This window comes from Aureimonas sp. N4 (assembly GCF_001463925.1).
Taxonomy (GTDB): Bacteria; Pseudomonadota; Alphaproteobacteria; order Rhizobiales; family Rhizobiaceae; genus Aureimonas; species Aureimonas ureilytica_A.
Window position 1 is genome coordinate 50,881 of record NZ_BBWS01000042.1, and the last position, 114,809, is coordinate 165,689.

Consider the following 114,809-nt stretch of genomic DNA (forward strand, 5'->3'; position numbering starts at 1 on the left):
CCGCACCTCTACTATGGGCTACTTCAGGTCTCCGTCATGTGGGGCCAGAACGAAGGCGAAACCCAACCGCGCAACGCCGCAGCTCAGATCGTCAGCCATTTCCCGACCGACCTGCGCCTCCAACGCGACGGTCTATCGGTTCGCATCACCAAACGCCCGGCGCTTGCCGACCTCATGATCGACGGGAGCCGGGTGCAGATCCCCGTCACGATCGAATGGGAATGCCTCGCCTGAGGCTCTGAAGGAGAATATCATGCCTCGTTTCGCAACAGCGGGCTCCAAGGTTTACATTGGCGCGCCCCTCGACGTGAAGACCACCGACTTCGTCGCCGCCGACTTCTCGTCTCAGTCCTGGGTCGAGATCGGTGGTCTGACAAACATCGGATCGGTCGGCGACACCAATCAGGAAGTCAACAGTTCCGAAATCGGTCTCGGCCGTGACATCTCGGTCAAGGGCACCGCCAACGCCGGCACGCTCTCTCTGACCTGCAACATCGATACGTCGGATGCGGGTCAGATCGCGTTGCGCGCCGCGCAGAAGTCGATTGCGAACTATGCCTTCAAGATCGAATTCCCCGACAAGCCATCCACGGGCGCGAGCCCCAAGGGGTCGCAGCGCCTTTTCATCGGCCTCGTCATGGGCGTGCCGGAAAACCTCGGCGGAGCCAACCAGTTCGCCGCTCTCGACGCCACGGTAAAAATCAACTCCAACGTGGTCCAGGTCGGGCCGTCTGCGAGCTGACCATGAAGCCCGAAGTCGAAACCAAGGACGACGCCAAGGTCGCGAAAGCCGCCGCCGACCCGCGAAAGGTCGAGCTTCTGGACGCCGCCGGTCAGTCGATCGGCGTCACCGTCACGCTGAAGGACGAGCCGGCGCCCGCCGAAGAGCCCGGCCCGGACGAGACGCTCGAGGCCATGCACATCCGCCGCCTGTCCAAGAGCGTCACATCGTGGACGCATCTGGAGGTGGACGGCGAGCCGTATCCATTCAGCCAGGCGCGCGCTGCGAGCCTGCTCACCCGCTACCCCCACTTCGCCGACCAGATCGGCAAAGCCCTCAAGCTCTGAAGGAGCCCGCATGTCCTTTGACCTCGCCTCGCTCGACGCTCTGAAGTCCAATCAGGACGATGGCCTCGAACTGAAGATCAAGCACCCGGTGTCGGGCGAGCCGATCGGCCTGACGCTTCGGGTGGCGGGCTACGAGTCCGATGCCGTGAAGAAGGTGCAGCGCCGGCAGGCCAATGAGCGCCTGCGCAAGCGCATCACCAAGATCACGGCGGAGGAGATCGAGCGCAACGCGCGCGAGGTCGTGGTCGCCTCGGTGCTGTCGTGGAAGGGCGATGAAGACTTCCGGCTCGACGGCCAGCCGCTGCCGGAATGCACCAAGGAAGCGGTGGACGGCCTGCTCCGCCGCTTCCCTTTCATCGGCAGTCAGATCGATGACTTCGCCTCGGACCAGTCCAATTTTTTGCAGAGCTGACGGACCAGCTCGTCGCATCGGTCAGGCACGCGTTGTTCCTAGCCGAGCGCGACGAGCGGACTAACCGCTCAAGGCGAGAGCATTGGGAGGAGTCGGGCATCGAGATCGAAGAGCCGGAGGTCTACGAGGCCGGCTCCCATCTCATTGGCTGGTTCTGGGACATGGACAGCCTGTGCGGTTCCAACGGCATGGGCGCCATGATCCCGCTCGACGCCGTGCGAATTCAGGCATGGGCGGCGCTGACCGGAACCGATGTCGAGCCATGGGAGGGGCGAATGCTTCTCGACATGGCTCGCGCGCGGCAGGCCGGGCCGCAAGAGGCGATGCAGATCGAAGCGCCGGCCACGCAGGCGATCAACGCCGCGATGTTCGATGCGCTGTTTGGTTGACTGGAAACGTTTCCAGTGAGGGGGCGGCACATCGGCCCCTCACTTTTTAAGCAGGATGCGCGGCCCTATCGTATCCAGTACCTCTTGAGCATCGATCGAACCATCAGGGCGCGTCGATCCCGGCAAAAGCCGAATGTAGACGGTTGCGCCCGGCTGGTAGGCAGCGCTCGAACTGGCAGGCGTCACAATGTAGCCGCCGAAGCCATTCGGGTTGACCATTCCCGGCGTGGTGAAGGTCTGGATCCGGCTAGCGTCCTGAATGTCGCCCTCGCGGATGAAATAGCGTGAGCCGTTCGCCTTGGCTGTTTGCGCCGCCTTGAGCAGCAGGAAATCGCCAACTCGCTCCGAAGGTGTGTTCTGGTTCACGAGGGCGGAGATGCGATAGCGACCATATCCGACCTGCTCAGCGCGAACGCCACCGACGACCGGACCGGCGCCTTCCTCTTGGTATGGCGTCTGGCACCCCGCCAACCCCAGGCACATCGCCGCCACTAGAATCAAACCGCGCATGTCGCTCTCCCGTCCATCTGCGGTTGAGAACGCCATAACCGCCCGTTTGTGTCCATAAGTGACATAGACCATTCACAGGCTCGCTTCGGCGGGCCTTTTCATTGGAGAGCGCAAATGGCTGATCTCGCCGTACTCGGGCTGGAAATCCGAAGCGATGATGCTGTTCGTGCAGCCTCCGACCTCGAAAAACTGAGCACCTCCGCAAAGAAGGCTGAGAAGGCCACAGAGGGGGCCGGCAAGGCTTCCGAGCAGGCGGCTCAGCGCATGAGCGGCAGTTCCAAAGCCGTCGAGCGCTTGCTTGCCGCCATTGAAAAGGTCGAGCGCGCTGTCCGCGAGCAGAATGCCATGATGGCGAAGATGGGCGCTTCCCTGTCTAACGCTGAAGCTCAGATGCTCGGCGCCACGAAGGCAGCTCAGACGGTGGCGGCCAACGTCGAGGCGGCCGGAAAGGCAGCGGGGGCCGCATCCGAACAAATCAATGCGGTGAGCGAAGCTGCGGGCTCCATCTCTAATGCCGCCGACCAAGCGGCCGGTGGCCTGGGGCGCATGGATCGCACGATTCAGGGCGCGAACGATAACGTCGAACTCGCCGGCCACACGGTCAACAACCTGCGTTCGCAAATCCTCGACCTGGGGACCATGATCGCGAGCGGCTCGTCGCCTTTCGACGCGCTGAAGACCCAGGCTGCCCAAATTTACGAGGCTCTTGCGAACGCCGAAGGCGGCGCAACAGGCGCGCTGAAGGCCATCTGGACGCAGGTGAAGGGCTTCATCAACCCGACCAGCATCGTGATCGGCCTTCTGGGTGCTGCCACGGTGGCGGTTCGCTACTTCGGCGACAACGCAGAACGGAACCTGCAAAAGGCAGAGAAGGCGGCGAAGTCCTACGAAACCACTGTTCGCAGTCTCGTCACCGCGCAAGGCGACCTTGGCTCCGTCATGGGCCGCATCTTCGATCAGGAGATGGTGGGCTCCGTCGCCCAGATGCAGCGACAGCTTTCGCTACTCGCTAAGGAGCAGGTGGAAGCCAAGAAAGCGCTATCCGAGAATCTGGTGAAGGCCGGCGTCCCCAGCGCTCTGGAAACTTTGAGCCCGATCGGCCCGATCAAAGAGCTTTTTCGTCTCAGCACCGGCAACACGTCTCTGGGAACCCTTGGAACTCTCGGCGCGGAATTCGAGAAGGGCAAGCGATCGGCTGAAAGCTTGGTCGAGGAGCTGACCAAGCTCAAAGTCAGCGACGACCTGCCGAAGGATCTCGAAACCATCGTTGATAAGATGCTCGAGGGCGCGCAGGAGGCTTCGAAGGTCGAGGCGCGCATCAAGGCCATCACGACGGCCATCCGCGAGCAGAAGCGGGAGATCGCGAACGACAACTATGTGAAGGCATCGGAGGCGTTCTCGGGGTTCCTGCCGAACGACCTCACGCAGCGCCAGCAGATCGAGAAGGCGTATCGGGAACGTGTCGCAGCGATCCGCGACCTGCAAGACAACCCGCGCTCCATGGAAGGCCGGCTCAACACGGCCGAAGCTGAGCGCCTCACGGCTCTCAAGGAAATCCAGCGCCAAGAAGATGTGATGCGCGATGGTCGTGCCCTCGACCTAGCCGCGATCGGTGCGCAGACGGTTGCGGAGCGCGCTCTGCTCGCCGCCAAGCGTGAGCGGCTTGCTCTCAGCGAGCCAGGAGCAAACAAGGAGGAAATCGAAAGGAAGGCAGTCGCCGCGCAGACGCAGGTCTATGCTCAAGCAGAGCATGAGGCAGCGGACGCTCTGCGTCAGAGCCAGGCTGCGCGCGATCAAGCCGACTTGGAAGGCTATGCCGCTCAGGTCGCCGCGATCAATGCGCAGTATGCCCGGCAGATCAAGCTTGCCCAAGGCTCTGAGGCCGCCGTTCGAGCATTGTCCGAGGCCCGCGACCTTGACCTAAAGGCGCTCGACATCAGCACCCGCAAGAGCCTGTTCGACGGCCAAGAAGCGGAGTTGCGGCAGCTTCAGGCCGAGGCCGGACTGATCGGTCAGAACGATGACGCGCGCCGGAAGGCTCTCGCCACGCTGAAGGCCGAAGCCGACCTTCGCCGGCAGGGTATCCCGCTCAACAGTGAATGGGGCCGCACCTATGTTGCCAATGCCCAGCAGATATCGGACTTGGACGACGCGCTCGGCAAGCAGCAGAAGTCGTTCGATGATCTGAAGGACGCGGCCAAGGACTTCTTCGAGACACTCTCGTCTGGCGGCGGGATCATGGACGCGCTGACCGGCGCCTTCGGGAAGTTCGCAAACCAGCTTGCCTCCAAGGGTTTCGACCAGCTTTTCGGCGGCTTGTTCGGGAAGGGTGGGTCGGACACTCCACGCGTCGTCGGGGCGATCACCCAGGCGGCGTCTCAGGTGCCGGCATACGGCAGCAGCATGGGAGTCGAAACGACGTTCGCCGCTCCTCTGGGGGGCGTATCGCGGGCGCCGCTCCCACCGCTTGTCACGGGCGATGGCTTCTCGGCTTCGAAGGCCTCCAGCGTCGCGCGCCAGTCGGTGCCGGCTCAAGTCTGGAATTTCTTCGCGTCCAAGGGGCTGGCATCTCACCAGATCGCCGGCATCATGGGCAACGCTCGGGCCGAAAGCGCATTCAACCCGGCTGCTCGCGGTGATGCGGGCGCGGCGCTGGGCTTGTTCCAGTGGAACGACCGAAGCAGTGCCATGAAGGCGTTCGTTGGGCAGGACTGGCACTCGAACGTTCAAGGCCAGCTCGACTTCGCCTGGAAGGAACTCCAGACGAGCGAGAGCAAGGCGTATCGCGCGCTCTTGCAGGCCACGAACGTCACTCAGGCAACCGAAGCTTTCCTCGGGTTTGAGAGACCGCACGGCTACAACACCGGCGTCCGCAACTCGCACAACTACTCGGGCCGTGTGGGTTATGCGGAGGATGCCTTCCGCCAGTTCGAAGGCACCCAAGCGAAGACAGACAGCATCGTCTCGGTCTCGAAGCGAGATGCGGAGAAGGCGTTCGAAAACGGAGCTGCTCGCGGCGTTCAGAAGGGCATCGAAACAACCTCTTACGACCGCCCGAACTATGACTCTTCGCCGCGCGCGAACGATGGATTGTTCGGCGCGCGTGGGCTTGCCGGTCTTCAAGTTCTCGGAGCGGGTGTTGGAGCATTCGGGAACGGCTACCAAAGCGGCAGCCCGCTCTCGGGCGGGTTGAGCGGTGCCTTCTCCGGCTACGGCGCGGGCGGTGCAATCTCATCCTTCCTCGGTGTTGGGGCAGGAGCAGGGGCGGCCCTCGGTGTGGTTGGTGGTGCAGCCCTTGGCATCATCGGCGGCATCATCGGCGCTCGCAAAAAGCGCGAGGAAGCCCACAAGCAGGCCGCCGCCAAATGGGCCGAGATGCAGCCTCAGTACGAGGCGTTCGACCGCTCGCTGTCCGGCGAAAAGCAGGGCGACCTGCGCAAGTACGTCACGGACGGATGGGGCCAGCTCTCGCAATTCATGAGCGTGGGCGGCGCGGCCTGGAAGATGGGCTCGGGCAACTCGACGGCTCAGTTCAATAGCACCGGCAAGAAGCTCTTCGAGGGCTTCCTGAAGATGCTGGATGAGTTCCGCGAGGGCTATGAGGCGATGATCCAGGACCTGTCCTCGGGGCAGGGATTGGCCGGCGCCTTCGCCAAGGGTCGGAACGCGACGAAGGATCTGGCGACCCAGATCAAGAAAACGCGGGACGACATCGACATCGCGTTCGGCAACATCGCCTCCATCGACTTCCTGAACACGGCGACAGCCCAGCAGCAGGCAGCGGAGACGGAGAAGCAGCGCGCGGATGCTATCGGCCGCTTCAACGAGGCGGCGGGGAAATACGCGCTGAGCCTTCTCTACAACGCGGAGAAGGTCTCCGATGTCCAGCAGACCATCGACGGGCTTCGCGGCACGGCGGCTGGTTTGCAGAGCGTCTTGCAGGATCTCGGCTACACGGCCGACGATGCGGCCAAGGCGATCGGGGATCGGCTGAATCAGGCCATCGCCAACGTCGCGCGCGGGCTCGAGCAGAACCTTGCGGATCGCATCGACAGCTTGAACGGCCGGGATTACTTCGCCAGCGTGCGGGGCTTCCTGGAGGAATACCAAGGGCTCCAGCGGGACTTCGCAGCGGCCGGGGCGGACACGTCCCGTCTGCCCGAGTTCTTCAAGCTCCAGGCGCAGTCGATCGTGGACGGGGCGGAACTGACCGGCGATGCCTTCGCCGATCTGGTCCGCGTCTTCCCGCAACTGTCGGGGGTGGTGCGGGAATTCTCGGCCACAGCCAGCCAGTCCGCGAAGGAACTGGCACAGAGCGCGCTCGACACGGCTAGGTCCAATCTGGACCGTAGCTATCAGGCCGAGACCGACCGCATCAACGACCTGTTGAACGCGCGCCGGGACGAGGCCAACGAGCTGGAGAGTACGATCTCGAAGCTGGAGGACTTCCGCGATCAGGTGCGGGAGTTCAGGGACAGCCTGAAGCTCGATGACAACCTGTCGACGCTCAACGCGCGCGACCGGGTGACAGAGGCGGGCAGGCAGTTCCAGGAGCTTCTGAGCAAGGCGAAGGGTGGCGATGAGGAAGCTCGTGGGCGACTCACCGGGGCGGCGCAGGAATATCTGAACGAGGCGAAGGGCTACTACCAGACCTCGACGGATTACGGCGCCATCTTCGATGAGGTGTCCAAGGCTCTGACCGACACCCAGACCACGACGGAAAGCGCTCTCTCGACCGCGCAGAGCCAGCTGGATGCCCTGAAGCGGCAGATTAGCCTGGATGAAGCGCAATTGAGCATCGCCAAGGCCCAGTACGATGCCATCCTCGGCACAAACGAGGGCATCAAGGGCCTTCAGGTGGCGCTGGCCGAGATGGCTGTCGCGATTGCGCAGGCTCGCAGCCAGGGCATCACCACACCGGGCAACACGAATGCTTCTCAGCCGGTCTCGGATCGGTCGATGCAGTATCTCGCGAACAACCCGGACGTGGCGAAGGCCATCGCAGCGGGGCAGACCTTCGGCGCTCTGCCAGGGTCGAGCATCGAGGCGATCATTCAAGACCACTGGACTCGCCACGGCCAGTACGAAGTCGGTCACGGCACGCGCGTCGGCTACTCGGCGGGCGGTTTCACGGGCATGGGCGGCGTCAGCGATGTGGCCGGCCTTGTTCATGGGCAGGAATACGTCATGGACGCGGCATCCACCCGCGCCATTGGCGTCTCCACACTCGACATGATGCGGCAGACCCGCAGCCTCCCGACGATCGCCATGCCGGCCAGCCCGCGCATGGTGTCGGGCGGCAACGACAATCGCGGCGTCGAGCAGCGCCTTGATCGTCTCGAAACCCTCATGCGTCAGCAGATCGCGACGACCGGCGGCGGCCTCCAGCGAGTGGCCGAAGCCGGCGAAGCGGGTGCGCGCGCCACGGAGCAACGCGCTCTCGCCGAAAGGAGGAGCGCCAACAACAAGCAGCAGGCGGCATGATCTATCTCATCGAAATCGACCCGCTCGATGAAGCGACGGGGCAGATCGTGACGCTGCGCTATGGCTCGGAGAGCTTCATTACCGAGCCATCCGACGCGCCGGGGAACGTGACCTTCCACCAGAGGGTAGCGGACCCCGGCAACTACTCCCGGCATCTGTTCCAGACGGGCAAGACGCGCGGCGAGAGCGACGTGGGCGGTGGTGACATAAAGCTCGTGAACGCCGATCGCGGGCTCGACTTCCTGCTCAATCTCGCCTTCGACGGGCGAGCGGTTCGCATCTTTGGGCTCGAAGACAGCTATTCGCCCTGGTCCAGCCGGGTGACGCTGTTCTCGGGCACGATGGAGCAGGTGACGTTCGAACAGCGCACCGTGACGATCCGCATTCGGGATCGACTGGCCGCGCTGCGTGAGCCCATCCAGACGCTTCGGTTCAAGGGCACGACCACATCGGGCTCTTCGACGGAGGCGGAAGGCAACATCGACCTGAAGGACGTGCCGGTGCCCGAGCTTTATGGCTCGGCCCGGCTCATCCCTCCGGTGACGGTGGACGCTTTCAACTACATCTTCCGGGTCGCGCGGCGCGTGGACGGCGTGACGGCGGTCTATGACGCGGGCGTGGCTCTCACGGCCACTCAGGACTACGCCACGCTCGCCGCGCTCAAGGCCGCGTCCCTCTCGGCCGGACGATATGCTACCTGCAACGCGCTCGGCTTGGTTCGCACCTATTTGCGCCCGACCAGTCTGACGGTGGATGCGTTCGAAGGAGCGACACTGGCGCAGCGATCGGCGGCGCGGATCGTGCAGCGAATGCTTCCTTCAGCGCTCCCGCTGTCGGCCGCATCCTTCGACGCCCTGCATAACGCCAATTCGGCCGAATGCGGGCTGTGGACGGGCACGAACGAGAGGACCTTTCTCTCCTGCGCTATGGACGTTCTCGCCTCTGTAGGGGCTTCTCTGAACGTTGATCGCCTCAGCATCGTGCAGGTCGAACGGCTGGAGCTTCCGACCGGTGCGGGCACGCTCTTGGACAATGGCGTGGTGCTCGACCGCGACGAAGCCTTCGAGCGCCAGGCGCCGAGCGACGAGGGCGATGGCGTTTCAGCGCGAGAGATCACGCTGAAGTGGGGCCGGGCCTACACGACCTACACGCAGCAGGACTTGGCGAACGTCAATGCGACGGAAGCCTTCCGCTCCTTTGCGGTCCAGGAATGGCGGCAGAAGGTGGTCTCGTCGGCCGCGAATGCCGCCGCCCATCCGCAGGGGCCGAAGCTCGTCTTCGAAACCTGCTTCTGCAACGAGGCCGACGCGACGGCCGAAGCCAACCGCCTGATGGCGATCTACGGCGCTCGCCGGGACATCTACCGGCTGATGGTCTCAAGCAGCTACGCGCCGACGCTCGACCTCGGCGACGTGGTGACGCTCCAGACCGACAACTTCGGCATGTCAGCCGGCGTACCGGCCCGCGTGCTCGGGCTCACCCAGACCTATTCGACCAACGTCACCGAGATTGAGTGCTGGCGATGACGAACTGTATGTTGCTGTTCCCGAACCGGGCCGACAAGCCGCGCGGCGCGATGCCGGGGGCCAGCATCACCGGGCCGGCATGGGCTCTGCCTCTTGAGAACATGCAGCGGCGCGAGTCCTATCTCGTCGCCCGGTCGGTTGATACCCAGGCTGCCAATACGCAGTTCACGGTACGGATCAACGGCTTCATGCCGTATCGCGTCATCGTTCTGAACGGGCATCAGTTCTCCGTCACATCCTCGCTGAAGGTGACAGGCTGGTACGACGATCAGAGCTACAGCAGCCCCGACTTCACGATCCTGAAGGACGCCTACCCCTCGGTCGCCTTCACCGAAGACCTGCCGTGGGAAGCGGAGAACTGGTGGGACGGCAAGCCTCTGACCGAGGACATCGCTGGGTTCACCCAGAACGTCATCATCATCCTGCCGCTGGTGTCGCAGGCGCCGAACATTCGGGTGGAGATTTTCGACCCGAACAACGCCGCCGGCTACGTCCAAATCCAACGCCTCTTCATCGCGGACGGTTGGCAGCCATCGCACAACTACGCCTATGGCGGCGCGCACGCCTATGAGACGGACACGCAGATCGAGCGCGCGATCGGCGGGGCTGAGTCCTTTGATCGGCGCGAACCCTATCGCGTGGCGCGCATCGCCTTCGAATACCTGCCGCAGGACGAAGCGCTCCTGAAGGGCCTCGACCTGTGCCGCCGCGCCGGGACGGACGGCGAAATCTTCTGGATCGCGGACCCCGACAACGAACGGACCCTCGTCCAAACCTCATTCCTCGCCCGTCTTCGACAGCTCTCCGCGTGGGAGCAGGTCGTCTACGAGCGCGCCAACATCGCCTTTGAACTGAAGGAACTGCGCTGATGGCATTGCCCGCGCCTATCCAGGCCCTTTACGATCGCCTCCAGACCTACAACGGCGACCCTTACAACGCGCAGACCAATGCCGGGGGTCTCGCGCGCGGCGGCAATCAGAACCCGATCGGCAACTTCATCAAGCTGGTCCGCGACTTCTCGGCATATGGCAAAGCGATCGCCGAGTCCGTGCAGGGCGCTGGGCAGGAGGCGGCTGACGCTGAAGCCGCCGCGACCGCTTCTCAGCAGAGCGCGACGAATGCAGCAGGCAGCGCCACCAACGCCGCCGGAAGCGCCACGGCAGCTGCGGGCAGCGCCACAGCGGCGGCTGCGACCTATGACGATTTTGACGATCGCTTTCTCGGTGCAAAAGCGTCCGACCCGGCGAAGGACAATGACGGCAACACGCTGATCGTCGGGGCCGTCTATTTCAACACGACCGACAACCTGATGAAGGTGTGGAGCGGTACGGCTTGGCAATATTGGGTGCCGAACGCGGCCGACTACCTCGCCAAATCCGGCGGCCGAATGACGGGCTATCTCTCGTCAGCCGTCAAGGATCACGGAACTCTCGGGGCCGTCACCGAGGAATACAAATACGCCGACGCCAACACGCACAAGGTCACGGTGAACGGCGCGCACGTTATCAACCCGACCGGCATGTCGGAGGGCGACGTGATGCAGATCAATATTCTGTACCAGTCCGGCTCGATCGCGGTGTCAGGCACGACGCAATGGGAGTTGGGCGGCGGCGCGAAGTCATCGAACTTCTCCGACATCGGCGTCGCCCTGACGGCGAACGCAGCCTATCGCGTCGTGTTCGAGATGGTGGCAGGCGTTCGCACGGGCGTCTTCCAATGAGCCTGCCGAGCGCGAAGAAGCTGCTGATGCAGGGCGCGCGAAAGCTGCGCCCTCAGGATGTATTCGCCACCGCGCTCTATACCGGCAATGGCGGAACGCAGGCGATCACGAATGGGCTGGATTTGGCCGGGAAGGGCGGTCTGGTCTGGGGAAAACGTCGGAATGCCAACTACGATCACAACTTGTTCGACACCATCCGAGGTGGGTCTCGCCGCCTCAAAACAAGCTTGTCAGCTGTAGAGGAAACTGTCTCCCCGGCATTTGCGAGTTTCAACTCCTCCGGCTACACCATATCCGGTTCCGATCTTGCCTGGAATAGCTCCGGTGACACGTTTGTCTCTTGGTCCTTCCTCCGAGCAAAGAAGTTCTTCGATGTAGTCACCTACACGGGCAACGACGTAGACGGTAGGCGTATCTCGCATAGTCTTGGAACCGAACCGGGCCTCATCATTATCAAATCCAGAACAGCTACGTTCAACTGGGCGGTACAACATCGATCCTTAGCGATCGGCAATGAGCTTTTCCTGAACCAGACCGCAGCGGCTGGGGTAAATGGCAACTTCAAAGGCGCGATTGATGCATCATCCTTCGGGGTCAGCAGCAACCCAGGCGTAAACCGCGCAGGTGACCAGTATGTTGCCTATCTCTTCGCTCAGAACCCCGACCTGATCGACTGCGGCAACTACATCGGGAACGGCAATGCCTCAGCCGGCCCATCCGTCACATGCGGCTCTGGATGGAAGTCGCAGTTTCTCGTGATCAAGGCTGCAAGCTCGACCGGCGGCTGGAATATGTATGACGACAAGCGCGCCACGTTCGCTGATAGCCCTGATCGTTATCTCCGGGCAAACCAAGCCCTGAATGAAACATCAGGACAGTCTTTGGCCCGAACTGCCACCGGCTTCAGGCCGACCACGGACGACCCTCAGGTCAACCAATCCGGCGTCACCTACATCTATCTCGCGATAAGGGTTCCCACATGACCGTTGCCGCCTACCGCGACCGCGCGTCCGGCCGCTATCCCATCGCGCTGGAGGAGGTGCGGCAGTCTGCCGGCGCGCTCTTTGGCGACGAGCCGCCCGTCGAACTGCTGGAAGAACTCGGCCTCGATCCCGTCGAAGCCGTGGAGCCGCCCGCCTACGATCCGACCACGCACATGCTGACCGAAGGCGACCCGGTGCGCGCTGGTGATGGCTGGCGGCAGACATGGGCGGTTACTGCGCTTCCGCCCCCGCCCGTTCCCGAAGAGGTGTCGCGGCGGCAGGCAAAGCGCGCGCTGTCCGATGCGGGCCATCTCGCAGCGGCCAATGCGGCCATCGCGGCGATCCCCGGCAAGGCTGGCGATGATGCCCGTATCGATTGGGCCGACGCCGGCTATTTTCGACGCGACAATCCGTTGATCGCCGCCTTGGGGCAGGACCTCGGGCTCTCGGCCGAAGCGATCGATGATCTCTTCCGCGAGGCTGCGGTCATCTGACCGGCCCGCACAACCTGACATCCACCGGCGCCCTTGAGGCGCCTTTTTCATGTCCATTCACAGGAGGCCAGCCATGGCCCTTTCTTCTGCGCGCCTTGGCGCCAATCGTCGTTCGCTGGCCGCTGCGATCGGGGCGGGGATCTTGGTGCCGGGTGGGCAGAAAATCATCTCAGCCGTGCATAGCTTCAACAGCCGGCTCTCGTTCAACAACGGAGTGATCCAGGCCACCGTGCCCGCGCTGGAAAACAGCGCCGATCTCGTCGTGATGATGTCGCCTCCGTGGGACATCAAATGCCCGCGCTTCTGGTTCGGCGGCTTCTACGGGAAAACCGGGGTCGGCGAAGCTGCGGTCGGCAACGATGTGAACTATGAACTCGCCATCATCGAGATCAACGACGTGAAGTACACGCTCACGGCTGGCGGCTCCGAAGCCTTCGTCGTGCCGAATGGCGGGTTCAAGGGCACAGACGTTAACGAAATCAAGATCCCGGCCAACTCCATCGTGCGAGTGGGCTGGGCGCTCAACGTCGCGTCGGGCGGCTCTTACCCCTCGACATCCGGTATTCGCGTGCCGGCATCAGTGTTCGCAACGGCCTCGGGAAGGGGCGACGCTGCGTCGGGGGCGTCGACATCGCGCAAGGCATTCCTTCAGTCGAACACGGCGGGCAATCAGACAACGCGCGACTCGACTATCGTAGGAGCGCCCGTCGCTTTTTCGTGTCTGCCTGACGGACCGATAGCGGAAAAGGCTGCCAAGTCGGCCCTTGTCTTGGGCAACAGCATCGGTTGGGGCCAGAACGATTTTCAGGCGGGGTTTGGCATCACGAGCGCCGACTTCGCGACGCTAGGCTACGTCAATCGCGGCCTGTCCCGCCCAACGAATGGCCGCATTCCCTTCACCAATCTCTGCGTTCCGGGCGCGCGCTTCCGCGACCTCACGCTCAACGGCGGCGGCGGCGAGGCGGGCACGGCGGGCTTTGCGATGCGCAAGGCGCTTCTGGAGGCGGCGGGGTATCCGTTCTCGACGCGCCTCGTGGAGATGGGCATCAACACGGTTGCGAGTGACGTGGCCGCAACCACGCTCGCCAAGGCGGCAGAGGCATTCGCTTTTGTCGCGACGCTGGGCGGCAACGGGCGAAAGACCATCGCCACCACGCTCACGCCTCAGACTGTGCAGGTGGGGGATACCTATTGGGCGAGCGCGAACGAGGCCAATCAGACGCGCGCCTCGGACGGCTCACACGCTGCCTATGACGACTGGATCATGGCTAAGCCGGCCAACGTGGACGGCGTGATCGACGTGCGCCCCGCGTTCGAAAGCTCGCCCGGATCGCGCAAATGGGGCAAGCCCGCAAACAATTCCGGCGCGCTGTCCGCTGACGTGGCTGTCGGCGCAAGCTCGATGACGCTCGGTTTCAAGCCGTCCGAGGGCGACACCCTCGTGATTGACACCGGCATCTCGGCCAGTGTCGAGACGTTCATCGTGACGACAGTCTCAGGGTCGGCCGCGCCTTACACAGTCGGGCGGAAGGGCACATTCACGAAGGCGCACTCGGCTAGCGCCGCCGTGGACGGCACATACACCTCGGACGGTACGCATAATTCGCGGCAAAGCGCCGTTGCGGGTGCAGTCGTGGTCGACGCCGCCAAGCCGATGTTCGTTTAAGCACTCACTTCTCAGGAGCCTCACATGGTCTCTTCCGCCCGCCTTGCCGCGAGCAGGCGATCTCTCGCGTGCGCCATCGGTGCCGGCATCCTTCAGCTTAGCGAGCCTGTGCCGCCCGCTGGCTTCTCTTTCGTCACCACCAATTCCAACGCCGATTTCGTCACGTCCGGTGGTGATCGGGTTATCGCGAGGGCCGCTTGATGGCTAATCTTGATCTGGACGACCTTCTGAATGCGCGCAGTCTTGGCGCGGATTTGCCTCTGAAAGTTGCGCGTGCCAACGTGCGCCAGTGTCGCTTTGCGACCTATTCGCACTCTTTCGAGGCGTTCGGGCAAAACCGCATCGCATCTGGCGCAGGTTTCGTGAACATCGCCGAACCGCGCGGATCTCACTTCTGGCTCCAGGCTATGATGGGGCCGCGCTTCATTGCGCCTCGTATGACCACAGGCAAGCACGGCGGCAAGTCCACGACCTTCATGGCAGACGACGCGCAGCTCCTGCCGTTCGTGGCAGAGTGCAAGGCCAACAAGATCAACACGGTGCTGTTCTTCGGCGTCGTCAACGACAGCATCTCGACCTTGGCAGATACCGATCGACTGATCGCCAACATCACCAAGATCAGCAAGGCCATCACAGACGCCGGCATCCTCTTCGTCATCACAGACGATCTCCCGGCCGGTCCCGGCAGCACGACGAGCTATACCCGCGATGCCGCTAAGCTCGCGGGTCTCAATCGCTACCAGCGCTGGGCAATGTTTGAACTTCCGAACCTCAATCCGTTGGTTCTCGCAGTCCCGGTTTACAGCAAGTTCGTGTCGCGCACCGGCACAACGGGCGTCCCGGCCGACAACTCACTGTTTGATGCTGCCGATCTGATGCACCCCAACGTCAAGGGCCATGCGCGATACGCCCTCGAAATCTACAAGGTGCTGGACAAGCTGTTTCCCCAGCGGGTCAACCTCTCCAACATCGACAATGCAGGCGGCTACAGCGCGACGCTCAACAAGCGCGGGTCGCTGATCGGCAACGGGATGTTCGATGGCGACAATGGCTCTGGCCGGGCAACCAACTGGGGTTCTGGTGGGCCTGCGGCTGGCTTGACGGCTACTATGTCAAAGCTCACGGACCCGGATGGCACTCCAGTCCAACAGGTCGCGATCACTGGCACCGCCACAGCGGTGGGCGATTTCCAGTTCACCCGGACATCGGGCACAGGCAATTTCGAACCTGGCGATACTCACTATGGTGAGGCATTCGTACTGGTCAAAAAGAGCGATGCCGCCACCGGCTATCTGAATCTACGTGGCCTCATCGTGCAGGCGGCGTGCTCGCATTCCTCGCCCACAGCTAACTACAATGGCCAAGCCGGCAACGCGATCGCCAACGATCCATTCCCGACCGATTTGGATTGGTCGCAATTCAATGAGGGCCGGGGACTCTATTTCAGGACGCCAGAAGAGATCATCGGCTCCTCCTGGCCGGCCACCACGCCATTCTGTCAGCTGACGATCAAGCTCACGATTGAGGCGGCCGTGGCGACGGACATTGTGATGCAGGTTCGACAGGCGGACTGGCGCAAAGCGTCTGCTGCCAGCGGGTTCTAAACCACCACACATAGCCCGGCCCTAGCGCCGGGCACCCCCTCACATCGGAGATCCCATGACCCTCGTTGCCAACTGGCGGCGGGTTTTGTCGCGTGCATGGTCGGTCAGGTTCATCGCCCTGACCTTCGCCCTGATCGTGCTCGACTTCGCCTTGCCCGCCTTCGAAGAAAGCCTCGGCCTTCCGCCGCGCACCTTCGCGCTGATCTCTGGCGTCACCAGCGCCGCCGCATTTGTGGCCCGCTTGGTCGTCCAGCCGGCGGTTTCGGGAGGCCAGCAATGAGCCAGCCCACGAAGACCTCGCGCGTCGGCGGCTCTCGCCTCAAGAAGGGGGGTGTCGTCCTCGCTCTTGTGCTCGGCACGATCGGCACATGGGAGGGCGTGCGCACCGTCGCCTATCCCGACATCGTTGGCGTGCCGACCGTATGCTTCGGCGAGACGCGAGGCGTGAAGATGGGCGACCGCTACACGCTCGAGGAATGCCGGGTGATGCTCGGCGAGGGCGTGAAGCAGTTCGAGGCCGGAATGCGGGCCTGCCTGACGAACCCCGACGCCATTCCCGACAAGCCCTATGCCGCCATGGTGTCCGTCACCTACAACATCGGCACGGCCGGGTTCTGCAACTCGTCCATGGCGCGCCGGCTGAACGCGGGCGACATCAAGGGCGCCTGTGACGCTCTGCTGGCCTGGAACAAGGCCGGTGGGCGCGTGGTGGCCGGGCTGACGAACCGCCGGCAGGATGAACGCCGTCTGTGCTTGGAAGGTGCGTGATGATCGGCGCGCTCGAGGCCATCAAGGCCGGCGTCTGTCTCATCCTCGGCGCTGCCTTGGGTTGGGTCGCCTCCAGCCTCATCGCCCTGCCTGCCGCTCGAGAACAGGGCGCGCAGACCGAGCGCATCGTCTGGCAGCAAGCCCAGCGCGATGCCGAAGCCAAGGCCGAGGCAGACCGCCAAGCCGCCCAGACGAAGATCGACGCCATAGAGCGCGACTACCACCAGCGCGAGGCCGATCGTGCGGCCCGCATGTCGGCTCTGGAAGCCGCCCTCGAACAAGAGCAAGCCGATGCCGTCCAATCCCCGCCTGCTGTCGTTGGCAGCGCTCCTGCTTGCCGTCCTGCTGTTCCAAAGCGGCTGCGCGACGCGCTCGACGGTATCGGTCGCGCCACGTCTTCCAACGGTGCCGCAAACGCTCCTGCTGGCCTGCGCTGACCCTGTGGCGCTGCCCGACCGCGATCTGACCACGGCCGAGACCGTGCGGCTGTGGGGCAGGGACCGGGCCGCGCTCGGCGAATGCCGGGATCGGCACGGGGCCTTGTCAGGGGCAACCCGCGCCATCACAGATCAAGGCCGTTAGAGGCCGAAACAATAATCAACACAGTGCGTTAGGAATTCACCATGGCAGGCGAGGGTGCAGACATGCAGAAGCCAAGCTGGTTCTCGACCAATCTCACTCTCGGCAATGTCTTGGTGCTCGTCACTATGACAGTGGGCGGGGCGGTGATCTACGGTCGGCTGGAAAACACGATCGAAACGCAGGCCATCACGATCGCATCGCTGAAGGCCGACTTTGCGAAGATGGACGACAAGCTGGATGACCTGCCCCGGCTGAACTTCCGCGTCACGGCGCAGGAAGAAGCCCTGAAGGCGACAAACCAACGCGTCGATGTCAGCCTGTCGAACATCAGCCAGCGCCTTGCCGAGATCAATCAGGCGCTGGGCGGGCTGGACACGAAGGTGGCGGTGCTGACGCAGCGGATTGAGTTGCAGACCTCGACCGGGCGGCGAGCGGATGCGGCCACCCCGCGCTAAGTGGAAACGTTTCCAGTGAGAAGTTAGCCCCGAACGCTAAACCGGGGTAACATGGCTATCTCGCCGGCCACTCCCATCGCCTCGGGAACAGCAGCGCCAGCGCATCGCACTCTGCCTGTGGCCGAGACGCCCGGAAGTTGGCCGGCGGCATGAGCTTTAGATCTGCCGAATTGAGCGATCGGCGATCAGGTGCCACGATGTAGCTGACCAGATTGGACCCGCAGTGACCGCATTTGATGCTTGGCTTGCGGCCGACGAAATCCCAGCGCAGCCCGAACTGCATCGCGAGATCGTACACGTCCATGTCGAGCGCCCGACCGCAGCCTGGCGGCTTGCTGCAAGTTGCCGAGACTGAGTGTCCGTCCGCTATCAATTGTCCGAGTGTGCCGCTCCGTTGTCCCATCCCCTATGAGAACGCATCGCGAACGATTCGGGGAGGGGGTGTGGCGGATGGTCAGGCGGAAGCCTGCATGAGGGCGTGCCGGGCTCTCCGCTCCCAATCCGCCAGATCGCTGTCGTATTGCTCCTGAAGCCAGAGCGCGACGGTTCCACTGCGCGTTGCGATTGGCTTGTCCGGCCAGTCGCTATTGTGCTCTTCGACATACCGATCAAACTGACCGCTGGCGACCCACTCATCTGGCTCGCGCGAGCAGGCCAGCGTCGCTGCTCTTCGATCCATTGCGTCCATCTTGCGGGCTCTGACGCAGAGATCCAGCCCCTCACTCAACAGACGCTTGAAGTCCTCCTCACCGCTCATCTCTTGCCTCCGCGAGGAGGGCGCGGCCTGCTGTGGCCGGGAGCTTCTCTTCGACCCATCGCCGTTGAGGCTCTTCGCCTCTCTCATAAGCTGCGGCGCAATCCTTATCGAACGTGACGCCTTGGATGCGCGTGAACTCGCTCCCTAGCGTTGAGAGGAAGCCACATGCTCTGCAACTAAACAAAGGGATCACGTCCTCTCCTCCTGTGCGATCTTGGCTCGGAGGAGGGCGGACTCCTCTGTGTCATCAAGGCAAGCGTTGCAGACGGGCATCGTAATGGTCCGCTTCTTGCCGCGAGGGGTGATCCCGGTGCACGATACCTCTTCGCCGCTGAGTTCCTGCGGGTATTTCCACCGGCCGCACTTCCCGCACTCCTTCTGCCGGAGGCCCGCTTTGTGCTGCACCTCGGCCCAAGCGTGCCACTGGATATAGCCTTCTGGAGCTTGGTCGCCCGGCTGAGGGTCGCCCGCGCTCAAAATATGCCCGTTCCAAGTCCATGGGCGCTTCATGCTCCCTCTCCCTGCTCGACCCGATCAAGGAGAGTGCGGAGGGTGGAGGTCATGGGCGGGGCTCCTTAGCGAGCAACAAAATGCCCGGGCGGGGGATAACGATCTTCCCGACCGGACCGCGCTGGTCGATCACTTCGCAGCGGCGTCGTGCGATCCATGCAAAGATGAAATGCGGGAGGATGACTGTCCAAGCTTGCATCATGCCGCGCCTCCGCCGTGCTGGGGGCGGGGTGAGGGGGTGGAGTTGAATAAATCCGGGTGCGGCAATGGCTCTCGATGCCAGCGGCCATTCTCCCAGTACACAGCGCTACTCATAAACCAGCGGTGCGACCAACCCATCTTCCATTTGGTCAGCAACACAGCGGCAGGCAAATCATCGAACATGATGAGGTGCGCTTCGATCTGCCGAGGCTTGCCGCGCCCGACAGCATGGGCACCGAGAATCTCGCGGTACGATGGGGGCACTTCTTGAGGGAGGCACCCGCGCAGGTGCTTATCGACAATGCGGATCAGGGCGTCGCCCATCCTACGCCCTCCTGCCAAGCTGGAGAGGGGCGAAAACAAGAGAAGCTTTTCGGTGGGAAATGCGTGGTAATCCGGCTCCACGGAGCGTCAATGGTCGCCGTTTGTTCTCACTCCACCACTTCGACCATGTTAGGTAGATAGCCTCGAAACCCCCGCATTCACGGCGTTTCAGGCGCCCTAGAAATAGGGAATGATTTCGAGCATATGCTTGAGAAGCGGGCGCCCTTCCTGTATCGCAAGCCGGCACCTCAATCAGGACACTTGCATGACCCTCCGTTTCAAACGCGTTCTTCTGAAAGTGTCGGGCGAGGCGTTGATGGGCCAGCAAGGTTTCGGCATCGATGTTGCCGTGGCCGACCGTATCGCAGGTGACATTCGCGAAGCGCGCGAACTCGGCGTCGAGATTTCGGTCGTGATCGGCGGCGGCAATATCTTCCGCGGCGTGGCAGTCGCGTCCAAAGGCGGAGATCGCGTCACCGGCGACCATATGGGCATGTTGGCGACCGTCATCAACGCACTGGCGCTGCGCACCTCGCTCACCAAGATTGGCGTCGACGCGATTGTTCTGTCGGCCATTGCGATGCCGGAAATCTGCGAGAGCTTCTCCCAACGCGCCGCTTTGGCTCATGCGGAAGCGGGCAGGGTGGTGATCTTCGCGGGCGGCACAGGCAATCCTTTCTTCACGACCGACTCCGCCGCCGCCCTCAGAGCCGCCGAGATGGGCGCGCACGCCCTGTTCAAGGGGACGCAGGTCGATGGTATCTACTCCGCCGATCCCAAGCTCGTGCCGGACGCGACGCGCTTCGACCAGCTGACGCACGATGACGTGTTGAGTCGCGGCCTTGCTGTCATGGATGTGACGGCCGTCGCGCTGGCGCGTGAGAACCATATTCCGATCGTCGTGTTCTCGATCCACGAACAGGGCGAATTCACCCGGATCCTGACGGGCGGTGGCCGCTCCACGATCGTGTCCGACTAAAGTTCAGCGTACGAATAATCAGAGGAAATCCCATGGCTGCTCCGGATCTGAATGAATTGAAGCGTCGCATGGATGGCGCGGTCACCTCGTTCAAGGGCGATCTTGCAGGACTTCGCACGGGCCGCGCTTCGGCAAACCTCCTGGACCCGATCGTCGTGACGGCCTACGGCTCGACTATGCCGCTCAATCAGGTGGCCAACGTGACCGTTCCCGAACCGCGTATGGTCGCCGTGTCCGTCTGGGACAAGGGCATGGTGGGTGCCGTCGAACGCGCTATTCGCGAAAGCAGCCTCGGCCTCAATCCGATCACGGACGGTTCGACCCTGCGCATTCCGCTTCCCGAACTCAATGAACAGCGCCGCCGTGAACTCGCAAAGGTCGCCCATACCTATGCCGAAAACGCACGTGTCGCCGCGCGCCATGTTCGCCGCGACGGAATGGACACCTTGAAAAAGGCGGAAAAGGACGGCGACGTCAGCCAAGACGATAGCCGCGTCACGTCTGACCGCATCCAGAAGATGACGGATGAAACCATTTCCGAGATCGATAAGGCGCTTTCCGTAAAGGAAGCCGAAATCATGCAGGTCTAGTTTTCGGTCGATCCCAATAACCTAGACGGCAGAGCGGAGAGCGCGGTGGAACAGGTGCGGCAGCCCCAACACGTCGCCATCATCATGGATGGCAATGGACGCTGGGCAAAGGCGCGTGGCCTGCCGCGCACGCTTGGGCATCGACGCGGCGTCGAGGCCGTGCGAGAAGCCGTGCGTGCGGCGCGCGAATTCGGTGTGCGCTATCTCACGCTCTTCGCTTTTTCGTCCGAAAACTGGAAACGGCCGGTCGAAGAGGTCGGCGAGCTTCTGCGTCTCCTTAAAGTGTTCATCCGGCGCGATCTTGCCGACCTGCACCGGGAGGGCGTTCGCGTTCGCGTTATTGGCGAGCGACAGAGCTTGCCGCGCGATATCCGCGGACTTCTGGAAGAAGCTGAAAGTCTAACGGTCGGCAATGATCGCAACACACTGATCATTGCTTTCAACTACGGCGCGCGAGACGAGATGGCTCGCGCGATGAAGCGGATCGGCTCCAAAATCCAGTCCGGCGAACTGTCGCTGGATGCGATTTCGCCAACGCTCGTGGACGAGCATCTGGACACCGCTGGCATTCCCGACCCAGACCTGATCATTCGCACGAGCGGCGAATTGCGCTTGAGCAACTTCCTTCTCTGGCAGGCTGCCTATTCCGAATTCGCCTTCCTGCCGTGCCTCTGGCCCGATTTCGACCGAGCTGCTTTCCGAGCCGCCCTTGACGACTACACGATGCGCGACCGCCGATTCGGCGGCTTGTCGCATGAAATAGCATCCTGACGAATGGGACTTGGTCTCGGACGCCTCGCCGCAACGCAATCTTGGACGGACCTCCGGTCGCGTTTGATCTCGGCGATCGTGCTGGGAATCACCGTCCTGCTTCTGACGTTCATGGGAGGCGTCGCGTTTCGCCTCCTCTGCTGCGCAGCCTCCGTCATCGTCTTCGATGAGTGGTCGCGAATGACGCGGGCCAAGCGGGCTGGGGATATCTATATCTTCGCCCGCCGCTCCCTGTATGTGAGCTTGGCGCTTTTCTTCTTCGGGCTTCATGGCTGGTCATTGACGGTCCTTCTGGGGTCCACCGCGTTTATCGGGATCGTGGATCAAGGGGAGCGCAAGGCCAATTGGGTCATGGGAGGCCTCGTCTACGGCGGAGCCGCAGGCATGGCACCGGGCATTCTGCGAGACAGCGGCCCGGAAGGATTGGCCGCGCTCGGGCTAGTCATCTGCGTCGTATGGGCGACCGATATTTTCGCCTATTTTACAGGGCGCACCTTCGGCGGCCCCAAACTCATGCCCATGGTTTCACCGAAAAAGACCATGTCCGGGGCGCTGGGCGGTCTGTTGGCCGGAACAGTTTTCGGGTTGGGCTTCGAATATTGGCTCACCGACGATATCAGTCTGAAAGTCGCTGTCCTCTGCGCCGTTCTTTCCATCGTAGGGCAGGCGGGCGACCTTTATGAATCCTGGATCAAACGCCGCTTCGGCGTGAAGGATTCCGGGCGTTTGATCCCGGGGCATGGCGGCCTCATGGATCGGATCGACGCCCTGATCATTTCGACGGGCGTCCTGCTTCTGGTCGGTATCCTGGGCTCCGGATTGGCGCATCCAGCTCGCGCGGTCTTCGATTTCTGACATAAAAATGAGAATGTTGGGCGAACATCGCTAACCGGCGGGCGCTATGTCCGTCGCCTGACGAGACGAACAAAGGGCACGGACATGGATCTCGCGAGTTTGCCTGACGCCATCTGGAACATGGCGCTGATCAAGATCGTGCCGTTCCTTTTCGTGCTGACGGTCATCGTCTTCTTTCACGAGCTCGGCCATTACCTGATCGGCCGCTGGTCCGGCATCAAGATTATGGCCTTCTCGATCGGGTTCGGTCCGGAGCTTGTCGGCGTGACGGATCGCCATGGGACGAGATGGAAGCTTTGTGCCATTCCTCTCGGTGGTTACGTCAAGTTTTTCGGAGATGAGAACGCGGCCAGTATGCCGAGTGACGCCGCCCTGCGCGAAGCGTCAGCCGAAGACCGGGCCCGCGCGTTTCAGAGCGCCAGCGTGGGAAAGCGCGCCGCAACGGTTGCGGCCGGTCCCATCGCGAACTTCATACTCGCCATCGTGATCTTCGCAGCCACTGCTTACGCAAGTGGCATCGTCGTCGGCGATCCGATCGTATCGGAAGTGCGCCCGAACTCGCCGGCGGCCGTCGCGGGCATCCAGCCAGGGGATCGGGTAACATCAGCCGACGGGGAGCGCATCCGTTACTTCAGCGACCTTCAGCGCTACGTCTCGACGAGGGCAGGCGAACCCATTCAGCTTGGCCTGGAACGAGGGGGCGAGAATAAGACGGTTAGTGTAACGCCGGATCTTCAGACCCAAACCGATGGATTCGGCAACAGCTACCAAGTCGCCGTCATCGGGATCGTTGCCAATAGTGAGCAGGCGGCGTTTCGCCATGAGAACCTCAGCCCGGTTGAGGCGCTCAATTACGGTGTTTCACAGACATGGTTCGTGATCGAGCGGACGGTCGCGTTCATTGGTGGAATTTTCCGTGGCGCCGAGAAAGCTGATCAGATCGGCGGACCGATCAAGATCGCCCAGGTTTCCAGCCAGGTTGCGACACTGGGCTTCGGGCCCTTGCTGAACCTCGCCGCCCTTCTTTCGATCTCCATCGGCCTTCTGAATCTGCTCCCGATTCCCATGCTGGATGGCGGACATCTCCTGTTTTATGCGTTCGAGGCAGCGCGTGGAAAACCCCTGAGCGAGCGCGTCCAGGAATTCGGTTTCCGGATTGGCCTCGCGCTCGTGATGCTGCTTATGGTATTCGCTTTCTGGAACGATCTTTCGGGTCGCACTTGAAGATCGATCGGGGACTTGGAGAGGGTTAGTCGACTATTCACCATCACGATCGTCCACGTGGCGGTCGTGCAACTCTTTTCCGTTTCATAAAGAGAATCGGATCAGTTTGGTTGAATGCGTCTGCAAAGCCGATACAAACACACGGCCTGCCGACGTATCGGTTTCGGCGTTGTCGGCGACATAAAAAGGGTACGAGGCCAATGGCGGCTGGTTCGAAGCTTCTGAGCGCACTGTCTGCAGCAGCTCTCTCGTCTACCGTGCTCACTGCGTCAGCCGTCACTATGGGGCTTGTGACCCTGTCTGAAGCTGAAGCGGCGACCGTGAATCGCATCGAAGTGCGTGGCAATCAGCGCGTCGATGCTGATACGGTCCGCAATCTGATCGACATAAAGCCTGGCCGAAATGCGAGCGACGCTGATGTCGATGCGGCCGTGACCAAGCTGTTCTCGACCGGCTTGTTCTCCGATGTGCGCGCCCGTCAGCAGGGCGGGGTGCTGATCGTCGATGTGTCCGAGAATCAGATTGTCGGCGACGTCATTTTCCAAGGCAACGACAAGATCAAGAACGAGCAGCTCGTCGCTACGGTACAGACTGCGACTCGCGCGCCCTACAACGCGGCAACGGCACAGGCCGATGTCGAAGCGATCAAGGCTGCCTATGTCCGGATCGGTCGGTCCGACGCGACGGTTTCCGTGCGCACGGCTCCAGCCGAGGGCAATCGCGTCAACGTTGTTTTTGACATCCAAGAAGGTGACCGCACGCGGATCGGCGGGATCAATTTCGTTGGGAACAACGCCTTCGGCGATTCCCGACTGAAGGAAGTCATCGCGCTTCGCGAATCTGGTCTCTTCAGCTTCCTTCAGCGCAACGATATCTACGCGGAAGATCGTCTGCGCGCCGACGAGGAGGCGCTGCGCCGCTTCTATTTCAACCGCGGTTTCGCGGATTTCCGGATCGTTTCATCGGTTGCCGAGCTGGAGCCGACGCAGAACAAGTACTTCATCACGATCACTGTGGATGAAGGTGAGCGCTACACTTACGGGACGGTGAATATCGACTCGACCGTTCCGGGTATCGACGCTCAGGCGCTTCAGTCTCAATTGAAGACCAAGCCGGGCGACACCTATAGCGCCGAGAAGGTCGAAGAAACGCTTGTCGATCTGACGAACGCCGTTGCCAATCAGGGCTACGCCTTCGCGCAGGTGACGCCGCGCGGCAATCGCGATTTCGCCAATAATACGATTTCGATCGACTACGTGATCGACCAAGGCCCGAGGGCCTATGTCGAGCGTATCGAAATTCGTGGCAACACGAAGACCCGCGACTACGTCATCCGTCGCGAGTTCGACGTGTCCGAAGGTGACGCGTTCAACCAGGTTCTCGTTCAGCGCGCCAAGAAGCGTTTGGAAGCTCTTCGTTTCTTCAAGACGGTCAACGTCTCCACGGCCCCGGGAAGCCAGCCGGATCGCGTAGTCCTGGTGGTTCAGGTCGACGAGCAGTCCACCGGTGAGTTCTCGGTCGGCGGTGGCTACACGACGAGCGGCGAGAATTCCGGTCCCGTCGCTGAAGTCGGCATCACCGAGCGCAACTTCCTCGGTCGCGGTCAGTTCGTGAAAGTGTCGGCCGGTTTCGGCGAGAACACGCGCAACTACAACCTCTCGTTCACCGAGCCCTATTTCTTGGGTCGCCGCCTCGCAGCCGGCTTCGATCTGTATCGCACCGAGAACTCGTCTTCGAGCGCCTACGACATCAAGCGGACGGGTGGAACGCTACGTATCGCCGCTCCGATCACGGAGAACCTCACGGCGCAGATTGCGTACAACTACAAGGAAGAGACATTCGGGGACAACAGGGGTCTGACGACGAACCCGTTCACCGGTTTCCCCTACGCCTTCGTCAATGGCCAGGCTCTCGCCAGCACGTGCGGCGATCCGACAATTGGTGGTCGTCTGCCGGGACTGAGCGCGCCTCTCTACACGCTCTCGCCGATCATCAACAAGGCGATCTGCGACAGCCCCTATTCGACCTCGTCGGTGTCCTACGCGCTGACCTACAATACGCTGGACAACCAGCGCGACCCGCGCAACGGCGTGTTCGCGCAGGTCGGGCAGGAAGTGGCGGGTCTCGGCGGCGATGCGCGGTTCATCCGTACGACGGGTCGCGCCTCCTACTTCAGCCTTCTCTCCGAAGAATATGATGTCATCGGTCAGTTGAGCGGTGGCGCGGGGAATGTCAGCGCCATCGGGGACGATCTGCGCGTCTTCGACAATTTCTTCAAGGGTCAGGACATCGTTCGCGGCTTCAAGTACCAGGGCATCGGTCCGCGTCAGAATGGCGTCGCGATTGGTGGTACGAATTATGCCAACGCCTCGGCGGAAATGACGTTCCCGCTGCCGCTGATCTCGCGCGACCTCGGCTTCCGTGGTGCGGCCTTTGCCGATGCCGGCTCTCTGTGGGGCCTCGACAATACGGACGGGCAGCTCGGAATTCAGGGCGAGGAATTCGCGCTGCGCGCATCGGCCGGTGTCGGTCTGATCTGGGCGTCGCCGTTCGGCCCTCTCCGCGTCAACTACGCGGTGCCGTTGGCCAAGGAGAACTACGACAAGGTGCAGGAATTCTCCTTCGGTTTCTCGTCGCGGTTCTAACGGCGAGGGTTTCGCGTCTCAAATGATTGAACGCTCCTTTTTCCAGCGCGGCGAGGGATATACCCTCGCCGCGCTGGCCTCTTTATGTGGCGGTGAACTCTTAAATAGCGCCATAGCCGATCGGCGTGTGACGGGCGTTGCGGCTTTGAAAGAGGCCGGACCCGACGACGTCGCGCTGTATGAGAATCCCAGCTACTCACCGGATCTCGCAGTCTCTCGCGCGGGTCTGATCGTTACGTCCAAGCGCCACGCCGCCTCTATTCCCGAGCATTTCCCGGTGTTGGTCGCCCGGCACCCGCAAACGGCGTTCGGTCAGATCGGGCGGTCTTTGTTTCCGACCGCGACGAAACCTGCATCACTCCTGACCGCTGGCGAGATCTCGTCCTTGGCGTCGGTTCATCCGTCGGCATTCCTCGAGCCTGGCGTGACCATCGAACCTTTCGCAATAGTCGGCGCGAGAGCTCACATTGGAACGGGAACGGTTCTGGCCTCGGGCGTGGTGATCGGCGAGGGCTGCCAGATCGGGCGGCATAGCTATATCGGTCCACATGTCTCCGTCCAGCACGCCCTGATCGGCAACTCCGTGGTCCTCCACCCTGGTGTGCGGATCGGCCAGGACGGCTTCGGTTATGTTCCGGGACCGGCCGGGCTTGAAAAGGTCGTACAGATCGGTCGGGTCATCATTCAGGATGGCGTCGAGATCGGTGCCAACACGACGATCGATCGTGGGGCCGTGCGTGATACGGTCATTGGTGAAAACACGAAAATCGACAATCTTGTGCAGATCGCACACAATGTCACAATTGGTCGAAACTGCGTGATCGTCGGCCAGGTCGGCGTCGCGGGAAGCGTGACGATCGGAAACGGCGTGGCTATCGGCGGCCAGTCCGGCATCAACGGCCATGTCACAATCGGCGATGGAGCCCAGATCGCAGCCGTCAGCGTGGTGGCAGGTGATGTGCCCGCCGGTGCGCGATGGGGCGGGACACCGGCACGGCCCGTGCGCGACTGGATTCGCGAAATGGCGCAGTTGAAGAAATTGGGAAAGACGGCTCGGAGAGATGAACGTGACGATGGGTGAGACGCCGGCTGCCTTGGAGAGCGCCGATATCCTCAAGCTGATGCAGCTTTTGCCGCATCGCTATCCGTTTCTCTTGGTGGACCGTATTGTTGAAATTGATGCCGATCGCCGAGCTGTCGGTATCAAGAACGTAACGGCGAACGAGCCGCATTTTCAGGGGCATTTCCCTCATTACCCCGTCATGCCAGGCGTTCTGATCATCGAGGGTATGGCGCAGACGGCCGGAGCCATTTGCCAGCTCGCGACGGGTGGAACGGCCAGCTCGATCGTTTATTTCATGACCATCGATAACGCCAAGTTCCGCAAGCCTGTGGTGCCTGGAGACCGTCTCGAATACCACGTCACGCAGTCGAAGAAGCGCGGAAATATCTGGAAATTCGATTGCGTCGCTCTGGTCGATGGCGCGAAGGTTGCCGAGGCGACCATCAGCGCCATGCTGGTGCCGGAAGGTTCGAACTAGACGATGGCACATGAGACGTTCATTCATCCGACGGCGGTTGTCGAAGATGGCGCAACCATCGGTGTCGGATGCTCGATCGGGCCGTTTTGCCATATCGGGCCGAATGTCGTTCTGGGTGCCGGTTCGACGCTGCGTTCCCATGTCGTGATCGCCGGGCATACGCAAATCGGTGATGGTGCGAAAATTTATCCTTTCGCTTCCATCGGGCATGACCCCCAACATTTGAAGTATCAGGGCGAGGAGACCCGGCTCATTATCGGCGCGAATTGCCTGATTCGCGAACATGTGACCTTGAATCCTGGCACGGTCCAAGGGCGCTCGGAAACGACGGTCGGAGACAATTGCGCATTCTTCACTGGCTCGCATGTCGCGCATGACTGCGTCGTTGGATCGAACGTGACGTTGATCAACCACGTCATGCTCGCGGGGCATTGCGTCGTGGGCGATTACGCGACCATCGCCGGCGGATCGGGAATCCATCAGTTCACGCGAGTGGGCCATCACGCCTATGTCGGCGGGCTGGCGGCCGTCGAGGGTGACGTCATTCCCTTCGGCATGGTTCTCGGCAACCGAGCCTATCTGTCGGGGCTGAATGTCATCGGCATGAAGCGGGCGGGGTTCGGTCGCGAGGCGATCCGAAACGTGCGAAAAGCCTACCGTATGCTGTTCTCGGACGATCTGACCTTCCGCGAAAACATGGAGGAGGTCGAGGCGGAATATCCCGACGACCCGTTGGTTCAGGATCTTCTTGGGTTCATCAAATCGGGGGGAGATCGGGCCTTGTGCTTTCCTCGGAGCACACGACCGGCTTGACCACAATCCGTGGCTTGCGCCCCAGCCAGCCTCTCGAGCGACTTGGAATAGTCGCCGGCGGCGGCATGCTTCCTCTGCTGATCGCGCAGGAGGCGAAGGATCTGGGTTGGCAGCCCTTCATTGTCGCCATAGCGGATGGACGCCAACGGAGCTGGGAGGGGTGGGATCACATTTCCCTGCCGTGGAGCCGCACGGGGGATGTGTTCGACCATCTTCGCCGAAGGAATGTGAGTAAGATTGTTTTCTCCGGCACAATCTCGGTTCGTCCGGATTATCGGTCGATGCTGCCAAGCTGGCCGACGCTCAAGATGCTACCCGAGCTCTTTCGGATGACCCAAGGCGGAGACGACAGTCTGCTCCGCGCCGTCGCGCAGGTTTTTGAACGACGCGGAGTGGAGGTGCTGAGCGTTCAGACCATCATGCCGGACCTCCTTCTTCCGCTCGGAAACTTGACCAATGTAGCGGTTGTGGCCAATCACGAAGCCGCCATCGGCCGGGCGGAAATCGCTGCCGTTCGTCTCGGCCTTCTGGATATCGGTCAGGCCGTCGTTGCCTCCCAAGACCGCATCATCGCTCTGGAGGGGATCGAAGGTACACGGGAGCTGCTGCTTCGCGTCGCGGATTTGCGAAGTCGAAAGCGGATCGGCCGTGGGGAGGCTTGCGTCCTGTTCAAAGCTTTCAAGCCACAGCAGGATATGCGCTTCGACCTCCCCAGTATCGGCGTCGAAACCATCGCTCAGGCCGAGGCGGCGGGCATTGCCGGCATCGCCATGACTGCCAAACGATCGCTGGTGATTGAGCCACAGAAGGTAGCGGACGCTGCTCAGGCCGCCGGCCTCTTCGTTCTGGGGGTGCAAGACGTGGAAGACGGTCGGCTATGAAGATAGCCTTCGTGCTCGGCGAGGAATCGGCTGACCGGATTGGAAGCGAGGTAGCGCGGGCTTTGCGCGTGCGATTGGGTCCATCGCTGCAACTCGTTGGGCTGGGCGGTAAAGCTCTGGAGAGGGAAGGTCTCGAAAGCCTTTTCGATGTCGAGGAACTGTCGATCATCGGCGTCGGTGCCATCCTGGCTCGCCTGCCGCGACTTCTATTCCGGCTTCGACAGACAGTCGAGTTCCTTGTGGCGGAGAAGCCGGATGCGATCATCACGATCGACAGCTTCACGTTTACCAATCGCGTCGCCCTCCGAGTTCGAAAGCGGTGGCCAGAGGCCACCATCGTCAACGTCGTGCCGCCGGCGATCTGGGCCTACAAGCCGGGCCGGGCGCAGGCCCTCGGCCAAGCCGTCGATCATGTTGCGAGCTTGTTTCCCTTCGAGCCTCATTATCTCGCCGAACACGGTGGTCCGCCGGCGACCTATGTCGGCCATCCGCTTCTCGATCATCCCGGCTTGGACGCGATTCTGGAGCGCGAACGCTTCTCAGGGATGCGCCCGCCCTCCGAGCCAGCGCATCTCCTGATCCTGCCAGGCTCGCGGCGCGGCGAGATCCATCGTCTGATGGATGATTTCGGGCGGACCTACACATTGCTCCATGAGCGGATGCCCGGTCTGCGCGCGAGTCTTCCGGTTGTGCCGCGGGTCAGAAATCTGATCGAGCAACGCCTCAAGACTTGGCCTGTTCGCCCCGAGCTTCTCGAGGGCAACGAGGCGAAATGGTCGGCTTTCGGGACAGCTGACGCGGCTTTGGCGGCCAGTGGCACCGTGTCGCTCGAACTCGCCCTAGCAGGGGTTCCGATGGTCCTGGCGTATAGGCTGGACCCCGTATCCTATCTGCTGCGCCATCTCGTCACCGGCTGGACGGCGGCATTACCGAATTTCTTAGCGGGCCACCCGCTGGTGCCCGAACATTTTCACGAATTCGTTCGTCCGGAAGCGCTCGCCCGACGGCTGGAACGGCTGATGAAGCCGACGCCCGAGCGGGCTGCACAACTCGAAGGGCTGAGGCAAATTCGCGAGGTGATGGGGGTCGAACATCCGCCCGCCCAGACGATCGCCGATCTCATCCTTCGCGAGATCGAAACCCGCAAGACAGGCAAAAAAACAGGCGCCTGAAGCGCCTGTTTCCATATTTGATACTTCGATCAGCGATCGCCGACCGAGAGGTAGTCGCGCTGGGGCGCACCCGTGTAGAGCTGACGTGGGCGGCCGATGCGCTGATGCGGGTCCTCGATCATTTCCTTCCACTGCGCGATCCAGCCGACCGTGCGCGCAACAGCGAACAGAACGGTGAACATCGTGGTCGGGAAGCCGAGCGCCTTCAGCGTGATGCCCGAATAGAAATCGACGTTCGGGTATAGCTTCTTCTCGATGAAATACTCGTCGTGCAACGCGATATGCTCGAGTTCCATGGCGACTTCGAGCAGCGGATCGTCCTTAATGCCGAGTTCGTTCAGAACTTCGTGGCACGTCTGCTGCATGATCTTGGCGCGCGGATCGTAATTCTTGTAGACCCGGTGACCGAAGCCCATGAGGCGGAACGGATCGTTCTTGTCCTTCGCGCGAGCGATGAACTCGGGAATTCGATCCTTGGAGCCGATCTCTGCCAGCATGTTGAGCGCGGCTTCGTTGGCGCCGCCGTGAGCGGGCCCCCAAAGGCAGGCGATGCCAGCTGCGATGCAGGCGAACGGATTGGCACCCGACGAGCCGGCAAGACGAACCGTCGAGGTCGATGCGTTCTGCTCGTGGTCGGCATGCAGAATGAAAATGCGGTCCATCGCTTTCGCAAGAACCGGGTTGATCTGATACGGCTCGCAGGGAACCGCGAAGCACATGTGAAGGAAGTTTTCCGCGTAGGACAGATCGTTGCGCGGATAAACGAACGGCTGGCCGATATGGTACTTGTAGGCCATGGCGGCGAGCGTCGGGGTCTTCGCGATCATGCGGATCGACGCGACCATCCGCTGATGCGGATCGGTGATGTCGGTGGAGTCGTGATAGAAAGCGGAGAGAGCGCCAACCGAACCGACCATGACGGCCATCGGATGCGCGTCGCGGCGGAAGCCCGTATAGAAGCGGGACATCTGCTCGTGCACCATGGTGTGGCGCGTCACGTGGTAGACGAAGTCGGCTCGCTCGCTCGCGGTCGGCAGTTCGCCGTAGAGGAGGAGATAGCAAGTCTCCAGGAAGTCACCGCGTTCCGCGAGCTGATCGATCGGATAGCCGCGATGCAGAAGCACGCCTTCGTCACCATCGATATAGGTGATCTTCGACTCGCAGGACGCCGTCGAAGTGAAGCCCGGATCGTAAGTGAACAGGCCCGTGTTCTTATAGAGGGACGCGATGTCGACCACATCGGGTCCGATGGTTCCTGATCGGAGCGTCAGCTCCGCGCTCTTGTCTCCAAGGGCCAGTTTCGCCGATTGATTCATGCGTTACCCCTTCTGCACGAGCTCAGGCGCCCATGGCCGCTCCTGCGGCGAACGCCAGCTTCGTGCGAATGCGTATCGGAAAGGTGGTTAAGGAACAAGTTTCTGGAGGAAAGCATTTTTGCGCCGCAACACCCGCTCCAGCTCGACGTCGAACGTCCACGCCTTCGAAGAGGCCTCGCGAAGACGAACGATTCAGTTCGCCCTCGCGTCAAAAGCGGTTTGAAAGAGGAGCTTCGGCGTTCATCTCTTTCGAAGGCAGGCCTTTAGCGCCCTGTTGTAGTCGCCTTACGCCGACACCTGGTCCTGAAGTCGTCCGAGCGTTTCCTCACGCCCGAGGACGGCCAGGACGTCATACACGCCCGGGGATGTGGAACGGCCCGTGAGGGCGGCGCGAAGGGGCTGGGCGATCTTTCCAAGTTTCAGTCCCGACGATTCGGCAAATCCCTTGATCGCGACTTCCAAGGGGGCGGCGGACCAGTCGGTCACCTCATTCAAGACAGGCAAGAGATCACGCAGAATGTCGCGTCCGCCATTGGCAAGAATGTCGGCTGCCTTCTCATCCAGCGAAAGCGGGCGCTGGGCAAAGAGATAGGCCGAACTTTCGGTCAGCTCCACCAGCGTCTTGGCTCGCTCCTTCAGCCCGGCCATGGCCGCGCCGAGCCGCGCGCGAACGGTCGCATCGTCCTGCTGACGCAGAATATCGCCATTCGGCAGATGGTCGCGTTCCACCATCAGTGTCTCGACGAGATCATCGTCCGACGAGCCGCGAATCCAATGGCCGTTGATCGCATCCAGCTTGGCGAAATCAAAGCGAGCGGCGCCCTTGTTGATGTCGGCCGTATCGAACCACGAGATCATGTTCTCGATCGACATCACCTCATCGTCGCCATGGCTCCAGCCGAGGCGCACGAGATAATTGAGAAGTGCTTTCGGCAGGTAGCCCATCCCGCGATAGGCATCGACACCCAAAGCGCCGTGCCGCTTCGAGAGCTTGGCGCCGTCCGCACCATGAATGAGCGGAATATGCGCCATGATGGGCACGTCCCAGCCCATCGCCTGATAGATCAGGGTCTGACGTCCGGCATTCGTCAGGTGATCGTCGCCGCGAATGATATGCGTCACGCCCATGTCGTGATCGTCCACGACGACGGCGTGCATATAGGTGGGGGTGCCATCCGAGCGGAGCAGGATGAAATCATCCAAATCCTTGTTCGGAAAACGAACGTCTCCCTGAACCACATCGCGAACCAAGGTCTCGCCGTCTTGCGGCGCCTTGATGCGGATCACCGGAGCAACGCCGGCGGGGGCCTCCGAGGGGTCGCGGTCGCGCCAGCGGCCATCGTAGCGCGGCGGGCGCTTTTCGGCTTTCGCCTTCTCGCGCATTTCATCGAGCTCGGCGGGGGAAGCGTAACAATAATAAGCCTTGCCAGCGGCGACCAGTTCTTCCGCCACCTCGCGATGCCGGGCAGCGCGAGCAAACTGCGACACAGGCTCACCATCGGCTTTCAGGCCGAGCCAGTCGAGACCTTCGATGATCGCCTGAACCGCCGCGTCCGTTGAGCGCTCGCGGTCCGTATCCTCGATCCGCAGCAGCATCGTGCCACCCATGCGCCGGGCATAGAGCCAGTTGAACAGGGCCGTTCTCGCGCCGCCGATGTGAAGGAAGCCTGTCGGCGAGGGGGCGAAACGTGTCACCACGCGGTCGGTCATTCGTCTGCCTTTGAGAGCGGGGCGCGACTCGCCGCAGGCCCCGGTTGGGATGCGCCTGTCCGGACAGACCGGGCTGCGCTTTCGTTCTCCGGTGTGTAACATACGCCTAGAAGGACTCAAGGCGGAGCGCCCGTGCCGGCTTCAACGCCTGATGCACCGATGCCATCGACATCGGATCTGCGGATCGACAAGCCGGGTGGGCGCTCCGAGCAGAGATGGGGGCGCAGCCGCAATTCTTTGTTGCGCCTGAAAGCCTGGCTGGCCGATCAAATCCAGATCGAGCAAGAGCAGCGCTCGTCTTTCGCGTTCCTTCCGATCGGGACCATGCTGGCGATCGGTTTGATCTATGGATGCGGCTGGCGCCCCTTTGTCTGGCTCGCGCCCGCCCTTCTTGCGCTGTGCTGGCTTGCTTCGAGGGTCTTCGAGGCTAAGCCTTTCATGCGGTCGCTGCTTCTCCTGCCTCTTGGCTTCGGTTTGGGGCTGGGTGCGGGATGGGTGGAACTGACCACGACACAAACGGTCATGTTGTCTGGGAATGCCACGACACGCATTATCGGCGTAGTGACTCTGCGGGAACAGAACGATCGCGGGCGCTATCGATACACGATCGATGTCGAGCGAACGGAGCGGCCGACCCTTTCGCGTCCGCCGCAACGCGTTCGCGTTCTCGTATCGAGCCGACACGAGCCCTTGCCCATCGGAGCCCGCTACGCCGGGCTGGTGCGGCTAAGTCCGCCAGCAGGGCCAGCCTTTCCCGGCGCTTATGATTTTGCCTTCACGCCGTTTTTCGATGGTACGAGCGCGTTCGGCTATTCCTTGGGCCCTCCCAAGGTCTCCGAAGAGGAGGAGGCGGTACCCAGCGGCCTGATGGGCCAAGTCGCAAGCCTTCGTCTTGCGATCGGCGAACGCATCCGCGCCGTGTTGCCAGACGAACGGGGAGCCGTCGCGGCGGCCTTGATCAATGGCGAACGGGCCGGCATCCCCAAGGACGTCGAAGACGCGCTCCGTGCGACGGGTCTTGCCCATGTCCTCTCGATTTCCGGGTTCCACATGGCACTGGTCGCGGGCATGACCATGGTCGTTGTGCGAGGCGCGGCTGCCGCTTTTCCGGCCATCGCCCTTCGATGGCAGACGAGGAAGATCGGCGCGGTCCTGGCCTTGGGGGTCACCGGCTTCTACTTCCTATTGGCCGGGGACAATGCCGCCACCGAACGCTCCTTCATCATGATCGCCATCATGCTGGGCGCGGTTCTGGTGGATCGGCCTGCACTGACAATCCGCAACGTCGGTATGGCAGCGATGGCGGTGATGCTGATCTCTCCGCACGCCCTAATGACCGCTACATTTCAAATGTCTTTCGCAGCAACCGCCGCTCTCGTGGGTGCATACGGCGCATACTCTCGCTGGTCGAACCAGTCCGACGGTAAGGCAAGCGATCACGCTCGCTTTCGAACACTCGCGCTTTTGCTTCTCGGCGCGTTTCTGTCATCCCTGATCGCGGGTGCGGCGACCGCACCCTATGCGGTCTATCATTTTCAGCGAGCCGCTCCATTCGGCCTCGTGGCCAATGTTCTGGCGACGCCGATCTTTTCGTTCTGGATCATGCCGCTCGCTCTGGCTTCGGTCTGCCTGATGCCCTTTGGTTGGGAAAGCATGGCGCTGCATCCCATCGGTTGGGGGCTGGACGTCGTATTCTGGCTGGCGAAAGGCCTGGCTGAAGAATTACCGGACTACGCCGTGGGCCAGATCGGCCTCGCAAGCCTTCTCAGCCTCACTATGGCTTTGCTCGTCCTGTCGTTTTGCCAGAGCGCGATGCGCTGGCTCTTCGTTTTGCCATTGACGCTCGGCTGGGTGTTGATCCCACCGACCAATCGACCCGAGCTTCTGATTGCGGAGGATGCTCGGGATATCGCGGTGATCGGCCAGGATGGATCGACCATTGATCTGCGCAAGCGGCCCAATCGCTTCATCCACGATCAATGGCAACGCGCATTTCAACTTCGATTGCCACCGTCTCGTACCCCTCGGAAGCAGTTCGAATGTTCAGGCGATATCTGCCGCGCGACATCGCGGTCAGGCCTCCGCATCGCATGGAGCGACAAACTGGAACGTATGGGAGAGCTTTGCGACAGTGCCGACATCGCCGTGATGGCGCGAGCGCCCCGCATGACGTCGTGCCGTTCCGGCGCGAAGCTCGTCACGCTTCGCACTCTCCGGCAGACCGGCGCTCTTTTGCTTCCCTCCGCAAACGGAGCGCAATGGACCCTTCAACCCTCGATCGCTCGGCCCTTCAACGAATGGAACGTGCATCGATCGGCCCCATGGCCGGAAAGCGAAAGGCGAAACCAGCGCTCCGAACCCGGGCAGGTCGGGTTACCTCATCGTTCTAGTGATAGCGCCGAATGAGCCCGACAAGACGCCCTTGAACCTTGACCCGGCCCGCTTCCAAAACACGCGTCTCATAGGCAGGATTGGCGGCTTCCAATTCCACGACGGAGCCTCGCCGACGAAAGCGCTTGAGCGTCGCCTCTTCGTCGTCGATCAGAGCCACGACGATCTCGCCCGCTGTCGCCGTCTCAGAACGCTGGATCAGAACCGTGTCTCCGTCCAGAATGCCCGCATCGACCATCGAATCGCCTTTGACGTCCAAGGCGTAGTGTTCACCGGAGCCGAACATCTCGACCGGGAGGGCGATGGACCGGCTGTTTTGTTGGATCGCAGAAATGGGAACGCCTGCAGCAATGCGTCCCATGACCGGTACGGGCATCGAATCATTGGCCGGTTCCGCTCTCGCCAGGACCGGCTCGATTCCGGCACGCTTCGGAAGAGGGATCACTTGCCGCGAGATCGACGCTTCCGACGCCGTCGGTACCGCCAAACCGCCGTTCGAATCCTTGCCACTCAGGGAGTCCGGCAGGCGCAGGACTTCCAAAGCCCGAGCCCGATTGGGGAGACGCCGGATAAAGCCCCGTTCCTCCAAGGCGGTGATGAGACGATGGATTCCCGATTTGGATTTCAGATCCAGGGCCTCCTTCATCTCGTCGAAGGAGGGAGGAATTCCGACCGATTGCAAACGGTCATGAATGAAAAGAAGCAATTCATGCTGCTTGCGGGTCAACATCGCGCGAATCCGGACAAAACAAAACCTGAACAAACCCTATCTGTTCTGTTTGTGTTCTGCAAGGAACTCCATCACGTCAATCGAACGAACTCGCAGGTTTCTCCCGGCTGGGCGGCGGCGGCATGAGGGGGACGAACCAAAAGGGCATCGGCGGTCGCGAAGACACTCAGAAGCGAGGAGTCCTGCCGAGCAAGCGGCATGAGGACCGTTCGTCCGTCGTCGTCTTGTTGGATCGTTGCGCGCATGAAGTCCGCCCGATGGTCATTCTCGAAAACGGCCGCACCGAGTGTTCCGGTTTCGTATCGGACGCGAGACGGGCGCCCGGCGAGACGTTCCACGAGCGGCCGGAGAAACAATTCCGCCGTTACGAGGCTCGACGCCGGGTTGCCGGGCAGGCCCAGGAATCGCATCCCCTCATGGCGACCTGCCATCAGGGGTTTTCCCGGTCGCATGGCGACCTTCCAGAAATCCAGTTCGACACCGCACTCCCGCAGGACCGGCGCAACAAGATCATGATCACCGACCGAAGCTCCGCCGATGGTCACGAAAACGTCGATTCCCTCGGCTCTGGCATTCTCGAAAACCTGTCGCAAGGCCGCTCGATCGTCGGGGACGATGCCATAGGAGATGGCGTCGCCACCCGCCGCGTCCACGATGGCCGCGATACCGAAACCGTTTGACGCGACGATCTGCGAGGGACCAGGGCGCGTGCCGGGCCAGACCAGTTCGCTGCCCGTCATGACGATCGCGATCCGGGGGCGAGCGCGAACGGGCACAAAATCGTATCCGGCGCTTGCCGCGAGAGCGATGGAAGCAGGGCGCAAAACGACCCCATCCGCTAGAACGGGCTTACCTGCTTGGAAGTCATTGCCGGCAGGGCGGATATGGCGTCCCGGCTGCACAGGCTCCAGCACGATGACAGTCGAAGGGTCGGGACGTTCTGTGTTTTCCTGGATTACGACGGCATCTGCCCCTGCGGGTACAGGAGCACCGGTAAAGATCCGTACGGCCTGATTTGCCGAGACCGTCCCCTCGAAGGCTGCGCCGGCAGCCGCTTCGCCAATAACGCGAAGTTCCGTTGCCGCAGAGCGCAGATCGTCGGCACGAACGGCGTATCCATCCATGGCGGAGGCATCGAAGGCCGGTTGCGTCAGCCGAGCCACGAGATCGCCCGCCAGACGCCGACCGGCCAGAGCGTCGAGCCCGACCTGCTCGATACGCCGAACGGGTTCGGCGTCCGTCAGCAACCTCGCCAAAGCCTCTTCGACTGGAAGGAGGCTCACTCGGCGCTCCACGCACCCGATCGGCCGCCGGCTTTTTCCAACAACCGGATAGCGCTGATGGTCATGCTGCGATCCACCGCCTTCGCCATATCGTAGATCGTGAGGCAAGCCACCGAAACGGCTGTCAACGCCTCCATCTCGATTCCGGTCTTGCCACTCACGCGGCAAGTCGCGGTGACGCGAATGCCGGGAAGAGCCGGTTCGAACTCCAGTTCGACCGACACCTTCTCCAACATCAGGGGATGGCAGAGAGGGATCAGATCATGGGTCTTCTTCGCGCCCATGATTCCGGCGATACGCGCGATCGCCGTGACATCGCCCTTCTTGAGGCTGCCTTCTCGAATCAGATCGAGCGTTTCGGCCTTCATCAGCACGAGCCCTTCGGCGCGAGCCGTTCGGATCGTTTCGGCCTTCTCGCCGACATCCACCATATGGGCGGAGCCATCGGCGGCGAGATGCGTCAGGGATGGTTCGCTCATGCGCTATGAGAATCTCCGCCAAACAGCAACCTGCGCGTCGCCGCCTCGACATCGTCGTGCCGCATCAGGCTCTCGCCCACGAGGAAGGTCCGAATGCCGGACGCGGCCAGCCGAACGCAGTCCTCATGACCATTGATCGCGCTTTCACCGACGACGATCCGGTCAGCGGGAACGATGCGCGCCAGTCGCTCGCTCGTCCCGATATCGGTTTCGAAGGTCCGCAGATTGCGATTGTTGACGCCAAACAGCGACGATCGGAGCTTGAGCGCCCGTTCGGCCTCCGTCTCGTCATGCACTTCCAGCAACACATCGAGACCGAGTTCGATCGCGGCGCACTCCAGTTCGTTGGCCAGCGCATCGTCCACGGCAGCGAGAATGATCAGAATAGCGTCCGCTCCCCAGGCGCGAGCCTGCGCCACCTGATAGGTATCGAACAGAAAGTCCTTGCGAAGCGCGGGCAGGGCGGTCGCACCTCGTGCCGCCGTCAGATATTCTGGGGCACCTTGAAAGGACGGAGCGTCGGTCAAAACACTGAGACACGCGGCGCCCGCGCGCTCATACGCCTGCGCGATCGATACCGGCTCGAAATCAGGTCGGATGAGCCCTTTGGAGGGGCTCGCCTTTTTCACTTCCGCGATCAGCGCGAACTGACCGAGCGAATGCTTGCGCCGCAGCGCATCGGCAAAGCCCCGAGTCGGCGGCAGGTCACGAATGACGCTTTCAAGAGCGGACAGGGACATCACGCGCTTCGCGTCAGCGATCTCTTCGCGCTTGTAGGTTTCGATCCTTTTGAGAATGTCGGTCACGACGGTCTTCTCCCGATCTCTTGTGAGGTTGTCACGAGCCGGGCCAGCGCTTCAGCCGCTCGCCCTTCGGCGAGTGAGGCTTTCGCCATTGCGACCCCCTGGTCCAGACTTGACGCCTTATCGGCGACGACCAGAGCACCGGCAGCATTGAGCAGCACGATGTCCCGATAGGCGCTGGGCTCGTTGGCCAGAACACGGCGAAGCGCTTCGGCATTATGTGCCGCATCGCCGCCGATGAGGTCCGAGGTGGGATGGAGCGCGAGCCCCGCGTCTTCGGGCGTCAGTTCCCATTCGCGGATCGAGCCATGTTCCAAACTGGCGACATGCGTGCGACCGCAAACCGTCATCTCATCCAGACCCTCCCCGTGGACGACCCAGGCTTTCTCGGCCCCCAACGCGTTCAAGGCCTCCGCAAGGGGGCGAACCCATTCACGGGAATAGACCCCCAACAGGAGCCTTTTGACGCCGGCCGGATTCGCCAAAGGACCGAGCAGGTTGAAGATCGTGCGGGTTCCGAGTTCCACGCGGCTGGGGCCCACAAAGCGCATAGCCGCATGATGCGTGGGCGCGAACATGAAGCCTAAGCCGGCGGTGGAAATGACCTCTCCGATCTGATCCGGAGAGAGATCGACATTGACACCCAGCGCCGCCAGCACATCCGCCGAACCCGACCTGGAGGACAGCGCCCGGTTGCCATGCTTGGCGACCGTCAGGCCGCAACCTGCAACGACGAAGGCCGCGCAGGTCGAGACATTGTAGGTTCCCGCGTGATCGCCGCCCGTCCCCACGATGTCGATCGCATCGCCAGGGGCCTCCACCGGGAGCATGTTGGCACGCATGACGTCCACCGCGCCGGCGATCTCGTCCACGACCTCGCCACGCACCCGCAGCGCCATTAGGAACCCACCGATCTGCGAGGGCGTCGCTTCTCCCGACATCAGGATCGAGAAGGCCTCCCGCGCTTCCGCCCGGTTGAGCGCCTCACCGGCTGCGACCTTGGTCAGAAGCGGCTTCATTCCTGCGCTCATCGAACGCTCGCCTTCGCCTGCTGAATCACGGCTTGATTATAGGTCACATCTACCCCGCTCTGGAGCGAGACGATGTAGCTCTGTTCGAGATCGCCCCGAAGCGCTTGGCTCAATCCGGTCTTCGTGGTCTGCGCGACGGAGGCCGCGGGGTCAGCCGGCGGCGCCACTTCGGACACCTGGAGAACCAGAACTTGCCCGGAATCCTTCGCAGGTGTGGAGGCAACGAACCCTTGCGGCCCGGAGAAGGCTGCGCGCATCCCCGCTTCGCCCAGAACGGGCAGGGCGGACTGCCGCGTCACGGCCGAGGCCGTCTGAAGAGACAGTCCCTCGACTTCCGCCATGTCGCCGAAGGACTGGCCCTTGCGAACACGCTCGGCCAGAGACTGGCCGCGATCGACCGCCATCTGGACCGCCTCGTCCTGCTTCCAGTCCGCTGTTACGCGGGCGCGAACTTCATCCAGCGGACGCTCCCGCGAAGGGATGACTTCGCCTGGTGCCAGGAAAACGTAGCTGTTTCCATCGAAATTGACCGGCGGAATATCGTTGCCTTCGTCACCCGTGAAGACAGCACCCAAGACTTGCTGGGAGCCAGGGATCGTGTCGAGCTTCGTGCCGTCCTGCCTCACCCCTTCCCGCGATACGGGCGGCACCGACACCACCTTCAAGCCCGCCTGTTCGGCGGCCTCAGCGAGCGGAGCCCCACTTTGCAGGGCATCCGACATCGTGTTGTAGGCGCTTGTGATACGCGCATTGGTCGCATCGCGGGCGAGACTCTGGCGGATGTCCGCTCTGACATCATCCAGCGGACGCACGACCTCCGGCTCGACCGCAGTGACGTTCAGAATCACGGGTCCGAACGGACCCTCCACGACCCCGGTCGGGACACCCACCTGAGCGCCGAAGGCGGCATCCGCGAGCGTCGCGTTCCCAAGAGCCGCACGACCGATCGTTCCGAGATCGGCCACTTCGCGCCCTGCCTGCTTGGCGGCATCGGCTAGGGAACGGCCGGATGCGATGGCTTGCGCGGCGGCGTCGGCAGTTGCGCGGTCCGGGAAAACGACCTGCTGAACGGCGCGGCGCTCGGGCGTCGTGAACTGGGCGCGGTTGGCCTTGTAGTAGCGCGCGATCTCCTCGTCCGTGACCTTGTCCGTCTCGGCCATGGTGGCCGGCGTCAGAGCCACATAGGAGAACCCTCGATATTCGGGCGCGCGATACGTGTCCTGATGCTCGGTGTAATAGGTGCTGAGATCATCGTCCGATGGATCGGACATGCTGTCAGCGGGCTGGGGCTGGAGAACCGCATATTGAACGGTGCGCCGCTCTCCATTGTAGATCCCCAAGGCATCGACAAAGGCGTTGGGGATCACGACGTCGTCCGCCACGGCACCGAGCAATTGCCCTCGCACCGCCGAGCGCCTGAGATCCGTGAGATAAGCTGCTTCGCTGAGACCGGCATTTGCCAACACCGCCCGCATGGTGTCACGCGAAAAGCGGCCGCTTGCGTCTTGAAAGGCTTTCTCGCGCTGAACCAGCGTGATCAATCCCTCATCGGAAACGGCGATGCCATCATGCTCGGCTTTTAGATCGACCAACGCGCCGGCTCGCAATTGCGCCAGAACGGTCTGGTCCACGCCGAACATTTCGGCTTGTTCGGACGTCGGGCGACGCTGCAGCTGCTGTGCGAGGCGATTGAGCCCCTGCTGATAGGCCTGCTGGTATTCCGCCACCGAAACCCGGATGTCACCGGCTTGCAGAACGGTCGAACCCGAGCCGTGGGACCGCAGCCCATCCGCGATACCCCACACCACGAAGCTGAAGGCGAGGCCACCCAGCAAAAGTTTGGCGACCCAACCCGAGGCACCGCGACGCATCTGGTTCAGCATTCGCTGCGAACTCCCGATCTTCCTAGTCTCATCGATGTCCCGAATAGGCATTCCGAACGGAGAAGAAAAGTCGATCCTGCCGAAGCGCCGGTTTGATTTTCCCGATCTCGGCCGATAGCTGTCGAAATGGGATGGAGAAAATTCACAATGAGACGGGAGGAGAACAACTTGGCTCGCAAGATTTTGATCGCGGGAAACTGGAAGATGAATGGCTTGTCGAGCCAGCTCGAAGAAGTCCGGAAGATTTCCGAAGGCTGCAGCGCCACCGTGGGGGAGGTCGATATTCTGGTGTGTCCGCCGGCAACGCTCCTGCGAACCGTTCGAGACGCAGCCCATTCCGATCTTCTGGTCGGCGCGCAAAATTGTCATGCCAAGGAAAAGGGTGCTCATACTGGCGACATCTCGGCCGAGATGCTGCGCGACGCCGGTGCGTCGCATGTGATCGTCGGCCATTCGGAACGCCGTGTCGATCATAGCGAATGCTGCGCGACCGTTCGAAGCAAGTTGGAGGCCGCGCACCGCGCGGGGCTGGTCGCCATTGTCTGTATTGGCGAAACGCTGGAGGAACGCGAAGCGGGAGAAGCGCTGAGCGTCCTTGAGCGCCAGCTCGAAAATTCGCTTCATGACGACGTCACCGCCGAGAACACCATCATTGCCTACGAGCCGATCTGGGCGATCGGGACCGGCAAGACCGCATCGGCCGGAGATGTCGCAGAGGTCCACTCGCATCTGCGTCGTCGCTTGGTGGAGCGGTTCGGCCAGGAGATCGGAACCAGCCTGCGACTTCTCTATGGCGGCTCGGTTCAGCCCACCAACGCGGCATCGCTTCTGTCCGTCGAAGATGTGGATGGGGCGCTTGTGGGTGGTGCCAGCTTGAAAGCGCAGGATTTTCTTGCCATCTGCGAGGCGGCCCGCAACTGCCGATAGGCGTTGCGGAATAGGGTTGGAATATATGGGGGCGTCCTATAGAAGGCGCCCAACTCCTGAACGATTGCGCGAAGCCCATGCAGACTGTCTTGATCGTCATTCATCTCTTGATCGTCCTCGCGCTCGTGGTGGTCGTTCTTCTTCAACGCTCCGAAGGCGGCGCGCTCGGAATGGGCGGCGGTGGCGGCGGCTTGATGACGGCACGCGGTGCCGCCAACATGCTGACGCGCACCACGGCCATCCTGGCGACACTGTTTTTCATCACATCCATGGCGCTCGCCATCATGGCTCGCTACGGAAGTGATCCGCTGGATATTCTGAACCGCGTGCCGGCCGGCCAGACGGCGCCCGGCGCTGCACCCGCGGCAAATGGCTCGCTTCTAGATCAGCTGGGCGGCCTTCCGGATCAGACCAACAACAGCAACTCGGGCGTCCCCACCGGAGGCTCGGCTGCGGGATCGACCTCACCAGCGGCAACGCCTGCAGCCGTTCCGCAGAATAGCGGTGGCGTGCCGACAGGCGCAGGCTCGGCGCCTGTCCAGCAAATTCCGGCCAATCCGGCGCCGCAGGCCCCGAATGCAAGCTCCCAGCCTACCGTTCCGCCGGTCGAGGCTCCGTCTCCGGTCGCCACAGACGGCGCGGCTTCGGGCGGCACCTCCAACGCGCCGGCTCAGTAAGCTCGCTCGCTCAATCAAATCGTTGGGGCGCTTCGGCGCCCCATTTCGTTTCAGGCCAATTTTTCGACTGGCCGAATCCTCATCGAAAGCGTATCGGGAAGGCCCATGGCGCGATATATCTTCATCACCGGCGGCGTGGTTTCCTCTTTGGGAAAGGGCATTGCTTCGGCAGCCCTCGGCGCACTTCTGCAAGCACGCGGCTATCGCGTGCGCCTTCGCAAGCTCGACCCCTACCTAAATGTCGATCCGGGCACGATGAGTCCGACGCAGCACGGCGAGGTCTTCGTGACCGACGACGGCGCGGAAACGGATCTGGACCTTGGTCACTACGAGCGCTTCACAGGTCGCTCGGCGAACCGGATGGACAATGTCACCACCGGTCGAATCTATCAGGAACTGATCGCCAAGGAACGTCGCGGAGACTTTCTCGGCGCGACGGTGCAGGTGATCCCGCATGTAACCGATGCCATCAAGGCCTTTGTGGTCGAAGGCAACGAAGACTACGATTTCGTTCTCTGCGAGATTGGCGGAACGGCTGGCGATATCGAAGCCATGCCCTTCATGGAAGCCATCCGTCAGCTCGGCAACGATCTGCCTCGAGGCGGCGCGGTCTACGTGCATCTGACCTTGATGCCGTATATTCCGACAGCCGGCGAGTTGAAGACCAAGCCGACGCAGCATTCGGTCAAGGAGCTTCGCTCCATCGGCATCCAGCCAGACATTTTGCTCGTGCGCGCCGATCGGCCTATCCCGCGCGAAGAGCGGCGCAAGATGAGCCTGTTCTGCAATGTGCGCGAAAGCGCGGTGATTCAGGCACTCGACGTCGCCACCATCTACGATGTGCCCATCGCCTACCACCAGGAAGGCCTCGACACCGAGGTGCTTGCTGCTTTCGGCATCGACCCAGCACCGAAGCCTAAGCTCGACCGCTGGCATCAGGTTGTCGAAGGCATCGCCCATCCCGAGGGCGAGGTGACGATCGCCGTGGTCGGCAAATATACCGGCCTGAAGGATGCCTATAAGTCGCTGATCGAAGCCTTGCAGCATGGCGGCATCGCCAACAAGGTTCGCGTCAAGCTCGATTGGATCGAGTCGGAGGTTTTCGAAAAGGAAGACCCGACGCCGTACCTCGAGCGGGTCAGCGGTATTCTCGTGCCAGGTGGTTTTGGCGAGCGCGGATCGGAGGGCAAGATCCTCGCCGCCAAGTTCGCCCGCGAGCACAATGTGCCTTACTTCGGCATCTGCTTCGGTATGCAGATGGCGGTGATCGAGGCCGCTCGATCCCTGGCTGGGATCGAAGACGCGGCCTCGACGGAGTTCGGCCCGACGAACGAACCCGTCGTCGGCATCATGACCGAATGGATGAAGGGCAACGAACTCGAGCAGCGGGCCGTCGAGGGTGATCTCGGTGGGACGATGCGTCTCGGCGCCTACAAAGCCTGCTTCGCGCCAGATTCGCGCATTGCGCAAATCTACGGCGACACGCTTGCCGAGGAGCGTCATCGTCACCGCTATGAGGTGAATCGGACCTATCGGGCTCGGCTGGAGGAGGCCGGTCTTCGCTTCGCCGGCATGTCACCGGATGGTCTCCTGCCGGAAACCGTCGAGCTCCCGAATCACCCGTGGTTCATCGGTGTCCAGTATCATCCCGAACTGAAATCCCGCCCGTTCGAGCCGCACCCGCTTTTCGCCTCGTTCATCGGCGCAGCGGTGGAACGCTCCCGCCTCGTTTGAGCCTGCTAGAAAGACCGATGCCGCGATGATCAGCCCCCATGCTTCCGTCAATCTTCGCGGCGTCACCTTCGCCCAGGATCGACCCTTCGCCCTGATCGCTGGCCCTTGCCAGATGGAAAGCCGCGATCACGCCATGATGATCGCGGAGCGCATGAAGCGCATTACGGCAGATCTCGGGATCGGCTATGTCTTCAAGGCCAGCTTCGACAAAGCCAATCGAACCAGCTTGTCCGGGCGTCGTGGCATCGGGCTCAGCGGCGCGCTGCCGGTGTTCGATGAGGTCCAACGGACCTTCGATATTCCAGTTCTCACCGACGTGCACACGGAAGAACAGTGCGCTGTGGCTGGGGAAGTCTGCGACGTTCTGCAAATCCCAGCTTTCCTCTGCCGCCAGACGGACCTTCTGATCGCCGCAGCCCGCACGGGTCGCATTGTGAATATCAAGAAAGGTCAGTTTCTGGCGCCGTGGGACATGCGCAATGTTGCTGCCAAGGTTCTCGAAAGCGGCAACCCGAATATTCTTTTGACCGAGCGCGGCGCGTCCTTCGGCTACAACACGCTGGTGTCCGATTTCCGTGCCCTGCCGATCATGGCCGAGATCGGTGCGCCCGTGGTGTTCGACGCGACGCATTCGGTGCAGCAGCCGGGCGGGCAGGGCGGCTCATCGGGAGGCGAGCGCCAGTTCGTGGAAACCCTGGCCAAAGCCGCCGTTGCGGTGGGCGTCTCCGGTCTTTTCATCGAAACCCACGAAGACCCGGATTCCGCGCCGTCAGACGGCCCGAACATGGTTCGTCTCGATGACATGCCGGAACTGCTACGCCGCCTGAAGGCGCTCGACGCAGCGGCCAAAGCCTTTTGAACTGTCTCTGGCGTCCCAGGGCCAATCCAGCCTACAAGGCGCCGACCCCAGCCCCAGTCGAATGAGGGAACGAGCATGACGGCGATTATCGATATCATCGCACGGGAAATTCTGGACAGCCGGGGCAACCCGACCGTCGAGGTCGATGTGGTGCTGGAAGACGGCTCCATGGGGCGCGCTGCGGTTCCCTCCGGTGCCTCCACGGGCGCGCACGAAGCCGTGGAGCTTCGCGATGGTGACGACCGTTATGGCGGCAAGGGCGTTCAGCAGGCAGTTCAAGCCGTGAACAACGATCTGCTCGAAGCCTTGGTCGGCTTCGAGGCCGAGAACCAGATTCGCATCGATTCCGTCATGCGCTCACTCGATGGCACGGCCAACAAGAGCCGCCTGGGCGCTAACGCCATTCTGGGTGTTTCGCTGGCGGTCGCGAAGGCTGCCGCCGAGTCCGCTGGTCTTCCTCTGTATCGCTATGTCGGCGGCGCGAGCGCCAGCGTCCTGCCGGTGCCAATGATGAACATCATCAATGGCGGCGCCCATGCCGACAACCCGATCGACTTCCAAGAATTCATGATCATGCCGGTCGGCGCGGAAAGCTTCCGCGAAGGCTTGCGCATGGGCGCTGAAATCTTTCACACGCTGAAGAAGGCGCTGAAAGACGCTGGCCACAATACCAATGTCGGTGACGAAGGTGGCTTCGCCCCCAATCTGGCATCGGCGAAGGATGGTCTCGATTTCGTCGTCCGTTCGATCGAGAAGGCAGGCTATCGTCCGGGTGAGGACGTCTTCTTGGCGCTTGATTGCGCTTCGACCGAGTTCTTCAAGGGTGGCGTCTACGATCTCGAAGGCGAGAAGCGCAAGCTCTCGGCTGACGAGATGGCGGCCTACCTCGCCGAGCTGGCTGCCGCTTACCCGATCATCTCGATCGAAGACGGCATGGCCGAGGACGATTGGGCCGGATGGAAAAGCCTGACCGATCGCATCGGCAATAAGGTGCAGCTGGTCGGCGACGATCTGTTCGTCACCAATTCGACTCGTCTGCGTGAGGGCATCGAGAAGGGCGTCGCCAACTCGATTCTCGTGAAGGTCAATCAGATCGGCACGCTCAGCGAAACCCTGGATGCCGTCAATGTGGCGCATCGTGCCGGTTATACGGCCGTGATGTCGCACCGCTCCGGGGAAACCGAAGACTCGACCATCGCGGATCTCGCAGTTGCGACGAACTGCGGTCAGATCAAGACCGGCTCGCTCGCTCGCTCCGATCGGCTCGCCAAGTACAACCAGCTCCTGCGCATTGAGGAAGAACTGGGCGATCAGGCAATCTATGCCGGCCGCAGCATTCTGCGTACGCGCGGCTGAGTTTCGCGCACATCGCTCAATCGATAGAAAGGCCCGCCTCCGATGGCGGGCCTTTTTCATATCAAACGTTCAGAGCACGCCGATACGTGAGGGAAAGGCTTTGTCAGCCTTAACACCGCCTTAAGCTCATACTGGCTATCCTCGAAAGAGGAGAAGCTCATGCGCACGAAGCAAAAACGCAAGTCCTGGTTCACACCGCTCATCGTCCCGGCGATCACACTGCCGTGCCTCGCCTATTTCGCGATGCAGTCTCAGACCGGTCGCTATGGATTGGAGGCGGGGCAGGAAATGCAGGGAGAATTGGCGGCAAAGACGAAGATCTATGACGATCTCGTCCACTCGCGCAAAGCCCTGGAACAGCGCGTGAAACTTCTGAGTGACGGAACGTTAGAACGCGATATGATCGACGAGCGGGCACGCCGTTCGTTGAACATGTCCAACGAAGACGAGATTACGATTCTCGAACGCTGGAAGAGTTAACCCTCTTCGCGTTAATATCTGCTGCATTGCAGCATTTAATCTTATTCGAGTTAAGTTGGTTCGGTCTCTTGCTCCGATAGGGCGCATCGCTATACTGCGCGCGATCGGTCCGCTCCTGCGGGCGTCGAGGACGAGGAATCACGAATGGCAACCGGTAAGCAGAAGGCCGCCTCAGTCGACGTGGCCGAAATGGACGCACAGTCCTCTGCCGAAATCGTCAAGACGCTCGAAAGTTTCGAGCCTCCGGCCCCCTTGGACTTTTCGCGCGAAGACGACCTTCGCGCCTATCGGGACATGCTCCTGATCCGTCGCTTCGAAGAAAAGGCCGGCCAGCTTTACGGCATGGGTCTCATCGGCGGCTTCTGTCACCTTTACATCGGCCAGGAGGCCGTGGTCATCGGCATGCAGATGTCGATGAAAGAGGGTGATCAGGTCATCACCGGTTACCGCGATCATGGCCATATGTTGGCCACGGGCATGGAATCGCGCGGCGTCATGGCCGAGCTTACGGGTCGCCGTTCCGGCTACTCGAAGGGCAAGGGCGGCTCCATGCACATGTTCTCGAAGGAGAAGCATTTCTACGGCGGCCATGGCATCGTCGGCGCGCAGGTGTCTCTGGGAACAGGTCTCGCCTTCGCCAACCGCTATCGCGGCAACGACTCCGTCTCCATCACCTATTTCGGCGATGGCGCTGCCAATCAGGGGCAGGTCTACGAGAGCTTCAACATGGCCTCGCTGTGGAAGCTGCCGGTGATCTACATCATCGAGAACAATCGTTACGCGATGGGCACGTCGGTCAATCGCGCGTCGGCCGAAACGAACTTTGCTCATCGCGGCATTTCGTTCAAGATTCCGGGCATCCAGGTGGATGGCATGGACGTGCGCGCGGTCAAGGCCGCAGCGGATCTCGCCATGGAGCATTGCCGTTCGGGCAAGGGTCCGATCATTCTCGAAATGCTGACCTATCGCTATCGCGGCCATTCGATGTCGGACCCCGCGAAGTATCGCACGCGCGATGAAGTTCAGAAGATGCGCGCCGAGCGCGATCCGATCGAGCAGGTTCGCCAGCGTCTTCTGGAAGCGCACAATGCGAGCGAAGATGAGCTGAAGGCGATCGATAAGGACGTTCGCGACATCGTGGCGGACGCGGCGGATTTCGCACAGAACGATCCCGAGCCCGATGTGTCGGAACTCTGGACCGATATTTACGCCGACGAAATTCCGCAGGCCGCGAAGTAAGAGGGCGCCATGCCGACCGAAATCCTGATGCCCGCCCTTTCGCCGACCATGGAAGAGGGCACTCTCTCGAAGTGGGTCAAGCAGGAGGGCGATAGCGTCTCTCCGGGCGACGTGATCGCCGAGATCGAAACCGACAAGGCCACGATGGAAGTCGAGGCCGTGGACGAGGGGACAATCGGTAAGATCCTCGTCGCCGCCGGCACGGAAGGCGTGAAGGTGAATGCGCCGATCGCGATCCTGCTGGGTGAAGGCGAAAGCGCCGCCGATATCGGCAAGGCTTCGGCCCCGGCCGCTGCCAGCGCTCCGCAGGAAGCCAAGCCCGAGGCGACCGACGCCGAGAAGTCGAAGCCGGCTGCCGTTCCGGCCCAGAGCCTGTCGCACCCCACGGCCGAAGACGCCGATGGCGACTTCGCGGAAGAAGTTCCGGCCGGAGCGACCATGGAAACCAAGACGGTGCGCGAAGCGCTACGCGAGGCCATGGCAGAAGAAATGCGCCGCGACGAGACCGTTTTCCTCCTAGGTGAGGAAGTCGCGGAATATCAAGGCGCCTACAAGATCAGCCAGGGGCTTCTCGACGAGTTCGGCGCGCGTCGCGTGGTCGACACGCCGATCACCGAACATGGCTTTGCAGGTATGGCCGTCGGCGCGGGCATGGCGGGTCTGCGTCCGATCGTCGAGTTCATGACGTTCAACTTCGCCATGCAGGCGATCGACCAGATCATCAACTCGGCGGCCAAGACACTTTACATGGCCGGCGGTCAGATGGGCTGCCCGATCGTGTTCCGTGGGCCGAACGGCGCGGCGGCGCGCGTCGCCGCGCAGCACAGCCAGGACTACGCCGCCTGGTACAGCCATATTCCGGGCCTCAAGGTCGTGCAGCCCTATTCGGCGGCGGACGCGAAGGGTCTTCTGAAGTCTGCCATCCGCGATCCCAATCCCGTCATCTTCCTCGAGAACGAGATTCTCTACGGCCATTCCTTCGAAGTGCCGCAGGTCGAGGATTGGACTGTCCCGATCGGCAAGGCTCGCATCCACCGCAAGGGCAAGGACGTCACGATCGTCTCCTTCGGTATTGGCATGACCTATGCGGTCGCGGCGGCCGAGCAGTTGGCGAAGGAAGGGATCGACGCTGAGGTCATCGACCTTCGCACCATTCGTCCGATGGATGTCGATGCGATCGTCCGCTCGGTGAAGAAGACGAACCGTTGCGTGACCGTCGAAGAAGGCTGGCCGCAGAGCTCGATCGGCTCCGAGATCGCCTCGCAGCTGATGGTCCGCGCCTTCGACTATCTCGACGCGCCGGTGCTCAAGGTCTGCGGCAAGGACGTTCCGATGCCTTACGCCGCCAATCTGGAAAAGCTCGCGCTTCCCTCGGCAAAGGACGTCGTCGAGGCGGTCAAGGCCGTCTGCTACCGCTGACATCAAGCTGAGCTTCCTCCATTTCGAGGGAGCCTTTCGAAAAAAGAGGAGACAGCGTCCGCGCTGTCTCCTGCCGCGCGGCGCGGGTCGTGCAAGGCTTGAGATCGCTCGCCGCCCGCACAGCGTAAGACGAATTCGAAGCCCCACCATGAGGGCGATTGAGGAGATCCGGGCAGATGCCGATCAACGTGACGATGCCGGCGCTCTCGCCGACCATGGAAGAAGGCAATCTCGCTAAGTGGCTGGTCAAGGAAGGCGATAAGGTCTCGTCCGGAGACGTCATCGCCGAAATCGAGACCGATAAGGCCACGATGGAAGTCGAGGCCGTGGACGAAGGCACGGTGGCCAAGATCCTCGTTCCCGCCGGAACGGAAGGCGTCAAGGTCAACGCGATCATCGCCGTTCTGACAGCGGAAGGCGAGGACGCGTCGGCAGCCGAGACCGGCAACGGTCCTGCCGCCTCCGCCTCCAAGCCGATAGCATCGTCGCCAGCGGCCGACAATGCCGCGGTCGGTTCGGAAGCGTCCGCGAAGGATGCCTCCCAGCGCGGCTATGAGCGCGCACCAGAAACCGCGACATCGAGCGAAGGCGGTCAGGCCGGTTCGGCATCGGCCTCGAAGGGAACACGTGTGTTCGCTTCGCCTTTGGCCCGCCGTATCGCAAAGGAGCAGGGCGTCGATCTTGGAGCTGTCTCCGGTTCGGGCCCGCATGGCCGCATCATCAAGCTCGACGTCGAACGCGCGGCGCAAAGCCCCAAGCCCGCCGCCGAGAACAAGCCTCAGGCGCAGGCCAGTGCTTCCGTCGCCGCGCCGGCCCCGGCTGCGAAAGCCCCCAACGACGACGCCACGCTCAAGCTCTTCGCAGAAGGCTCTTACGAGAAGATTCCGCATGACGGAATGCGTAAGACCATCGCCAAGCGTCTCGTGGAATCCAAGCAGACGGTGCCGCATTTCTACCTTTCGGTGGATTGCGAACTCGACGCGCTGCTCGCGCTGCGCAAGCAGCTCAATACGGCAGCCCCGACCATCAAGGGCGAGGCGGGCGAACGCCCAGCTTATAAGCTGTCGGTCAACGACATGGTGATCAAGGCCATGGCCTGCGCGCTGAAGGCGGTACCGGACGCCAACGTGTCCTGGACCGATAGCGCGATGCTGAAGCACAAACATGCCGATGTCGGCGTGGCGGTGTCCATCGATGGCGGCCTCATCACGCCGATCATCCGTCGCGCCGAGGAGAAGACCTTGTCCGCCATCTCCAACGAGATGAAGGATCTCGCCAAGCGCGCTCGCAGCCGCAAGCTCAAGCCGGAAGAGTATCAGGGTGGCACGACCGCCGTGTCGAACCTCGGTATGTTCGGCATCAAGGAATTCTCCGCCGTCATCAACCCGCCTCATGCCACGATCCTCGCGGTCGGTGCGGGCGAGGAGCGGGCCGTGGTCAAGAACGGGGCGATCTCGGTCGCCAACGTCATGACGGTGACTCTCTCCACGGATCATCGGGCTGTGGACGGTGCGCTCGGCGCCGAATTGATTTCGGCGTTCAAGCAGTTCATCGAAAATCCGATGAGCATGTTGGTCTAACGACTTAGCTTCGGGAGGGAGACGCGCAGGCATGAAGACGATTCTATGCTACGGCGACTCCCTCACATGGGGCTATGATGCCGAGGGTCCTAGCCGCCATGCCTACGCTGATCGCTGGCCATCCGTCATCGCCCACCAATTGGGCGATGACGTCAGGATCATTCCCGAAGGGCTGAACGGCCGGACCACGGCGTATGACGACCATCTAGCGGCTGCGGATCGCAACGGCGCGCGAATTTTACCGACCATGCTGGCCTCCCATGAGCCGATCGACGTCGTGATTCTAGCGCTCGGCACCAATGATCTGAAGCGTCACACCGGCGGCGGAACGGCTTTTCAGGCTGCCGCCGGTATCCAGCGCCTCATCGCTGTGGTTCGTGAGTTTCGATCGACGATGGGCTTCGCGATCCCCGATGTGTTGATCGTCTCCCCACCAGCCTTGGTGCCAACGCAGGACCCGGACTTTCATCAGATGTTCGGCGGCGCGATCGAAGAGTCGAGGCAGCTCAAATCCGCCTATGCTCGCGTTGCGCAGCAGGAGCAATGCGCTCATCTGGCAGCTTCAGATCATTGCGTGGCCACCCCCTTGGATGGCGTTCATCTCGACGCAGAAAACACCCGCACACTAGGCTTTGCCTTGGCATCAGCCTTGAAGTCCCGTTTCTAGAAATTGTCTCGCGCCATTTCGGGCGCGTCGTCCTTGTCTCAGAAGGAGCCGTTCCGATGGCCGAAAGCTACGACATCCTCATTATCGGTGGTGGTCCGGGCGGCTACGTCGCAGCCATTCGTGCCGCGCAACTCGGCTTCAAGACAGCCGTTGTCGAGCGCGAGCATATGGGTGGCATTTGCTTGAACTGGGGTTGCATCCCGACCAAAGCGCTCCTGCGCTCGGCCGAAATTTTCCATTATGCGGAGCATGGCTCGAACTACGGTCTGAAGATCGAAAAGCCGACCTTCGAAATGGATGCCGTGGTGAAGCGTTCGCGGGGCGTGTCCGCCCAATTGAACGGCGGCGTCGCGATGCTCATGAAGAAGAACAAGATCGATATCATCTGGGGTCAGGCCAAGATTAGCAAGGCCGCGAAGGGTGGTCCCGTCGAAGTCGAGGTCGGCGAGCCAACCAAACCAGCTGTCCAGCCGCAGAACGCGGTTCCGAAGGGCGTGCTTGGCTATGGGACGTACAAGGCTAAGCATGTGATTATCGCGACCGGCGCGCGGCCCCGCGTGCTTCCGGGCATCGAGCCGGATGGCGACCGCATCTGGACCTATTTCGAGGCGATGAAGCCGGCTTCCATGCCGAAATCGCTGATCGTGATGGGATCGGGTGCGATCGGCATCGAGTTCGCGTCGTTCTACCGGACCATGGGAGCGGACGTAACGGTGGTCGAACTGCTTCCGCAGATCCTGCCCGTTGAAGACGCGGAGATCGCAGCGGTCGCGCGCAAGCAGTTCGAGAAGCAGGGTCTGAAGATTCTGTCCGATGCGAAGGTCGCGAAGGTCGCCAAGACCGGCGACGGCGTGGAAGTGACGGTCGAGCAGGGTGGCAAGAGCCAGGTGCTGAAGGCCGAGCGGCTGATTTCGGCCGTTGGTGTTCAGGGGAATACCGAAGGTCTGAACCTCGAAGCGATCGGCGTTGCTGTGGAGCGCGGCATCATCAAGATCGACGCGGTCGGCCGAACCAATATCGAAGGCGTTTACGCGATCGGCGACGTCGCGGGTGCGCCGATGCTGGCGCACAAGGCCGAGCATGAAGGCACGATCTGCGTCGAAGCGATCAAGGGGCTCCATGTCCATCCGATGAAGCGTGAGCAGATCCCCGGCTGCACCTACTGCCAGCCACAGGTCGCGTCGGTGGGGCTGACAGAAGCCAAAGCCAAAGAAAACGGCCGCGAGGTAAAGGTCGGTCGATTCCGGTTCATCGCCAACGGCAAGGCCATTGCTCTGGGCGAGCCGGAAGGCATGGTCAAAACCGTTTTCGACGCCAAGACCGGCGAGCTTCTCGGCGCGCACATGGTGGGGGCGGAAGTGACGGAACTGATCCAGGGCTTCGTGGTCGCCATGGGTCTGGAGACCACCGAAGAAGACCTGATGCATACGGTGTTCCCGCATCCCACGCTCTCGGAAATGATGCATGAGAGCGTTCTCGACGCTTATGGACGCGTCATCCACATGTGATCCGGCGCCCCGACGCCGTTTTGAAACTTCATCCCGCCTTGACCAGCCACAATTTCGCCCATCTACAATTTGGGCGAGCCAGATGGCCGCAGGCTTGGAAGGAGTTTCTGTATGAACGGCGTTGGAATCATCATGTCGATCATCCTCGGCGGTTTGGCGGGGTGGATCGCGGAAAAGATCATGAAGGCCAATGTCGGCCTTCTGACCAACATCATTCTGGGTATCGTGGGTGCCCTGTTCCTCAACTTCATCCTCGGCCTGCTCGGCGTCTACACCAATCCGAACTGGCTCACGCAGCTCATCGTCGCCATCGTCGGCGCCTGCATCCTGATCTTCCTTTGGCGCGCGATCCGCGGCCGAGCCTAAGGTCTCGTTGCGTCCGAAGGTGGCCTGTCTTAGATAAGGCTCATGGTCACCATTCTCGACACGCGCACAGTGGCTGAGGCGGCGCCTCGGCCACGACACCCCGAAAAGGCCCACCGTCCCGATACGGAGGTGCTGCCGAAGCCCGATTGGATTCGCGTCAAGGCGCCCGTTTCCCCTGGCTATTTCGAGACGCGCGAACTCGTCAAATCCAACAGACTCGTCACCGTCTGCGAGGAAGCGGGGTGCCCCAATATCGGTGGATGTTGGGAAAAGAAGCACGCCACCTTCATGATCATGGGCGGGATTTGCACGCGAGCGTGTTCCTTCTGCAACGTCGCTACCGGACTTCCGCACGCTCTCGACCCGGAGGAGCCGGCAAGTGTCGGACGCGCGGTGGCGAGAATGGGGCTCTCCCATGTTGTGATCACGTCGGTGGATCGCGACGATCTTCCCGATGGCGGCGCCGAGCATTTCGTGCAGACCATTCGCGCAATCCGCGCGGCGGCACCGGGCACGACAATCGAAATCCTGACTCCGGATTTTCTGCGAAAGCCGGGAGCGCTGGAGCGCGTGGTCGAGGCGAAGCCCGATGTCTTCAACCACAATCTCGAAACGGTGCCGCGCAATTATCTGACTGTGCGTCCGGGCGCGCGTTATTTCCATTCGATCCGCCTGCTGCAGCGCGTCAAGGAACTCGACCCCACAATCTTCACGAAATCGGGCATTATGGTCGGGCTGGGCGAAGAGCGAAACGAAATCCTTCAGCTGATGGACGATCTGCGGACGGCGGACGTCGATTTCATGACGATTGGCCAATATCTCCAGCCGACACGCAAGCATCATCCCGTGATCCGCTATGTCACGCCGGATGAATTCACCTCGTTCGAGACCGTTGGGAAAACGAAAGGCTTCCTTCTGGTGGCGTCCAGCCCTCTGACGCGGTCCTCTCACCATGCGGGTGAGGATTTCGAAAGGCTGAAGGCGGCGCGCTTGGCCAAGCAGGCCGCAGCTTAAATTTCATGCCTAAGTTCGAAAACAGCCAGATCGTCCGGCATACGCCTCGCCAGATGTTCGACCTCGTGTCGGATGTCGAGCGCTATCCAGAATTTCTGCCGCTCTGCCAACGCCTTGTCGTGCGCTCCAGAAAAGAGCGTGATGAGAAGATGTTGCTGATCGCGGATATGACGGTCGCGTACAAGATGGTCCGCGAGACGTTTACGTCGCAGGTTCTGCTGAAGCCGGCGGAGCGTGAAATCGACGTGAAATATGTCGATGGGCCATTTCGGTATCTTGAAAACCGCTGGATGTTTCGCGACCATCCTGATGGCTGCGAGGTCGTGTTCTTCATCGATTACGAGTTCAAGAGCCGCACGCTCGGACTCTTGATGGGTTCCATGTTCGATTTCGCCTTTCGGCGGTTTTCGTCGGCCTTCAAAGAACGCGCGGACGAGATTTACAAGTCAAATCCCGCAGCGAGCGATCAACCCGCTTGATTGCACTCGGTGCAGGAAAGAGCCTCGAGAAGAAGATCGAGCGCGACGATGACAGAGCCGTCGCGCACTCGGTCGCGTCCTAGATCACCGAACTGCTCGACATGATGACGGGTTCGAGCTTGCATCGAGACCGCGAAATGCACAAGCCCAACGGGTTTGTTCGGAGAGCCACCGCCTGGCCCCGCAATTCCTGTGATAGCGACAGCCAGATCAGCGTTTGAGGCCAATCGCGCGCCTTCGGCCATCGCCCGTGCCACCACCTCCGACACCGCGCCGTAGCGTTCGAGATCCAGCGCCGATACGCCAAGAACCTTCTGCTTCGCGAGATTGGAATAGGTGACGAACCCCCAGCCGAAAGATCCCGACGATCCCGGGATCGACGTGAGAGCGGACGCCACCAGGCCGCCGGTGCATGACTCGGCTGCAGTCACAGTCCATGACCGAGCCGTGGCCTGTTCGATGACGGCAAGGGCGCGGTGGCGAACGGCGTCATCGATCATGACCGTTCCTCTGCCTCGCCGTAAACGACGCTGGCTGTCGCGATCGCCGCGATGCCTTCGCGCCGGCCGATAAAGCCCAGCATCTCGTTCGTCGTCGCCTTGATCGAAACGCGCTCGTTGTCCAATCCGGTGACCTCCGAAATGCAGGCGACCATGGCGGCGCGATGCGGACCGACCTTCGGTGCTTCCGCGATCAAGGTGATATCGACGTTGCAGACACGGCCGCCCTTGGCGCGGACGATCTCGACCGCGTGCTGGAGGAACAGCGTCGAAGCAGCGCCTTTCCATTGGGGATCGCTCGGCGGGAAATGGGCGCCGATGTCACCCGCTCCGCAGGTCGCAAGCAGCGCATCCGTCAAGGCATGCAAACCGACATCCGCATCGGAATGTCCCAGAAGCGACTGATCGTGCGGAATACGGACGCCGCAGAGGGTGACGTGATCGCCTTCGACGAGTTGATGCACGTCGTAGCCATTACCGGTGCGGACATCGATCATGCCGGAAGTTCCTTTAAGCTTGTTGTCGGCCGCGACGATGTCTTCCGCCAGGGTCAGTTTCACATTTCCGATCTCGCCGGGCACCAGCGCCACGGGATGGCCCAGCCATTCGAACAGCGAGGCATCGTCGGTGAAGGAAAGAGCCGTCTGCTGAACCGCCGCCTCATGCGCGCCCAGGATCAGGCCGAAGGGAAAGCCCTGCGGCGTCTGCGCGGCGAAAAGTTCGCGCCGATCGACCGTGTTGGCGATCAAGCCGCGATCGCCCATCCGCTTGATCGTATCTGTGACCGGAACCGAGGGGATCGCTCCGCCTCGTTCCGTGATGGCATCCAGAACGGAGGCAATCACGCGCTCGGATACGAAAGGGCGCACCCCATCATGTATCAAAACGACATGCGGCGCTGCCTCGCGCAGAGCTTCCAAACCTTTCAAGACGGAGGCTTGCCGTGTGATGCTGCCTTCTACGAGACGGACCCGATCCCCGTAAGACGCAAGACAATCCCGAGCCCGATCCACATCGTCCGGGTGGATCAGGACCACGATGTTCTGGAACATCGGGAATCGTAGGAAGGCTTCCACGGTCCATTGCAGGACCGGCCGGCCGCCGATCCGCCGATATTGCTTGGGGCCCTCGGCCGACTGTCCGGCTCGCTCACCCCTGCCAGCGGCCACGATCACCACGGCCGTCTTGCTCTGATCCATCAAAGCCCCCCTACCTCGTAAGGGGATTATCGCAAGAAGGACAAGTTGCAAGGGGGGTGCGCTCCGCGCATACGTGCAGCGCAACATTATATGTGCATGTCAACGTGCGTGTGCTTGTCTTTTAAGCATGCCCGGATATGGTACAGAAACAATGATGGAAAACGCGCCAAACGTTGCGGCTGCCGCTTATGACAGCGATGCCACTCCTTCTCACCTCCTCGCGCGCCTTTCCGGCGGGGCGGATGCATTCACGCGTGTCGTTCTAGCGCCTTTGTCCGGCATCACGGACATGCCGTTCCGCCGTCTCGTTCGATCGTTCGGGTTGAAGCTGGCCTTCTCCGAAATGATCGCGAGCGGGGAACTGATCAAAGGGCACGAAGATAGCCGTCTGCGCATGGCCCCGGATGGTGAAGGGTGCCATGCCATCCAACTGGCGGGGCGTGAGGCGAATGCCATGCGTCTGGCTGCACAACTTGCAGCCGCAGAGGGTGCCGAACTGATCGACATCAATATGGGATGTCCGGCCAAAAAGGTGGTCGGCGGCGCGTCAGGCTCGGCCCTGATGCGCGATCTCGACCATGCTCTTCGCCTGATCGAGGCGACGTTGGAAGGGGCAGGGCGGGTGCCGGTCAGTCTCAAGATGCGTCTGGGATGGGATCGGCAGTCTCTGAACGCGCCGGAACTCGCCGCGCGCGCTCAAATGGCGGGTGTTGCATGGGTAACGGTCCATGGGCGGACGCGGGATCAGTTCTACGAGGGCCGAGCCGATTGGTCTGCCATTTCCGAGGTAAAAGGGGCTGTGACGATTCCCGTCATCGCTAATGGCGATCTCGTCAGCTGTCAGGATCATCCCATCATGCTGGCGCAGAGCGGAGCGGATGCCGTCATGATCGGACGCGGTGTCTGCGGACGCCCTTGGTTCCCCGCCTATCTAGCTCGTTGTGCGCCGGCCGACTTGGCGAGCCACGGCTTGGCTGATCTTATCTGCAGCCACTACGAAGCGATGCTTTCGCATTACGGCGCAGCGGCGGGGCTACGCCACGCCCGCAAGCATCTGGGCTGGTATCTGGATCGTATCGGAACCTTCGATGCGCAAAAGGCCCTATTGCTGCGCGAGACCGAACCCTCTCATGTGCTCAGCGGACTGCAACATTTATTGGCCGGCCTCACGATCGGCGATGCCGACCCGGATCTTCGTACCCTGCGGAAAGCGGCGTGACCATGACCACCAACGCGAGTGCGTCGTTCTCCTCCAACGAGATGGGCATTCTGAATGCCCTGCCGCATCCTGTGTTCGTGCTGGGACCGACGAATGGATTCGTCTTCGTCAATTCGGACGCCGAACAGTTCTTCTCGGCCAGTTCGGCAAGTCTGACCAAGCGCGATCTCGGACACTTCATCCCGCACGACAGCCCGATTTTCGGATTGATCGATCAGGTCCGCGAGCACGATTCCCGCATCAGCGAATACCGTGTGGACGTTTCCTCGCCTCGCCTGGGCGGCGAGCGGCTGGTGGATGTCTATGTTTCGAGCCTCGGCGAGAAGCCAGGGCATGTCGTGGTGATGGTCCAGCTTCGATCGATCGCCGACAAGATGGACAGACAACTGACGCATCGCTCGGCGGCGCGGACGGTGACGGGGCTTGCAGCCATGCTGGCGCACGAAATTCGCAATCCCTTGTCAGGCATCAAGGGAGCGGCGCAGCTTCTCGAATCCTCCGCCAATGATGACGATCGCGTCCTGACGCGTCTGATCCAAGAAGAAAGCGACCGGATCGTCAAACTTGTGGATCGGATGGAGGTCTTCTCGGATCAAAGGCCGATCGAGCGGTCAGCGGTCAACATCCATTCGGTGTTGGAACACGTCAAAACGCTGGCCAAAAGCGGGTTCGCACGCGGCATTCGCATCCAAGAGACCTACGATCCGTCGCTGCCTCCGGTTTACGCTAATCGCGACCAGCTGATTCAGGTTTTCATCAACCTACTGAAAAATGCCAGCGAAGCGGTGGCGGGCCGAGAAGGGGGCGAGATCAAGCTGTCCACCGCGTTCCGGCCAGGCGTGCGTCTCTCGGTGCCGGGCACGAAATCGCGGGTGACCCTGCCGCTGGAATTCATCGTCGAAGACAATGGTGTCGGCGTGCCCGACGATATTCGCGAGCATATTTTCGATCCGTTCGTGACGACCAAACCAAGTGGAACGGGTCTCGGGCTCGCATTGGTCGCCAAGATCGTCGGGGATCATGGCGGGGTTATCGAATGCGAATCCCACACGGGGCATACGAGCTTTCGAATTTTGATGCCTGCCTGGATCGACTCGAACATCACTGACAGCTCATCAAACCGGACCACGGGAAGACGGACGCGATAATGGCCACCTCGCAAATTCTCGTTGCGGATGACGATGCCGCAATCCGAACCGTGATCTCTCAAGCCTTGATGCGTGCCGGGTTCGAGGTCCGCGTCACCTCGAACATCGCGACCCTCTGGCGCTGGGTCAGCGCCGGTGACGGCGATCTCGTGATCACCGACGTTCTCATGCCGGACGGCAGCGTCTTCGATGCTCTTCCGAAGATGAAGAACACGCGGCCGGACCTGCCAGTCATCGTCATGAGTGCGCAGAACACGTTCATGACCGCCATCAAGGCCTCGGAGAAGGGGGCCTATGATTACATTCCCAAACCCTTCGACCTGACGGAACTCATCTCGATCGTTCGACGTGCCTTGGCTGAGCCGAAGAACCCGGCCCGAATGGCGAACCCGGACGACAATGGCGAAACCATCCCGCTCGTGGGTCGCTCGCCTGCGATGCAGGAAATCTATCGCGCGCTTGCCCGCATGATGCAGACGGATCTGACCGTGACGATCACGGGCGAATCCGGCACCGGCAAGGAGTTGGTGGCGCGCGCGCTTCACGACTACGGCCGTCGCAGGAAAGGCCCGTTTGTCGCCATCAACATGGCGGCCATCCCGCGCGACCTCATCGAGTCCGAGCTCTTCGGCCACGAGAAGGGCGCGTTCACCGGCGCCCAAACCCGCACCAGCGGTCGCTTCGAACAGGCGGAAGGCGGCACGCTGTTTCTGGACGAAATCGGCGACATGCCGATGGAGGCGCAGACGCGGCTTCTACGCGTCCTCCAACAGGGTGAATATACCGTGGTGGGCGGGCGCACGCCGATCGCGACCGATGTTCGGATCGTCGCCGCTACCAACAAGGATTTGAGGCAGCTCATCCAACGCGGCCTGTTCCGCGAAGATCTGTTCTATCGCCTCAATGTGGTTCCGCTTCGCCTGCCGCCGCTGCGCGAGCGGATCGAGGATCTCAGCGATCTGGCCAACCATTTCTTTGCCATGGTGCAGAAGGAAGGGCTGGCGCGAAAGACGCTGACCTCCGGCGCGCTGGATGTGATGCGGCGCTATTCTTGGCCGGGCAATGTGCGTGAGCTGGAAAACCTCGTCCGCCGTCTTTGCGCGCTTTATCCGCAAGACGAAATCACGGCCGAACTGATCGAGCATGAGCTTTCGAACGATCACGCCAAGTCGCTCAGCGGCGACGCGGATGCCAGCAAACCCATCGACCTATCGGCGTCGGTCGAAAAATACTTGGCCGACTATTTCTCATCCTATGGCAACGATCTCCCGCCGCCAGGGCTTCACGGGCGGATCTTGCGGGAGGTCGAGTATCCCTTGATTGCGGCCGCGCTCGCTGCGACAAGGGGAAATCAGGTCAAGGCGGCGGACCTCCTCGGCGTCAATCGAAACACGCTACGGAAGAAGATCCGCGACCTCGACATCTCGATCGTTCGATCCATTCGTTAAAATTCCATCGAAATTTCGTTGCATTTCGGCCACAATATGTTGCAACTCCGTCACTTCCGTTTAAGGTGGTGGCATGATGGCGGCATATCCGATCCCCAATGATGTGGAGTTGCCGGCGCTGGGCGAGCGTCGGCGCTTCATGCTGATCCCCGGCATCCTCGCCGTAGCCGGCGCGCTGATCACCGGCGCGATCTCGTTCGTTGTCCTGATGGGGCTGACATCGATCGCGCCGACGGACACGGTGGTCCGCATCGCCTCGCTCGTGAACGGCCTCTTCGTGCTGCTTCTGTGCGGGTTGATCGGGCGGGAGGTTCTGCGCATGACGCGGGCCCGGCGCACCGGCAAAGCCGCCTCGCGCCTCCATGTGCGCATCGTCATCCTGTTTTCGATCGTCGCGGCGATCCCTGCGCTACTCGTTGCGATCGTCGCGGGCATTACGTTGGATCTCGGTCTCGACCGCTGGTTCGAGATTCGAACCCGCACCATCGTGGAGTCCTCCACCAGCGTGGCGCGAGCCTATGTCAACGAGAACGCCCGCAATCTGCAGGGCTCGACGCTCTCGATGGCCTATGATCTCGGCGCTCAGCGACAACTCTTCGATCTCGATCGCAGGGGATTTGCCGATCTCATGACCGAGCAGGCACGAGGGCGCTCGCTTCTCGGCGCGCAGCTTCTCCATGCCGACGGCACGCCGTTCCTGAGAGCCGACATTCCCGTCGAGCGGCCGCTGCCGGTGCCACCGACCGACGCGCTGGAACAGGCGGCGCAAGGCAGCCTCGTTTTCATTCCTCCTGGCGTCACGAACCTCGTTGGCGCGGTGACGCGGCTGCGCGGCTTCGGGGACGTCTTCCTTTATACGGTTCGCGTGGTGGACCCGGACGTGATCGCCGCTCTGCGTCTCATGGAAGAGCGCACCGCCGAATATTCCGGCCTGGAGAAAAATCGCTTCAACCTGCAGATCGCCTTCGCGCTGCTGTATCTCGGCATCACGCTGATCGTCTTGTTATCGGCCATTTGGACCGGCATCGGCGTCGCGGATCGCCTCGTGCGCCCGATCCGATTGTTGATCGGCGCGGCGGACGAGGTCAGCGAAGGCAATCTCGAGGTTTCGGTGCCGGTTCGAACCTCGGACGGCGATGTCGGCTCGCTGTCGAACACGTTCAACAATATGATCCGCCAACTTCGAAGCCAGCGGAGCGAATTGCTCAGCGCCAAGGATGTGATCGACGAGCGCCGCCGGTTCACGGAAGCCGTTCTGTCCGGCGTCACGGCTGGCGTCCTGGGCGTGGACGCGGACGGATCGATCAGCATGTTGAACCCGTCCGCCGAGCGCATCCTCGCTACGTCTTCGGCCGAGGCGGTCGGGACGTCTTTGGCGGCTCGCTTTCCGATGATCCATGCGGTCTACGAAGCGGCCAAGCATTCGCGCCATCGCGAGCATCAAGAGCAGGTGACGCTCCGCGCCAAGGATCGCGAGCGTGTCCTGACCATCCGCGTCACGTCCGAGGAAAGCGGAGAGGGAAGTCAGCGAAGCGTCGTGACCCTGGATGACATCACCGATCTCGTGGATGCTCAGCGCTCCTCGGCTTGGGCCGATGTGGCGCGCCGGATCGCGCACGAGATCAAGAACCCGCTGACGCCGATCCAGCTTTCGGCCGAGCGCATTCGACGGCGCTACGGAAAGACGATCGAAGGCGATCGCGAAGTGTTCGATCGTTGCATCGACACGATCATCCGTCAGGTGTCCGATATCGGGCGCATGGTGGATGAATTCTCGACCTTCGCTCGGATGCCCAAGCCCAAGCTGGAGGACAAGGATCTGCGCGAGGCGTTGCGCGAAGCCGTCTTCATGCGTGAAATGGGTGAGCACGGGATCGTCTTCGAGAACCGTTTTGGCGATCAGCCGCTCCTAGGTTCCTTCGACGTACGCCTTCTCTCGCAGGCCTTCGGCAATCTTGTGAAGAATGCGGTCGAAGCCATGGAGACTCTGGAGAACCATCGAGGCCGGATCGAAATTCGCGCAACGCCGGGCGGCGAGATGCATGTGATCGAGATCGAGGACAACGGGAAAGGTTTCCCGAAAGAGAATCGAGAACGGCTTTTGGAGCCCTATATGACGACGCGAGAAAAGGGCACCGGCCTCGGCCTCGCGATCGTTCGAAAGATCATCGAGGAGCACGGCGGTACGATCGAACTGGATGACTTACCGGGCGACCGGCAGGGCGCCTTGGTTCGCATCCGCCTTCCGGCTTCCTCCCATACACCAAACAATGGCCAGGACACGCGATCTGGCCTCCCATCCAATCAGACGAATGGTGAACACTGATGGCATCGGACATCCTGGTCGTTGATGACGAAGCCGATATCCGCGAACTCGTCGCCGGTATTCTGGAAGACGAAGGGCACGAGACGCGCACGGCTAGCAATTCCGACATGGCGCTCCAAGCCATCGCCGACCGTGCTCCGCGTCTCATCTTCCTCGATATCTGGCTTCAGGGCAGCCGGCTCGACGGGCTCGACATGCTGGATGCGATCAAAGCGCAGCATCCCGAGATTCCGGTCGTCATGATTTCGGGCCATGGCAATATTGAAACCGCCGTGTCCGCTATTCGTCGGGGCGCCTACGACTATATCGAAAAGCCGTTCAAAGCAGACCGTCTGGTTCTCGTGGCCGAACGGGCGCTCGAAACGTCGAAGCTGAAGCGGGAAATTCTGGAATTGCGGCGTCGCTCGTCCGACTCGGCGGAACTGATCGGCAAGTCGCAACCCATGAACCAGTTGCGGCAGACCATCGACCGAGTCGCCCCGACCAACAGTCGCGTCATGATTCTGGGGTCTTCGGGTTCCGGCAAGGAGATGGTGGCGCGCGCCATTCACGCTGCCAGCAGCCGGGCCAAGGGCCCCTTCGTGGTTCTGAACGCGGCGGCGATCACGCCGGAGCGGATGGAAATCGAGCTGTTCGGCACCGACACACCGCCGGGTGTCGAGCGCAAGATCGGGGCGCTGGAGGAGGCGCATAACGGCGTTCTGTACCTGGACGAGATCGGCGATATGCCGCGCGAGACGCAGAACAAGATTCTGCGGGTTCTGACCGACCAGACATTCGAGCGCGTCGGCGGCACCAAGAAGGTGAAGGTCGATGTGCGCATTATCTCATCGACCGCCCAGAACCTCGAGTCGTTGATCGCCGAAGGTTCGTTCCGCGAAGACCTGTTTCATCGTCTCGCCGTCGTGCCGATCATGGTACCGCCGCTGGCGGAGCGGCGCGCCGACATTCCGATGCTGATCGAAGCCTTTATGAAGCAGATCGGTGAGCAGACCGGCATCAAGCCGAAAGCTCTGAGCCCCGAAGCGCTGGCCGTGCTCCAGTCGAGCGACTGGCCCGGCAATATCCGCCAGCTGCGCAACAATATCGAACGGCTGATGATCCTGTCGCGCCAGGACGACTCGGATCATATCTCCGCCGATATGCTGCCGCGCGAGGTCAGCGACATGCTGCCGCGAACGCCCAGTCAGTCGGATGGACGCATCCTCGCGCTTCCTCTGCGCGACGCCCGCGAAGTCTTCGAGAAGGAATATCTCGTCGCTCAGATCAATCGCTTCGGGGGCAATATCTCACGCACGGCGGAGTTCGTGGGCATGGAACGCTCGGCTCTCCATCGCAAGCTGAAGTCCCTCGGGATCTGAACCAAGGGTCATCCACACCGTGCGGATCGTTATTTGCGGGGCAGGGCAGGTCGGATACGGCATAGCCGAGCGCTTGGCCGCCGAGCAGAACGACGTGTCGGTCATCGACACGTCGCCCACTCTGGTGAATGCTTTGCGTGAGCGGATCGACGCGCGCGGCATTGTCGGGCACGGCGCTTACCCGGACGTCTTGGCCGAAGCCGGGGCGGCGGAAGCCGATATGCTGATCGCCGTGACGCTGCATGACGAAGTGAACATGATCGCCTGTCAGGTGGCGCATTCGATCTTCAACGTGCCGCTCAAGATCGCCCGTATCCGATCCCAGTCCTACCTCCAGCCGCATTGGCAGACGCTGTTTGCGACCGACCAGCTGCCGATCGACGTCGTCATCTCACCGGAGATCGAAGTCGCCGAGATGGTGATGCGCCGCATCGCCCTTCCCGGCGCGCTCGATTCCGTGCGCTTCGCCAGCGGCACGGTCGCGCTCCTCGCGATCGAGTGCCGGGAGGAGTGCCCAATCCTCAACATGCCGCTCGGCCAGCTTTCGGCGCTCTTTCCCGATCTCGGAGCCACCGTGGTCGGCATCTTTCGCGACGGCGATCTCTTCATTCCGAACTCGGCCGATCAGCTCTATGCCAATGATCTCGCTTATGTCGTCGTCGAACAGGCGAATGTGGCAAGAACCCTCGTGCTGTTCGGGCACGAAGAGCCGGAGGCCGGCCGTATCGTCATCGCGGGGGGGGGCAATGTCGGGCTTGCGCTCACGCGCGCCATGGAACGCCAGAAGACGTCCAAACGGCTGCGGGTGATCGAAGCCGACGCCACGCGAGCGCATCGACTGGCCGACGAACTCAAACGCGTCACGGTCCTCCACGGAAGCGCTCTCGATCCGGCCATCCTGCAGGAAGCCGACATTTCCGATGCGGACCTGATGGTGGCCCTCACCAACGACGATCAGGTGAATATCTTGTCGAGTGCGCTCGCCAAGCGCCTTGGCGCCAAGTCCAATCTCGTTCTTCTGAACGGACGCACCTATCACGAATTGTCCCGCAGCTTCGGCGTGGATGCCGTCATCGACCCGAAATCGGTCACCATCTCCCGCGTCCTCCAGCATGTGCGTCGCGGGCGTATTCGTGCCGTTCATTCCGTTCAGAATGGCGTGGCGGAGGTGATCGAAGTAGAAGCGCTCGATACCTCACCTCTGGTCGGGCGACCGCTTTACGAACTGCAACTTCCCGATGGACTGCGTATCGGCGCGGTGTCGCGCAACGGGATTTTCATCAGACCGAACGCCCAAACGAGAATTCAGGCGAAGGACCATGTCGTCATCTTCGTCAAATCCACCGCCGTTCGACAGGTGGAGCAGTTTTTCCGAGTCAGCCTCGAGTTTTTTTAGTGGGCTATCTCGTTTCACAGCTGCTTTCCCGACGCGGAGTCCTGTCATGTGCTTGAAACGAATCAGGTGAATGGTCGACAGTGACTGACCGCGTAGCAGCAATCGCGTTCGTCAAACGATAACAAGCACGTTCCGGTGCGCCAAAGCATCGGACAAGCCAAGAAGAGCGATCAACCTCATGGCAGAACGTCTCCCGAACTTGCAGGACCTTTTCCTCAATACGGTTCGCAAACAAAAGATTTCTCTCACCATCTTCCTCGTGAATGGCGTCAAGCTCACGGGTGTCGTGACCTCCTTCGATAATTTCTGCGTCCTTCTCCGGCGGGATGGGCACTCGCAACTTGTCTATAAGCACGCCATATCTACGATCATGCCATCGCAGCCAGTGAACATGAACGATGGCAACGAAGACGGCGGGAAGATCTGATTGACTGAATTCGACAAAGCGGCGGGCGCCAAGGCGCCGATCGAACACAAGCAGGTGGCAACCAGGGCAGGGGTGTTCGTACCCGTGCTCAAGGAGCGGGGCAGGCCTGAGGAAGGCGCCGACATCATCCGCCGGTCGGACGAGGATCGTCTGATCGAAGCGGAAGGTTTGGCGGCAGCCATCGATCTGGAGATCGTCGCGCGCGGGATCATTCCCGTCGCGAAGGCTCAGCCGGCGACCTTGATCGGTTCAGGCAAGGTCGAGGAGTTGAAGGGGCTCGTCGCTGCCGAAGAGATCGGTCTGGTGATCGTCGATCATCCGTTGACCCCGGTTCAGCAGCGCAATCTCGAGAAGGAACTAAATGCCAAGGTTCTTGACCGCACGGGCCTAATCCTTGAAATTTTCGGCCGGCGCGCGCGCACGAAGGAAGGGCGGCTTCAGGTCGAACTCGCCCATCTGAACTACCAGCGTGGGCGGCTCGTTCGAAGCTGGACGCACTTGGAGCGTCAGCGCGGCGGCGCAGGCTTTCTTGGTGGTCCGGGCGAAACCCAGATCGAGGCCGATCGTCGGCAGCTTCAGGACAAGATCAAGAAGCTCGAGAAGGAATTGGAGCAGGTTCGTAAAACGCGGACCCTGCACCGTGCCAAGCGCAAGAAGACACCGCATCCGGTGATCGCCCTCGTGGGCTACACGAATGCGGGCAAATCGACCTTGTTCAATAAGGTCACGGGTGCGGACGTTCTGGCCAAGGACTTGCTCTTCGCCACATTGGACCCAACGCTTCGTCGCATCTCGCTTCCGCATGGAACGGAAGTCATCATGTCCGACACGGTGGGTTTCATTTCCGACCTGCCGACGCATCTCGTGGCAGCCTTTCGAGCGACCTTGGAAGAGGTGATCGAAGCGGACATCATTCTTCATATCCGCGATATGTCCGACCCCGATAGTCTGGCTCAGTCAGGCGACGTCAAGAAGATCCTGAAGGATCTCGATGTCGATACGGACGACCCCGATCACGTGATCGAGGTCTGGAACAAGATCGATCGGCTCGACGAGTCGGGTCGCGTTCACCTGACGCAGACAGCAACGTCGCATTCACAAGGCCCGTCGATCCATATGGTGTCGGCGCTGTCGGGCGAGGGCGTTGAACAGCTTCTGGCGGAGATCGAGCGTCGTATCGCCGGCAAGGCTGAGGTGCTGGAACTCGACGTTCCCTCGGACAGCATGAATGTGCTGCCCTGGGTCTACGAAAACTCCATCGTTCGCGAGCGTGAGGATTTGGAGGACGGCGGCGTTCATCTCGTTCTGGACCTGACGCGGCAAGCCCGTTCCGACCTTCATCGGCTGGGATCGCGCTATCCCAACATTCGGATCGACTGAAGCTATTGCGTTTTTTCAGCGTCGGGATCGAGTTTTGGAAGGTCGATCCCGACGAATCTTCCACTTACGGCATAGCTACGAAGAGTGTGCTTCAGCCTTCGCGGCCACCCAATGCGCCTCTAGTTCATCAAGCGACATGTCGCTGAGGCTCATCCTACGGCTCGCCGCAGCCCGTTCCATGGCTCGAAATCTCGACCGGAACTTCGACACCGTACCACGCAGAGCTGCGTCGGGGTCGATGTCATAGCGTCGGCCCAGATTGACGAGCGTGAACAGAAGATCGCCTAGTTCGTCGCGCTTCTCATCAAGATTGGCCGCCGCTTCAAACTCAGCCGTCTCCTCGCGGAGCTTCGCGATGATTGGCTCCGGCGTGGTCCAGTCGAACCCGACGGTGGCCACTTTTTCCTGGATCTTTCTCGCCAAGGTCAGTGATGGCAGTGCGCCGGGGATGCTCGATAAGAGCCCGGCGCCGATTTCATCGGTTCCCGACCAATCCTGTGATGTGCCTTCTGTGTCGGCCCTGATGTCGCGACGGCGCATGCGAGCCTCGGCGCGTTCCTGCTTCTCCTCGGCCTTGATCCGCTCCCATTGCCCTTTGGCCGAGCGCGCGTTGCGCGCCGAGGCATCGCCGAAGACGTGAGGATGCCGGCGGATCATCTTGCGGGTGATCCCATCCACCACGTCCTCGTAGGAAAAGAGACCAGCCTCATCAGCCAATTGGCTGTAGTAGATGACCTGAAGCAGGAGGTCGCCCAGTTCTTCCTTCAGATCGTCGGGATCGCGCCGCTCGATCGCATCGACCACTTCGTAGGTCTCTTCGATCGTATAAGGAATGATCGAGTCGAAGCTCTGCTCAATGTCCCAGGGGCATCCGGTTTCCGGATGCCTCAGAGCCTTCATGATCTCAACGAGACGCGTCGTGTCGCGTGACGGCTGCATTCCCCAACTCCTTGGCACATTCGGATCGGGTGGTGAACTCCAGCACATCGCAGGTCAAGGGCAGACCATGCACCGGCCGGACTGATAGCCCATGAGTATGTTCTCATAATATGGATTATGGAACCACTTCCACCATGCTCGCTGCGTGGACGGATGGGATGCCAGGGCCCATCAATCCAAGGCGAATTCGAGCCGCATCCCGTCGTAAGCCGGCTTCACATGCGACGGCAAGTCGCGCACAAGCGTCTGATAATCGAGCGGCGTATGCATATGGGTCAGCAGCGCCGTATCGACTTCAAGGCGCCGAACCCACTCCAGGGCCTGATCGAGCGATAGATGGCTGGGGTGCCGCTTGTATTGCAACGCGTCGATCACCAGCAGCGTCGAGCCCTCAATCGCAAGGCAGGCGCTCGTGGAGAAATGGCTGACATCGCTGCAATAAGATATCGGACCGATCCGAAACCCGAGCGACGTGATCGAACCATGCTCTTGGTCGAACGGCAGAAATTCGATCGAGCCGCCGGGACCGTCCACCGAGAAAGCTTCCAGTGCGGTGATGGTTCGATGCTGGACGATGGGCGGATAAGCGCTCCCGTCCGGGGTCCGGAAGCAATAGCCGAAGGCCTCGTTCAGTCGGACGAATGTGGCCTTGTCAGCGTAAAGATCGATCGGGCGACCCGTATCGAGGAAAAAACCTCGTATATCATCAATGCCATGAAAATGGTCGGCGTGAGGATGCGTGATGAGCACCGCGTCGAGGCGTTGGACCTTTTCTCGGAGCATCTGCTCGCGAAAATCCGGGCCGCAATCGATCACCACGACCGTGCGCCCATTGGGAGCGATCCGCTCGATCATGGCTGCGCAACGGGTCCGCCGGTTCCTCGGCTCGCTCGGATCGCACGCCCCCCAATCCCCGGTGATGCGCGGTGTCCCCGGCGAACTGCCGCATCCCAGGATGGTGAGGCGCAGGAGGTCCGACATGAGGCCTCCTAGGACCGGAGGTCCGGCGCGCGGCTGAACAAGCGAAAGAAGTTATCCGTCGTCTGCTTCGCCATGTCGTCCACCGATACGCCTTTCACATCAGCCAGTTTGCGGGCGGTGTGAGCGACATAAGCCGGCTCATTGCGCTGACCGCGGTGCGGCGGGGGCGCGAGATATGGCGCATCCGTCTCAACCAAAAGACGATCCAACGGAACATCGGCCGCAATGGCTCGGATTTCGTCCGACTTGTTGAAAGTCAGGATACCCGAAAACGAGACATATCCTCCGAGGTCCACGCCGACTTCCGCCAGACGACGCGTGGACGAAAAGCAATGGAGGACGAAGGGAAACGCTCCGATCGCGCTCTGCTGCGAAAGGATCGCTTCCATATCGGCATCGGCGTCTCGCGCGTGGATCACGAGCGGCAAACCCGTTTCGCGTGCGGCTTCGATATGTCGGATGAAAACCCGCTTCTGAACTTCAGGAGGCGCGCGATCGTAGAAATAGTCGAGACCCGCCTCGCCTATGGCCACGATCTTCGGATGGTGGCTGAGACGAATGATGTCCTGCGTCGGCACATCAGGCTCGCTTCCCGCATTGAGCGGGTGTGTGCCGACGGATGCGAACACATTGGGATAGCGCTCGGCAATGGCGAGAATTGCTGGAAGCTTGGAGATGTAGGTCGAGATCGTCACCATCAGCCCAACCCCTTGCGCGCCAGCTCGCGCAACGATGTCATCACGCTCGGGCTCGAACTCGGGGAAATCCAGATGGCAGTGACTATCGACCAGAAAGGGGAGCGACATCAGGCCATGCCCGCTTCCGCCTCGACGAACCGAGGGAAAACGCCGACGGGGGCCGGCAAGGCCAGCCCAGCTTGCAAGGTCGTCCCGTGATCCAGCACTTCGAAACCGCGCTCCTGCGCGTCGACCGCGAGAAGGTCGAGAAGCTTGGAACAGGAGTCCGGCATCACGGGCTGCAGAAGAATGGCGACGCGACGCACCACTTCGGCCGTCACATAAAGAACGGTTCCCATGCGGGCAGGATCGGTCTTGCGCAGGACCCACGGCTCTTGCGCGGCGAAATAGCGGTTGGTTTCCGAAACAGTCGCGACGATCGTCGCCAGCATCGTATGCAGTTCCTGCCGATCCACCGCCGCGCGACATTGCTGAAGCAGTTGACCGCTTTGATTGAGGATGGCGTGATCGGCTTCCGTGAACGAGCCAGGTTCGGGCAACCTACCCTCGCAATTCTTGGCAATCATAGACAGCGAGCGTTGAGCGAGATTTCCGAGATCGTTGGCAAGTTCGGAGTTCATCCGCCCGACGATCGCCTCGTGCGAATAATTGCCGTCTTGGCCGAATGGAACCTCGCGCAGCAGGAAGTAGCGGAACGGGTCGAGGCCATAGACATCGACCAGAGCGATCGGATCGATGACGTTTCCGACGGACTTCGACATTTTCTCCCCGCGATTGAACAGGAACCCGTGGACGAAGATCCGCTTCGGCAGTTCGATCCCTGCGGACATCAGGAAGGCCGGCCAGTAAACCGCATGGAAGCGGACGATATCCTTGCCGATCACATGGAGGTCGGCCGGCCAGAAGCGGCTCCGCTCTCCCTTGTCCGGATAGCCGGTCGCTGTGAGATAGTTGGTGAGCGCATCGACCCACACATACATCACATGCCGCTCGTCGCCCGGCACGGGAATGCCCCAATCAAACGTCGTCCGCGAAATCGAGAGATCGCGCAGGCCTGACTTCACGAAAGAGACGATCTCGTTGCGCCGCTCCACAGGAGCAATGAAATCTGGATGCGCGTCGTAATGCGCCAGCAGACGATCTCCGAAAGCGGACAAGCGGAAGAAGTAGCTTTCTTCCTCCACCCATTCGACCGGCGTCCCCTGAGGTCCGATGCGCGTGCCGCTCTCGGTCAGGCGCGTTTCATCTTCGGCGTAATAGGCTTCGTCGCGGACGGAATACCAACCCGCATAGGAACTCTTGTAGATGTCCCCCGCCTCGACCATACGGTTCCAGATCGCTTGACTGGCCTTGCGGTGACGCGCTTCGGTCGTGCGAATGAAGTCGTCATTGGAGCTGCCGACACGGCGGCCCATCTCCCGGAACTCGCCCGAATTGCGGGTGGCCAGTTCGATCGGCTCGATCCCGAGATTGCGGGCCGTCTGGAGCATCTTGATACCGTGCTCGTCCGTCCCCGTCAGAAACAGAACGTCGTAGCCGTCGAGCCGCTTGAACCTTGCGATCGTGTCCGTTGCAATCAGCTCGTAAGCATGTCCGATATGTGGACGTCCGTTCGGGTAAGAGATCGCGGTGGTCAGATAAAAGGTCTCAGCCATATCGATCGTCTTGCCTGCTGGAATCGGTCAAACTCAACGGGCAATAACCCATCCCGCCCCACCTCTCAACAAAACGGTGATGCGTCCTCAGCGGTTCGGCGCGCGAACCTCTGCCAATCTCGAAGCGAACGTGATCAAAATTTGCTTGCGATCCAAATTGAAGGCTGCCGCCTCCAGCCAGCGTGCGGACTCGCTCTGCCAGAAGGCAGCCAGAGCCGTGGCCCGTCCGCTGTCGCCGGATTCCTGAGCCTGTCGGGCCTCAGCCGCAACGCGGTCGAACAAGCCGTTCCGCACGAGAGCCCACGCTTCTTCGCGCCCCTTCTGCGTCAGCGCTTCGGCAAGCGACTGAACATGGCGCCAATCGGGGCGAGCCGCGCCGTATAGCCGATCGATCTCGCCCGCGATCTCGAGGCCGCCCGATACGACTTGATGATAGGCGGTTCGAAGACTGCCACCGGAAAGCCGTGCGGCGGTTGCCAGCGACGAGGCATCTTCGCCTGTTAGAATCTCGGAGAGGCCTCGCAGAACCGCATCTTCCGACAAAGGCGAGAAGCGAAGGGTTCTGGCTCGCGAACGAATGGTCGGCAGAAGTCGCCCCGGCACGTGATTGACGATCAGAAAGATCGACCGCTCCGGTGGTTCTTCCAAAATCTTAAGCAGCGCGTTGGCGGCATTTCGGTTCATGTCGTCCGCCGGGTCGACCAAAGCGATCCGCCAGCTATCGGCCGCCGTGCTGCGAAAAAAATGGTTGAGCCTACGGATTTCATCCACCGTGATCTGGGTGCGAAAGCCGTCGCCTTTGTCGTTCGAGGGCCGGCGAATATGGAGGAAATTGGGATGGCTACCCTGCCCGATTTGCCGCACGATCGGGTGGTCTGCGAGAAACTCGGGTTCACCTTCGAACCGACCCAATAGGACCTCCGGCCCGCCCAACAGGCGGCGGGCGAAGGCGAGAGCCGTGGTCGCTTTTCCCACCCCCTCCGGCCCTTGAAACAGCCAGGCGTGATGCATGCGGCCGGATGCCAAGGCGGCTTCCAGTTCCTTCCACTCGGATTGCCGGCCTAGAAGCGTCATACGCTCGGCGGGCGTCGGCACATCGGCAATGTCGTCATGGCCGGGAACCGGAGCAAACGACATCAGGCTCGCCCGCCTGTGGTCGAGTCGCGCCGCTTGCAAGCTAGGCGCTCCAGGACGATGGCTCGGATTTCCGATTCGATCGAGTTCATATCGCGCGCCGCATCGACCACCATGCAGCGATGGGGTTCGCGAGCGGCGATCGCGAGAAACGCGGCGCGCCTTTGCTCGTGGAGTTCGATTCCCTCGCTCTCGAACCGGTCCGCCTTCTCCTGCCCACGCCGCAAGGCAGCGCGTTCCAAGCCTTTCACAGCGGGGATGTCGAGAATCACCGTCAAGTCGGGAAGAACGCCGTCCAGCGTCGCAGCCTCGATCACGCTGAGTGTCGATGGCTCCAGTCCCGCCTTACTGCCCTGGTAAACGCGCGTGGAGTCATGAAATCGATCGCACAGTACCACCTCATGGCGAGACAGAGCGGGCAGGATGACGCCTTCGATATGGTCCCGACGCGCCGCTGCGAAGAGGAGAGCTTCTGTCTCCACACCGAGTTCCTTCACTCTCCCCGACAGAATGATATCCCGCAAGACATCGGCGGCCGGCGTTCCGCCCGGTTCGCGTGTCTGGCAAACGGACTCGCCTTGTGATCGAAGATGGGCCACCAAGCGGGAAATCTGGGTCGTCTTGCCGCTTCCTTCGCCGCCCTCGAATGTCACGAAGAAACCTGGTTGCCGGCCGATCGCGTTGGAGGCATCGATCATAGTCTGCGGACCCAACCGAACGCCAATTCCTTCACGGCGCTGGCAGCCCGCGCGCTGAAGGCGCCCTCTGCAACACCGTCCCCCACAAACACGTCCCGCTCCAGAACCTGCCGCCCTTGAATGGAAATCTTCAGGCTGCCGATTCTGGTTCCTTTCGCAAGTGGCGCTATGAGGGGGGCATCGTAGACGATTCGAGCCGTCACGAGATCGGTGCGCTTTCTCGGCACGTAGAGATCGACGCCGCTCTCCAGAACGGCGTTCACATACCCAGTCGCTCCGCCGAAGACCTGGGCCTGACCCAGCACCTGGCCGGCGGAAAATAGAGACCGACGCTCGAAATTCGTCGCCGTCCATTCGAAAAGACGTGCTGCCTCTTTGGTGCGGGCCGCATCACTTTCTAAACCCGACAAGACGACGATCGTTTTGCGACCGTCCTTCTCCGTCGCCGCGACGATGGAATATCCCTCATCTTCGGCAAACCCAGTCGCCAGACCGGTCGCACCCATATTGAGGCGTAGAAGCGGATTTCGGTTGCGCTGAAGGATGCGGTTCCATTCGAATTCGGGTTGCGCATAGAGCTTGTAAGGCTCTGGATAGCTGATCTGAATGTTTCGAGCCAAAAGCGCCATGTCGCGGGCGGTTGTCTTTTGACCCTCCTGCGGCAGACCTGTCGCATTGACGAAATATGAGTTCGAAAGCCCCAATTCGGCGGCCCGACGATTCATATGCTGAGCGAAGGCCGCCTCCGAGCCGTCCATTCCCTCTGCTAGGATGATCGCGGCATCATTCGCGCTTTGAATAACAAGACCTTTAACAAGCGCGTCGATCGGCACACTTGATCGGACGGCGGCGAACATGGTGGCCGTGCGTGACGGTGCACCTCCGGTCCGCCAGGCATGATCGCTGACAGGATAAGCGTCAGTGAGATTGATCCGACCGCTTGCGAGGGCTGACAAAGCGACGTCGGCCGTCATGAGCTTGGCGAGGGACGCGGGCGCAAACGGCTCGTCGGCGTTCTTCTCCAGAAGAATACCGCCCGTTTCCACATCCATGATCAGCGCGCCACGTGCCACCGTATCCGTGAAGAACGGCGCGTCCTGGGTTTGCGCCTGGGCTGGCGCGCCGAAGAGGCTCAATGCGAGGGATATGCCCATCCAGCGCGTCGGCAGGCATGAGTGAGAAAGCCTCAATGCCGAAACCCGCCTGCGAAAGGTCACGAGTTGGCTCATGCACCGAACCAATACCCGGTCGAAACGATCCGATCGACTAATGTCACTCGTCTCGCAGAGCGAAGGCATCCTCGAAGCCGGCGCTCCACAGGCGGCGAAGACCGATCTCGACATTTTGCCCTTCGGCCATGACCATCGTGAAGGACGATCCTTCGGCGCTTTTCTGTTCGACAATCTCGCCATATCCTGCTGCCGCATTCTCGAGCGTCAAGAGCTGCGAAATATCATCGACGCGGCCGATTTCGATACGGTTAGCAGCCGAGACCTTCGACGTCATATGCGAAATCGCGTCCAATGCCCGTGAGCCCGTGGCGGCGCCGGCGGCGTAGGACAAGGCGATCTTGGGCAGTGTAACACTCGGCGGCGTGCTCGAATCGTAGGTATCGATCAGATCCTCGATCGAAGACGGCTTAGGGGTCAAAACACGCGCGCCAGCCTTGGGCGTGACGCGAACGGCAGGTCGCGCCAAGCTGCGTGTCGACGCGACAACGGGCGCTTCGGTTTTCTGAGGGCTAAAAGCCGCGGTCAGGAAGGACGGCCAGATCGAGCTTTCGGTTTTCGACGCCACCATCACGCCCGACGAAAGACCTGCGTCCTCTGGCTTGACGGTTCCGGGATGGTAGGAGGCCATGAGATAGGGCGTATCGTCACCCTCGAGCGGCGCGCGCCCGACATATTCGACCTTCACATCGGCAACGCCATCATGCTGGAAGCCGAGCAGTTGAGCGGCACGGGACGAAACGTCCATTACGCGATCATGGACATAAGGACCGCGATCGTTGACGCGGACCATGACGGACGCCCCGGTTTTACGATTGGTGACGCGGGCATAGGACGGCAACGGGAAGGTCGGATGAGCCGCCGACAGATGATACATGTCGTAGACTTCGCCATTGGCCGTCAGACGGCCATGGAAGTTGGCGCCATACCACGATGCTGTTCCCGACTTCGAATAGCCAGGCTCTTCCTTCGGGTAATACCACTTGCCCTTCACCATGTAGGGCTTGCCCGTCTGGTCGCGTCCGCCGCCCTTGCGAACGTTTTTCGACCGGGTCACGCGCGGGCTGGCTTTCACGCCGAAGACGCTCGAACTGAAGATCGGCGCGTCGTCCTCGGGCGCCAGTTCCTCCTGCGTGGAATGCGTCGAAGAGGACGTCGACTGGCAGCCGGACAGGCCCAGGCCGAGAATGCAAAGCGTCGAGACGAACAAGACCTGTCGGCCGCGTGACGTGGCTTCGGCTTTGACCATCAGATATCGTGTCCCCCGAAAGGATGCGCCGCGCCGCATCCAGTGTCGTCCTTCATTCCCTCGCGCTAAAAACTTACGAAGAATTTAAGAGCAGGATCAAGTTGTCGAAAATACCCAGGCGCGAATCGTAGCGTCTTTCCCCAGGCATGGGCCACTTATCCCCACTCTTCGTGAAGCGCGGAGCTGACGCAAAACCGGATTTTCGATCGCTGAGAGGTCAGGCCGCTTTTCGGGCGGCTTCGCCGCGAGCCCATCTCGCCGTGGTTTCCGCGGCGAAATCCTGGAAGCGGCCCAGTTCGATCGCCTCACGCATCTCGGCCATAAGGCGCTGATAATAAGCTAGATTGTTCCAAGTCAGGAGCATACCCGCCAGAGCTTCGTCAGCTCGCACGAGGTGGTGCAGATAAGCGCGAGAATGATCTCGCGTCGCCGGGCAATCCGACGTTTCGTCCAACGGCTTTGGGTCTTCGGCATGACGCGCGTTCTTGAGATTGACACGCCCGTCCTTCGTGAAAGCCAGACCATGACGCCCGGCCCGCGTCGGCATGACGCAGTCGAACATGTCGATGCCGCGAGCGACCGATTGGAGAATATCGTCCGGCGTGCCGACGCCCATGAGATAACGAGGCTTCTCCACAGGCAAGGAAGGAAGCGTCTCGTCCAGCGTCTCCAACATCACCGACTGCGGCTCGCCGACCGCCAGCCCACCAACCGCATAGCCTTTAAGGTTCATGGCCGTGAGCCGTTCGGCCGAGCGGATTCGAAGGTCGGGCTGGTCACCGCCCTGCACGATGCCGAACATGGCCTTGCCGGGTTGGGTGCCGAACGCAACGGCCGAGCGCTCCGCCCAGCGCAGCGACAGCTCCATCGCGCGCTCGATCTCGTTGCGATCGGCGGGTAGACGGATGCACTCGTCAAGCTGCATCTGAATGTCGGCGTCGAGAAGCCCCTGGATCTCGATCGACCGCTCGGGGCTAAGCTCGTGGACCGAACCGTCCACATGCGAGCGGAAGGTCACGCCCTGCTCGCTCATCTTTCGAAGGCTAGCCAGCGACATGATCTGAAAGCCGCCGGAATCGGTCAGGATCGGATAGGGCCAGCGCGCGAATTCATGCAGGCCACCCAGCCGAGCCACGCGCTCCGCACCCGGTCTCAGCATGAGATGATAGGTATTGCCGAGGATAATGTCCGAGCCGAGCTCCCGGACCTGATCGAGATACATCGCCTTCACGGTCGCAGCGGTGCCGACGGGCATAAAGGCCGGGGTACGAATCGTGCCGCGCGGCATGGTGATCTCGCCACGACGCGCCTTACCGTCCGTGGCGAGAAGACGAAAACCAAATTCAGTGACGGTCATGAGGTGGCCTCGGAACGCTCCAGAAGGCAGGCGTCCCCATAGGAATAGAAGCGGTAGCCCGTCTCGATCGCGTGGCGATAGGCATCGCGCATGCGATCCAACCCACTGAAAGCAGACACGAGCATGAAAAGCGTCGATCGCGGAAGGTGGAAATTCGTCAGAAGCGCATCAACGGCGCGAAACGCATAGCCTGGCGTAATGAAGATATCTGTCGTCGCGTGGAAGGGCGCGATGACACCGCCTTGGGCCGCGCTTTCCAGAACGCGAAGGGAAGTCGTACCGACAGCCACAACCCGTCGACCTTCCGCTTTGGCACAGGCCAGCCGTTCGGCGGTAGCGATGTCGATCGAACCGAATTCATGGTGCATCCGATGCGCCGACGTATCATCGGCTTTCACCGGGAGAAACGTCCCTGCCCCGACATGAAGCGTCACATACTCGAACTCAACGCCTGCCGCCCGTAGCGCTTCCATAAGTTGAGGCGTGAAATGCAAGCCGGCTGTCGGCGCAGCCACCGCTCCGTCATGGCGAGCATAGATCGTTTGATAGTCCGTACGGTCCTGCTCGTCCTCGCCCCGCTTGGATGCAATATAGGGCGGCAGCGGAAGGTGACCGACCTCGGCGATGGCCGCATCGAGATCTGGGCCCGATCGATCGAACGCAAGGGTAACTTCGCCGCCCTCGCCTCGTTCTTCGACCTTCGCTAACAGGATCACCTGCCCAACACCCTGAAAGCGGATGACATCACCCACGGCCACGCGCTTTGCGGGACGCACGAATGCCTTCCAGCGACCGCCATCGAGACGCAGATGAAGGGTGGCCTCGATCTCGGCGATACCCTGTCCCTCGGGCAGTCCGTCCCGGCGACGAAGGCCGTTGAGGCGGGCGGGAATGACCCTGGTGTCGTTGAACACCAGAACGTCGCCGGCCCGGAGCAGACCGGGCAGATCACCGACCCGCTTATCGCTCAGCGGACCGTCTTCGGGAACACGAAGGAGGCGCGCCGATTCGCGCGGAAGAGCGGGTCGCAGGGCGATCCGCTCTTCCGGGAGGTCGAAATCGAATAGATCGACCCGCATTCGAACCGAACCTTACAGGTCGGCCGCAACGCGCATGGTCGTGATCGAATCGGGATCACGAACCGGCTCGCCACGCTTGATCTGATCGACCGTGTCCATGCCCTCGATCACTTCACCCCAGACCGAATACTGACGATCCAGCCAAGGCGCGCGCTCGAAGCAGATGAAGAACTGCGAGTTGGCTGAGTTCGGGTTGGCCGTGCGCGCAGCGGAAACCGTTCCGCGCTTGTGCGGCTCAGCCGAAAATTCCGCCTTGAGGTCCGGCTTCGACGAGCCGCCCGTGCCGGTGCCCGTGGGATCGCCTGTCTGAGCCATGAATCCGTCGATCACGCGGTGGAAGACCACGCCATCGTAGAACTTCTCGCGCGCGAGTTCCTTCACGCGTGCGACGTGCCCTGGCGCCAGATCAGGCCGAAGCTTGATCACGACGCGGCCTTTCGTTGTTTCGAGGACGAGGGTGTCTTCCGGGTTTTCGAAGGTCATGCCTTCCTCCTGGTCAAACGAAGAATGGCCTGGACCTGCCAGGCCATTTCAATACGCTTCCTTGGCCGATCCCCTGCGCGCTGGCAAGGGGACGGAACGATCACTGCGCCGCGACGACCTTCACGGTTTCCATCTTGTCGGGGTTCGAGACCTGGCCGTTGCGAGCCTCGTCGCCCTTCTTGATCTTATCGACGACGTCCATGCCCTTCGTCACCTCGCCCACAACGGTGTATTGGCCGTTCAGGAAGTCGCCGTCGCCCAGCATGATGAAGAATTGCGAGTTGGCGCTATTGGGGTTCTGAGCCCGCGCCATCCCGACCGTACCGCGCTTGAAGGGCTCCTTCGAGAACTCCGCCTTCAAGTCCGGAAGCTTGGAGCCGCCCATGCCAGTGCCGGTCGGGTCGCCGGTCTGGGCCATGAAGCCGTCGATCACACGGTGGAAGACCACGCCATTGTAGAAGCCCTGGTTGGCGAGGGTCTTGATCTGCTCCACATGCTTGGGAGCCAGATCGGGGCGGAGCTTGATGTCGATTTCACCCTTGTCCGTGGTGATGACCATCGTCTCGGCGCCCTGCGCGAGACTGGGCAGGGCCGACGAGGCCAACATCATCGCGGCCAGACCGATCGAGGCAAACAACTTCATACCAAACTCCATGTCGGCATCAGTGCCGAACGAATTTCTCACGTAAAGCCTCGGCGACGACAGGCGGAACGAAAGCCGAAACATCGCCTCCAAGACTTGCGATCTGACGAACCAATGTGGCCGTTATGGGCCGCGTTTCGATCGATGCGGGCAGGAAGATGGTGCCGACATCCGGCGCAAGTCGGGCGTTCATTCCGGCAAGTTGCATCTCGTAGTCGAAGTCACCGCCATCGCGAATGCCCCGAAGGAGCGCGGTGGCACCATGGCGATGCGCCTCGTCCACCGTCAGACCCTGAAAAAAGCTGACGACGATCTCTGCATCCAGACGCTCGGCTTCTAAGGCTCGGCGAACCAGCGCCGCCCGCTCGTCGGCCGAAAACAAAGGCGCCTTTCCCGGATGAATTCCGATCGAGACGACGATCCGATCGAACAGGCGTGACGCCTGTGTCAGCACATCCAGATGACCGTTTGTCAACGGATCGAACGATCCCGCGAACAAAGCAACCCGGCGCATTCGCCCTCCGCTAACCATTTCATCAAACTCCCTGCGGCGAATTCCCGATCGGCAATCTCGTTTCGCACTTCCCCAACCATTGCGACCACAGGATGAGGACAGCACCGCTCTTGAAGGGGAACGGTGAGACATAAAAGCTCACCACCCCTTGGGAACGAATAAACAAATCCTTACGTTCTTGCAGTGAATTCGGAGATTTGAAGATGCTGGTTCTCGCACTCTCTTTCGCGATGATTGCTTCCCTGGTCACCGCAACCGCAGTGGCTGTTCATAACGAGGCCGACAAGTCGCGGGTAAAAGTGGCCGCGCGGTCGCGTCGCATTCTGCGTTGATCTCGCGGTAGGAAAGAAAACGGCGCTTATGCGCCGCCTTCCTCTGGATCGGTGGTATCGGCCGCGCCTTCCTCGACTTCGGGTGAGGTCATGTCCTCGTCCCCGCCTTGATCCGGAATACGCTCAACCGAGACAACACGCTCGTTCTCAGCTGTATTGAAGATGGTCACGCCTTTGGTGGCGCGACCAGCCACACGAATCCCCTCGACGGGAACACGGATCATTTGACCGCGATCCGAAATCAGCAAGATCTGATCTCCTGTTTCGACCGGGAAGGCCGCGACGAGATGGCCGATGTCGCTGAGGCGCGAAACGTCCGTCGCGCGAATTCCTTTGCCTCCACGACCGCTCGTTCTGAACTCATAGGATGACGAGCGCTTGCCGAAGCCGAATTCGCTGAGCGTCAACACGAATTCCTCGGATGCACTGAGGAAAGCGTACCTTTCGGACGACAGGGATACCTCTTCGACTGCCTCCTCGTCCACTACGCCGTCGCTGGCCACGACCTCGCCTTCCACGGCGCGGCGCATCCGCAGATAAGCTGCTCGTTCCGCAGCCGTCGCATCGACATGGCGCAGAATGGCCATAGAGATCAGACGATCCCCTTCCGCCAGATTCATGCCCCGCACGCCGATCGAGTTTCGACCCGCGAAGACACGCACTTCCGGCACCGAAAAGCGAATACACTGACCGCTGGCGGCCGTCAGAAGTACGTCATCACTCTCGGAGCAGGTCGCGACAGCGAGGATTTCATCCTCCGCCTCTTCCAGCTTCATCGCGATCTTGCCGTTGCGGTTGACTTGGAGGAAGTCGGCGAGCTTGTTTCGCCGAACTGTTCCCTTCGTCGTCGCGAACATGACGTTCAGTTCCGCCGCCGTGTGCTCGTCATTGGGCAGGGGCAGAATCGACGTGATGCGTTCGCCCTTCTCGAGCGGAAGCATGTTGACGAGAGCCTTGCCGCGGGACTGCGGCGTAGCCAGCGGCAGCCGCCATACCTTCTCTTTGTAGACGATGCCGCGTGAGGAGAAAAACAGAACCGGCGTGTGCGTGTTGGCTACGAAGATTCGGGTCACCGAGTCTTCGTCACCCTTCAGCGCCATACCCGAGCGTCCTTTTCCGCCCCGCCTTTGCGCGCGATACGTCACAAGCGGAACACGCTTGATGTAGCCACCATGACTCACGGTGACGACCATATCCTCGCGCGGAATCAGGTCCTCATCCTCGAAATCGCCCGCCCCCTCCAACAATTCGGTGCGCCGAGGCGTCGCGAACTCGGCGCGTACCGCCGCGAGTTCTTCCTTGATGATCTCGCGCACTCGAACACGGGACGACAGAATTTCGAGATATTCACGGATTTCGCTGCCGATCTGATTCAGCTCGTCCGCGATCTCGTCCCGGCCGAGCGCGGTCAAGCGCTGCAGGCGAAGATCGAGAATGGCCCGGGCCTGCGTTTCCGACAGGCGATAGGTGCCGGCGTCGCTGATACGGTGGCGCGGATCATCGATCAGGCGAATGAGCGGCGCGACGTCCTTCGCCTCCCACTCGCGGGTCATCAACTGTTCACGCGCCGTCGCCGGGTCGGGTGCATGGCGAATCAGCTTGATGATTTCATCGATATTGGCGACCGCAATCGCCAAGCCGACCAAGACATGCGCGCGCTCGCGCGCCTTGCGCAGGAGGTATTTCGTGCGTCGCTGGATGACCTCTTCGCGGAACGCGACGAAGGCCGAGAGCATATCCAGAAGGTTGAGCTGCTCCGGCTTTCCACCATTCAGGGCCACCATATTGGCGCCGAACGTCGTCTGCAGCGGCGTGAAGCGATAGAGCTGATTGAGAACGACATCCGAGGACGCGTCCCGCTTCAGTTCCACAACGACCCGATAGCCCTCTCGGTCGCTTTCGTCACGGATATCCGAAACGCCCTCGATTCGCTTGTCGCGAACCAGATCGGCCATCTTCTCGATCATCGTCGCCTTGTTCACCTGATACGGGATCTCGGTGATGACGATGGACTCGCGGTCGCCGCGCATCGGCTCCACATGCACCTTGCCGCGCATCAGGATCGAACCGCGACCGGTCGAGTAGGCCGAAAGAATGCCTGCCCGCCCGATCACGAGCGCCCCGGTCGGGAAATCGGGACCGGGAATGAATTCCATCAACTCGTGGAGTTGAAGCGCCGGGTTCTCGATCAGCGCCACGCAGCCGTCAATCAGCTCGCCCAGGTTGTGCGGCGGAATGTTGGTGGCCATGCCGACGGCGATGCCGCCCGAACCGTTCAGCAGAAGATTGGGAACACGAGCCGGAAGCACGACCGGCTCCATCTCGCGGCCATCGTAGTTCTCTTGGAAATCGACGGTTTCCTTGTCGATATCTTCCAGTATCGCGTCCGAAACGCGCTCCAGGCGGCATTCCGTATAGCGCATCGCCGCGGGCGGATCGCCGTCGATCGAGCCAAAATTGCCCTGCCCGTCGATCAAGGGCGCGCGCAAGGAAAAGTCCTGCGCCATCCGCACCAATGCGTCGTAGATCGACGCATCGCCATGCGGGTGGAACTTACCCATCACCTCGCCGACGACGCCGGCCGACTTGCGATAGGACTTGTTGTGAACAAGCCCCATCTCGTGCATCGCAAAGAGAACGCGGCGGTGGACAGGTTTCAACCCATCTCGAACGTCCGGGAGCGCGCGGCTCACGATCACGCTCATGGCGTAATCGAGATAAGATCGCTGCATTTCCTCGACGATGGAAACAGGCTCGATGCCGTTCGGCCGCTCTGGCGGCTGCTCTTGCATGCTATCGGACAAGGACACTATCCCAAACTCTATCTAGGAGACTTATAGCGCGAGGCCGCCCGAATTGGCAAATTCGCCATTCTGATTTTTCTGTGATAGAACAGGTACTTAGCTGGAGCGCCAGACAAAGCTCTCCGACTTCACTTGAAAACCGCCCGGAATAGGCCGGTCGAAGCGCCGCTGAACGCATCCGATCCTTCTGGCCTCGCCGCATTGCGAAGCCATCGAATGTCCCGCAGATCGCAGGATCGGGAGAGGTCGGGTTGCCTCCCGTAGCCGTCTGCTCTTACGAGGGTGTCCTACATCGCAGGGAGACACCATGCTCGAAACGCTTCTGAACGGCTTCGCGACCCTGTTCGTCATCATCGACCCTCTGGGTCTGGCGCCGCTCTTTCTTGGGTTGACGCCGGGCCTTTCGATGGCCGACCGTCGGCGGTTGGCGCTGCGCGCCTGCCTGATCGCTTTCGCCATTCTAGCGATCTTCGCCTTTGCCGGCGTGACCGTCCTTCAAACCCTGGGCGTTTCGCTCGGCGCTTTTCGCGTCGCGGGCGGGCTCTTCCTGTTCTGGATCGCGTTCGAACTCGTTTTCGAGAAGCGCAAGACACGAAAGGAAAAGGACGCCGAAGCGGCTATGACCGAGCATGAAGTCTTCGAGATCGCGGCCGTCCCCCTTGCCATCCCTTTGATGGCGGGGCCTGGTGCAATCTCCGCCGTCATTCTTCTATCCGGCGCTCTGCCGGGGCCGACCGGCCAGATCAGCCTTCTTCTGGTGATCGCGACGGTCATAGCGGCAACTTACGCCACCTTGTCCGTCGCCAATCGTCTCGATCGCTTCATGGGTCAGACTGGGCGCGCCGTCGTTACGCGGCTTCTAGGCGTTCTTCTGGCGGCGCTAGCCGTTCAGTTCGTTGCCGATGGAATCGCTTCGCTCGTTCGAGGAAGCGGTCTCATTGGTTGAAGTCCGTCCTGTCGAAGCGGTTAAGCTTCGACAGGAAATGGGTGAAGTCCGAAGGGAATCAGAACGGGATTTCGTCGTCCATATCGTTGGACGGACGCCCGCCGCCCCCCCCAAAGCCACCGCTTGAACCGCCGGAACTGCCGCCTCGACCGCCGCCGCCGCCGGACCGGCCGCCCGACCCACGATCATATCCACCGCCGGAGCCGCCGCGCTCATATCCGCCACCGCCGCCGCCCTCGAAGGAGCCGCCACCGCCGCCCTCGCCACGTCCGTCGAGCATCTGCAATTCACCGCGGAATCGCTGCAGCACGATTTCCGTCGTATAGCGCTTCTGCCCGGACTGTTGATCGTCCCAGGCGCGGGTCTGCAACTGACCCTCGATATAGACCTTAGCACCCTTCTTCAGATACTGCTCGGCGACCTTCACCAGCCCATCGTTGAAGATGACGACGCTATGCCACTCGGTCCGCTCCTTGCGCTCGCCACTGGCCTTGTCTCGCCATGTTTCTGAGGTCGCGATGCGAAGGTTCGCAACGGCATCGCCGGAGTTCAGCCGCCGAATTTCCGGGTCTGCGCCCAGATTCCCGACGAGGATGACCTTGTTGACGCTGCCCGCCATTCTTCTTCTCCAATACGATGCACGTTTATTCTATCCTTAGAGCCTGAGGTCGATCGCGGCTACCACGCTACCATTCGATCCCCAACTCATACGGTCGATCGTCCATCCCGCGCGAATGCGATTGCAGGACACGACGATCTTATCTAGAACAAATTGCGAACATGCGCCATGACTTGCAAGGCCATGGCAATGGACTTTGATTTCGATCCACCCATGCCGATATGGGCGGAAGGCTTGAATGAAAAGCCGGCGCTCGCATACGCGAACCAAACCGGCCGGTTTTTCATTCAGGCTCTTGAAATTCGAGAGAGTGCGGCGACCCTCATGAAGAACGTTATTTCCATTCGCGGTGCGCGCGAGCACAATCTCAAGAATGTCGATCTCGACATTCCCCGTGACAAGCTCATCGTCATGACCGGCCTGTCCGGTTCGGGAAAATCGTCGCTCGCCTTCGATACGATCTATGCCGAAGGTCAGCGGCGCTATGTCGAAAGCCTGTCGGCTTATGCGCGCCAGTTCCTCGAAATGATGCAGAAGCCCGATGTCGATCAGATCGACGGGCTGTCTCCGGCCATTTCCATCGAGCAAAAGACCACGTCGAAGAACCCGCGCTCGACCGTCGGCACGGTCACGGAAATCTACGACTATCTGCGCCTCTTGTTCGCGCGCATCGGCGTTCCTTATTCGCCCGCGACCGGCCTCCCCATCGAAAGCCAAACCGTCAGCCAGATGGTCGATCGCATTATGGTTTTGGAGGAAGGCACCCGCCTTTATCTTCTGGCGCCGATGGTTCGAGGGCGGAAAGGCGAGTTCAAGAAAGAGCTGGCGGAACTTCAGAAGAAGGGATTTCAGCGCGTCCGCATTGACAGCGAGTTTCACGATATCGCCGACGCGCCTTCGCTCGATAAGAAGTTCAAGCACGATATCGATGTGGTCGTGGATCGCATCGTCGTGCGAGGCGACATCAAGGCGCGCCTTGCGGATTCGCTAGAAACCGCGCTGTCTTTGGCCGAAGGCTTGGCTGTCGCGGAGTTTGCCGATGGCGTCGACGAGAACGGCAAGCCGCGTCAGCTCCTGTTTTCCGAGAAGTTCGCCTGCCCCGTCTCCGGCTTCACCATTCCTGAAATCGAGCCTCGCCTCTTTTCTTTCAATAATCCGTTCGGCGCGTGCCCACGCTGCGACGGCTTGGGCGCACAACAGCAGATTGATCCCAAGCTGATCGTTCCCGACGAGACGCGCACCCTGAAGAACGGTGCCATCTCGCCTTGGGCGAAATCCACGTCACCCTATTATGGCCAGACATTGGAGGCGCTCGGCAGCGAGTACGGCTTCAAGCAGACGGACCGCTGGTCCGCACTGTCGCCCGAGGCGCGCAAAGCCATTTTGTACGGCACCGGCACGCGCAAGATCGAGTTTCTTTATAATGACGGGTTGCGCTCCTATTCCACGACCAAGACCTTCGAAGGAATCATCCCCAATCTCGAACGGCGCTGGAAGGAAACAGACTCCGCCTGGTCGCGGGAAGAGATCGAACGCTTCATGTCCGCAACGCCCTGCCCGGCTTGCGGCGGCGCGCGCCTGAAGCCCGAGGCTCTCGCGGTCAAGATTCATGGTCAGCACATTGCCGAGGTCACGGACCTTTCCATTCGGCTGGCGCGCGACTGGTTCGAAGAACTACCGCAACATCTGACGCAGAAGCAGAACGAAATCGCGGTCCGCATTCTCAAGGAGATTCGCGAGCGCCTGCGCTTTCTCAACGATGTCGGGCTCGAATATCTCACCCTGTCTCGCTCGTCCGGCACGCTCTCGGGGGGCGAATCGCAGCGCATCCGCTTGGCGTCGCAGATTGGCTCCGGGCTGACGGGCGTGCTCTATGTCTTGGACGAGCCGTCCATCGGCCTTCATCAGCGAGACAACGAGCGGCTACTCGGCACGCTCAAGCATCTTCGCGACATCGGCAACACAGTGATCGTCGTCGAGCATGACGAGGACGCGATCCGGCTGGCCGACTATGTCGTGGATATCGGTCCGGCGGCCGGCGTGCATGGCGGACAGGTCATCGCCTCGGGCACCCCCGGAGAGGTCATGGCCAACCCGGCCTCTCTGACAGGCCAATATCTTTCGGGCGAGCGCGGTGTCCCCGTTCCTGCGAAGCGTCGCAAACCCCAGAAGGGGAAAGCGCTGAAAGTGGTGGGGGCGCGCGGCAACAATCTCAAGAACGTCACCGCAGAAGTCCCGATGGGCGTGATGACCTGTGTCACCGGCGTGTCGGGCGGCGGAAAGTCGACATTCCTGATCGAAACGCTCTTCAAAGCGGCGGCACGGCGGATTGCCGGCGCTCGGGAGGTTCCCGCCGACCATGATCGAATCGACGGGCTGGAGCTTCTCGATAAGGTCATCGACATCGACCAATCACCGATCGGTCGCACGCCGCGTTCCAATCCGGCGACCTATACCGGGGCCTTTACACCGATCCGCGATTGGTTTGCCGGCTTACCGGAAGCGAAGGCGCGGGGTTACCAGCCCGGACGCTTTTCCTTCAACGTCAAGGGTGGGCGCTGTGAGGCATGCCAGGGCGATGGCGTCATCAAGATCGAGATGCACTTCCTGCCCGATGTCTATGTGACCTGCGACGTTTGCCACGGCAAACGCTACAATCGCGAAACCTTGGACGTGACATTCAAGGGAAAGTCGATCGCCGACGTTCTCGACATGACGGTGGAGGAAGGCGTCGAGTTCTTTTCAGCCGTACCGGCGGTTCGCGACAAGCTGGCTACGCTGAAGGAAGTTGGCCTTTCCTATATCAAGGTCGGGCAGCAGGCGACGACCTTGTCCGGCGGCGAGGCGCAGCGCGTCAAGCTTGCCAAGGAACTCTCACGCAAGGCCACCGGGCGCACGCTTTATATCTTGGACGAGCCGACCACCGGCCTGCATTTCCACGATGTCGCCAAGCTGCTGGAGGTTCTCCACGAACTGGTGGATCAGGGAAACACGGTCGTGATTATCGAACATAATCTCGAGGTCATCAAAACCGCCGATTGGGTGATCGACATCGGCCCGGAAGGCGGCAGCGGTGGCGGCGAGATCGTCGCCACCGGCACGCCGGAAGACATCGTGAAAGTCGATCGCTCGTGGACAGGCCGCTTTCTCAAGGAGCTTCTGGATCGAAAGCCGACGATCAAGGCCGAAGCGGCGGAGTAGATCAGTGAGCGTTGTCCATCGCGAGCGATACGAGTTCGCGGTGGACGGCCGGCAGGCAATGGGGCAGGTCTTCCGAAATCAGCCCCGGTCCGAAATGCTCGGCGGCCTTTCCATGCATCCACACGGCTAGACACGCCGCTTCGAAGCTCGGCCGCTTCTGCGCCAGTTGCGCTGCCACGATGCCGGCGAGCACATCGCCGGTTCCGGCCGTCGCGAGCCAGGGCGTACCGGTCGCGTTGATAGCAGCTCGCCCATCCGGCGCAGCGATCACCGTGTCAGCTCCCTTGAGGACGACGATGGCGTTGGAGCGCCTGCTCGCGTGACGGGCGCGATCGACCTTCGACAAGCGAAGGTCGGCGGCAAGGTCGGGAAATAAGCGCGCGAACTCGCCATCATGCGGCGTCAGCACGAGTCGGGGCTCGCTGTGCGAACATTGCCGTGCCGCCTCGAATAGCTGCGATGCATGATCGCGAAAGGACGTCAGTCCATCGGCATCCAGAACCAGACGGCGTCCTGCTTTCAGGACCGTCAGTGCCATCGCTTTTGCCCGATCGCCTATGCCGAAGCCCGGCCCGAGCACAAACGCATTCAGACGCTTATCCTCTAGCAACACATCGAGATCGCCGTCTTCGCATCGTTTCAGCATGATTCCGGTAAGATGCTGCGCATTCACGAGAAGAGCCGAGGCGGGCGAAAAGACCGTGACCAAGCCGGCACCACCTCGCAGGGCGGACAGCGCCGCCAAACGCGCCGCCCCCGTCTGACTCATCCCACCCGAAAAGACCACGGCGTGACCCCGGTCGTATTTGTGATGAGCCGTTAGAGGCGTCGCCGCATGGTGGAGCCATAAAGATGGCTCGTTCCCGAAGATAGGCTCGAAAGGTTCTGCCGCCTCTTTCATCGCAGTTTCAGAGAGCCCGATCGGCGCGACGACGATCGTTCCACAGTGACCCCTGCCCGGTAATAAACAATGGCCCGGTTTTCGACGCACGAACGTGACCGTCAAATCGACCTTCGGAGCATAGCCTCGTATCTGTCCGTTTCTACCATCAACACCGCTCGGGATATCGATCGAAACGATAGGGCGACCGGAATCTTCGGCCTTGCGAAGAGCATCCTCCGCATCCCCCTCCACGTCACGAGACAGGCCGGCGCCCCATAGGCCATCCAACACGAGGTCATAACTGCCTCCATGGAAGGCCTGCAGCGGCGCGATCTCGTCATGACCGTTGGCCGTGCCGAACAGGTCCGCCGACCGCTTCTCCTCGCGCAGATACCTAGCCGCGACCAGTGCATCACGCCCATTGTTGCCGGGCCCAACTAGAACAGCCACTCGCTTCGCATCGGGGAAGCGGGACGAGATTTCCGCTGCGACGGCACGACCAGCTTCGTCGATAAGAGACCTCAATGAGATGCCCTCTCGAAGAGCATTCTGGTCCGCTCGTTGCATTTCTCCGGGCGTCCAAAGGCGGCACTGGTCGGGATCGCCATATTGTCTGATCATAATTTATGCATCCTGCACAAAAATTTCACAGTCCCTTGCCTAGAAGGACCACAGTTTCAGCCTGTTTTGCTGTGGCGTCGGTTCGGCCTATTCGCTAGAGAACGCATAAGGCAGGAGTTGCTCCCGTCCAGTGGAGTCGGGTGGCGTAACACTGCCAGTTCAACCGATGCGTTCGCTCTCATCGCTCGATGAGGGACGCGCCTTACGGGAGGGGTGAGACGTTGAAAAAGGTCGAAGCGATCATCAAGCCGTTCAAGCTGGATGAGGTGAAGGAAGCCCTTCAGGACGTCGGCCTCCAAGGTATCACGGTGATCGAGGCCAAGGGCTTCGGACGCCAGAAGGGGCATACGGAGCTCTATCGTGGGGCCGAGTATGTCGTGGATTTTCTCCCCAAGGTGAAGATCGAGATCGTCCTGGCGGACGACGCCGTTGCGGCCGCCGTGGAGGCGATCCGCAAGGCCGCCCAGACCGGCCGCATCGGCGACGGCAAGATTTTCGTGTCCAACATCGAGGAAGCGGTTCGCATCCGCACCGGCGAAGTTGGAACGGACGCCATCTGAAAGCCGCACGGCTTTCCGACCACAGAGTTCAGTCGTTCATTGAGGAAGGACCGGTATGACTTCGGCCAACGACATTCTGAAGCAGATCAAGGACAACGACGTCAAGTTCGTCGACCTGCGCTTCACAGACCCGCGCGGCAAGCTGCAGCACGTCACGATGGACGTGACGATGATCGACGAGGATATCTTTTCCGAAGGCACGATGTTCGACGGCTCCTCGATCGGCGGCTGGAAGGCCATCAACGAGTCCGACATGATCCTGATGCCGGACCCCGAGACCGCGCATATGGACCCGTTCTTCGCGCAGTCCACGATGGTCATCATCTGCGACATTCTCGATCCGGTTTCGGGCGAGAGCTATAACCGCGACCCGCGCTCGATCGCGAAGAAGGCAGAAGCCTATTTGGCGCAGTCGGGCATCGGCGACACCGCCTATTTCGGGCCGGAAGCCGAGTTCTTCATCTTCGACGACGTTCGCTACAAGGCCGATCCGTACAACACGGGTTTCAAGCTCGACTCGACGGAACTGCCCTCCAACGACGACAGCGAATATGAGACGGGCAATCTGGGCCACCGTCCGCGCGTGAAGGGCGGCTACTTCCCGGTTCCGCCGATCGACAGCTGCCAGGACATGCGCTCCGAAATGCTGACCGTCATGGCCGAGATGGGCGTGAAGGTCGAGAAGCACCACCACGAAGTGGCGGCCGCTCAGCATGAGCTCGGCGTCAAGTTCGACACGCTCGTGAAGAACGCCGACAACATGCAGATCTACAAGTACGTGACCCACCAGGTCGCGAACGCCTATGGTAAGACTGCGACCTTCATGCCGAAGCCGATCTTCGGCGACAACGGCTCGGGCATGCACGTGCACCAGTCGATCTGGAAGGGCGGCAAGCCGACCTTCGCCGGCAACGAGTATGCGGGTCTTTCCGAGAACGCGCTGTACTACATCGGCGGCATCATCAAGCACGCCAAGGCGATCAACGCCTTCACCAACCCGTCGACCAACTCGTTCAAGCGTCTGGTTCCGGGTTACGAAGCGCCGGTTCTGCTCGCCTACTCCGCGCGCAACCGTTCGGCCTCCTGTCGTATTCCGATCGGCCAGTCGCCGAAGGCCAAGCGCGTGGAAGTTCGCTTCCCCGATCCGACGGCCAATCCGTACCTCGCCTTCGCGGCGATGCTGATGGCCGGCCTCGACGGCATCAAGAACAAGATCCATCCGGGCGCCGCCATGGACAAGGATCTTTACGACCTGCCGCCCGAAGAGCTGAAGCAGATCCCGACGGTGTGCCGTTCGCTGCGCGAAGCTCTCGAGTCGCTCGACGCCGATCGCGACTTCCTGAAGGCCGGCGGCGTGTTCGATGACGATCAGATCGATGCCTTCATCGAGCTGAAGATGACCGAAGTGCTGCGTTTCGAAATGACGCCGCACCCGGTTGAGTTCGACATGTACTACTCGATCTGATCCTTCGCGATCAGACAGGAAAAGGGCTCCTTTCGGAGCCCTTTTTCGTTTGGGCTGTGCGAAACGAGACGGTCTGAGAATTCGAGATATCCATCACAACTCGCTCGTTCGCCGCGCCTATCTCAGCCAGCGCGCAGGGTGTCAGCGCTTCAGAATCCAGTTCAACGTGTCGCGCCAATCGATCATGCGGATCGGCGTTCCGTGATTTCCATCATCGAAAAGCACCATGCGGATGGGATACGATGGATAGCGCTTACGAACCTGATCGAACCAAACCTTCTGACGCATCCAAGAATAGACTTTGTCTCTCGTTCCGTGCGCGAGCAGAAGCGGGATCGGTTCGCCAGAGGCCTTTCTCATCCGCTCGAACCGCGCTTCGTCGCCGTTCGACCCGAGATAGACCAGCCCCGCGACCATAGGCGCGAGCGTCTTGTCCGCCATCAGGTTCCAGCACAATTCTCCTCCCATCGAACCGCAAGCCAGAACGATCTTCGTCTCGGGCGCGGTCAAGCGGATATGTCGGATCAGAGCTGCAACGCGCGCGGCGTCGGCTTCACCCAGCCCACCGCCATCGAACGTGACGTAAGCGCCGCCCGCGCGAACCATCAAGTTTTTCAGTCGGTTAAAATTTCCACCGAATGTCCAGTCATTCATTCCAAGACGTCGATCACCATTGCGGCCATGAACGAAGACAACCACCGCTTCGGCCCGGCTGATCTGGCCGACGCGCATCCAGCGCAGCGGGCCTGCGGGCGTTGGCAAGGTCTCGTCCGCGAAGAGATTTTTCGGCAGGAGTTCGACATAAGGCGATCGAACACGGCGCTCCGGGATCTCGTCCCTTTGGTCGATATCGCGCGCCTCCGAATACGGAACGTCCAACACGGTGCCGTCCCTGGAGGCGCCGCTAGGCTGTGGGTAGTCGAAGAGTGGGTCCTTGAACGATGAGATATCGATCAGCGGCGCGGCCGAGGCCTTGGTTGCCCCCAAGGGACAAGCGATTGCTGCGAGAATGGCCGATAAATGCAAGCCCTTCCGAAGCGTATGCCAAAGGTCCTTCACGTCATGTCTCCTGTCAGCGTTCGACAACCGACGCACTTTTGTCCATAAAGCCCTCTGTCGGCGCTTGTGAACCCAGGCGTGAGAACACTTGAAGAACATCGCACAAATCGATACTTCCCTTTGATGCTACCGCCAGAGACTTCAACCCTGACACAGAGAGGGGCCGATCACCCATGAGCGAGGATTTGTTCGCCGGATCGGCCGCAAAGGCAAGCACTGCGGGGCGTGTCTCGTCGCGGAGCGCGAAGCCCGAGCCTGTTGCGCCCGTATCGCATCCGCAGCCTACGCAGGACTATACAGCCGCAGACATCGAGGTTCTGGAGGGGCTGGAGCCTGTCCGTCGGCGGCCAGGCATGTATATCGGTGGCACCGACGAAAAGGCGCTGCATCATCTCTTCGCCGAGGTGATCGACAATTCCATGGACGAAGCGGTCGCAGGCCATGCGAGCGTGATCGACGTCTCGCTCGACGCGGATGGCTTTCTTACGGTCGCCGACAATGGCCGCGGCATCCCGGTCGATCCCCATCCCAAGTATCGGGACAAATCGGCGCTGGAAGTGATCATGACGACGCTTCACGCGGGCGGGAAGTTCGACTCGAAAGTGTATGAAACATCCGGCGGGCTTCATGGCGTTGGCGTCTCGGTCGTAAACGCCTTGTCCGACGTGTTGGATGTCGAGATCGCACGCAATCGAAAGCTCTATCGCCAGAGCTACTCTCGCGGTCATGCCGTGACCGACCTTCAGGAGATCGGCGACGTTCAGAATCGGCGTGGAACGAAGGTTCGATTCCATCCAGACCCTGCCATCTTCGGCGAGAGCGCGCGCTTCGATTCGGCGCGGCTGTTCGGGATGGCGCGCTCAAAGGCCTATCTCTTCGGCGGCGTCGAAATTCGCTGGAGCTGCGACGCCTCTCTTCTCGGCGAGAGTAGCAAGACGCCGGCCAAGGCCGTCTTTCACTTCCCCGGCGGCCTCAAGGATTATCTCGACGCCTCACTGGAAGGCGAGCAGCGGATCACCAACCAGATATTCTCGGGACGAACCGAGCGGGCGTCCGGTCACGGCGCCGTAGAATGGGCGGTGTGCTGGACTGCAGGGGACGGAACGGTCCGATCCTATTGCAACACGATCCCGACGCCTGAAGGCGGTACGCATGAAACCGGCCTGCGCAACGTTCTGCTGCGCGGCCTGAAGGCCTTCGCCGAACTGTCCGGCAACAAGCGCGCGGCCGCGATTACAGCGGACGACGTCATGATCACAGCGTCGGCCATGCTCTCGGTCTTCATCCGCGAGCCGGAATTCGTCGGGCAAACCAAGGATCGCTTGGCCACGGCCGAGGCTCAGCGCATCGTCGAAAGCACGTTGCGAGACTCATTCGACATCTGGCTCGCATCCTCGCCACAAGATGCGGCCCGGTTGATCGATTGGGTCGTGGAACGGGCCGACGAACGTTTGCGGCGCAAGCAGGAAAAGGAAGTCAGTCGCAAGACCGCGACACGCAAGCTCAGGCTGCCGGGCAAGCTGGCGGACTGTTCGCAGTCGGGCGCGGCCAACGCCGAGATCTTCATCGTCGAGGGCGACTCGGCCGGTGGCTCCGCCAAGCAAGCGCGCGACCGGGCAAGGCAGGCGGTTCTGCCTCTGCGCGGAAAAATCCTGAACGTCGCGTCGGCGGGTCGGGAGAAGCTCGGCGCCAATCAGCAGCTGGCGGATCTGATCCAGGCGTTGGGGTGCGGAACGCGCACCAAGTATCGCGAAGCGGATCTGCGCTATGAACGCGTTATCATCATGACCGACGCTGACGTCGATGGTGCTCATATCGCCTCTCTTCTGATCACCTTCTTCTTCCAGGAGATGCCCGAGCTGATCCAAGAGGGGCACCTTTTTCTCGCCGTCCCGCCGCTCTACAAGCTCAGCCAGGGCGGTAAAACGATCTACGCGCGCGACGACCGAGACAGGGAGCGCATCGTCTCGAAAGAGTTCAAGGGCAAAGGCAAGGTGGAAGTCAGCCGATTCAAAGGCCTTGGCGAGATGCTGCCGTCACAGTTGAAAGAAACCACGATGGACCCCAAGCGCAGAACGCTCCTGCGCGTCGAAGCTGATCCGGCGCCCGAGGCGGGAACGGCTGGCGTCGTCGATGCGCTGATGGGCAACAAGCCAGAGGCTCGCTTTCGATTCATTCAAGAGCGCGCCGCGTTTGCAAACGATCTCGATATCTAGAGAAGGCTGATATGATGCGTAGAACCCAGAGCCTCCTCCCGTCAGTCGCCTTGGCCTTGCTTCTGGCTTCGTTGGGTGGCGTTGCATGGGCTCAGGCTCCCGCGTTGCCCGAAGCGCCCCCTCCCGCCGCTGGCGCTCCGACGGCGCCTAAGAGCGACGGTCAACCGGACGCGAAAGCCCCTGCCCCGACCGAAAGCCAAGCCGGATCCGATATCAAGGCTCTGGCTGCCATCTCGGCTCTCGACCCTATGATCGGGGACGTGCAACTCGTCGGTCCTTGGACGGATGGTGAACGACATGGGGTCTGGAGGACCGTGATGACCCAGCCTGCCAAGGAAGAAGGCGGCAATAGGTTCTTCGTCCAGCAGATCGAACAGTCCGCCGAGGGCTCGCGAGTGTCCTCGTCCGTGGAGATCACCGAGATCGCGGGTGTGAAAGGCGCCGTAGTCGGGTACCGCGCCGATCCGCCGGCTGAAGGTCAGGAAAGCAACCTGACGCTGTTCTTCGACATTCTGCCACTCGATGGAGAAGTCACCGATACGTATGAGCTCTTCATCGCGCCCAATACACCTTACCGCTTCGGCCCCGCCTCGAACTGAGAACAAACTGAGCGGCAGGCTCCAGCAACCGTGGAAGATTGGTCGTCAAGCTGCCAGGTCCGTTCTGTTCGCCGGTTGAGGTAGATCCGTCCGCTGTCCACAAGCAACAACGGCCCTTCGCTTGACAACTTGGCCGCTCGCGCCTATGGCGCAAGGAACCGATGCGTGGGGATCTGGCCTCGGCTATGTCCTCGCCAAGAGAAAGACATAGCGACCTCATGCACTTCTCAGAACTAGGCTTGAGCGCGAAAGTTCTTTCCGCTGTCGAGGCGGCAGGCTACTCGCAGCCAACTCCTATTCAGGCAGAGGCTATTCCTCACGCGCTCGCTCGACGCGACGTGCTGGGAATCGCGCAGACCGGGACCGGAAAGACCGCGTCATTCGTGCTTCCCATGCTCACGCTGCTGGAGCAGGGTCGTGCGCGCGCTCGAATGCCCCGCACGGTGATTGTCGAGCCGACACGCGAACTGGCAGCGCAGGTCGAAGAGTCCTTCGTCAAATACGGCGCCAATCAACGCTTGAGCGTCGCTCTCTTGATCGGCGGCGTGTCTTTCGAGGATCAAAACAAGAAACTCGAACGGGGTGTCGATGTTCTGATCGCGACGCCCGGTCGCCTTCTCGACCATTTCGAACGCGGCCGATTGCTGATGACCGGCGTCGAGATCCTTGTCATCGACGAAGCCGATCGTATGCTCGACATGGGCTTCATCCCGGACATCGAGCGCATCTGCAAGCTCATCCCCTTCACCCGGCAAACGCTGTTTTTCTCGGCCACCATGCCGCCCGAAATCACGCGCTTGACCGATCAGTTCCTCCAGAACCCGGTTCGCGTGGAAGTAGCCAAGCCCGCGTCGACGGCGAACACGATCGAGCAGCGTCTGGTTGCGACCCGAAAGGAAGATTACGCCAAGCGCGAGGCGTTGCGCCAGATCATCCGCAGCCAAGGCGAGGAGCTGACCAACGCCATCATCTTCTGCAACCGGAAACGCGATGTCTCCTTGTTGTTCCGGTCGATGGAGAAGCATGGCTTCTCCGTTGGCGCCCTGCATGGCGATATGGATCAAAGATCGCGCATGATGACGCTGCAGGCGTTTCGCGACGGAAAGATCACCTTCCTCGTCGCCTCGGACGTGGCGGCGCGAGGTCTCGACATTCCCATGGTGAGCCACGTCTTCAACTTCGACGTCCCCATCCATGCTGAAGACTATGTCCATCGAATCGGCCGGACCGGCCGCGCCGGACGATCCGGCAAGGCCTTCACGCTGGTTTCGAAGCCGGATCAGAAATATCTCGATGCGATCCTTTCCATGACGGCGCAATCGATCGAATGGCTGGATGGCGATATCGCGTCACTGCCCGCACCATCGGCTGGCGAAGAAGACGGCGAGCGCTCGGAGCGTCGCGCCAGCAAACGTGGCGCCGGCGAGTCTCGGGCAAAATCCGGTCGTAGTCGCGGCCGCAGCCGATCCACGCGAGATGTTGAGACGACGGAAGCTTTGATCGAACAACCGGACTTCGATATCGAGAGGGCGGCCGAACGTTCACTGGAGAGTTCGGAGACCAATATGGACGTGATCGCTGATGAAAGATTGTCGTCGCGGCGCGACAGGGACCGCACGCCTCGCGATAGCAGCCGTCGCACATTTGGTTCGTCTCAGGGCAGTGATCGTCGTGGCGGAGGACGCGCATCGAACGCGGACGAGCCGACGCCAGTCGGCTTCGGGGACGATATTCCTGCCTTCATGTTGATCCGCACGAGCGCAAGCGCCTGAAAAGGCGCAAGCGGTCCTACATCAAATGTGAAACGCAGCGCCCCGTAAGGAGCGCTGCGTTTTTTATTTCAAATCGACAGAAGTTAAGCGGACTGAAGACGCGCCGCGTCAGCGGGCTTCAGTTCGACAGACTCGCCGCAACCGCAGGCCGAGGTTTGATTGGGGTTGTTGAACACAAAGCCGGAACGAAGAATTGTTTCTTCGTAGTCCATGCGTGTGCCCAGCAAAAAGAGCACGGCCTCGGGGGCCACGAAGACTTTCGCTCCGTCCTGTTCCACCACGTCTTCGCCCGGCTTGGCGGCATCTGCCAAAGCGATCGTGTATTCCATACCGGCACAGCCGCCCTTCTTCACCCCGACACGAATGCCCTCGGCCGGCGAGGATGAAGTACTCACCAGCGCGCGAACCCGTTCTGCGGCTGCGGGACTCAGGGTCATGATGGAAAAGCGCGCCATGTGAGATTCCTTGTCGTTCTCATTTGATGGCGAAGGGTCGTATCGCCCTTCGCCATTTCAGGCTTTCGTCAGTACCAACCGACCGCCACCTGCGCCTCTTCGCTCATCCGCTCCGGCGTCCACGGCGGATCGAAAACCAACTCGACCTTCACCGCCTGAATTCCCTCAACGCTCCCAACAGCGTTTTCCACCCAGCCCGGCATTTCCCCCGCAACCGGGCATCCGGGAGCGGTCAAGGTCATGTCGATCGCGACATTGCGATCGTCATCGATGTCAATCTTGTAGATCAGGCCCAACTCGTAAATGTCGGCCGGGATCTCAGGGTCGTAGACGGTCTTGAGCGAAGAGATAATATCGTCGGTCAGACGCGACAACTCGTCGGCCGGGATTGAAGACGTTGAGGCAGGATCGGCCAAGCTCCGATTAGCCTCCGCGCGGTCAACCTGGACCGCCTGCTCGCCAGCGTCTGCCGCTGTTTGAGGATTGTTTTCCATCATCCGATTTCTCAGGCGAAAAACCGCCGAGCCTTTTCTAGAGCTTCTGCCAGACTATCGACTTCGGCGCGCGTATTATAGAGCGCGAAGGAAGCCCGGCATGTCGAAGTCGCACCAAACCGCTTGAGAAGCGGTTGCGCGCAGTGCGTTCCCGCTCGAACGGCCACGCCCTCGCGGTCGATCAGCATGGCCACATCATGAGAGTGAATGCCTTCGAGGTCGAAGGAAATGATGCCGCCCTTGCCCGGCGCATTCCCATAAATTCGAAGCGAATTGATCGCGCTGAGCCGATCCGTCGCGTAGGAGAGAAGGTCGTGCTCATGCGCGCTGATGCGATCTCGACCGATCGACATCATATAGTTCAAGGATGCCGCCAGACCTATCGCTTGAACGATCGGCGGTGTGCCGGCTTCGAAGCGATGAGGAGGCGCGTTGTAGGTGACATTGTCCTCCGTCACCTCGATGATCATTTCGCCGCCGCCATTGAACGGGCGCATCGCATCCAATCGCTCGCCACGACCGTACAGAACACCGATGCCGGTGGGTCCGTAGACCTTATGACCGGTGAAGATATAAAAATCGCAGCCGATGTCCTGAACATCGACGCTCAGATGCACAGCACCTTGGCTGCCATCCACCAGAACCGGGATACGATGTGCCTGTGCCAGTGCACAGACGTCCTTGACCGGCGTCACCGTCCCCAGGACGTTCGACATATGAGTTATGGCGACGAGCTTCGTACGCGGCCCGATCGCCTTCTCGAACTCATCCATCGAGATGGAGCCGTCGTCGCCGACCGGTACGAACACGAGCTTGGCGCCCCGACGCTCTCGCAGGAAGTGCCACGGAACGAGATTGGAGTGATGCTCCATGATCGTCAGGACGATCTCATCGCCCTCGCCGATTTCCTGCTCGAACCCGTAGGACACGAGGTTGATGGCTTCGGTCGCCGACCGCGTGAAGATGATCTCATCGACCGACGAGGCGTTCAGGAAATGACGGACGGTCTCGCGCGAGGCTTCGAACGCCTCCGTTGCGGCGTTCGAGAGAAAATGAAGGCCGCGATGCACGTTCGCGTACTCTTCGCTATAGGCGCGATGAACAGCTTCGAGCATCGCAGTCGGTTTTTGAGCCGACGCACCGTTGTCGAGATAGACGAGAGGTTTGCCGTAGACGGTCCGTGACAGGATAGGAAAGTCGCGTCTGATCGCTTCGACGTCGTAGGGCCGCTGGTCGAGGTCCTGGGAGTTGAACGGGGCGTTCATCGCTGCCGATCCTTCCTGAGACGAGTTCGCTCCGAAACGCTCGGAGCGAAGGTCTGATTACGAATGCCTGCTATCGAGCCAAGCGTCGATCCGCGTTTCCAACGCCTCGACGATCGTCTCGTCTTCGAGCTCTTCCACCACTTCTCCGACGAAAGCCTTTACCAGAAGCGATCGGGCGCGGGCCTGGGGAATACCTCGGCTCATGAGATAGAAGAGATGATCGGCATTGATCTCGCCCGCCGTCGCGCCGTGGCCGCACTGCACGTCGTCCGCGAAGATCTCCAACTCCGGCTTGGCCGAAAAGTCGCCATCGTCGGACAGAAGCAGCGTGTTGCAGGCCAACCGGGCGTCGGTCTTCTGCGCGCCTTTGGCGACACGGATCATCCCTTGGAACACGCCATGACCGCCCAACACCACGTTCCGGAAAATTTCCGTCGAGGTCGTGTGCGCGACATTGTGGTTCAAGGTGGTCGTCACGTCGATATGCTGGCCTTCATCCAGCAAGTTCACACCGCGGATCTTGATGTCGGCGCCCTCGCCTTCCGTCACCGCATGGACTTCCTGACGCACAACCGCGCCGCCCGCGTTCAGAACGAACAGCCGCAGCTTGGCATCGGCCCGAAGCGTGACGTTGAGCTGGCCCAAATGGCTCTCGTCGCTGCCCTTTTCCTGAGCGATGATCCAGAGAACGTCCGCGCCATCGCCGATATCGAGCGTATAGACCGCCGTCGACACGGCACCGGCCGAGGCGGGAGGCGCGCGCTCAACGAAGGTCGCGGACGAGCCAGCACCCGCCACGACGTTGGCATAGCTCTGCCCACCCGTGGAGTTCGACTCAGGGCGCAGTTCGACAGGCGTCGCGAGAACGAGGCCCGACGCGACCTCGATGTCGACGCCCTTGGCTTCCATCGCCTCGTTCAGAACACGGATCGTATCGATGCCGCGATCGAGATGGTTGACCGTCTTGTTCCAAGGTGCAATGCGCTTGCCTTCGGAAACCTTCAACCCGGATGCCACGTCGTTTCCGGCCGCGGGACGATCGAGTTCCACGACCAGCGAATGCGGCAGAAGAGGCGTGAGGTAGGACGGCTGAGCTGGCTTCTGCTCTCCATCCTGAACATTCACGCGGCCGAGCAAAGCGCGCAGATCAGTATAGTGCCAAGCTTCCACACGGCGGCTCGGAAGACCTTCCTTGCGCAAAACCTCCAGAGCTTCCCGCGAGGTCTCGTTGGACAGTCGCGTTTCGGCCCGGTCGATCAAAGTGAGTTCAGCCGCCGTGCGCGGCTGCGTCTTGCTGAGAGACATCAGGCCGCCTCGCCGATGATCTGCGCGTAACCTTCGTTCTCGAGCTGAAGCGCAAGGTTCTTGTCACCGGACTTGATGATGCGTCCCTTGTAGAGAACATGCACCTTGTCGGGCACGATATAGTCCAGCAGGCGCTGATAATGGGTGATGACGAGGAAGGAGCGATCTGCGCCGCGCAACGCATTGACGCCGTCCGCTACGATTTTCAGCGCGTCGATATCGAGGCCGGAATCGGTCTCGTCGAGGACGCAGAGATGCGGTTGAAGGAGCGCCATCTGGAGGATTTCGGCCCGCTTCTTCTCGCCGCCGGAGAAGCCCACATTCAAAGGACGCTTGAGCATATCCATGTCGATCTTCAATTCAGCGGCCGACTCCTTCACCCGGCGCAGGAAGTCCGGCGTCGTCAACTCGCTTTCGCCCCGCGCCTTGCGCTGAGAGTTCAACGCCGTCTTAAGGAAGGTCATGGTGGCGACACCGGGGATTTCCAGCGGATACTGGAAGGCAAGGAACACGCCGGATGCGGCACGCTCGGCCGCATCCATCTCCAGGATCGACTCGCCATTATAGAGGATATCGCCCTCGGTAACTTCGTAGTCCTCCCGGCCCGCGATGATGTAGGAGAGCGTCGATTTACCCGAACCGTTCGGTCCCATAATCGCAGCGACTTCGCCCGACTCGACGGTGAGGTCGAGCCCACGAAGGATTTCGGTTCCGGTCTCGGCGACCCGAGCATGAAGGTTCTTGATTTCCAGCATCGTCGTTCTTCTGATAGGTGGTAAGGAGCCGCGCAGCGCGCAGCGTCTCGAATTGTTAGCGCCTGCGCGTGAGCCTCAGCCCACGCTGCCTTCCAGCGAGATGCCGATCAGCTTCTGCGCTTCCACGGCAAATTCCATGGGCAGTTGCTGGATCACGTCCTTTACGAAGCCGTTCACGATCAGCGCGACAGCTTCCTCCTCGGGAATACCGCGCTGCATGCAGTAGAACAGCTGATCCTCCGAAATCTTCGACGTGGTCGCTTCATGCTCGAACTGCGCCGAGGAATTCTTCGCCTCGATGTAAGGCACGGTATGCGCGCCGCACTCTTCACCAATCAGAAGAGAGTCGCACTGCGTGAAGTTGCGTGCGTTCGCCGCCTTCTTCATCGCCGTGACCTGACCGCGATAGGTGTTGTTGGAATGCCCGGCCGAGATGCCCTTGGAGATGATGCGGCTCGACGTGTTCTTGCCGATGTGGATCATCTTCGTGCCGGAATCGATCTGCTGGCGTCCGTTCGACACCGCGATCGAATAGAACTCGCCGCGCGAATTGTCGCCGCGCAGGATGCAGGACGGGTACTTCCAGGTGATGGCCGATCCCGTCTCGACCTGCGTCCAGGAAATGCGCGAGTTCGTGCCCCGGCAATCGCCACGCTTGGTCACGAAATTGTAGATGCCACCTTTCCCGTCCTTATCGCCTGGATACCAGTTCTGGACAGTCGAGTATTTGATCTCCGCGTCATCAAGCGCGACGAGTTCGACAACTGCCGCATGAAGCTGGTTCTCGTCGCGCTGCGGCGCCGTGCAGCCTTCGAGATAGGACACGTAGGAGCCGGCGTCGGCGATGATCAGCGTGCGCTCGAACTGGCCCGTGTTACGCTCGTTGATGCGGAAATAGGTGGACAGTTCCATCGGGCAGCGCACACCCGGTGGGATGTAGACGAAGGAGCCGTCCGTAAACACGGCCGAATTCATCGTCGCGAAGAAATTGTCCGACACCGGAACGACCGTGCCGAGATATTTGCGAACAAGATCGGGATGCTCGCGGATCGCCTCGGAGATCGGCATGAAGATCACGCCGGCTTTCTGAAGCTCTTTCTTGAAGGTCGTAGCGACCGAAACGGAGTCGAACACGGCGTCGACGGCGACGCGCCCGCCATAGCTGCCCTCCGACGGGGGCACCCCAGAGTCATCGTCGCTTTCGAACGCGGACGGCTCGTCGGCCCGGCGCACACCGGCCAAGATTTCCTGTTCCTTCAACGGGATGCCGAGCTTTTCATAGGTCCGCAGGATCTCCGGATCGACCTCGGCCAACGACGCCGGGCCCGACATGGATTTGGGAGCGGCGTAGTAATGGATGTCCTGAAAGTCGATCTCGGGATAATCGAGGCGAGCCCAGGACGGGCTTTCCATCGTCTTCCAGCGCTCGAAGGCTTGGAGCCGCCATTCCAGCATCCACTCCGGCTCGCCCTTCTTTCCGGAGATCAGACGGATCGTATCTTCCGTCAGACCTTTGGGAGCGACGTCCATTTCGATCTGCGTCTCGAAGCCGTACTTGTACTGGTCGACGTCGATCCGGCGGACCTGATCAATGGTCTCCTGGACTGCTGGCATGCTCGTTCTCCATACTCGCCGGATTCAAAGTCCGGTGGTCGGTTATTCGGTCGGCATATATCGATTGCGCACGACCGTTGAAATGGTGATCCGCTGGAAAAAGTTGAAGATGCCCAGCCAGATTAGATTCGTCGTTTGTTTTCAGGCGGCTTTCGGGTTGCCGCCAGTCACGCTTCGTCGCCAAATCCGCTCGTAGGCAGCGGCGAATGTCTCGATGTCGCGCTCGGACGTTTCGAGCCCGAAGCTGACCCGAATCGCTCCTGCATCAGGATCGATGCGAACTCCAGCCCGATGAAGCGCGGTCAGAACGTGGCTCGCGCCGATCTTACCGGATGAACAGGCCGAGCCGGCCGATACGGCGATGCCTTCGAGATCCAGTGCGATCTGCACGGTCTCGGCCCGCAACTTGGGGTGATGCAGCGCCAAGGTCTGTGGCAAAGCCAATTCGCCCTGATTGACGAGAAGGCTCGCATCGAACGTTGCCAAACGCGCTCGGAGATAGTTCTTGAGAACCGCCAGCTCTTGATGGCGTTGCGCCCGTACCGTTGCCAATTCGGCTGCCATGCCGAAACCCACGATAAGAGGGAGAGCCTCCGTTCCTGCACGCTGGCGCTTTTCCTGGGCGCCTCCAAGAATCAAAGGAGCCGGGCGAAACCCGTCGCTGCGCAACACGAAGGCCCCGGTTCCCTTCGGGCCGCCGATCTTATGAGCGGACAGGATCACCGCATTCGCATGTTCCAAGCAATGTGCGATGGACAGCCGCCCGGCCATCTGTACCGCATCGATCACGAGACGGATCGCAAACCGGCGGCAAATTTCGGCGATCGAGTCCAAGGGCTGGATCACACCCGTTTCGCTATTCGCGAGCGTTATGGCCAGAAGGCCCGGTCCAAGGCAGGCCCAGTCTTCAAGGGCTTGAGGATCAACGATCCCGTCCGCTGTGACCGGCAAGCGAATAACTGTAGCCGCCGGAAAGCGTCCCCCATCCCGGATGCACGGATGATCGGTGTCGAGAACAGCCAGACGAGGCAAAACCACATCCACACCAGCCGTCAGCCAGTTCGGCGTAAGACAGGTAGCTGCGGCTTCGCTGGCGCCGCTCGTGAAGACGACATTTTCTGGCGATGAACCGACAAGCTCGGCGATCTGGCCACGAGCACGCGACAGCGCCGCGCGCGCCGAGCGTCCCTCGAAGTGAACGGAGGACGGATTGCCCACGAGGTCAAGCGCAACCACCAGGGCCTCTCGAACCTCCGGCAGAAGCGGTGCACTCGCGTTGTAATCCAGATAGATGCGTCGCCCGAAAGCCGTCATCCCAAACCTTCGTTATGGATGGAACTGAAAGGGGTACGCGAAAATCGTTGTATTCGATCCAGTCCGCAGACTACATAGCCCCCTTGAGGGAAGCGTGTAGTTTTGAATCGTTCTAAGCCTAGAACCTACGAGGCTGCCTATCCTCCGTCAAGGTGCCGGCCTTCTCCGGCGCCGCTTCCTTGAGGTTTGCGAGAGATGCCCGAAGTCATCTTCAACGGTCCTGCCGGACGTTTGGAAGGCCGCTATCAGGCGGCGAAGGAAAAGAACGCGCCGATTGCGCTCGTCCTTCATCCGCATCCCCGCTTCGGCGGGACGATGAACAATCAGATCGTCTACCAGCTCTTCTATATGTTCGTGGAACGCGGCTTCACCACGCTGCGCTTCAACTTCCGCGGCATCGGCCGCAGCCAGGGCGAGTTCGACCATGGCTCGGGCGAGTTGTCGGACGCAGCCGCCGCACTCGACTGGATTCAGGCCATCCACCCCGATTCCAAGAATTGCTGGGTGGCGGGGTATTCCTTCGGCTCCTGGATCGGGATGCAGCTCCTGATGCGCCGGCCGGAGATCGAGGGCTTCATGTCCATCGCGCCGCAGCCCAATTCCTACGACTTCTCGTTCCTAGCCCCTTGCCCCTCCTCGGGCCTCATCATCCACGGCGATAAGGACAAGGTCGCGCCGCCCAAGGATGTGCAGGGTCTCGTCGACAAGCTGAAGACGCAGAAGGGCATCCTCATCACGCAGAAGACGATCGAGGGGGCGAACCATTTCTTCACCGACCATACGCCCGAGCTGATGGCCGAGTGCACGGAATATCTTGATCGCCGTTTGGCTGGCGAACTCTCCGACATTCGACCCAAGCGCCTGAAATAAGATCGTTTTCGTGGGTGGCGGGCCGACGCCATCCCGATGGGAAAGAAAGACCATGCCGAAGTTCAAGTCCGATTTTCTGCGCGTCCTCGACGAGCGCGGCTTCATCCATCAGATCTCCGATCCCGAGGGTCTGGACGCGCTTGCCCTGAAAGGGCCGATCACCGGATATGTTGGCTACGATGCAACGGCGACGTCGATCCATATCGGCAACCTGATCACCGTCACAATGCTCTACTGGATGCAGGAGACCGGGCATAAGGCGATCAGCCTGATGGGCGGCGGCACCTCCATGGTCGGCGACCCCTCGTTCCGCGACGACCAGCGCCGCCTGCTGACGACCGACCAGATTCAAACCAATATCGACGGCATTCAGAGGGTGTTCGGCAACATCCTCCGATATGATGGCTCCAACCCCGCCATCATGGTCAACAATGCCGATTGGCTCCTGAAGCTCAATTACGTCGAGTTCCTGCGGGATGTCGGCCGGCATTTCTCCGTCAATCGCATGCTGTCCTTCGATTCGGTGAAGCTGCGGCTCGACCGGGAGCAGTCGCTCAGCTTCCTCGAATTCAATTACATGATCATGCAGGGCTACGACTTCACCGAGTTGAACCGCCAGTATGGTGCCGTTCTGCAGATGGGCGGGTCGGACCAGTGGGGCAACATCATCAACGGCGTCGACCTGTCGCACCGTATGGGCGGCCCTCAGCTCTACGCGCTGACGACACCGCTTCTCACCAAATCCAGCGGCGAGAAGATGGGCAAGTCGGCCTCGGGCGCGGTCTGGCTCAACGGAGATCTCTTCAGCCCCTATGATTTCTGGCAATATTGGCGCAACACGGAAGATGCCGATGTCGGTCGCTTCCTGAAGATTTTCACGCGCCTTCCCTTGGACGAGATCGCTCGTCTGGCCAACCTCGGCGGCTCGGAGATCAACGAGGCGAAGAAGATTCTGGCGACGGAAGCCACGGCGATTGTGCATGGCCGCGACGCGGCGAGCCAAGCCGCCGAGACGGCGCGCACGACCTTCGAGGACGGCGCTCTGGCGGATAATCTTCCGACGGTGGAAGTGACGAAGGATGAGCTTGCCAGCGGGATCGGCATCCTCTCCCTGCTTGTCAAGGCCGGCTTGGCCGCGTCGAACGGCGAGGCTCGGCGGCATGTGTCGGGTGGAGCCGTCCGCCTTGCGGACCAAGCCATAGCCGATGACCGCAAGATCGTGGGCGAGGCGGAAATTCAGGATGGCGTCGTCAAGCTCTCGCTGGGCAAGAAGCGCCATGTGCTGGTGCGTGTGGCGGACTGAACAGCACGAACCGAAGAACAATTCTTCCGGAAGGCGGTCCCTCGGGCCGCCTTTTTCATTTGTAGGAGAAGATCTGCCGGAAGATGCCGGGCGCGATGACGGAGATCGGATTCACCACGAGGGTTGGAGACGCGAAAGGCCCATCCAATCGATAGGTGATGCCGATCAGCCCGCCTTCATTGCCATTGCCGAGAATCTGGCCGAGGACGGGGATTGCACCGAACATCCGGTTGATCCCGTAGGCCGGCATGAAGGAGCCGGAAACATCGATCTGTCCTCTGCCGTCATAGAGCGTTCCGTTGAAGCTGGACCCGAAGACGGGGCCTCGCAGGATGCCGTCCGACACTTTCAAGGCGGTGCCGGAATAGCTCAGCTTGGCTGACGCTTGATCAAAGAAGGCACGCTCCGTCTGGAGATTTTGCCCGACGGCCTGGGACAGAGTCTGCCCGTTTTGTCCGCCTGAGGACCCGACAATGCGCGACAGACGTGGCTCATCCACCAAGGTGAAATTGGCGACCTGCAGGGCGCCGACATAAGACGTATCCGCCGTTCCCAGGAGATCGAGCGAAGCTTGCCCCCCCTCCATATGCTGATAAAGACCCGCAAAAGCGAGAAGCGCCCCAAGGTCGCCGCTACGAAGACGTATGGCCTGAACAACGCCGCGCGGCGAAAGATCGCCGGACAGCGAGCCGCCACTGAGCGTTCCGCCGAGATTGAGCGCGGCAAGTTTCCCGCCCGCGCTGGCATAGTTCATCTCAAACCCTTGAATGGTCTGGCCGTTGAAACCGTTCAATCGGTCGATGTCGGCATTGATGTCGAACGTGCCGCCGCCGAGCTTGCGATCTTTCTTTCCGACGCTTGCCTTCAATTCGGCCAGGATCGGCCGAGCATCGAACTGCGACCCCTTGAGTTCCACGCCATAGCCGTTCCGGTGGCGCGTCACCGCGACCTCAACCTCATCTCCCGGATTGAGCGCAACATGTGTCAGCTTGGCAGTCGAGAGCCCGTCATTGGTGAGAAGGACCGTACCGCTTGCCGCAAAACCCTCGCCCTTCAGCGCGACGTCTTTGAGCGTCGTGCTGCCGCCGTCCTGATCGAGATCGAAGGACAGTCGCGCCGGTACGCCAGCCCCCTTTTTCCAGGCAATGAAGGGCAGATCAAGCGTCGCGTCGCGTAGGTCGAGTTCCACATCGAAGCCGGAGGCACCTTGGGTCACGGAAGCCTTCGTGCTGCCGCCAACGACACCCTTCAGACTGGGAACGAGTTCGACCAGTTTCTTGCCGCCCACGGTTGCGGAAAGGTCGATCCGTCTTTCGCCGACGGACCTCTCACCGAAAGGGAGGATGAAGCTGATATCGGCCGGAATGCTTTCGATGTCTGCATTGAGCGAGCCGCTCGCCTGTCCCGGGATCACATGGATCACACCGTCCAGATTGGTGAGTCTGCGGCCCTGGATGGGTTGGCCGGGATCAACCTTCTCCAGATTGGCTTCGACAGCCCAGCTTTCCACCTGACGATCGGCGGCGATATGCTCGCCGAAGCGCAGGCTCGCCTCGACGTGAACCGTCGCATTTCCCTTGATCTTCGCAGTATCCAGATCGAGCGAGCGCAGCGCCCGAATCGGCTCCGAGTTCGCCACATCCAGGGCGTCGCGCAGCGGGCCATCTGCCTTCAGATCGATTCCCAATGCGAGGTCGCGCGGGTTTCCGCTCGCAGGCTTCTGAAGGGTGACGGAAGCCGGCCCCAAAACAAGGTCGGGATGATCCATCATGCCGGCACGGTCCACGAAAACCGTCGTCTTGCCACCTCTGGTTTCCAAGCGACCATTGGCATCGATCAAGCGTGGAACCGTACCGGCCGTCGAAAGGTCCATGTCGCGAAGATCGAGGTCGAGCTGCAATTCGCTGTCGGCGGGGGACTGCGTGGGCTTGAAGGCTTCGCCTAACCGAGATCGCAGCACATTGATCCGAATGGAACCGCTCGGCACGGCGCCTTCATCGCCGACATGGGCTAGCACCCAGTGACGTGCCTTACCGGAGATCATGAAGGGCCAGAAGGCCTTCACCGACGCTGCCGAAAGCTGATCGGCCTCGACCATGAGGGAGGTCACGTCCGAGGGCGCGTGGCCGCGATAGATGGCATGGCCCGTCAGCCGCCCTTTGGGCGTTACCAGTTCGAGTTGCGACAGTTCGAGCGATTGAGCGGACGGATCGATCGAACCATCGATCCAGAACGTCCCATCCATGGGAGGCTCTCCCTCGGGCCGGCCGACACGGGAGAGAATTTGCTGGCTCCCGATCCGGAACTTCAACCGCTCCCTATCAGCCTCGGAGCCAGCCATCGCGACGGGTTCCAGGACACCTTCGAGATCGAAGGCGACATCTTCGAAGCGTACGGGGCTTGGCAAGATCTGGAAGCGGTCCTCGCCTTCCCGATATTCCACCCGGACGCTGGAGGGCTCCAGCGTCGTCCGGTTGAGCCCTAGTTGTAGATGGCCACCGCTTGCGTGGAGAGCCAAGCCGAGAACGGCCATGCCGGTCTCACTCTGCCGATGCATCCCCGCTTCCAGCGAGACAGACGCGTCGCTGCCGAAGGGTCGATCGTCGGTCAAGTTATCCAGCGCTGCCGGCGGAAGAACGGAGCCCAGATCGATTTCGCTCGACCGCAGCGAGAAGGACACGAGCCGCCCCGTCTCGCTATCGAAATTCGCAGCACCCCCGATCGAAATCGGAACGGCTCCGACATCCACTTTCGAGTAAAGGGACAGCGATCCGTCCAGCGCACGGTGGAGTTCCGCGCGGTCCAGATGGATGTCGGGAATGTCGGCAAAAGCGCCGGCAAAGCCTTCCACCGTGATGTCGACAAAAGCGACCGTATCGAAATGATAGGCCTGCAGCGCCTGAAGTTGGCGCTCGAGCGTTCGGATCGCGCGTTCGGCCACGCGAGACATGGGCGAACGCCCCGCTCCACTCTCAGCCGCTTGCGGGAGGCTAACGGGCTGCGAACTCGGGGACCGGACGGCGGATGTCTCTCCGAATGCCGCCAGATCAATCCGCGCCCGTTCGATCTCCAGCCGGCCGAATTCCAGCGAACCGCCCACCAGGGGAAGAAGTCGAACCGCCACGGACACGCGGCCGATTTCAGAACTAAGGTCGGGGTGGTCCTTTCGATGCAGAGACACGTCGTCCCATGTGAGGGCGAGGAGACCGTCGTTGCGAACTTCGAACCGCTGATCCCCCAACGACACTTCGTAGGCCGGGCCGAAAAGGCGGGACAGAGCCGCCTTGGTCTGCCCTTGGACGAACGCCTCGCCGGTAGACGTTCCCAGCAGAAGGAAGACGCCGGAACCCAAGACCAGAAGAAGAATGATCGCAAGGCTGACGAGACCGCCCAACAGGCGAACGAATCTCATCATTCAGCGGGCCTGCTCGTCCAGAGACGGGCGTGAGATCGGCCATTGGGCGTCGCGGCGGCTTGCGATGTCGGGAAGCATCGGTCCTTAACGTCTCGAACGCCTGAGATTAGGCAAAATGGGTCTGCGATTTCGTCCGACGCCGGGCTGCGATCGCATCGGCCGGGTGGTATAGCCGACGAATGGCTAGCGAACTCTATCGTCGCCTCGCTCGTCATGCCGATCCATTTGGCCGAAAGGAAGGCTCCCGTGTCGATCCCGAATGTTGGACAAGAATGTCCTGATTTCGCTCTCCCGGAAAGTGACGGCTCGATCGTCACCAAAGCTTCGCTCAAGGGTCGAGCCTTCGTTCTTTATTTCTACCCAAAGGACGATACCTCCGGCTGCACCACCGAAGCGCTCGAGTTTACGGCGTTGATCGGTCAGTTCGAGGCTCTCGGCGTTTCCGTCTTCGGCGTGTCGCCCGATAGCGTGCAGAAACATTGCCGCTTTCGCGACAAGCACGATTTGAAGGTTCACCTTCTGGCCGATGAGGATAAGAACCTGCTTCAGGCCTTCGGTGTCTGGGCCGAGAAAAGCATGTATGGCCGCAAATATTGGGGTGTCGAGCGTACCACGGCCTTGATCGATGCCGATGGCCGCGTTGTACGCGTGTGGCAAAAGGTTAAGGCGGGTGGCCATGCGGCCGAGGTTCTAGAAGCCGCCCAGAGCTTCAAGAGCCCGCAGGCGTGACCGACATTCCGGGCACGCTTCGGGCTGCGGCGATTAAAGCACTTTCGACCGCCGATCTGTCTGAAAAGGCGAGACTCACGACGGCGACGGCTGAGTTCTGGTTCGCCCGCAAGCTTGGCCTCTCCGCGCCGACCGATCCGCCCTCTCCGTCCCGGCCTGGCCGGCCTCTAAAGCCCGATCTCGTGCCGCCGCGCGACGTGCCGCGTCGTTCGGTCCACACGCTGGAGGGTCGGATCGCCATGATTCACGCCCTCGCCCATATCGAACTGAACGCCATCGACCTGGCGCTGGACATTGTCGCTCGGTTTTGTGGCCAGCCGGTTCCGCGATCCTTTTTCGATGGCTGGATGACGGTCGCGATGGAGGAGGCGAAGCATTTCGGCCTCCTTTCGGCGCGCCTTGTCGATCTCGGCTCGTTCTACGGCGCCCTGCCCGCCCATGACGGTCTCTGGCAGGCCGTGGAAGTGACGTCCCATGATCTGCCCTCTCGGCTCGCCATCGTCCCGCTGGTGCTCGAAGCGCGCGGTTTGGACGTAACGCCCTCCCTTCTGGCCAAGCTGAAGGAGGTCGGCGATCCGCAAACAGGAGCCATTCTCGAGATCATCTACAATGACGAGAAGAAGCACGTCGCGATCGGGGCGAAATGGTTCCGCTTCCTATGCGCGCGTCACCGGATCGACCCGGCCCGGCGCTTTCAGGAGATCGTTCGGGAGTGTTTCCGCGGCGAGGTGAAGCCGCCCTTCAATGACCGCGCTCGGGCCGAAGCCGGTCTGACACCGACCTTCTATCGCTCGCTTTCGCCGCTTTCGAGCTGAGCGAAGCAAGGCATCAACGCTCCATTAACCCTAATCAACTCTAATCGCGCCGAACGGCGGAAGTCCGTGTGGTTTGGAGTCGAGGCGGATGGCACCCTCAGGCCAAGGGAACGTTTTCGGCAGCGGAACTGCCGCGCGGACGATCATCATATCGCGTGGCAGCCTCGGTCGACGTTGGACCGTTCGCCCCTGGGTAGCCGCATCGATTGCGGGGCTTGGCATTTGCGCCCTCATCGGCTGCCTCGTGTTCGGCGGCCTCTTCTTCTTTAACGACAATATCGTTCGCGCTCTGCTCGCTCGCGAAACGCGCATGACGAACGCTTACGAAGAGCGCATGGCAACACTCCGCACCGAGATCGACCGTCTGAAGACTGGGCAGACGAAGGTTCGCGAAACCGTGTCGGCGCAGGTGAAGGCGCTTCTGACCCAACAGGCGGAACTGACTGGACGGTTCGAGCAGCTTCAGCCCTTGCTCGAGAAAGCGCGGGACATGGGTGTCCTGACGAAGGCGAACCCTACTGGCGCGTCGGATGACGCATCGGCAGCCGGCCGAGAGCCATCGGCGCTTGCCCCTGCGCCAAACAGTTCATCCTCAACGACCCCAACACGGCATCCCGAAGACATCAGCGCTTTGTCCCTGCGGCACGAGGATGTCAGCGAGATCGCGGGCCTCGTTCTGCCGTCGATTCGAAAGTCGGTGGACATGGTCAGCGACGAGCAGACATCGACGATCGCCGAACTGGCCCGGACAACGCAGTCCCGCGCCGATCATCTCGCAGCGGTTCTGGGGTCGGTGGGCATCCGTGTCGAGGAGACGAAGCCCGCCATCGGCGGCCCCTATATTCCGGCCGACGGCGAGCTGTCTTTCTCGAACAGCCTCAACCTTCTGGATCAGGCCTTGCAGACCTACGGCCGACTGAAAACCAAATCGGCCCGCGTGCCCCTGGCAGACCCGCTGCCCGGCGCACGGGTCACATCGACCTTCGGCGTGAGGCCCGATCCGTTTTTTCGACGCGCGGCGCTGCACAGCGGAGTTGATCTGGCAGCTCCGACCGGCACTCTGGTCAGAGCCACCGCGAGTGGCAAGGTCGTGTCGGCCGGCGAGGCTGGCGGGTATGGGATGATGGTCGAGATCGACCATGGCAACGGGTTCAGCACGCGCTACGCGCATCTCTCCGAAATCGACGTTGCCAGTGGTTCGGCAATCAAAGCCGGGCAAATCGTCGGACGCGTCGGGAGCACCGGTCGAAGCACAGGCTCGCATCTTCATTACGAAGTGCGGACGGATGAAACACCGGTCGATCCAGAGCGGTATATCCGCGTCGGACGCAAGCTCGCCAAACTCTGAGTTATCGCAATTTGCAAAAAACCTCCGCCCGGCACAGCCGAACGGAGGTTCAGAGAGATGAGCGACGCATCACCGCATCGCCCGAAGTGATGTTAGTCGATGTCAGCGACTTCGACGTCACCACCGAAAACA

106 protein-coding genes (2 of these 106 only partly in view) are annotated in these 114,809 nt (G+C 61.2%); 66 read left to right on the top strand and 40 right to left on the bottom strand.

Features of this window, described 5'->3' with window-relative positions; translation table 11 throughout:
• The 5 genes in view from AUL28_RS12840 to AUL28_RS12860 are tightly spaced (at most 32 nt apart) and all read left to right on the top strand, a layout consistent with a single transcriptional unit that may run on beyond the window.
• Positions 1 to 234, top strand: partial view of a DUF4128 domain-containing protein gene (locus AUL28_RS12840; RefSeq protein ID WP_062233214.1) — the 3' portion only. 174 nt of this gene lie to the left of the window's left edge; the window shows 234 of its 408 coding nt (coding positions 175-408); its start codon lies beyond the left edge, outside the window; it ends in the stop codon at positions 232 to 234.
• Positions 235 to 253: 19 nt separating this feature from the next.
• Positions 254 to 742 carry a hypothetical protein gene (locus tag AUL28_RS12845; protein ID WP_062233217.1) on the top strand — a complete coding sequence of 163 codons (489 nt, stop codon included), beginning with the start codon at positions 254 to 256 and terminating at the stop codon, positions 740 to 742.
• Positions 743 to 744: 2 nt separating this feature from the next.
• Positions 745 to 1,068: a hypothetical protein gene (locus AUL28_RS12850; protein ID WP_062233220.1), complete on the top strand. Its 324-nt coding sequence runs from the start codon at positions 745 to 747 to the stop codon at positions 1,066 to 1,068.
• Positions 1,069 to 1,078: 10 nt separating this feature from the next.
• Positions 1,079 to 1,480, top strand: a complete 402-nt coding sequence (locus AUL28_RS12855) for a hypothetical protein (protein ID WP_062233223.1) — start codon at positions 1,079 to 1,081, stop codon at positions 1,478 to 1,480.
• A 32-nt stretch (positions 1,481 to 1,512) separates the two neighbouring features.
• Positions 1,513 to 1,869 carry a phage tail assembly chaperone gene (locus tag AUL28_RS12860; protein WP_062233226.1) on the top strand — a complete coding sequence of 119 codons (357 nt, stop codon included), beginning with the start codon at positions 1,513 to 1,515 and terminating at the stop codon, positions 1,867 to 1,869.
• Between the two features lie 39 nt (positions 1,870 to 1,908).
• Here AUL28_RS12860 and AUL28_RS12865 read toward each other — a convergent pair whose 3' ends face one another.
• Positions 1,909 to 2,451 (bottom strand): CC0125/CC1285 family lipoprotein, encoded by a 543-nt coding sequence (locus tag AUL28_RS12865; RefSeq protein ID WP_062233229.1) that lies wholly within the window; start codon positions 2,449 to 2,451, stop codon positions 1,909 to 1,911.
• 42 nt (positions 2,452 to 2,493) lie between these two features.
• Here AUL28_RS12865 and AUL28_RS12870 point away from each other — a divergent pair, with 42 nt between their 5' ends.
• The 14 genes from AUL28_RS12870 to AUL28_RS12925 all read left to right on the top strand — a co-directional run bounded on the left by AUL28_RS12870 (position 2,494) and on the right by AUL28_RS12925 (position 17,661).
• Positions 2,494 to 7,863 carry a phage tail tip lysozyme gene (locus AUL28_RS12870; protein ID WP_062233232.1) on the top strand — a complete coding sequence of 1,790 codons (5,370 nt, stop codon included), beginning with the start codon at positions 2,494 to 2,496 and terminating at the stop codon, positions 7,861 to 7,863.
• Positions 7,860 to 9,389, top strand: coding sequence for a hypothetical protein (locus AUL28_RS12875; RefSeq protein ID WP_062233235.1), 1,530 nt, complete (start codon positions 7,860 to 7,862; stop codon positions 9,387 to 9,389). The genes AUL28_RS12870 and AUL28_RS12875 overlap by 4 nt, the downstream gene beginning before the upstream one ends.
• 8 nt (positions 9,390 to 9,397) lie before the next feature.
• Entirely contained in the window at positions 9,398 to 10,258 is an 861-nt protein-coding gene (locus AUL28_RS12880; RefSeq protein WP_062233238.1) for a hypothetical protein, read from the top strand.
• Positions 10,258 to 11,109, top strand: coding sequence for a hypothetical protein (locus AUL28_RS12885; protein ID WP_062233241.1), 852 nt, complete (start codon positions 10,258 to 10,260; stop codon positions 11,107 to 11,109). The genes AUL28_RS12880 and AUL28_RS12885 overlap by 1 nt, the downstream gene beginning before the upstream one ends.
• Positions 11,106 to 12,092: a DUF7483 domain-containing protein gene (locus AUL28_RS12890; protein ID WP_062233244.1), complete on the top strand. Its 987-nt coding sequence runs from the start codon at positions 11,106 to 11,108 to the stop codon at positions 12,090 to 12,092. Before AUL28_RS12885 ends, AUL28_RS12890 begins: the two co-directional genes overlap by 4 nt.
• Positions 12,089 to 12,586 carry a hypothetical protein gene (locus AUL28_RS12895; protein ID WP_062233247.1) on the top strand — a complete coding sequence of 166 codons (498 nt, stop codon included), beginning with the start codon at positions 12,089 to 12,091 and terminating at the stop codon, positions 12,584 to 12,586. The genes AUL28_RS12890 and AUL28_RS12895 overlap by 4 nt, the downstream gene beginning before the upstream one ends.
• Positions 12,587 to 12,659: 73 nt before the next feature.
• On the top strand, positions 12,660 to 14,252 hold the full coding sequence (locus tag AUL28_RS12900) for a hypothetical protein (protein WP_062233248.1): 1,593 nt from the start codon (positions 12,660 to 12,662) through the stop codon (positions 14,250 to 14,252).
• Positions 14,253 to 14,276: 24 nt separating this feature from the next.
• A complete protein-coding gene (locus AUL28_RS22685; protein WP_156419994.1) occupies positions 14,277 to 14,453 on the top strand; it encodes a hypothetical protein in 177 nt (58 codons plus the stop codon).
• Positions 14,453 to 15,856, top strand: coding sequence for an SGNH/GDSL hydrolase family protein (locus tag AUL28_RS12905; protein ID WP_062233249.1), 1,404 nt, complete (start codon positions 14,453 to 14,455; stop codon positions 15,854 to 15,856). The genes AUL28_RS22685 and AUL28_RS12905 overlap by 1 nt, the downstream gene beginning before the upstream one ends.
• Positions 15,857 to 15,911: 55 nt before the next feature.
• Positions 15,912 to 16,136 (top strand): hypothetical protein, encoded by a 225-nt coding sequence (locus AUL28_RS12910; protein WP_062233253.1) that lies wholly within the window; start codon positions 15,912 to 15,914, stop codon positions 16,134 to 16,136.
• On the top strand, positions 16,133 to 16,624 hold the full coding sequence (locus tag AUL28_RS12915) for a lysozyme (RefSeq protein ID WP_082640445.1): 492 nt from the start codon (positions 16,133 to 16,135) through the stop codon (positions 16,622 to 16,624). The genes AUL28_RS12910 and AUL28_RS12915 overlap by 4 nt, the downstream gene beginning before the upstream one ends.
• Positions 16,624 to 17,061, top strand: a complete 438-nt coding sequence (locus AUL28_RS12920; RefSeq protein ID WP_062233256.1) for a hypothetical protein — start codon at positions 16,624 to 16,626, stop codon at positions 17,059 to 17,061. Before AUL28_RS12915 ends, AUL28_RS12920 begins: the two co-directional genes overlap by 1 nt.
• Complete coding sequence (locus AUL28_RS23770; RefSeq protein ID WP_441294089.1) at positions 17,030 to 17,206, top strand: hypothetical protein; 177 nt, start codon at positions 17,030 to 17,032, stop codon at positions 17,204 to 17,206. The genes AUL28_RS12920 and AUL28_RS23770 overlap by 32 nt, the downstream gene beginning before the upstream one ends.
• Before the next feature lie 41 nt (positions 17,207 to 17,247).
• Complete coding sequence (locus tag AUL28_RS12925; RefSeq protein WP_156419995.1) at positions 17,248 to 17,661, top strand: hypothetical protein; 414 nt, start codon at positions 17,248 to 17,250, stop codon at positions 17,659 to 17,661.
• Positions 17,662 to 17,716: 55 nt separating this feature from the next.
• Here the strand turns inward: AUL28_RS12925 and AUL28_RS22690 are convergent, their stop codons facing one another.
• The 3 genes from AUL28_RS22690 to AUL28_RS12940 form a co-directional block, all read right to left on the bottom strand.
• Entirely contained in the window at positions 17,717 to 17,965 is a 249-nt protein-coding gene (locus tag AUL28_RS22690) for a hypothetical protein (RefSeq protein WP_156419996.1), read from the bottom strand.
• Between the two features lie 150 nt (positions 17,966 to 18,115).
• A complete protein-coding gene (locus tag AUL28_RS12930; protein ID WP_156419997.1) occupies positions 18,116 to 18,418 on the bottom strand; it encodes a hypothetical protein in 303 nt (100 codons plus the stop codon).
• A gap of 708 nt (positions 18,419 to 19,126) precedes the next feature.
• The gene (locus tag AUL28_RS12940; protein WP_062233267.1) at positions 19,127 to 19,453 is read right to left on the bottom strand and encodes a hypothetical protein; all 327 of its coding nucleotides are present in this window, start codon (positions 19,451 to 19,453) and stop codon (positions 19,127 to 19,129) included.
• Positions 19,454 to 19,718: 265 nt separating this feature from the next.
• On the opposite strand from AUL28_RS12940, the gene pyrH reads away from it, so the two are divergent.
• The 11 genes from pyrH to lpxB all read left to right on the top strand — a co-directional run bounded on the left by pyrH (position 19,719) and on the right by lpxB (position 30,924).
• Positions 19,719 to 20,432 (top strand): UMP kinase, encoded by a 714-nt coding sequence (gene pyrH / locus AUL28_RS12945; protein ID WP_058635303.1) that lies wholly within the window; start codon positions 19,719 to 19,721, stop codon positions 20,430 to 20,432.
• Between the two features lie 32 nt (positions 20,433 to 20,464).
• Complete coding sequence (gene frr, locus AUL28_RS12950) at positions 20,465 to 21,022, top strand: ribosome recycling factor (protein ID WP_058598380.1); 558 nt, start codon at positions 20,465 to 20,467, stop codon at positions 21,020 to 21,022.
• 84 nt (positions 21,023 to 21,106) lie between these two features.
• Positions 21,107 to 21,793 carry an isoprenyl transferase gene (locus AUL28_RS12955; protein ID WP_058598464.1) on the top strand — a complete coding sequence of 229 codons (687 nt, stop codon included), beginning with the start codon at positions 21,107 to 21,109 and terminating at the stop codon, positions 21,791 to 21,793.
• 3 nt (positions 21,794 to 21,796) lie between these two features.
• Complete coding sequence (locus AUL28_RS12960) at positions 21,797 to 22,648, top strand: phosphatidate cytidylyltransferase (protein WP_062233270.1); 852 nt, start codon at positions 21,797 to 21,799, stop codon at positions 22,646 to 22,648.
• 84 nt (positions 22,649 to 22,732) lie between these two features.
• Positions 22,733 to 23,872 carry an RIP metalloprotease RseP gene (rseP, locus tag AUL28_RS12965; protein WP_062233273.1) on the top strand — a complete coding sequence of 380 codons (1,140 nt, stop codon included), beginning with the start codon at positions 22,733 to 22,735 and terminating at the stop codon, positions 23,870 to 23,872.
• Between the two features lie 200 nt (positions 23,873 to 24,072).
• Positions 24,073 to 26,517 carry an outer membrane protein assembly factor BamA gene (gene bamA / locus AUL28_RS12970; protein ID WP_058598377.1) on the top strand — a complete coding sequence of 815 codons (2,445 nt, stop codon included), beginning with the start codon at positions 24,073 to 24,075 and terminating at the stop codon, positions 26,515 to 26,517.
• A 22-nt stretch (positions 26,518 to 26,539) separates the two neighbouring features.
• Positions 26,540 to 27,598 (top strand): UDP-3-O-(3-hydroxymyristoyl)glucosamine N-acyltransferase, encoded by a 1,059-nt coding sequence (lpxD, locus tag AUL28_RS12975; RefSeq protein WP_062233276.1) that lies wholly within the window; start codon positions 26,540 to 26,542, stop codon positions 27,596 to 27,598.
• Positions 27,591 to 28,058: a 3-hydroxyacyl-ACP dehydratase FabZ gene (fabZ, locus tag AUL28_RS12980; RefSeq protein ID WP_058635417.1), complete on the top strand. Its 468-nt coding sequence runs from the start codon at positions 27,591 to 27,593 to the stop codon at positions 28,056 to 28,058. The genes lpxD and fabZ overlap by 8 nt, the downstream gene beginning before the upstream one ends.
• 3 nt (positions 28,059 to 28,061) lie before the next feature.
• Positions 28,062 to 28,871, top strand: coding sequence for an acyl-ACP--UDP-N-acetylglucosamine O-acyltransferase (gene lpxA, locus AUL28_RS12985; RefSeq protein WP_062233279.1), 810 nt, complete (start codon positions 28,062 to 28,064; stop codon positions 28,869 to 28,871).
• Entirely contained in the window at positions 28,841 to 29,752 is a 912-nt protein-coding gene (locus tag AUL28_RS12990; RefSeq protein ID WP_280137275.1) for an LpxI family protein, read from the top strand. Before lpxA ends, AUL28_RS12990 begins: the two co-directional genes overlap by 31 nt.
• Entirely contained in the window at positions 29,749 to 30,924 is a 1,176-nt protein-coding gene (gene lpxB / locus AUL28_RS12995; protein ID WP_062233282.1) for a lipid-A-disaccharide synthase, read from the top strand. The genes AUL28_RS12990 and lpxB overlap by 4 nt, the downstream gene beginning before the upstream one ends.
• A gap of 29 nt (positions 30,925 to 30,953) precedes the next feature.
• Here lpxB and gltA read toward each other — a convergent pair whose 3' ends face one another.
• Both gltA and gltX read right to left on the bottom strand, forming a co-directional pair.
• Positions 30,954 to 32,240, bottom strand: a complete 1,287-nt coding sequence (gene gltA, locus AUL28_RS13000; protein WP_058598373.1) for a citrate synthase — start codon at positions 32,238 to 32,240, stop codon at positions 30,954 to 30,956.
• Between the two features lie 285 nt (positions 32,241 to 32,525).
• Positions 32,526 to 33,950 carry a glutamate--tRNA ligase gene (gene gltX, locus AUL28_RS13005; protein WP_062233285.1) on the bottom strand — a complete coding sequence of 475 codons (1,425 nt, stop codon included), beginning with the start codon at positions 33,948 to 33,950 and terminating at the stop codon, positions 32,526 to 32,528.
• 240 nt (positions 33,951 to 34,190) lie between these two features.
• Here gltX and AUL28_RS13010 point away from each other — a divergent pair, with 240 nt between their 5' ends.
• Entirely contained in the window at positions 34,191 to 36,356 is a 2,166-nt protein-coding gene (locus AUL28_RS13010; protein ID WP_192843457.1) for a ComEC/Rec2 family competence protein, read from the top strand.
• Here AUL28_RS13010 and lexA read toward each other — a convergent pair.
• The 6 genes from lexA to AUL28_RS13040 form a co-directional block, all read right to left on the bottom strand.
• A complete protein-coding gene (lexA, locus tag AUL28_RS13015) occupies positions 36,337 to 37,071 on the bottom strand; it encodes a transcriptional repressor LexA (protein WP_062220225.1) in 735 nt (244 codons plus the stop codon). The two genes, AUL28_RS13010 and lexA, sit on opposite strands and share 20 nt — an antisense overlap.
• 71 nt (positions 37,072 to 37,142) lie before the next feature.
• Positions 37,143 to 38,354 carry a molybdopterin molybdotransferase MoeA gene (locus tag AUL28_RS13020; protein ID WP_062233291.1) on the bottom strand — a complete coding sequence of 404 codons (1,212 nt, stop codon included), beginning with the start codon at positions 38,352 to 38,354 and terminating at the stop codon, positions 37,143 to 37,145.
• On the bottom strand, positions 38,351 to 38,833 hold the full coding sequence (gene moaC, locus AUL28_RS13025) for a cyclic pyranopterin monophosphate synthase MoaC (protein WP_062233294.1): 483 nt from the start codon (positions 38,831 to 38,833) through the stop codon (positions 38,351 to 38,353). Before moaC ends, AUL28_RS13020 begins: the two co-directional genes overlap by 4 nt.
• The gene (gene trpC / locus AUL28_RS13030) at positions 38,830 to 39,639 is read right to left on the bottom strand and encodes an indole-3-glycerol phosphate synthase TrpC (protein ID WP_062233297.1); all 810 of its coding nucleotides are present in this window, start codon (positions 39,637 to 39,639) and stop codon (positions 38,830 to 38,832) included. The genes moaC and trpC overlap by 4 nt, the downstream gene beginning before the upstream one ends.
• Positions 39,636 to 40,667 (bottom strand): anthranilate phosphoribosyltransferase, encoded by a 1,032-nt coding sequence (gene trpD / locus AUL28_RS13035; RefSeq protein ID WP_062233300.1) that lies wholly within the window; start codon positions 40,665 to 40,667, stop codon positions 39,636 to 39,638. The genes trpC and trpD overlap by 4 nt, the downstream gene beginning before the upstream one ends.
• Positions 40,664 to 42,550, bottom strand: coding sequence for a SurA N-terminal domain-containing protein (locus AUL28_RS13040; protein ID WP_062233303.1), 1,887 nt, complete (start codon positions 42,548 to 42,550; stop codon positions 40,664 to 40,666). The genes trpD and AUL28_RS13040 overlap by 4 nt, the downstream gene beginning before the upstream one ends.
• 147 nt (positions 42,551 to 42,697) lie before the next feature.
• Between AUL28_RS13040 and tpiA the strand changes: the two genes are divergently transcribed.
• The 14 genes from tpiA (at position 42,698) to AUL28_RS13110 (ending at position 56,855) form a co-directional block, all read left to right on the top strand.
• Positions 42,698 to 43,477, top strand: a complete 780-nt coding sequence (gene tpiA, locus AUL28_RS13045; protein WP_062233306.1) for a triose-phosphate isomerase — start codon at positions 42,698 to 42,700, stop codon at positions 43,475 to 43,477.
• Positions 43,478 to 43,554: 77 nt separating this feature from the next.
• Positions 43,555 to 44,154 carry a preprotein translocase subunit SecG gene (gene secG / locus AUL28_RS23695; protein WP_062233309.1) on the top strand — a complete coding sequence of 200 codons (600 nt, stop codon included), beginning with the start codon at positions 43,555 to 43,557 and terminating at the stop codon, positions 44,152 to 44,154.
• 105 nt (positions 44,155 to 44,259) lie between these two features.
• Positions 44,260 to 45,888, top strand: a complete 1,629-nt coding sequence (locus AUL28_RS13055; RefSeq protein WP_058598362.1) for a CTP synthase — start codon at positions 44,260 to 44,262, stop codon at positions 45,886 to 45,888.
• A 25-nt stretch (positions 45,889 to 45,913) separates the two neighbouring features.
• Positions 45,914 to 46,747 carry a 3-deoxy-8-phosphooctulonate synthase gene (gene kdsA, locus AUL28_RS13060; RefSeq protein ID WP_062233312.1) on the top strand — a complete coding sequence of 278 codons (834 nt, stop codon included), beginning with the start codon at positions 45,914 to 45,916 and terminating at the stop codon, positions 46,745 to 46,747.
• 75 nt (positions 46,748 to 46,822) lie between these two features.
• Positions 46,823 to 48,103: a phosphopyruvate hydratase gene (eno, locus tag AUL28_RS13065; RefSeq protein WP_062233315.1), complete on the top strand. Its 1,281-nt coding sequence runs from the start codon at positions 46,823 to 46,825 to the stop codon at positions 48,101 to 48,103.
• A 159-nt stretch (positions 48,104 to 48,262) separates the two neighbouring features.
• Positions 48,263 to 48,583: an FtsB family cell division protein gene (locus AUL28_RS13070; RefSeq protein ID WP_058635284.1), complete on the top strand. Its 321-nt coding sequence runs from the start codon at positions 48,263 to 48,265 to the stop codon at positions 48,581 to 48,583.
• Between the two features lie 189 nt (positions 48,584 to 48,772).
• On the top strand, positions 48,773 to 49,822 hold the full coding sequence (gene pdhA, locus AUL28_RS13075; protein WP_306302761.1) for a pyruvate dehydrogenase (acetyl-transferring) E1 component subunit alpha: 1,050 nt from the start codon (positions 48,773 to 48,775) through the stop codon (positions 49,820 to 49,822).
• Positions 49,823 to 49,831: 9 nt separating this feature from the next.
• Positions 49,832 to 51,241 carry a pyruvate dehydrogenase complex E1 component subunit beta gene (locus tag AUL28_RS13080; RefSeq protein WP_062233318.1) on the top strand — a complete coding sequence of 470 codons (1,410 nt, stop codon included), beginning with the start codon at positions 49,832 to 49,834 and terminating at the stop codon, positions 51,239 to 51,241.
• A 176-nt stretch (positions 51,242 to 51,417) separates the two neighbouring features.
• A complete protein-coding gene (locus AUL28_RS13085; RefSeq protein ID WP_062233321.1) occupies positions 51,418 to 52,821 on the top strand; it encodes a pyruvate dehydrogenase complex dihydrolipoamide acetyltransferase in 1,404 nt (467 codons plus the stop codon).
• A gap of 31 nt (positions 52,822 to 52,852) precedes the next feature.
• The gene (locus AUL28_RS13090; RefSeq protein ID WP_062233323.1) at positions 52,853 to 53,488 is read left to right on the top strand and encodes an SGNH/GDSL hydrolase family protein; all 636 of its coding nucleotides are present in this window, start codon (positions 52,853 to 52,855) and stop codon (positions 53,486 to 53,488) included.
• Positions 53,489 to 53,544: 56 nt separating this feature from the next.
• Positions 53,545 to 54,996: a dihydrolipoyl dehydrogenase gene (lpdA, locus tag AUL28_RS13095; protein WP_062233326.1), complete on the top strand. Its 1,452-nt coding sequence runs from the start codon at positions 53,545 to 53,547 to the stop codon at positions 54,994 to 54,996.
• Between the two features lie 111 nt (positions 54,997 to 55,107).
• On the top strand, positions 55,108 to 55,362 hold the full coding sequence (locus tag AUL28_RS13100) for a GlsB/YeaQ/YmgE family stress response membrane protein (RefSeq protein WP_058598354.1): 255 nt from the start codon (positions 55,108 to 55,110) through the stop codon (positions 55,360 to 55,362).
• A gap of 42 nt (positions 55,363 to 55,404) precedes the next feature.
• Positions 55,405 to 56,376 (top strand): lipoyl synthase, encoded by a 972-nt coding sequence (gene lipA / locus AUL28_RS13105; RefSeq protein WP_062233328.1) that lies wholly within the window; start codon positions 55,405 to 55,407, stop codon positions 56,374 to 56,376.
• A 5-nt stretch (positions 56,377 to 56,381) separates the two neighbouring features.
• Positions 56,382 to 56,855, top strand: coding sequence for a type II toxin-antitoxin system RatA family toxin (locus tag AUL28_RS13110; RefSeq protein WP_058598352.1), 474 nt, complete (start codon positions 56,382 to 56,384; stop codon positions 56,853 to 56,855).
• On the opposite strand, the gene AUL28_RS13115 is transcribed toward AUL28_RS13110, so the two are convergent.
• A complete protein-coding gene (locus AUL28_RS13115; protein WP_062233331.1) occupies positions 56,843 to 57,355 on the bottom strand; it encodes a CinA family protein in 513 nt (170 codons plus the stop codon). The genes AUL28_RS13110 and AUL28_RS13115 overlap by 13 nt on opposite strands.
• Positions 57,352 to 58,554: a bifunctional 2-C-methyl-D-erythritol 4-phosphate cytidylyltransferase/2-C-methyl-D-erythritol 2,4-cyclodiphosphate synthase gene (locus AUL28_RS13120; protein ID WP_062233334.1), complete on the bottom strand. Its 1,203-nt coding sequence runs from the start codon at positions 58,552 to 58,554 to the stop codon at positions 57,352 to 57,354. The genes AUL28_RS13115 and AUL28_RS13120 overlap by 4 nt, the downstream gene beginning before the upstream one ends.
• Before the next feature lie 151 nt (positions 58,555 to 58,705).
• Here AUL28_RS13120 and AUL28_RS13125 point away from each other — a divergent pair, with 151 nt between their 5' ends.
• From AUL28_RS13125 to hflX, 8 genes are all read left to right on the top strand, one after another.
• A complete protein-coding gene (locus tag AUL28_RS13125) occupies positions 58,706 to 59,773 on the top strand; it encodes a tRNA dihydrouridine synthase (protein WP_082640451.1) in 1,068 nt (355 codons plus the stop codon).
• A gap of 2 nt (positions 59,774 to 59,775) precedes the next feature.
• Entirely contained in the window at positions 59,776 to 60,921 is a 1,146-nt protein-coding gene (locus AUL28_RS13130; RefSeq protein ID WP_058598349.1) for a two-component system sensor histidine kinase NtrB, read from the top strand.
• Entirely contained in the window at positions 60,921 to 62,369 is a 1,449-nt protein-coding gene (ntrC, locus tag AUL28_RS13135) for a nitrogen regulation protein NR(I) (protein WP_062233337.1), read from the top strand. Before AUL28_RS13130 ends, ntrC begins: the two co-directional genes overlap by 1 nt.
• Before the next feature lie 73 nt (positions 62,370 to 62,442).
• The gene (locus AUL28_RS13140) at positions 62,443 to 64,695 is read left to right on the top strand and encodes a sensor histidine kinase NtrY-like (RefSeq protein ID WP_062233340.1); all 2,253 of its coding nucleotides are present in this window, start codon (positions 62,443 to 62,445) and stop codon (positions 64,693 to 64,695) included.
• On the top strand, positions 64,695 to 66,056 hold the full coding sequence (gene ntrX, locus AUL28_RS13145) for a nitrogen assimilation response regulator NtrX (protein ID WP_058598346.1): 1,362 nt from the start codon (positions 64,695 to 64,697) through the stop codon (positions 66,054 to 66,056). Before AUL28_RS13140 ends, ntrX begins: the two co-directional genes overlap by 1 nt.
• Before the next feature lie 19 nt (positions 66,057 to 66,075).
• Complete coding sequence (trkA, locus tag AUL28_RS13150) at positions 66,076 to 67,452, top strand: Trk system potassium transporter TrkA (RefSeq protein ID WP_062233343.1); 1,377 nt, start codon at positions 66,076 to 66,078, stop codon at positions 67,450 to 67,452.
• 178 nt (positions 67,453 to 67,630) lie between these two features.
• Positions 67,631 to 67,879: an RNA chaperone Hfq gene (gene hfq, locus AUL28_RS13155; protein ID WP_058598344.1), complete on the top strand. Its 249-nt coding sequence runs from the start codon at positions 67,631 to 67,633 to the stop codon at positions 67,877 to 67,879.
• Between the two features lie 54 nt (positions 67,880 to 67,933).
• Positions 67,934 to 69,259, top strand: a complete 1,326-nt coding sequence (hflX, locus tag AUL28_RS13160; protein ID WP_192843460.1) for a GTPase HflX — start codon at positions 67,934 to 67,936, stop codon at positions 69,257 to 69,259.
• A gap of 75 nt (positions 69,260 to 69,334) precedes the next feature.
• On the opposite strand, the gene mazG is transcribed toward hflX, so the two are convergent.
• From mazG to coaD, 13 genes are all read right to left on the bottom strand, one after another.
• Positions 69,335 to 70,198: a nucleoside triphosphate pyrophosphohydrolase gene (mazG, locus tag AUL28_RS13165; RefSeq protein ID WP_062233345.1), complete on the bottom strand. Its 864-nt coding sequence runs from the start codon at positions 70,196 to 70,198 to the stop codon at positions 69,335 to 69,337.
• Between the two features lie 171 nt (positions 70,199 to 70,369).
• Positions 70,370 to 71,179 carry an MBL fold metallo-hydrolase gene (locus AUL28_RS13170; protein WP_062233348.1) on the bottom strand — a complete coding sequence of 270 codons (810 nt, stop codon included), beginning with the start codon at positions 71,177 to 71,179 and terminating at the stop codon, positions 70,370 to 70,372.
• Positions 71,180 to 71,187: 8 nt separating this feature from the next.
• A complete protein-coding gene (locus AUL28_RS13175) occupies positions 71,188 to 71,985 on the bottom strand; it encodes a TatD family hydrolase (protein ID WP_062233351.1) in 798 nt (265 codons plus the stop codon).
• Positions 71,985 to 73,532, bottom strand: a complete 1,548-nt coding sequence (metG, locus tag AUL28_RS13180) for a methionine--tRNA ligase (RefSeq protein ID WP_062233354.1) — start codon at positions 73,530 to 73,532, stop codon at positions 71,985 to 71,987. The genes AUL28_RS13175 and metG overlap by 1 nt, the downstream gene beginning before the upstream one ends.
• Before the next feature lie 87 nt (positions 73,533 to 73,619).
• Entirely contained in the window at positions 73,620 to 74,669 is a 1,050-nt protein-coding gene (locus tag AUL28_RS13185; protein WP_062233357.1) for a DNA polymerase III subunit delta', read from the bottom strand.
• Complete coding sequence (gene tmk, locus AUL28_RS13190; protein ID WP_062233360.1) at positions 74,669 to 75,364, bottom strand: dTMP kinase; 696 nt, start codon at positions 75,362 to 75,364, stop codon at positions 74,669 to 74,671. The genes AUL28_RS13185 and tmk overlap by 1 nt, the downstream gene beginning before the upstream one ends.
• Complete coding sequence (locus AUL28_RS13195; RefSeq protein ID WP_244493517.1) at positions 75,361 to 76,593, bottom strand: D-alanyl-D-alanine carboxypeptidase family protein; 1,233 nt, start codon at positions 76,591 to 76,593, stop codon at positions 75,361 to 75,363. The genes tmk and AUL28_RS13195 overlap by 4 nt, the downstream gene beginning before the upstream one ends.
• Before the next feature lie 43 nt (positions 76,594 to 76,636).
• Positions 76,637 to 77,842 carry a septal ring lytic transglycosylase RlpA family protein gene (locus AUL28_RS23535; RefSeq protein ID WP_062233365.1) on the bottom strand — a complete coding sequence of 402 codons (1,206 nt, stop codon included), beginning with the start codon at positions 77,840 to 77,842 and terminating at the stop codon, positions 76,637 to 76,639.
• A gap of 217 nt (positions 77,843 to 78,059) precedes the next feature.
• The gene (tgt, locus tag AUL28_RS13205) at positions 78,060 to 79,199 is read right to left on the bottom strand and encodes a tRNA guanosine(34) transglycosylase Tgt (RefSeq protein ID WP_062233368.1); all 1,140 of its coding nucleotides are present in this window, start codon (positions 79,197 to 79,199) and stop codon (positions 78,060 to 78,062) included.
• Entirely contained in the window at positions 79,196 to 80,278 is a 1,083-nt protein-coding gene (gene queA, locus AUL28_RS13210) for a tRNA preQ1(34) S-adenosylmethionine ribosyltransferase-isomerase QueA (RefSeq protein WP_062233370.1), read from the bottom strand. The genes tgt and queA overlap by 4 nt, the downstream gene beginning before the upstream one ends.
• Positions 80,279 to 80,290: 12 nt before the next feature.
• Positions 80,291 to 80,761 carry a peptidylprolyl isomerase gene (locus AUL28_RS13215; protein ID WP_062233372.1) on the bottom strand — a complete coding sequence of 157 codons (471 nt, stop codon included), beginning with the start codon at positions 80,759 to 80,761 and terminating at the stop codon, positions 80,291 to 80,293.
• Positions 80,762 to 80,861: 100 nt separating this feature from the next.
• On the bottom strand, positions 80,862 to 81,404 hold the full coding sequence (locus tag AUL28_RS13220) for a peptidylprolyl isomerase (protein ID WP_058598333.1): 543 nt from the start codon (positions 81,402 to 81,404) through the stop codon (positions 80,862 to 80,864).
• Positions 81,405 to 81,423: 19 nt separating this feature from the next.
• Positions 81,424 to 81,918 carry a pantetheine-phosphate adenylyltransferase gene (gene coaD, locus AUL28_RS13225; protein WP_058635962.1) on the bottom strand — a complete coding sequence of 165 codons (495 nt, stop codon included), beginning with the start codon at positions 81,916 to 81,918 and terminating at the stop codon, positions 81,424 to 81,426.
• Between the two features lie 203 nt (positions 81,919 to 82,121).
• Between coaD and AUL28_RS23540 the strand changes: the two genes are divergently transcribed.
• Positions 82,122 to 82,250, top strand: a complete 129-nt coding sequence (locus AUL28_RS23540; RefSeq protein ID WP_275477498.1) for a hypothetical protein — start codon at positions 82,122 to 82,124, stop codon at positions 82,248 to 82,250.
• Between the two features lie 26 nt (positions 82,251 to 82,276).
• Here AUL28_RS23540 and gyrA read toward each other — a convergent pair whose 3' ends face one another.
• Positions 82,277 to 85,042: a DNA gyrase subunit A gene (gyrA, locus tag AUL28_RS13230; protein ID WP_062233373.1), complete on the bottom strand. Its 2,766-nt coding sequence runs from the start codon at positions 85,040 to 85,042 to the stop codon at positions 82,277 to 82,279.
• 319 nt (positions 85,043 to 85,361) lie between these two features.
• Between gyrA and AUL28_RS13235 the strand changes: the two genes are divergently transcribed.
• Positions 85,362 to 86,000, top strand: coding sequence for a MarC family protein (locus AUL28_RS13235; protein WP_062220290.1), 639 nt, complete (start codon positions 85,362 to 85,364; stop codon positions 85,998 to 86,000).
• 58 nt (positions 86,001 to 86,058) lie between these two features.
• On the opposite strand, the gene ssb is transcribed toward AUL28_RS13235, so the two are convergent.
• Entirely contained in the window at positions 86,059 to 86,619 is a 561-nt protein-coding gene (gene ssb, locus AUL28_RS13240) for a single-stranded DNA-binding protein (RefSeq protein WP_062220292.1), read from the bottom strand.
• A 324-nt stretch (positions 86,620 to 86,943) separates the two neighbouring features.
• On the opposite strand from ssb, the gene uvrA reads away from it, so the two are divergent.
• Positions 86,944 to 89,820 carry an excinuclease ABC subunit UvrA gene (uvrA, locus tag AUL28_RS13245; RefSeq protein ID WP_062233512.1) on the top strand — a complete coding sequence of 959 codons (2,877 nt, stop codon included), beginning with the start codon at positions 86,944 to 86,946 and terminating at the stop codon, positions 89,818 to 89,820.
• A 1-nt stretch (position 89,821) separates the two neighbouring features.
• On the opposite strand, the gene AUL28_RS13250 is transcribed toward uvrA, so the two are convergent.
• A complete protein-coding gene (locus AUL28_RS13250) occupies positions 89,822 to 91,324 on the bottom strand; it encodes an NAD(P)H-hydrate dehydratase (protein ID WP_082640452.1) in 1,503 nt (500 codons plus the stop codon).
• Positions 91,325 to 91,545: 221 nt separating this feature from the next.
• Between AUL28_RS13250 and AUL28_RS13255 the strand changes: the two genes are divergently transcribed.
• Both AUL28_RS13255 and glnA read left to right on the top strand, forming a co-directional pair.
• Positions 91,546 to 91,884, top strand: coding sequence for a P-II family nitrogen regulator (locus AUL28_RS13255; RefSeq protein WP_058598327.1), 339 nt, complete (start codon positions 91,546 to 91,548; stop codon positions 91,882 to 91,884).
• A 55-nt stretch (positions 91,885 to 91,939) separates the two neighbouring features.
• Complete coding sequence (gene glnA, locus AUL28_RS13260; RefSeq protein ID WP_058598326.1) at positions 91,940 to 93,349, top strand: type I glutamate--ammonia ligase; 1,410 nt, start codon at positions 91,940 to 91,942, stop codon at positions 93,347 to 93,349.
• Positions 93,350 to 93,490: 141 nt separating this feature from the next.
• On the opposite strand, the gene AUL28_RS13265 is transcribed toward glnA, so the two are convergent.
• Complete coding sequence (locus AUL28_RS13265; RefSeq protein WP_156419999.1) at positions 93,491 to 94,081, bottom strand: alpha/beta hydrolase; 591 nt, start codon at positions 94,079 to 94,081, stop codon at positions 93,491 to 93,493.
• 500 nt (positions 94,082 to 94,581) lie between these two features.
• Here AUL28_RS13265 and parE point away from each other — a divergent pair, with 500 nt between their 5' ends.
• The 3 genes from parE to AUL28_RS13280 all read left to right on the top strand — a co-directional run bounded on the left by parE (position 94,582) and on the right by AUL28_RS13280 (position 98,995).
• Complete coding sequence (parE, locus tag AUL28_RS13270) at positions 94,582 to 96,624, top strand: DNA topoisomerase IV subunit B (RefSeq protein WP_062233375.1); 2,043 nt, start codon at positions 94,582 to 94,584, stop codon at positions 96,622 to 96,624.
• A gap of 317 nt (positions 96,625 to 96,941) precedes the next feature.
• Positions 96,942 to 97,223 (top strand): hypothetical protein, encoded by a 282-nt coding sequence (locus tag AUL28_RS13275; protein ID WP_062233376.1) that lies wholly within the window; start codon positions 96,942 to 96,944, stop codon positions 97,221 to 97,223.
• A gap of 185 nt (positions 97,224 to 97,408) precedes the next feature.
• Entirely contained in the window at positions 97,409 to 98,995 is a 1,587-nt protein-coding gene (locus tag AUL28_RS13280) for a DEAD/DEAH box helicase (protein ID WP_156420004.1), read from the top strand.
• An 83-nt stretch (positions 98,996 to 99,078) separates the two neighbouring features.
• Here the strand turns inward: AUL28_RS13280 and sufA are convergent, their stop codons facing one another.
• From sufA to AUL28_RS13315, 7 genes are all read right to left on the bottom strand, one after another.
• A complete protein-coding gene (gene sufA, locus AUL28_RS13285) occupies positions 99,079 to 99,450 on the bottom strand; it encodes a Fe-S cluster assembly scaffold SufA (RefSeq protein ID WP_062233378.1) in 372 nt (123 codons plus the stop codon).
• 68 nt (positions 99,451 to 99,518) lie between these two features.
• Positions 99,519 to 99,944: an SUF system Fe-S cluster assembly protein gene (locus tag AUL28_RS13290; RefSeq protein ID WP_082640453.1), complete on the bottom strand. Its 426-nt coding sequence runs from the start codon at positions 99,942 to 99,944 to the stop codon at positions 99,519 to 99,521.
• Between the two features lie 11 nt (positions 99,945 to 99,955).
• Positions 99,956 to 101,209, bottom strand: a complete 1,254-nt coding sequence (locus tag AUL28_RS13295) for a cysteine desulfurase (RefSeq protein WP_062233379.1) — start codon at positions 101,207 to 101,209, stop codon at positions 99,956 to 99,958.
• A 57-nt stretch (positions 101,210 to 101,266) separates the two neighbouring features.
• On the bottom strand, positions 101,267 to 102,514 hold the full coding sequence (gene sufD, locus AUL28_RS13300; protein WP_062233381.1) for a Fe-S cluster assembly protein SufD: 1,248 nt from the start codon (positions 102,512 to 102,514) through the stop codon (positions 101,267 to 101,269).
• On the bottom strand, positions 102,514 to 103,269 hold the full coding sequence (gene sufC, locus AUL28_RS13305) for a Fe-S cluster assembly ATPase SufC (RefSeq protein WP_062233383.1): 756 nt from the start codon (positions 103,267 to 103,269) through the stop codon (positions 102,514 to 102,516). Before sufC ends, sufD begins: the two co-directional genes overlap by 1 nt.
• A gap of 75 nt (positions 103,270 to 103,344) precedes the next feature.
• Entirely contained in the window at positions 103,345 to 104,883 is a 1,539-nt protein-coding gene (sufB, locus tag AUL28_RS13310; protein WP_058635952.1) for a Fe-S cluster assembly protein SufB, read from the bottom strand.
• Between the two features lie 141 nt (positions 104,884 to 105,024).
• A complete protein-coding gene (locus AUL28_RS13315) occupies positions 105,025 to 106,197 on the bottom strand; it encodes a cysteine desulfurase family protein (protein ID WP_062233386.1) in 1,173 nt (390 codons plus the stop codon).
• A gap of 195 nt (positions 106,198 to 106,392) precedes the next feature.
• On the opposite strand from AUL28_RS13315, the gene AUL28_RS13320 reads away from it, so the two are divergent.
• Positions 106,393 to 107,067, top strand: coding sequence for an alpha/beta hydrolase (locus AUL28_RS13320; RefSeq protein WP_058598315.1), 675 nt, complete (start codon positions 106,393 to 106,395; stop codon positions 107,065 to 107,067).
• Positions 107,068 to 107,119: 52 nt separating this feature from the next.
• Positions 107,120 to 108,370 (top strand): tyrosine--tRNA ligase, encoded by a 1,251-nt coding sequence (tyrS, locus tag AUL28_RS13325; RefSeq protein ID WP_062233388.1) that lies wholly within the window; start codon positions 107,120 to 107,122, stop codon positions 108,368 to 108,370.
• Between the two features lie 55 nt (positions 108,371 to 108,425).
• Here tyrS and AUL28_RS13330 read toward each other — a convergent pair whose 3' ends face one another.
• Positions 108,426 to 111,785, bottom strand: a complete 3,360-nt coding sequence (locus AUL28_RS13330; RefSeq protein ID WP_062233391.1) for a hypothetical protein — start codon at positions 111,783 to 111,785, stop codon at positions 108,426 to 108,428.
• A gap of 246 nt (positions 111,786 to 112,031) precedes the next feature.
• Between AUL28_RS13330 and AUL28_RS13335 the strand changes: the two genes are divergently transcribed.
• From AUL28_RS13335 to AUL28_RS13345, 3 genes are all read left to right on the top strand, one after another.
• Positions 112,032 to 112,514 carry a peroxiredoxin gene (locus tag AUL28_RS13335; protein ID WP_062233518.1) on the top strand — a complete coding sequence of 161 codons (483 nt, stop codon included), beginning with the start codon at positions 112,032 to 112,034 and terminating at the stop codon, positions 112,512 to 112,514.
• Positions 112,511 to 113,329 carry a ferritin-like domain-containing protein gene (locus AUL28_RS13340; protein ID WP_062233393.1) on the top strand — a complete coding sequence of 273 codons (819 nt, stop codon included), beginning with the start codon at positions 112,511 to 112,513 and terminating at the stop codon, positions 113,327 to 113,329. Before AUL28_RS13335 ends, AUL28_RS13340 begins: the two co-directional genes overlap by 4 nt.
• 244 nt (positions 113,330 to 113,573) lie before the next feature.
• The gene (locus AUL28_RS13345) at positions 113,574 to 114,677 is read left to right on the top strand and encodes a M23 family metallopeptidase (RefSeq protein ID WP_192843458.1); all 1,104 of its coding nucleotides are present in this window, start codon (positions 113,574 to 113,576) and stop codon (positions 114,675 to 114,677) included.
• 92 nt (positions 114,678 to 114,769) lie between these two features.
• On the opposite strand, the gene prfB is transcribed toward AUL28_RS13345, so the two are convergent.
• Positions 114,770 to 114,809, bottom strand: a protein-coding gene (prfB, locus tag AUL28_RS13350; protein ID WP_153003587.1) for a peptide chain release factor 2 (it continues 1,089 nt past the right edge of the window). Within the gene, positions 114,770 to 114,809 belong to an annotated coding region that runs on past the window's edge; the region does not span the whole gene.

Bases quoted from the DNA above. Each gene is read 5' to 3' on its own strand.
- coaD (WP_058635962.1), bottom strand. From the start codon at position 81,918: ATGCGCCGGGTTGCTTTGTTCGCGGGATCGTTCGATCCGTTGACAAAC.
- pdhA (WP_306302761.1), top strand. From the start codon at position 48,773: ATGGACGCACAGTCCTCTGCCGAAATCGTCAAGACGCTCGAAAGTTTC.
- rseP (WP_062233273.1), top strand. From the start codon at position 22,733: ATGGATCTCGCGAGTTTGCCTGACGCCATCTGGAACATGGCGCTGATC.
- AUL28_RS13295 (WP_062233379.1), bottom strand. From the start codon at position 101,209: ATGAACGCCCCGTTCAACTCCCAGGACCTCGACCAGCGGCCCTACGAC.
- AUL28_RS12845 (WP_062233217.1), top strand. From the start codon at position 254: ATGCCTCGTTTCGCAACAGCGGGCTCCAAGGTTTACATTGGCGCGCCC.
- AUL28_RS13055 (WP_058598362.1), top strand. From the start codon at position 44,260: ATGGCGCGATATATCTTCATCACCGGCGGCGTGGTTTCCTCTTTGGGA.
- gyrA (WP_062233373.1), bottom strand. From the start codon at position 85,042: ATGCAAGAGCAGCCGCCAGAGCGGCCGAACGGCATCGAGCCTGTTTCC.
- tmk (WP_062233360.1), bottom strand. From the start codon at position 75,364: ATGATCGATGCCTCCAACGCGATCGGCCGGCAACCAGGTTTCTTCGTG.
- AUL28_RS13175 (WP_062233351.1), bottom strand. From the start codon at position 71,985: ATGTCGCTCCCCTTTCTGGTCGATAGTCACTGCCATCTGGATTTCCCC.
- AUL28_RS12895 (WP_062233247.1), top strand. From the start codon at position 12,089: ATGACCGTTGCCGCCTACCGCGACCGCGCGTCCGGCCGCTATCCCATC.
- AUL28_RS12885 (WP_062233241.1), top strand. From the start codon at position 10,258: ATGGCATTGCCCGCGCCTATCCAGGCCCTTTACGATCGCCTCCAGACC.
- AUL28_RS12915 (WP_082640445.1), top strand. From the start codon at position 16,133: ATGAGCCAGCCCACGAAGACCTCGCGCGTCGGCGGCTCTCGCCTCAAG.
- lpdA (WP_062233326.1), top strand. From the start codon at position 53,545: ATGGCCGAAAGCTACGACATCCTCATTATCGGTGGTGGTCCGGGCGGC.
- tpiA (WP_062233306.1), top strand. From the start codon at position 42,698: ATGAGACGGGAGGAGAACAACTTGGCTCGCAAGATTTTGATCGCGGGA.
- sufD (WP_062233381.1), bottom strand. From the start codon at position 102,514: ATGTCTCTCAGCAAGACGCAGCCGCGCACGGCGGCTGAACTCACTTTG.
- lexA (WP_062220225.1), bottom strand. From the start codon at position 37,071: ATGTTGACCCGCAAGCAGCATGAATTGCTTCTTTTCATTCATGACCGT.
- moaC (WP_062233294.1), bottom strand. From the start codon at position 38,833: ATGAGCGAACCATCCCTGACGCATCTCGCCGCCGATGGCTCCGCCCAT.
- AUL28_RS13120 (WP_062233334.1), bottom strand. From the start codon at position 58,554: ATGGATCAGAGCAAGACGGCCGTGGTGATCGTGGCCGCTGGCAGGGGT.
- AUL28_RS12905 (WP_062233249.1), top strand. From the start codon at position 14,453: ATGGCTAATCTTGATCTGGACGACCTTCTGAATGCGCGCAGTCTTGGC.
- AUL28_RS12850 (WP_062233220.1), top strand. From the start codon at position 745: ATGAAGCCCGAAGTCGAAACCAAGGACGACGCCAAGGTCGCGAAAGCC.
- frr (WP_058598380.1), top strand. From the start codon at position 20,465: ATGGCTGCTCCGGATCTGAATGAATTGAAGCGTCGCATGGATGGCGCG.
- ssb (WP_062220292.1), bottom strand. From the start codon at position 86,619: ATGGCGGGCAGCGTCAACAAGGTCATCCTCGTCGGGAATCTGGGCGCA.
- AUL28_RS12880 (WP_062233238.1), top strand. From the start codon at position 9,398: ATGTTGCTGTTCCCGAACCGGGCCGACAAGCCGCGCGGCGCGATGCCG.
- uvrA (WP_062233512.1), top strand. From the start codon at position 86,944: ATGAAGAACGTTATTTCCATTCGCGGTGCGCGCGAGCACAATCTCAAG.
- lpxB (WP_062233282.1), top strand. From the start codon at position 29,749: ATGAAGATAGCCTTCGTGCTCGGCGAGGAATCGGCTGACCGGATTGGA.
- AUL28_RS12920 (WP_062233256.1), top strand. From the start codon at position 16,624: ATGATCGGCGCGCTCGAGGCCATCAAGGCCGGCGTCTGTCTCATCCTC.
- hfq (WP_058598344.1), top strand. From the start codon at position 67,631: ATGGCAGAACGTCTCCCGAACTTGCAGGACCTTTTCCTCAATACGGTT.
- AUL28_RS12910 (WP_062233253.1), top strand. From the start codon at position 15,912: ATGACCCTCGTTGCCAACTGGCGGCGGGTTTTGTCGCGTGCATGGTCG.
- AUL28_RS13315 (WP_062233386.1), bottom strand. From the start codon at position 106,197: ATGACGGCTTTCGGGCGACGCATCTATCTGGATTACAACGCGAGTGCA.
- AUL28_RS13085 (WP_062233321.1), top strand. From the start codon at position 51,418: ATGCCGATCAACGTGACGATGCCGGCGCTCTCGCCGACCATGGAAGAA.
- AUL28_RS23535 (WP_062233365.1), bottom strand. From the start codon at position 77,842: ATGGTCAAAGCCGAAGCCACGTCACGCGGCCGACAGGTCTTGTTCGTC.
- AUL28_RS13110 (WP_058598352.1), top strand. From the start codon at position 56,382: ATGCCTAAGTTCGAAAACAGCCAGATCGTCCGGCATACGCCTCGCCAG.
- AUL28_RS12900 (WP_062233248.1), top strand. From the start codon at position 12,660: ATGGCCCTTTCTTCTGCGCGCCTTGGCGCCAATCGTCGTTCGCTGGCC.
- kdsA (WP_062233312.1), top strand. From the start codon at position 45,914: ATGATCAGCCCCCATGCTTCCGTCAATCTTCGCGGCGTCACCTTCGCC.
- AUL28_RS13090 (WP_062233323.1), top strand. From the start codon at position 52,853: ATGAAGACGATTCTATGCTACGGCGACTCCCTCACATGGGGCTATGAT.
- AUL28_RS12890 (WP_062233244.1), top strand. From the start codon at position 11,106: ATGAGCCTGCCGAGCGCGAAGAAGCTGCTGATGCAGGGCGCGCGAAAG.
- AUL28_RS13290 (WP_082640453.1), bottom strand. From the start codon at position 99,944: ATGGAAAACAATCCTCAAACAGCGGCAGACGCTGGCGAGCAGGCGGTC.
- tgt (WP_062233368.1), bottom strand. From the start codon at position 79,199: ATGACCGTCACTGAATTTGGTTTTCGTCTTCTCGCCACGGACGGTAAG.
- lpxA (WP_062233279.1), top strand. From the start codon at position 28,062: ATGGCACATGAGACGTTCATTCATCCGACGGCGGTTGTCGAAGATGGC.
- lpxD (WP_062233276.1), top strand. From the start codon at position 26,540: ATGATTGAACGCTCCTTTTTCCAGCGCGGCGAGGGATATACCCTCGCC.
- lipA (WP_062233328.1), top strand. From the start codon at position 55,405: ATGGTCACCATTCTCGACACGCGCACAGTGGCTGAGGCGGCGCCTCGG.
- parE (WP_062233375.1), top strand. From the start codon at position 94,582: ATGAGCGAGGATTTGTTCGCCGGATCGGCCGCAAAGGCAAGCACTGCG.
- AUL28_RS13140 (WP_062233340.1), top strand. From the start codon at position 62,443: ATGATGGCGGCATATCCGATCCCCAATGATGTGGAGTTGCCGGCGCTG.
- sufA (WP_062233378.1), bottom strand. From the start codon at position 99,450: ATGGCGCGCTTTTCCATCATGACCCTGAGTCCCGCAGCCGCAGAACGG.
- AUL28_RS12940 (WP_062233267.1), bottom strand. From the start codon at position 19,453: ATGGGCGACGCCCTGATCCGCATTGTCGATAAGCACCTGCGCGGGTGC.
- AUL28_RS12865 (WP_062233229.1), bottom strand. From the start codon at position 2,451: ATGGTCTATGTCACTTATGGACACAAACGGGCGGTTATGGCGTTCTCA.
- AUL28_RS13215 (WP_062233372.1), bottom strand. From the start codon at position 80,761: ATGACCTTCGAAAACCCGGAAGACACCCTCGTCCTCGAAACAACGAAA.
- AUL28_RS13280 (WP_156420004.1), top strand. From the start codon at position 97,409: ATGTCCTCGCCAAGAGAAAGACATAGCGACCTCATGCACTTCTCAGAA.
- AUL28_RS12955 (WP_058598464.1), top strand. From the start codon at position 21,107: ATGGATGGCAATGGACGCTGGGCAAAGGCGCGTGGCCTGCCGCGCACG.
- sufC (WP_062233383.1), bottom strand. From the start codon at position 103,269: ATGCTGGAAATCAAGAACCTTCATGCTCGGGTCGCCGAGACCGGAACC.
- metG (WP_062233354.1), bottom strand. From the start codon at position 73,532: ATGGCTGAGACCTTTTATCTGACCACCGCGATCTCTTACCCGAACGGA.
- AUL28_RS13195 (WP_244493517.1), bottom strand. From the start codon at position 76,593: ATGAGCCAACTCGTGACCTTTCGCAGGCGGGTTTCGGCATTGAGGCTT.
- AUL28_RS13040 (WP_062233303.1), bottom strand. From the start codon at position 42,550: ATGCTGAACCAGATGCGTCGCGGTGCCTCGGGTTGGGTCGCCAAACTT.
- AUL28_RS22685 (WP_156419994.1), top strand. From the start codon at position 14,277: ATGGTCTCTTCCGCCCGCCTTGCCGCGAGCAGGCGATCTCTCGCGTGC.
- trpD (WP_062233300.1), bottom strand. From the start codon at position 40,667: ATGAGCGCAGGAATGAAGCCGCTTCTGACCAAGGTCGCAGCCGGTGAG.
- AUL28_RS13320 (WP_058598315.1), top strand. From the start codon at position 106,393: ATGCCCGAAGTCATCTTCAACGGTCCTGCCGGACGTTTGGAAGGCCGC.
- AUL28_RS13250 (WP_082640452.1), bottom strand. From the start codon at position 91,324: ATGATCAGACAATATGGCGATCCCGACCAGTGCCGCCTTTGGACGCCC.
- pyrH (WP_058635303.1), top strand. From the start codon at position 19,719: ATGACCCTCCGTTTCAAACGCGTTCTTCTGAAAGTGTCGGGCGAGGCG.
- AUL28_RS12930 (WP_156419997.1), bottom strand. From the start codon at position 18,418: ATGAGCGGTGAGGAGGACTTCAAGCGTCTGTTGAGTGAGGGGCTGGAT.
- AUL28_RS13185 (WP_062233357.1), bottom strand. From the start codon at position 74,669: ATGTCGTTTGCTCCGGTTCCCGGCCATGACGACATTGCCGATGTGCCG.
- AUL28_RS12960 (WP_062233270.1), top strand. From the start codon at position 21,797: ATGGGACTTGGTCTCGGACGCCTCGCCGCAACGCAATCTTGGACGGAC.
- AUL28_RS12925 (WP_156419995.1), top strand. From the start codon at position 17,248: ATGGCAGGCGAGGGTGCAGACATGCAGAAGCCAAGCTGGTTCTCGACC.
- sufB (WP_058635952.1), bottom strand. From the start codon at position 104,883: ATGCCAGCAGTCCAGGAGACCATTGATCAGGTCCGCCGGATCGACGTC.
- ntrC (WP_062233337.1), top strand. From the start codon at position 60,921: ATGGCCACCTCGCAAATTCTCGTTGCGGATGACGATGCCGCAATCCGA.
- eno (WP_062233315.1), top strand. From the start codon at position 46,823: ATGACGGCGATTATCGATATCATCGCACGGGAAATTCTGGACAGCCGG.
- AUL28_RS13275 (WP_062233376.1), top strand. From the start codon at position 96,942: ATGACCCAGCCTGCCAAGGAAGAAGGCGGCAATAGGTTCTTCGTCCAG.
- bamA (WP_058598377.1), top strand. From the start codon at position 24,073: ATGGCGGCTGGTTCGAAGCTTCTGAGCGCACTGTCTGCAGCAGCTCTC.
- AUL28_RS13115 (WP_062233331.1), bottom strand. From the start codon at position 57,355: ATGATCGATGACGCCGTTCGCCACCGCGCCCTTGCCGTCATCGAACAG.
- tyrS (WP_062233388.1), top strand. From the start codon at position 107,120: ATGCCGAAGTTCAAGTCCGATTTTCTGCGCGTCCTCGACGAGCGCGGC.
- AUL28_RS13070 (WP_058635284.1), top strand. From the start codon at position 48,263: ATGCGCACGAAGCAAAAACGCAAGTCCTGGTTCACACCGCTCATCGTC.
- AUL28_RS13220 (WP_058598333.1), bottom strand. From the start codon at position 81,404: ATGAAGTTGTTTGCCTCGATCGGTCTGGCCGCGATGATGTTGGCCTCG.
- fabZ (WP_058635417.1), top strand. From the start codon at position 27,591: ATGGGTGAGACGCCGGCTGCCTTGGAGAGCGCCGATATCCTCAAGCTG.
- gltX (WP_062233285.1), bottom strand. From the start codon at position 33,950: ATGACCGACCGCGTGGTGACACGTTTCGCCCCCTCGCCGACAGGCTTC.
- AUL28_RS12870 (WP_062233232.1), top strand. From the start codon at position 2,494: ATGGCTGATCTCGCCGTACTCGGGCTGGAAATCCGAAGCGATGATGCT.
- AUL28_RS13265 (WP_156419999.1), bottom strand. From the start codon at position 94,081: ATGCGCGTCGGCCAGATCAGCCGGGCCGAAGCGGTGGTTGTCTTCGTT.
- AUL28_RS13235 (WP_062220290.1), top strand. From the start codon at position 85,362: ATGCTCGAAACGCTTCTGAACGGCTTCGCGACCCTGTTCGTCATCATC.
- ntrX (WP_058598346.1), top strand. From the start codon at position 64,695: ATGGCATCGGACATCCTGGTCGTTGATGACGAAGCCGATATCCGCGAA.
- AUL28_RS13130 (WP_058598349.1), top strand. From the start codon at position 59,776: ATGACCACCAACGCGAGTGCGTCGTTCTCCTCCAACGAGATGGGCATT.
- AUL28_RS12855 (WP_062233223.1), top strand. From the start codon at position 1,079: ATGTCCTTTGACCTCGCCTCGCTCGACGCTCTGAAGTCCAATCAGGAC.
- AUL28_RS13330 (WP_062233391.1), bottom strand. From the start codon at position 111,785: ATGATGAGATTCGTTCGCCTGTTGGGCGGTCTCGTCAGCCTTGCGATC.
- AUL28_RS13100 (WP_058598354.1), top strand. From the start codon at position 55,108: ATGAACGGCGTTGGAATCATCATGTCGATCATCCTCGGCGGTTTGGCG.
- AUL28_RS13170 (WP_062233348.1), bottom strand. From the start codon at position 71,179: ATGTCGGACCTCCTGCGCCTCACCATCCTGGGATGCGGCAGTTCGCCG.
- AUL28_RS13080 (WP_062233318.1), top strand. From the start codon at position 49,832: ATGCCGACCGAAATCCTGATGCCCGCCCTTTCGCCGACCATGGAAGAG.
- mazG (WP_062233345.1), bottom strand. From the start codon at position 70,198: ATGCAGCCGTCACGCGACACGACGCGTCTCGTTGAGATCATGAAGGCT.
- gltA (WP_058598373.1), bottom strand. From the start codon at position 32,240: ATGAATCAATCGGCGAAACTGGCCCTTGGAGACAAGAGCGCGGAGCTG.
- AUL28_RS23540 (WP_275477498.1), top strand. From the start codon at position 82,122: ATGCTGGTTCTCGCACTCTCTTTCGCGATGATTGCTTCCCTGGTCACC.
- AUL28_RS13125 (WP_082640451.1), top strand. From the start codon at position 58,706: ATGATGGAAAACGCGCCAAACGTTGCGGCTGCCGCTTATGACAGCGAT.
- glnA (WP_058598326.1), top strand. From the start codon at position 91,940: ATGACTTCGGCCAACGACATTCTGAAGCAGATCAAGGACAACGACGTC.
- AUL28_RS12875 (WP_062233235.1), top strand. From the start codon at position 7,860: ATGATCTATCTCATCGAAATCGACCCGCTCGATGAAGCGACGGGGCAG.
- secG (WP_062233309.1), top strand. From the start codon at position 43,555: ATGCAGACTGTCTTGATCGTCATTCATCTCTTGATCGTCCTCGCGCTC.
- queA (WP_062233370.1), bottom strand. From the start codon at position 80,278: ATGCGGGTCGATCTATTCGATTTCGACCTCCCGGAAGAGCGGATCGCC.
- AUL28_RS22690 (WP_156419996.1), bottom strand. From the start codon at position 17,965: ATGGACGTGTACGATCTCGCGATGCAGTTCGGGCTGCGCTGGGATTTC.